The organism is Yoonia maritima (assembly GCF_003003285.1).
GTDB classification, from domain to species: domain Bacteria; phylum Pseudomonadota; class Alphaproteobacteria; order Rhodobacterales; family Rhodobacteraceae; genus Yoonia; species Yoonia maritima.
This window is the reverse complement of record NZ_PVTP01000004.1, coordinates 1-115343: the sequence shown is the minus strand read 5'-3', so window position 1 is coordinate 115343 and position 115343 is coordinate 1. Positions and strand designations below refer to the sequence as shown.

107 protein-coding genes, 2 tRNA genes, 1 other RNA gene and 3 pseudogenes (1 of these 113 running past the window's edge) are annotated in these 115343 nt (G+C 53.7%); 68 read left to right on the top strand and 45 right to left on the bottom strand.

Annotated features, from left to right (window positions below; all coding sequences use genetic code 11):
* From pdxR to CLV80_RS07135, 14 genes and pseudogenes are all read left to right on the top strand, one after another.
* On the top strand, positions 1–1441 hold the 3' portion of the coding sequence (pdxR, locus tag CLV80_RS07195; protein ID WP_106356398.1) for a MocR-like pyridoxine biosynthesis transcription factor PdxR. It extends 20 nt beyond the left edge of the window; 1441 of the gene's 1461 nt are visible here — the last part of the coding sequence; its start codon lies off the left edge, out of view; the stop codon is at positions 1439–1441.
* A gap of 141 nt (positions 1442–1582) precedes the next feature.
* Positions 1583–3355: a sulfoacetaldehyde acetyltransferase gene (gene xsc / locus CLV80_RS07190; RefSeq protein ID WP_106356396.1), complete on the top strand. Its 1773-nt coding sequence runs from the start codon at positions 1583–1585 to the stop codon at positions 3353–3355.
* Between the two features lie 3 nt (positions 3356–3358).
* Positions 3359–4102, top strand: coding sequence for a sulfite exporter TauE/SafE family protein (locus CLV80_RS07185; protein ID WP_106356394.1), 744 nt, complete (start codon positions 3359–3361; stop codon positions 4100–4102).
* 13 nt (positions 4103–4115) lie between these two features.
* Positions 4116–5051 carry a phosphate acyltransferase gene (locus tag CLV80_RS07180; protein ID WP_106356392.1) on the top strand — a complete coding sequence of 312 codons (936 nt, stop codon included), beginning with the start codon at positions 4116–4118 and terminating at the stop codon, positions 5049–5051.
* Complete coding sequence (locus CLV80_RS07175; RefSeq protein ID WP_106356390.1) at positions 5048–6109, top strand: acetate/propionate family kinase; 1062 nt, start codon at positions 5048–5050, stop codon at positions 6107–6109. Before CLV80_RS07180 ends, CLV80_RS07175 begins: the two co-directional genes overlap by 4 nt.
* On the top strand, positions 6110–6370 hold the full coding sequence (locus CLV80_RS07170; protein ID WP_106356388.1) for a hypothetical protein: 261 nt from the start codon (positions 6110–6112) through the stop codon (positions 6368–6370).
* 58 nt (positions 6371–6428) lie between these two features.
* A pseudogene (locus CLV80_RS07165) lies at positions 6429–7268 on the top strand (formate dehydrogenase); the annotation flags it as partial.
* On the top strand, positions 7265–7630 hold the full coding sequence (locus tag CLV80_RS07160) for an Imm10 family immunity protein (protein ID WP_165793343.1): 366 nt from the start codon (positions 7265–7267) through the stop codon (positions 7628–7630). The pseudogene CLV80_RS07165 and the gene CLV80_RS07160, both read left to right, overlap by 4 nt.
* Positions 7631–7634: 4 nt before the next feature.
* Entirely contained in the window at positions 7635–7784 is a 150-nt protein-coding gene (locus CLV80_RS18435; RefSeq protein WP_165793342.1) for a hypothetical protein, read from the top strand.
* Positions 7781–8530 (top strand): 4Fe-4S dicluster domain-containing protein, encoded by a 750-nt coding sequence (locus tag CLV80_RS07155; protein ID WP_106356383.1) that lies wholly within the window; start codon positions 7781–7783, stop codon positions 8528–8530. The genes CLV80_RS18435 and CLV80_RS07155 overlap by 4 nt, the downstream gene beginning before the upstream one ends.
* Positions 8530–9402 carry a dimethyl sulfoxide reductase anchor subunit family protein gene (locus tag CLV80_RS07150; protein WP_106356381.1) on the top strand — a complete coding sequence of 291 codons (873 nt, stop codon included), beginning with the start codon at positions 8530–8532 and terminating at the stop codon, positions 9400–9402. Before CLV80_RS07155 ends, CLV80_RS07150 begins: the two co-directional genes overlap by 1 nt.
* Before the next feature lie 130 nt (positions 9403–9532).
* Positions 9533–10138 carry a 2-dehydro-3-deoxy-6-phosphogalactonate aldolase gene (locus tag CLV80_RS07145; protein WP_106356379.1) on the top strand — a complete coding sequence of 202 codons (606 nt, stop codon included), beginning with the start codon at positions 9533–9535 and terminating at the stop codon, positions 10136–10138.
* Complete coding sequence (locus CLV80_RS07140; RefSeq protein WP_106356376.1) at positions 10135–10959, top strand: SMP-30/gluconolactonase/LRE family protein; 825 nt, start codon at positions 10135–10137, stop codon at positions 10957–10959. Before CLV80_RS07145 ends, CLV80_RS07140 begins: the two co-directional genes overlap by 4 nt.
* A gap of 63 nt (positions 10960–11022) precedes the next feature.
* Complete coding sequence (locus CLV80_RS07135; protein ID WP_106356374.1) at positions 11023–11988, top strand: aldose epimerase family protein; 966 nt, start codon at positions 11023–11025, stop codon at positions 11986–11988.
* Here the strand turns inward: CLV80_RS07135 and uraH are convergent.
* Positions 11985–12329, bottom strand: a complete 345-nt coding sequence (gene uraH, locus CLV80_RS07130; RefSeq protein WP_106356372.1) for a hydroxyisourate hydrolase — start codon at positions 12327–12329, stop codon at positions 11985–11987. The genes CLV80_RS07135 and uraH overlap by 4 nt on opposite strands.
* Before the next feature lie 157 nt (positions 12330–12486).
* Here uraH and CLV80_RS07125 point away from each other — a divergent pair.
* From CLV80_RS07125 to CLV80_RS07110, 3 genes are all read left to right on the top strand, one after another.
* Positions 12487–12563, top strand: a tRNA-Met gene (locus CLV80_RS07125).
* 1853 nt (positions 12564–14416) lie between these two features.
* Positions 14417–15829, top strand: coding sequence for an FAD-binding oxidoreductase (locus CLV80_RS07115; protein WP_106356367.1), 1413 nt, complete (start codon positions 14417–14419; stop codon positions 15827–15829).
* Entirely contained in the window at positions 15826–17013 is a 1188-nt protein-coding gene (locus CLV80_RS07110) for an MFS transporter (RefSeq protein WP_106356364.1), read from the top strand. The genes CLV80_RS07115 and CLV80_RS07110 overlap by 4 nt, the downstream gene beginning before the upstream one ends.
* Here CLV80_RS07110 and hemC read toward each other — a convergent pair.
* On the bottom strand, positions 17010–17951 hold the full coding sequence (hemC, locus tag CLV80_RS07105) for a hydroxymethylbilane synthase (RefSeq protein ID WP_106356362.1): 942 nt from the start codon (positions 17949–17951) through the stop codon (positions 17010–17012). The two genes, CLV80_RS07110 and hemC, sit on opposite strands and share 4 nt — an antisense overlap.
* Before the next feature lie 81 nt (positions 17952–18032).
* Here hemC and hemE point away from each other — a divergent pair, with 81 nt between their 5' ends.
* Positions 18033–19067, top strand: a complete 1035-nt coding sequence (hemE, locus tag CLV80_RS07100; protein ID WP_106356360.1) for a uroporphyrinogen decarboxylase — start codon at positions 18033–18035, stop codon at positions 19065–19067.
* Positions 19068–19131: 64 nt separating this feature from the next.
* The gene (locus CLV80_RS07095) at positions 19132–19440 is read left to right on the top strand and encodes a hypothetical protein (protein ID WP_106356358.1); all 309 of its coding nucleotides are present in this window, start codon (positions 19132–19134) and stop codon (positions 19438–19440) included.
* Here the strand turns inward: CLV80_RS07095 and CLV80_RS07090 are convergent.
* The gene (locus CLV80_RS07090) at positions 19427–20068 is read right to left on the bottom strand and encodes a LysE family translocator (protein WP_207766533.1); all 642 of its coding nucleotides are present in this window, start codon (positions 20066–20068) and stop codon (positions 19427–19429) included. The genes CLV80_RS07095 and CLV80_RS07090 overlap by 14 nt on opposite strands.
* A complete protein-coding gene (hemF, locus tag CLV80_RS07085) occupies positions 20059–20937 on the bottom strand; it encodes an oxygen-dependent coproporphyrinogen oxidase (protein ID WP_106356356.1) in 879 nt (292 codons plus the stop codon). The genes CLV80_RS07090 and hemF overlap by 10 nt, the downstream gene beginning before the upstream one ends.
* A gap of 102 nt (positions 20938–21039) precedes the next feature.
* Here hemF and CLV80_RS07080 point away from each other — a divergent pair, with 102 nt between their 5' ends.
* Entirely contained in the window at positions 21040–21426 is a 387-nt protein-coding gene (locus CLV80_RS07080) for a hypothetical protein (protein WP_106356354.1), read from the top strand.
* Here the strand turns inward: CLV80_RS07080 and CLV80_RS07075 are convergent, their stop codons facing one another.
* The 3 genes from CLV80_RS07075 to clpS are packed head-to-tail and all read right to left on the bottom strand — an operon-like array spanning position 21427 to position 23591.
* Entirely contained in the window at positions 21427–22230 is an 804-nt protein-coding gene (locus tag CLV80_RS07075) for an SDR family NAD(P)-dependent oxidoreductase (RefSeq protein ID WP_106356351.1), read from the bottom strand.
* A gap of 20 nt (positions 22231–22250) precedes the next feature.
* Complete coding sequence (locus tag CLV80_RS07070; RefSeq protein ID WP_106356349.1) at positions 22251–23222, bottom strand: class I SAM-dependent methyltransferase; 972 nt, start codon at positions 23220–23222, stop codon at positions 22251–22253.
* A gap of 24 nt (positions 23223–23246) precedes the next feature.
* A complete protein-coding gene (gene clpS, locus CLV80_RS07065; RefSeq protein WP_106356934.1) occupies positions 23247–23591 on the bottom strand; it encodes an ATP-dependent Clp protease adapter ClpS in 345 nt (114 codons plus the stop codon).
* Between the two features lie 262 nt (positions 23592–23853).
* Between clpS and CLV80_RS07060 the strand changes: the two genes are divergently transcribed.
* Together CLV80_RS07060 and CLV80_RS07055 are read left to right on the top strand one after the other, a co-directional pair.
* A complete protein-coding gene (locus CLV80_RS07060; protein ID WP_106356347.1) occupies positions 23854–25401 on the top strand; it encodes a D-alanyl-D-alanine carboxypeptidase family protein in 1548 nt (515 codons plus the stop codon).
* 143 nt (positions 25402–25544) lie between these two features.
* Complete coding sequence (locus CLV80_RS07055) at positions 25545–25970, top strand: hypothetical protein (protein ID WP_106356344.1); 426 nt, start codon at positions 25545–25547, stop codon at positions 25968–25970.
* Positions 25971–26043: 73 nt separating this feature from the next.
* Here CLV80_RS07055 and CLV80_RS07050 read toward each other — a convergent pair whose 3' ends face one another.
* The 5 genes from CLV80_RS07050 to CLV80_RS07030 form a co-directional block, all read right to left on the bottom strand.
* A complete protein-coding gene (locus tag CLV80_RS07050) occupies positions 26044–27639 on the bottom strand; it encodes an ABC transporter ATP-binding protein (protein WP_207766531.1) in 1596 nt (531 codons plus the stop codon).
* The gene (locus CLV80_RS07045) at positions 27639–28805 is read right to left on the bottom strand and encodes an ABC transporter permease (RefSeq protein ID WP_106356339.1); all 1167 of its coding nucleotides are present in this window, start codon (positions 28803–28805) and stop codon (positions 27639–27641) included. The genes CLV80_RS07050 and CLV80_RS07045 overlap by 1 nt, the downstream gene beginning before the upstream one ends.
* Positions 28802–29881 (bottom strand): microcin C ABC transporter permease YejB, encoded by a 1080-nt coding sequence (locus CLV80_RS07040; protein WP_106356336.1) that lies wholly within the window; start codon positions 29879–29881, stop codon positions 28802–28804. Before CLV80_RS07040 ends, CLV80_RS07045 begins: the two co-directional genes overlap by 4 nt.
* A gap of 9 nt (positions 29882–29890) precedes the next feature.
* Positions 29891–31807, bottom strand: coding sequence for an extracellular solute-binding protein (locus CLV80_RS07035; RefSeq protein ID WP_106356334.1), 1917 nt, complete (start codon positions 31805–31807; stop codon positions 29891–29893).
* A gap of 167 nt (positions 31808–31974) precedes the next feature.
* On the bottom strand, positions 31975–32490 hold the full coding sequence (locus CLV80_RS07030) for a c-type cytochrome (RefSeq protein ID WP_106356932.1): 516 nt from the start codon (positions 32488–32490) through the stop codon (positions 31975–31977).
* Between the two features lie 122 nt (positions 32491–32612).
* Here CLV80_RS07030 and CLV80_RS07025 point away from each other — a divergent pair, with 122 nt between their 5' ends.
* Complete coding sequence (locus CLV80_RS07025; RefSeq protein ID WP_106356332.1) at positions 32613–33452, top strand: prephenate dehydratase; 840 nt, start codon at positions 32613–32615, stop codon at positions 33450–33452.
* A gap of 1 nt (position 33453) precedes the next feature.
* Here CLV80_RS07025 and CLV80_RS07020 read toward each other — a convergent pair whose 3' ends face one another.
* Together CLV80_RS07020 and nudC are read right to left on the bottom strand one after the other, a co-directional pair.
* Positions 33454–33924 (bottom strand): SRPBCC family protein, encoded by a 471-nt coding sequence (locus CLV80_RS07020; RefSeq protein WP_106356330.1) that lies wholly within the window; start codon positions 33922–33924, stop codon positions 33454–33456.
* Positions 33925–33963: 39 nt separating this feature from the next.
* On the bottom strand, positions 33964–34911 hold the full coding sequence (gene nudC, locus CLV80_RS07015; RefSeq protein ID WP_106356328.1) for an NAD(+) diphosphatase: 948 nt from the start codon (positions 34909–34911) through the stop codon (positions 33964–33966).
* Between the two features lie 89 nt (positions 34912–35000).
* Here nudC and CLV80_RS07010 point away from each other — a divergent pair, with 89 nt between their 5' ends.
* From CLV80_RS07010 to CLV80_RS06995, 4 genes are all read left to right on the top strand, one after another.
* Positions 35001–36875 carry a bifunctional 2',3'-cyclic-nucleotide 2'-phosphodiesterase/3'-nucleotidase gene (locus CLV80_RS07010; protein ID WP_106356326.1) on the top strand — a complete coding sequence of 625 codons (1875 nt, stop codon included), beginning with the start codon at positions 35001–35003 and terminating at the stop codon, positions 36873–36875.
* A gap of 37 nt (positions 36876–36912) precedes the next feature.
* Positions 36913–37011: signal recognition particle sRNA small type (gene ffs / locus CLV80_RS07005), an RNA gene on the top strand.
* Between the two features lie 222 nt (positions 37012–37233).
* Positions 37234–38265, top strand: a complete 1032-nt coding sequence (rsgA, locus tag CLV80_RS07000; protein ID WP_243394466.1) for a ribosome small subunit-dependent GTPase A — start codon at positions 37234–37236, stop codon at positions 38263–38265.
* Positions 38266–38283: 18 nt separating this feature from the next.
* Positions 38284–38685 (top strand): RidA family protein, encoded by a 402-nt coding sequence (locus tag CLV80_RS06995; protein WP_106356324.1) that lies wholly within the window; start codon positions 38284–38286, stop codon positions 38683–38685.
* Between the two features lie 2 nt (positions 38686–38687).
* Here the strand turns inward: CLV80_RS06995 and CLV80_RS06990 are convergent, their stop codons facing one another.
* Positions 38688–39059 (bottom strand): protein-tyrosine phosphatase family protein, encoded by a 372-nt coding sequence (locus CLV80_RS06990; protein ID WP_311135524.1) that lies wholly within the window; start codon positions 39057–39059, stop codon positions 38688–38690.
* 94 nt (positions 39060–39153) lie between these two features.
* Positions 39154–40653, bottom strand: coding sequence for an ankyrin repeat domain-containing protein (locus tag CLV80_RS06985; RefSeq protein ID WP_106356320.1), 1500 nt, complete (start codon positions 40651–40653; stop codon positions 39154–39156).
* A 278-nt stretch (positions 40654–40931) separates the two neighbouring features.
* Between CLV80_RS06985 and CLV80_RS06980 the strand changes: the two genes are divergently transcribed.
* The 3 genes from CLV80_RS06980 to recR all read left to right on the top strand — a co-directional run bounded on the left by CLV80_RS06980 (position 40932) and on the right by recR (position 43762).
* Positions 40932–42686, top strand: a complete 1755-nt coding sequence (locus tag CLV80_RS06980; RefSeq protein ID WP_106356318.1) for a DNA polymerase III subunit gamma/tau — start codon at positions 40932–40934, stop codon at positions 42684–42686.
* Positions 42687–42749: 63 nt separating this feature from the next.
* On the top strand, positions 42750–43094 hold the full coding sequence (locus tag CLV80_RS06975) for a YbaB/EbfC family nucleoid-associated protein (protein ID WP_106356315.1): 345 nt from the start codon (positions 42750–42752) through the stop codon (positions 43092–43094).
* A gap of 74 nt (positions 43095–43168) precedes the next feature.
* Positions 43169–43762 (top strand): recombination mediator RecR, encoded by a 594-nt coding sequence (recR, locus tag CLV80_RS06970; protein WP_106356313.1) that lies wholly within the window; start codon positions 43169–43171, stop codon positions 43760–43762.
* A 147-nt stretch (positions 43763–43909) separates the two neighbouring features.
* Here the strand turns inward: recR and CLV80_RS06965 are convergent, their stop codons facing one another.
* Entirely contained in the window at positions 43910–44665 is a 756-nt protein-coding gene (locus CLV80_RS06965; protein ID WP_106356311.1) for a DUF1013 domain-containing protein, read from the bottom strand.
* Between the two features lie 137 nt (positions 44666–44802).
* Here CLV80_RS06965 and CLV80_RS06960 point away from each other — a divergent pair, with 137 nt between their 5' ends.
* Positions 44803–45432: a ribonuclease T2 family protein gene (locus tag CLV80_RS06960; protein WP_106356308.1), complete on the top strand. Its 630-nt coding sequence runs from the start codon at positions 44803–44805 to the stop codon at positions 45430–45432.
* Between the two features lie 61 nt (positions 45433–45493).
* Here CLV80_RS06960 and CLV80_RS06955 read toward each other — a convergent pair whose 3' ends face one another.
* A complete protein-coding gene (locus tag CLV80_RS06955; protein WP_106356305.1) occupies positions 45494–45811 on the bottom strand; it encodes a hypothetical protein in 318 nt (105 codons plus the stop codon).
* A gap of 135 nt (positions 45812–45946) precedes the next feature.
* Positions 45947–46723, bottom strand: a complete 777-nt coding sequence (locus CLV80_RS06950) for a hormone-sensitive lipase (protein ID WP_106356302.1) — start codon at positions 46721–46723, stop codon at positions 45947–45949.
* A gap of 62 nt (positions 46724–46785) precedes the next feature.
* Between CLV80_RS06950 and CLV80_RS06945 the strand changes: the two genes are divergently transcribed.
* Both CLV80_RS06945 and CLV80_RS06940 read left to right on the top strand, forming a co-directional pair.
* Positions 46786–48264, top strand: coding sequence for an NAD-dependent succinate-semialdehyde dehydrogenase (locus tag CLV80_RS06945; RefSeq protein WP_106356300.1), 1479 nt, complete (start codon positions 46786–46788; stop codon positions 48262–48264).
* 449 nt (positions 48265–48713) lie between these two features.
* Positions 48714–50225, top strand: a complete 1512-nt coding sequence (locus CLV80_RS06940) for a phosphate ABC transporter substrate-binding/OmpA family protein (protein WP_165793339.1) — start codon at positions 48714–48716, stop codon at positions 50223–50225.
* Here CLV80_RS06940 and CLV80_RS06935 read toward each other — a convergent pair.
* On the bottom strand, positions 50222–50848 hold the full coding sequence (locus tag CLV80_RS06935) for a DUF2306 domain-containing protein (protein ID WP_106356295.1): 627 nt from the start codon (positions 50846–50848) through the stop codon (positions 50222–50224). The genes CLV80_RS06940 and CLV80_RS06935 overlap by 4 nt on opposite strands.
* An 84-nt stretch (positions 50849–50932) precedes the next feature.
* Here CLV80_RS06935 and CLV80_RS06930 point away from each other — a divergent pair, with 84 nt between their 5' ends.
* Genes CLV80_RS06930 through CLV80_RS06920 form a run of 3 tightly spaced genes read left to right on the top strand, consistent with a single transcriptional unit; the run spans position 50933 to position 54247 of the window.
* The gene (locus tag CLV80_RS06930) at positions 50933–51514 is read left to right on the top strand and encodes a TetR/AcrR family transcriptional regulator (protein WP_106356293.1); all 582 of its coding nucleotides are present in this window, start codon (positions 50933–50935) and stop codon (positions 51512–51514) included.
* A 55-nt stretch (positions 51515–51569) separates the two neighbouring features.
* A complete protein-coding gene (locus CLV80_RS06925) occupies positions 51570–52106 on the top strand; it encodes an RNA polymerase sigma factor (RefSeq protein WP_106356927.1) in 537 nt (178 codons plus the stop codon).
* Complete coding sequence (locus CLV80_RS06920) at positions 52103–54247, top strand: vWA domain-containing protein (RefSeq protein ID WP_106356291.1); 2145 nt, start codon at positions 52103–52105, stop codon at positions 54245–54247. Before CLV80_RS06925 ends, CLV80_RS06920 begins: the two co-directional genes overlap by 4 nt.
* A gap of 64 nt (positions 54248–54311) precedes the next feature.
* Here the strand turns inward: CLV80_RS06920 and CLV80_RS06915 are convergent.
* A pseudogene (locus CLV80_RS06915) lies at positions 54312–54514 on the bottom strand (IS3 family transposase); the annotation flags it as partial.
* Positions 54515–54700: 186 nt separating this feature from the next.
* On the opposite strand from CLV80_RS06915, the gene CLV80_RS06910 reads away from it, so the two are divergent.
* The 7 genes from CLV80_RS06910 (at position 54701) to CLV80_RS06880 (ending at position 63238) form a co-directional block, all read left to right on the top strand.
* On the top strand, positions 54701–55429 hold the full coding sequence (locus tag CLV80_RS06910; protein ID WP_106356288.1) for a FadR/GntR family transcriptional regulator: 729 nt from the start codon (positions 54701–54703) through the stop codon (positions 55427–55429).
* An 87-nt stretch (positions 55430–55516) separates the two neighbouring features.
* Positions 55517–56644 carry a sugar ABC transporter substrate-binding protein gene (locus CLV80_RS06905; RefSeq protein ID WP_106356285.1) on the top strand — a complete coding sequence of 376 codons (1128 nt, stop codon included), beginning with the start codon at positions 55517–55519 and terminating at the stop codon, positions 56642–56644.
* A gap of 65 nt (positions 56645–56709) precedes the next feature.
* Positions 56710–58227, top strand: coding sequence for a sugar ABC transporter ATP-binding protein (locus tag CLV80_RS06900; RefSeq protein ID WP_106356283.1), 1518 nt, complete (start codon positions 56710–56712; stop codon positions 58225–58227).
* The gene (locus tag CLV80_RS06895; RefSeq protein ID WP_106356281.1) at positions 58227–59267 is read left to right on the top strand and encodes an ABC transporter permease; all 1041 of its coding nucleotides are present in this window, start codon (positions 58227–58229) and stop codon (positions 59265–59267) included. The genes CLV80_RS06900 and CLV80_RS06895 overlap by 1 nt, the downstream gene beginning before the upstream one ends.
* Complete coding sequence (locus CLV80_RS06890) at positions 59264–60220, top strand: ABC transporter permease (protein ID WP_106356279.1); 957 nt, start codon at positions 59264–59266, stop codon at positions 60218–60220. The genes CLV80_RS06895 and CLV80_RS06890 overlap by 4 nt, the downstream gene beginning before the upstream one ends.
* Positions 60221–60265: 45 nt before the next feature.
* On the top strand, positions 60266–62059 hold the full coding sequence (locus tag CLV80_RS06885; RefSeq protein WP_106356277.1) for an IlvD/Edd family dehydratase: 1794 nt from the start codon (positions 60266–60268) through the stop codon (positions 62057–62059).
* Positions 62060–62098: 39 nt separating this feature from the next.
* Positions 62099–63238, top strand: coding sequence for a fumarylacetoacetate hydrolase family protein (locus CLV80_RS06880; RefSeq protein ID WP_106356273.1), 1140 nt, complete (start codon positions 62099–62101; stop codon positions 63236–63238).
* A 540-nt stretch (positions 63239–63778) separates the two neighbouring features.
* On the opposite strand, the gene CLV80_RS06870 is transcribed toward CLV80_RS06880, so the two are convergent.
* Positions 63779–64348 carry an SUMF1/EgtB/PvdO family nonheme iron enzyme gene (locus CLV80_RS06870; RefSeq protein WP_511261309.1) on the bottom strand — a complete coding sequence of 190 codons (570 nt, stop codon included), beginning with the start codon at positions 64346–64348 and terminating at the stop codon, positions 63779–63781.
* On the opposite strand from CLV80_RS06870, the gene CLV80_RS06865 reads away from it, so the two are divergent.
* Together CLV80_RS06865 and CLV80_RS06860 are read left to right on the top strand one after the other, a co-directional pair.
* Positions 64297–65022: an NnrS family protein gene (locus CLV80_RS06865; RefSeq protein WP_165793338.1), complete on the top strand. Its 726-nt coding sequence runs from the start codon at positions 64297–64299 to the stop codon at positions 65020–65022. The genes CLV80_RS06870 and CLV80_RS06865 overlap by 52 nt on opposite strands.
* Positions 65023–65457: 435 nt before the next feature.
* Positions 65458–66051 carry a 3'-5' exonuclease gene (locus tag CLV80_RS06860; RefSeq protein WP_375342191.1) on the top strand — a complete coding sequence of 198 codons (594 nt, stop codon included), beginning with the start codon at positions 65458–65460 and terminating at the stop codon, positions 66049–66051.
* Between the two features lie 313 nt (positions 66052–66364).
* Here CLV80_RS06860 and CLV80_RS06855 read toward each other — a convergent pair whose 3' ends face one another.
* Positions 66365–66940 carry a DUF1285 domain-containing protein gene (locus CLV80_RS06855; protein WP_106356266.1) on the bottom strand — a complete coding sequence of 192 codons (576 nt, stop codon included), beginning with the start codon at positions 66938–66940 and terminating at the stop codon, positions 66365–66367.
* 70 nt (positions 66941–67010) lie between these two features.
* On the opposite strand from CLV80_RS06855, the gene CLV80_RS06850 reads away from it, so the two are divergent.
* From CLV80_RS06850 to CLV80_RS06835, 4 genes are read left to right on the top strand one after another with little or no spacing between them, the layout of a single operon-like run.
* Positions 67011–68015, top strand: coding sequence for an AAA family ATPase (locus CLV80_RS06850; protein WP_106356264.1), 1005 nt, complete (start codon positions 67011–67013; stop codon positions 68013–68015).
* Positions 68012–68881, top strand: a complete 870-nt coding sequence (locus CLV80_RS06845; protein WP_106356262.1) for a DUF58 domain-containing protein — start codon at positions 68012–68014, stop codon at positions 68879–68881. Before CLV80_RS06850 ends, CLV80_RS06845 begins: the two co-directional genes overlap by 4 nt.
* Positions 68881–71634, top strand: a complete 2754-nt coding sequence (locus CLV80_RS06840; protein WP_106356921.1) for a DUF4159 domain-containing protein — start codon at positions 68881–68883, stop codon at positions 71632–71634. Before CLV80_RS06845 ends, CLV80_RS06840 begins: the two co-directional genes overlap by 1 nt.
* Complete coding sequence (locus tag CLV80_RS06835) at positions 71631–73697, top strand: hypothetical protein (protein ID WP_106356260.1); 2067 nt, start codon at positions 71631–71633, stop codon at positions 73695–73697. The genes CLV80_RS06840 and CLV80_RS06835 overlap by 4 nt, the downstream gene beginning before the upstream one ends.
* On the opposite strand, the gene CLV80_RS06830 is transcribed toward CLV80_RS06835, so the two are convergent.
* Together CLV80_RS06830 and CLV80_RS06825 are read right to left on the bottom strand one after the other, a co-directional pair.
* A complete protein-coding gene (locus tag CLV80_RS06830) occupies positions 73694–74032 on the bottom strand; it encodes a hypothetical protein (RefSeq protein ID WP_106356258.1) in 339 nt (112 codons plus the stop codon). The genes CLV80_RS06835 and CLV80_RS06830 overlap by 4 nt on opposite strands.
* Complete coding sequence (locus CLV80_RS06825; RefSeq protein ID WP_106356256.1) at positions 74029–74727, bottom strand: DUF599 domain-containing protein; 699 nt, start codon at positions 74725–74727, stop codon at positions 74029–74031. Before CLV80_RS06825 ends, CLV80_RS06830 begins: the two co-directional genes overlap by 4 nt.
* Before the next feature lie 82 nt (positions 74728–74809).
* Between CLV80_RS06825 and CLV80_RS06820 the strand changes: the two genes are divergently transcribed.
* The 5 genes from CLV80_RS06820 to CLV80_RS06800 all read left to right on the top strand — a co-directional run bounded on the left by CLV80_RS06820 (position 74810) and on the right by CLV80_RS06800 (position 80134).
* The gene (locus CLV80_RS06820) at positions 74810–76243 is read left to right on the top strand and encodes an FAD-linked oxidase C-terminal domain-containing protein (protein WP_106356254.1); all 1434 of its coding nucleotides are present in this window, start codon (positions 74810–74812) and stop codon (positions 76241–76243) included.
* 20 nt (positions 76244–76263) lie between these two features.
* A complete protein-coding gene (locus tag CLV80_RS06815) occupies positions 76264–77343 on the top strand; it encodes an FAD-binding protein (RefSeq protein WP_106356252.1) in 1080 nt (359 codons plus the stop codon).
* Positions 77343–78659, top strand: a complete 1317-nt coding sequence (gene glcF / locus CLV80_RS06810; protein WP_106356249.1) for a glycolate oxidase subunit GlcF — start codon at positions 77343–77345, stop codon at positions 78657–78659. The genes CLV80_RS06815 and glcF overlap by 1 nt, the downstream gene beginning before the upstream one ends.
* Positions 78660–78713: 54 nt before the next feature.
* Entirely contained in the window at positions 78714–79523 is an 810-nt protein-coding gene (locus tag CLV80_RS06805) for a trypsin-like serine peptidase (protein WP_106356247.1), read from the top strand.
* 143 nt (positions 79524–79666) lie between these two features.
* Positions 79667–80134 (top strand): Hsp20 family protein, encoded by a 468-nt coding sequence (locus CLV80_RS06800; protein ID WP_106356244.1) that lies wholly within the window; start codon positions 79667–79669, stop codon positions 80132–80134.
* 239 nt (positions 80135–80373) lie between these two features.
* Here the strand turns inward: CLV80_RS06800 and CLV80_RS18295 are convergent, their stop codons facing one another.
* Positions 80374–80640, bottom strand: a complete 267-nt coding sequence (locus tag CLV80_RS18295; RefSeq protein ID WP_133169762.1) for a hypothetical protein — start codon at positions 80638–80640, stop codon at positions 80374–80376.
* 87 nt (positions 80641–80727) lie between these two features.
* Positions 80728–83541, bottom strand: coding sequence for a DNA polymerase I (polA, locus tag CLV80_RS06795; protein WP_106356241.1), 2814 nt, complete (start codon positions 83539–83541; stop codon positions 80728–80730).
* 39 nt (positions 83542–83580) lie between these two features.
* On the opposite strand from polA, the gene CLV80_RS06790 reads away from it, so the two are divergent.
* Positions 83581–83799, top strand: coding sequence for a hypothetical protein (locus tag CLV80_RS06790; protein WP_106356240.1), 219 nt, complete (start codon positions 83581–83583; stop codon positions 83797–83799).
* The gene (locus tag CLV80_RS06785) at positions 83800–84042 is read left to right on the top strand and encodes a hypothetical protein (RefSeq protein WP_106356238.1); all 243 of its coding nucleotides are present in this window, start codon (positions 83800–83802) and stop codon (positions 84040–84042) included.
* On the opposite strand, the gene CLV80_RS06780 is transcribed toward CLV80_RS06785, so the two are convergent.
* Complete coding sequence (locus CLV80_RS06780; RefSeq protein ID WP_106356235.1) at positions 84039–84218, bottom strand: zinc-finger domain-containing protein; 180 nt, start codon at positions 84216–84218, stop codon at positions 84039–84041. The two genes, CLV80_RS06785 and CLV80_RS06780, sit on opposite strands and share 4 nt — an antisense overlap.
* An 87-nt stretch (positions 84219–84305) precedes the next feature.
* On the opposite strand from CLV80_RS06780, the gene CLV80_RS06775 reads away from it, so the two are divergent.
* Positions 84306–85235 carry an ABC transporter ATP-binding protein gene (locus tag CLV80_RS06775; RefSeq protein ID WP_106356233.1) on the top strand — a complete coding sequence of 310 codons (930 nt, stop codon included), beginning with the start codon at positions 84306–84308 and terminating at the stop codon, positions 85233–85235.
* A 43-nt stretch (positions 85236–85278) separates the two neighbouring features.
* Here the strand turns inward: CLV80_RS06775 and CLV80_RS06770 are convergent, their stop codons facing one another.
* Together CLV80_RS06770 and CLV80_RS06765 are read right to left on the bottom strand one after the other, a co-directional pair.
* Positions 85279–85641 carry an HIT domain-containing protein gene (locus tag CLV80_RS06770; protein ID WP_106356230.1) on the bottom strand — a complete coding sequence of 121 codons (363 nt, stop codon included), beginning with the start codon at positions 85639–85641 and terminating at the stop codon, positions 85279–85281.
* A gap of 8 nt (positions 85642–85649) precedes the next feature.
* Entirely contained in the window at positions 85650–87227 is a 1578-nt protein-coding gene (locus CLV80_RS06765; RefSeq protein WP_106356228.1) for a DUF5928 domain-containing protein, read from the bottom strand.
* Between the two features lie 154 nt (positions 87228–87381).
* On the opposite strand from CLV80_RS06765, the gene CLV80_RS06760 reads away from it, so the two are divergent.
* Complete coding sequence (locus CLV80_RS06760; RefSeq protein WP_207766529.1) at positions 87382–88179, top strand: sulfotransferase family protein; 798 nt, start codon at positions 87382–87384, stop codon at positions 88177–88179.
* A gap of 143 nt (positions 88180–88322) precedes the next feature.
* On the opposite strand, the gene CLV80_RS06755 is transcribed toward CLV80_RS06760, so the two are convergent.
* The 7 genes and pseudogenes from CLV80_RS06755 to CLV80_RS06730 form a co-directional block, all read right to left on the bottom strand.
* Complete coding sequence (locus tag CLV80_RS06755) at positions 88323–88760, bottom strand: hypothetical protein (RefSeq protein WP_106356224.1); 438 nt, start codon at positions 88758–88760, stop codon at positions 88323–88325.
* 236 nt (positions 88761–88996) lie between these two features.
* Positions 88997–90853 (bottom strand): GNVR domain-containing protein, encoded by a 1857-nt coding sequence (locus CLV80_RS06750; RefSeq protein ID WP_243394463.1) that lies wholly within the window; start codon positions 90851–90853, stop codon positions 88997–88999.
* 18 nt (positions 90854–90871) lie between these two features.
* Positions 90872–91156, bottom strand: a pseudogene (locus CLV80_RS18805) (Wzz/FepE/Etk N-terminal domain-containing protein); the annotation flags it as partial.
* Positions 91157–91966: a metallophosphoesterase gene (locus tag CLV80_RS06745; RefSeq protein ID WP_106356220.1), complete on the bottom strand. Its 810-nt coding sequence runs from the start codon at positions 91964–91966 to the stop codon at positions 91157–91159.
* A gap of 1 nt (position 91967) precedes the next feature.
* Positions 91968–93443, bottom strand: a complete 1476-nt coding sequence (locus tag CLV80_RS06740) for an O-antigen ligase family protein (RefSeq protein ID WP_106356218.1) — start codon at positions 93441–93443, stop codon at positions 91968–91970.
* Complete coding sequence (locus CLV80_RS06735; protein WP_106356216.1) at positions 93440–94105, bottom strand: hypothetical protein; 666 nt, start codon at positions 94103–94105, stop codon at positions 93440–93442. Before CLV80_RS06735 ends, CLV80_RS06740 begins: the two co-directional genes overlap by 4 nt.
* Before the next feature lie 321 nt (positions 94106–94426).
* Positions 94427–94864, bottom strand: a complete 438-nt coding sequence (locus CLV80_RS06730) for a Clp protease/crotonase-like domain-containing protein (protein ID WP_106356214.1) — start codon at positions 94862–94864, stop codon at positions 94427–94429.
* A 732-nt stretch (positions 94865–95596) separates the two neighbouring features.
* Between CLV80_RS06730 and CLV80_RS06725 the strand changes: the two genes are divergently transcribed.
* Positions 95597–96553: a sugar transferase gene (locus CLV80_RS06725; protein WP_311135521.1), complete on the top strand. Its 957-nt coding sequence runs from the start codon at positions 95597–95599 to the stop codon at positions 96551–96553.
* Positions 96554–96767: 214 nt separating this feature from the next.
* On the opposite strand, the gene CLV80_RS06715 is transcribed toward CLV80_RS06725, so the two are convergent.
* Positions 96768–96853, bottom strand: a tRNA-Leu gene (locus tag CLV80_RS06715).
* A gap of 12 nt (positions 96854–96865) precedes the next feature.
* Complete coding sequence (locus tag CLV80_RS06710) at positions 96866–97360, bottom strand: Lrp/AsnC family transcriptional regulator (protein WP_106356211.1); 495 nt, start codon at positions 97358–97360, stop codon at positions 96866–96868.
* A 107-nt stretch (positions 97361–97467) separates the two neighbouring features.
* On the opposite strand from CLV80_RS06710, the gene putA reads away from it, so the two are divergent.
* Positions 97468–100926, top strand: a complete 3459-nt coding sequence (gene putA, locus CLV80_RS06705) for a bifunctional proline dehydrogenase/L-glutamate gamma-semialdehyde dehydrogenase PutA (RefSeq protein WP_106356209.1) — start codon at positions 97468–97470, stop codon at positions 100924–100926.
* A gap of 34 nt (positions 100927–100960) precedes the next feature.
* Positions 100961–101692 carry a rhomboid family intramembrane serine protease gene (locus CLV80_RS06700; RefSeq protein ID WP_106356916.1) on the top strand — a complete coding sequence of 244 codons (732 nt, stop codon included), beginning with the start codon at positions 100961–100963 and terminating at the stop codon, positions 101690–101692.
* On the opposite strand, the gene CLV80_RS06695 is transcribed toward CLV80_RS06700, so the two are convergent.
* Positions 101682–102476 carry an inositol monophosphatase family protein gene (locus CLV80_RS06695; RefSeq protein WP_106356913.1) on the bottom strand — a complete coding sequence of 265 codons (795 nt, stop codon included), beginning with the start codon at positions 102474–102476 and terminating at the stop codon, positions 101682–101684. The genes CLV80_RS06700 and CLV80_RS06695 overlap by 11 nt on opposite strands.
* 123 nt (positions 102477–102599) lie before the next feature.
* A complete protein-coding gene (locus tag CLV80_RS06690; RefSeq protein WP_106356207.1) occupies positions 102600–103505 on the bottom strand; it encodes a LysR family transcriptional regulator in 906 nt (301 codons plus the stop codon).
* A 91-nt stretch (positions 103506–103596) separates the two neighbouring features.
* Between CLV80_RS06690 and metF the strand changes: the two genes are divergently transcribed.
* Together metF and CLV80_RS06680 are read left to right on the top strand one after the other, a co-directional pair.
* A complete protein-coding gene (metF, locus tag CLV80_RS06685; protein ID WP_106356911.1) occupies positions 103597–104463 on the top strand; it encodes a methylenetetrahydrofolate reductase [NAD(P)H] in 867 nt (288 codons plus the stop codon).
* A 153-nt stretch (positions 104464–104616) separates the two neighbouring features.
* Positions 104617–104979 carry a PaaI family thioesterase gene (locus CLV80_RS06680; RefSeq protein WP_311135520.1) on the top strand — a complete coding sequence of 121 codons (363 nt, stop codon included), beginning with the start codon at positions 104617–104619 and terminating at the stop codon, positions 104977–104979.
* On the opposite strand, the gene CLV80_RS06675 is transcribed toward CLV80_RS06680, so the two are convergent.
* A complete protein-coding gene (locus CLV80_RS06675) occupies positions 104941–106008 on the bottom strand; it encodes a T6SS phospholipase effector Tle1-like catalytic domain-containing protein (protein ID WP_106356203.1) in 1068 nt (355 codons plus the stop codon). The genes CLV80_RS06680 and CLV80_RS06675 overlap by 39 nt on opposite strands.
* Positions 105995–108295 (bottom strand): xanthine dehydrogenase family protein molybdopterin-binding subunit, encoded by a 2301-nt coding sequence (locus CLV80_RS06670; RefSeq protein ID WP_106356201.1) that lies wholly within the window; start codon positions 108293–108295, stop codon positions 105995–105997. The genes CLV80_RS06675 and CLV80_RS06670 overlap by 14 nt, the downstream gene beginning before the upstream one ends.
* 174 nt (positions 108296–108469) lie before the next feature.
* Between CLV80_RS06670 and CLV80_RS18430 the strand changes: the two genes are divergently transcribed.
* The 4 genes from CLV80_RS18430 (at position 108470) to CLV80_RS06650 (ending at position 112877) form a co-directional block, all read left to right on the top strand.
* On the top strand, positions 108470–108847 hold the full coding sequence (locus tag CLV80_RS18430) for a COG4315 family predicted lipoprotein (RefSeq protein ID WP_165793337.1): 378 nt from the start codon (positions 108470–108472) through the stop codon (positions 108845–108847).
* A gap of 77 nt (positions 108848–108924) precedes the next feature.
* Positions 108925–109422, top strand: coding sequence for an RNA polymerase sigma factor (locus CLV80_RS06660; protein ID WP_106356199.1), 498 nt, complete (start codon positions 108925–108927; stop codon positions 109420–109422).
* The gene (locus CLV80_RS06655; RefSeq protein ID WP_106356196.1) at positions 109419–109637 is read left to right on the top strand and encodes an anti-sigma factor family protein; all 219 of its coding nucleotides are present in this window, start codon (positions 109419–109421) and stop codon (positions 109635–109637) included. The genes CLV80_RS06660 and CLV80_RS06655 overlap by 4 nt, the downstream gene beginning before the upstream one ends.
* A gap of 105 nt (positions 109638–109742) precedes the next feature.
* Positions 109743–112877 carry a valine--tRNA ligase gene (locus tag CLV80_RS06650; protein WP_106356194.1) on the top strand — a complete coding sequence of 1045 codons (3135 nt, stop codon included), beginning with the start codon at positions 109743–109745 and terminating at the stop codon, positions 112875–112877.
* Positions 112878–113050: 173 nt separating this feature from the next.
* Here the strand turns inward: CLV80_RS06650 and CLV80_RS06645 are convergent, their stop codons facing one another.
* A complete protein-coding gene (locus tag CLV80_RS06645) occupies positions 113051–113632 on the bottom strand; it encodes a hypothetical protein (protein ID WP_106356192.1) in 582 nt (193 codons plus the stop codon).
* A gap of 169 nt (positions 113633–113801) precedes the next feature.
* Positions 113802–113963: a Tat pathway signal protein gene (locus CLV80_RS06640; RefSeq protein WP_106356189.1), complete on the bottom strand. Its 162-nt coding sequence runs from the start codon at positions 113961–113963 to the stop codon at positions 113802–113804.
* Between the two features lie 77 nt (positions 113964–114040).
* Between CLV80_RS06640 and CLV80_RS06635 the strand changes: the two genes are divergently transcribed.
* Positions 114041–115156 (top strand): pyridoxal phosphate-dependent aminotransferase, encoded by a 1116-nt coding sequence (locus CLV80_RS06635; RefSeq protein ID WP_106356187.1) that lies wholly within the window; start codon positions 114041–114043, stop codon positions 115154–115156.
* Positions 115157–115343 lie beyond the last annotated feature (187 nt).

Sequence of the window (115343 nt, the reverse complement as noted above, 5' to 3'; positions counted from 1 at the left end):
TTTCTTTCTTGACCCATCTGCCGTAGGCACGTTGCAGGCGCGCGTGCAACAGATGGTCGCGCAAGGCATCCTTGCCGGACGGTTTCGGGCAGGCGAACGGCTTCCTTCGTCGCGGAAAATGGCTGCCCATCTAGGGGTTAGCCGGATTACAGTCACGCTTGCCTATACTGAATTGGTCGCCGATGACTATCTAACATCGCGCGGACGATCTGGTTTTTTCGTATCCGAAAACGCGCCTGAACCGCCAGCTTTTCCCGCAAAACGCGCCCAAGTCGGCACTGTCGATTGGAGCCGTGCGATCGGGCAACGGTTTGCGCCGGGGCTGAATATGGACAAGCCCGCAGATTGGGCCAGTTATAAATATCCTTTCATCTACGGCCAAGCCGACAAAACCTTATTTGATACTGCCAACTGGCGACTATGCGCGCTGCGGGCGCTTGGGATGCGTGATTTCAGTGCGATGACCGCTGATTATTACGATGGCGACGATCCACAGTTGATTGAGTTCATCGCGCGCCAAACGTTACCTCGACGTGGGATTCTAGCGGACGAAGACGAAATTCTTGTCACGATGGGCGCACAAAACGCGCTCTGGCTTTCGGCGCAGGTACTGCTGAATAGCCGACGGATGGCCGCAATCGAAGACCCCTGCTATCCAGCACTTCGCAATATTCTGGACCAATCGCGCTGCCAATACACGCCCGTGCCGGTGGATGGGGATGGGCTTCCGCCAGATGCGCTTCCTGATGATACAGATGTCGTGTTTGCGACCCCTAGTCACCAATGCCCAACAACATCGACAATGTCCGTGGACCGTCGCAAAGCCCTGCTGCGTAAGGCCGAAGAAGACGATTTTCTGATCGTTGAAGATGACTATGAATTCGAGATGTCATTTCTAAAGCCGCCCTCTCCGTCGCTCAAATCGCTCGATCAGAACGGGCGGGTGATCTACGTCGGATCATTCTCAAAGTCGTTATTTCCGGGACTACGGCTGGGATACCTTGTCGGACCTGCCCCATTCATCCGCGAGGCGCGCGCGCTGCGGGCGACTATATTGCGCCACCCACCGGGGCACATTCAGCGCACAGTTAGCTATTACCTGTCGCTTGGGCATTATGACGCGCTGATCCGACGCATGAGCAAGGCCTACCATGCGCGGCGTCAGGTCATGGATGCAGCTCTAAAGGAATATGGCCTAAACGTTGCTGGGCACGGAACCTACGGCGGATCAGCGGTATGGTTACGTGCACCAGATGGCACAGACACAGCGCAACTATCTGCCCAGCTGCGCGAGGATCGCGTATTAATGGAACCCGGCGCGCCGTTCTTTGCGTCGGAAACACCACCGACCGAATATTTTCGCCTTGCCTATTCTTCGATCCCGTCATCGAAAATTGCGCCGGGCGTGCGATTAATTGCACGAGCGCTCGCAGAGCGTTAAGTCAGACAACCGGCCTTAATTGGCCATAAGAACTCAACACAACTGGCCCTATTGGAAGCCCCACCCAGTTTCTAATGTGACCCCAATGTATATCGGGCACCGCGCGCGCTGTGACTGATCAAACCCAAAGGACCTTTCCTCATGAAAATGACCACCGAAGAAGCATTCGTCAAAACCCTGCAAATGCACGGGATTAAGCATGCTTTCGGGATCATCGGATCCGCGATGATGCCGATCTCGGATATCTTTCCGAAGGCAGGAATCAGTTTCTGGGACTGTGCGCACGAAGGGTCCGCAGGCATGATGGCAGACGGTTACACCCGTGCCACTGGTGAAATGTCGATGATGATCGCGCAAAACGGGCCGGGGATCACTAACTTTGTGACGGCCGTGAAGACAGCATATTGGAACCACACACCACTGCTGTTGGTCACGCCACAAGCCGCGAACAAGACAATCGGTCAGGGTGGTTTCCAAGAGGTCGAGCAGATGAAACTGTTCGAAGACATGGTCGCCTATCAAGAAGAGGTGCGCGACCCATCCCGCGTCGCCGAAGTGCTGAACCGCGTTATCATGAAAGCCAAACGTGCCAGTGCGCCCGCGCAAATCAATGTTCCGCGTGATTTCTGGACACAAGTCATCGACATCGAACTACCGATGATCGTTGATTTCGAACGCCCTGCAGGCGGCGAGACCGCGATTACCAAGGCTGCCGAGCTACTATCAAACGCTAAGTTCCCAGTGATCCTAAACGGCGCCGGTGTGGTTCTGGCCGAAGGTGGCATTGCAGCGTCCAAGGCATTGGCCGAACGTCTAGATGCCCCTGTTTGCGTTGGCTACCAGCACAACGACGCATTTCCCGGCACCCACCCGTTGTTCGCAGGCCCATTGGGATATAACGGATCAAAAGCAGGGATGGAGCTGATCAGCAAGGCAGATGTTGTGCTGGCACTGGGCACACGCTTGAACCCATTCTCGACCCTGCCGGGCTATGGCATCGACTATTGGCCTGAAAACGCCAAAGTTATTCAGGTGGATATTAACCCCGACCGGATTGGTCTGACCAAAAAGGTCAGTGTCGGTATTGTCGCTGATGCAGCCAAAGCAGCAACTGGTATTCTGGAGCAACTATCAGATGACGCAGGCGATCCAGGCCGCGATGAACGCAAAGCGCTGATTGGAAACCTGAAATCCGCGTGGGCACAAGAACTGACCAGCCTTGACCACGAAGAAGACGATCCGGGCACCACTTGGAACGAACGCGCCCGTGCGGCCCGCCCCGATTGGATGAGCCCGCGCATGGCGTGGCGCGCGATCCAATCCGCGATGCCAGAGAACGCGATCATCAGCTCTGACATCGGCAACAACTGTGCCATCGGCAATGCCTATCCATCCTTCCCAACAGGTCGCAAATATCTGGCCCCCGGCCTATTCGGCCCATGTGGTTATGGCCTGCCGTCCATCGTAGGCGCAAAGATTGGCCAGCCGGATGTTCCTGTGATTGGGTTCGCCGGTGACGGTGCGTTTGGTATTTCGGTGAATGAACTGACCGCGATCGGCCGTGACGAATGGCCCGCCATCACGCAGATCGTTTTCCGCAACTACCAGTGGGGCGCCGAAAAGCGGAATTCGACCCTTTGGTTCGACGATAACTTTGTTGGTACCGAACTGGACATGAAGGTCAGCTATGCTGGTATCGCGCAGGCCTGTGGTTTGAAGGGCGTTCAGGCGAAAACAATGGACGAACTGACCGCTGTTCTAAACCAAGCGATCAAGGATCAGATGGAAAACAACGAAACCACCCTGATCGAAGTTATCTTGAACCAAGAACTCGGTGAACCATTCCGTCGTGACGCAATGAAGAAACCTGTGCGCGTCGCGGGCGTATCTTCTGATGACATGGCTGCCGAGTAAGCTTTGCCATTTGACTTAAGCCTTGGCACAACCGCGGCCCTTGCAATTGCATTGCTTGGGGCAGCGTTTGTGCGAGGCTATTCTGGGTTTGGGTTTTCGGCAATTTTCATCGCTTTTGCGGCACTGCTGACCAACCCGCTGCCGTTGATCCCCGTCGTCTTTGCTTGCGAAATGATGATGACCGGGTTCCAAGCGCGTGGCATTCGTGGCCAGATCGACTGGCGCCGGGTCATACCTCTGCTTGTTGGGGCGGCTGTTGCGCTTCCCTTTGCGGTTAGCATCGTTCTTTCGGTCGGGGACGAAACGGTGCGGATGGTGATCTCGGCGATTATCCTTACGCTATCGCTGGTTTTGCTTTCTGGATGGACGCTTCAACGCATCATCGGCCCCATTGGGCATGCTGGCGTTGGCGTAATCTCTGGCGTTTGCAATAGCGCGGGTGTTGGCGGACTACCTGTCGCGGCATTCCTATCGGCGCAGCCCATGCAAGCCCCGCAGTTTCGAGCGACGATGATCGTGTTCCTGACGGGGCTCGATATGATGACACTACCGCTGATGTGGCATGGTGGCCTTGTCAGTGGGGATACTGTGCGGGCTGCGGCTTTGGCCTTTCCTATTCTGGGATTAGGCGTCTGGTTGGGCGGTCGCCAGTTTTTGGCCGCTTCCCCGCTTACCTTTCGTCGGTTTGCCGTTTTTCTCTTGCTGATCTTGTCAGCGCTTGGCCTACTTAGGCCGATGATGACATGAAAGGCATAGCCGAATGACCCTCCCCTTCCCGTTTCTTGCCACCGAAACAGCGCCCTGCCCAGCAGGGCTGCTCGCCAAAGCACAAAGCCTTCCAGCGCCAAAAGTTGCCTTGGTCAACGCGGGTTCAGTGAACCCACTGCAAGGTATCCGCGAAGCCGCTGATCTGGGCCTTGCCGACCCTGTACTGATTGGGGACGCTGACAAGATCAACGATACTGCGAAACAAATCGGTTGGGACATCAGCCCCTATCGGATTGAGCACGCACCCCATGCTGCTGCCGCCTCGCGAGCGGCAGAGCTTGCCCGCGCTGGCGAGGTCGATAGCATCATGAAGGGCCAAATTCATACGTCTACGTTTCTGAAAGGGTTGCTGCCTTCGGCGGCAGGCCTGCGTGAAAAAGGGACGCGTTGCGGTCATATTTTTCACATCACGCGCCCCGGATCGGAACGGCCACTATTCTTGACCGATGCCGCGCTAAACGTGGATCCCGACGTAGACACACGTAAAGCCTGCCTTAGCCACGCTGTACGGTTGGCCGAAATATTAGGCGATACACAGGTCAAAGCGGGCATTCTTGCCCCCACCGAGGATCCAATCCCGTCGATCCCAAACACGATGGAAGCCGCAGAAATCGCAGAATGGGCCAAAGATGCATTGCCGAACGCAACGGTCCAAGGGCCAATGGCGCTCGACCTGATATTCAGCGCGGCTGCAGCCAAGGCAAAGAACTATGCCTCTGACGTGGCGGGCGACGCTGACATTATGCTGACGCCAAATATCACGTCCGGGAACGCGCTGTTCAAACTTATGGTGCTTGGCATGGGGTGCTGCGCCGGCGGGCTAGTTATGGGGCTAAAGGTTCCGGTCCTTCTTACCTCGCGCAGTCAACAGGCACCCGCACGCATCTGTTCGGCCGCCTTAGGTGCAATCGTGGCGGCGGCATCATGATCCTAGTCGTCAACGCCGGATCATCATCGTTAAAGGTCAGCCTGTTTCAGGCCGACCTTACGCAAATCGCCGATGGAATCGTGAGCGAGATTGGCACGAATAGCACATTGAATCTGGGCGAGAACAAATCCAACGTCGACGCCCCAGATCACGCCAGTGCACTTGCGCAAATGATGACGGCGCTTGACGACGCGGGTCATAAAACAACAGATATTACCGCCGTGGGGCACCGTGTTGTACATGGTGGCACATATTTTACAGAACCCGCACGCGTGACACCGCAGGTCATCGATGCGATCCGTGCCTGCATTCCGCTCGCCCCACTGCACAACCCGGTGAACCTGCTCGGGATCGAGGCTTTGGCCAAGACCCACCCAGACCTGCCACAGTTTGTGAGCTTTGATACTGCATTTCACGCGACGAACCCCGATGTCGCCACGCGCTATGCCATTCCTGATGCGCAATACGCCGCGGGCATTCAACGCTATGGATTTCACGGATCGTCCTATGCCAACATGGTTTCAGAGTTTGGGGATGACCTTCCTCCCCGTCTATTGGCGCTGCATCTTGGCAATGGGGCCAGCCTTTGCGCGATCAAAGATGGGAAATCCGTCGCAAGCTCGATGGGTTATTCGCCCATGTCAGGGCTGGTGATGGGCACCCGCTGCGGTGAAATCGACGGGGCCGCCGTTTTGCGGATCGCGGATGAACTGGGGCTGGCAGGCGCAGATAGGCTGTTAAACAAACAAAGTGGGCTGAAAGGTCTGGCTGGCGACAACAATATGAAAAACCTGCTAGAACGCGACGATGATGACGCGCGCTTTGCGGTTGATCACTTTTGCTATTGGGCCGCACGGCAAGCCGGGTCAGCGATTGTCGCGATGGGCGGTGTCGACGCCGTAGCCTTTACGGGTGGTATAGGTGAAAACGCGGCCCCCATTCGTGATAAAATCATGGCGCATCTCACATGCTTTGGCGCGCCACCTATCCATGTGATCGCCGCAGACGAGGAAAAACAGATCGCTCGTGATGCGCTTGCCCTAATGAATAGGCCCTGAATGATTGATACCCTGCTCAGCGTAACGAACCTTACCAGCCAAGCGTTCATAATCCTTGGGGTTATCGTTCTTCTTGCCGGGGTCGTGCGCGGGTTTTCGGGGTTTGCATGTGGCCTATTATTTGCGGCCCCAACGACCATGGGTTTCCTGATCCGGCAGCGTTTAGTCACTGAAAGGCTTGTCCCTTACTATCGGCCGTTTTGCCTTATCTTATTGGTCGGCCTCGCTCTTATCGGCTTAATCCGAACCCAAATCGCGTGAAAGGAAGACACATGTCACTAGACCAGCCCAGCGTCGACACGTCCCCCTTTGTATCAGACGAGGTGCGCAAAACGACCTGCTACAGAACTACATCGACAACGGTGGTTTTTGGGTTTCACATGTTCCCGAAGAGGCCGCCTATTACAAACCCTTCAACATGGCCTATCAGGAATGGGCGGTGAAAATAGGCTGCTACGATGTGGTCCAGCCTTATATCTTTCAGCTTTACGTCGAACCAATGCGCAAATTCCAAGCCGCCGCTGAAGGCAACGGATTACGCCAGCCCCCAGACCACCTGCGCAAACAAATCCAACGAACAATGGACCCGCTGCCTATCTGGTATGCCCCGATCGAAGATGATCACATCGACCAAAATGAATACCCCATCCATGCATTAACACAACGCCCGATGGCGATGTATCATTCATGGGGTTCGCAGAATGCTTGGCTCAGGCAAATCCATGGGGTGAACCCGCTGTACCTGCCGACTAAAATTTGGAACGAAAAGAATTTCAAGGACGGTGACTGGGCCAAGGTGACGTCTGCACACGGCACAATCACCGTACCCGTTGCCCATCAGGCCAGCCTGAACGAGAATACGATCTGGACATGGAACGCCATCGGCAAACGCAAGGGCACTTGGGGCTTAGACAAAGACGCACCTGAAGCAACCAAAGGGTTCCTGCTTAATCACCTGATCCACGAACTATTGCCGCCCAAAGGCGACGGGTTGCGCTGGGCGAACTCTGACCCGATCACCGGCCAAGCCGCGTGGTTTGATCTGCGTGTGAAAATTGCCAAAACCACCCCACCAACAGAAGTGCAGCCAGAATTGCCCGAGATAAAATCGCCCGTAGGCAAAGGACCGACCTCTTTAGAATGGAAGGTCGGGGCATGATTGCGAACGTGGTGTCAACTTACGCAGAATGTGGGGCGAGCTATGTCAGTTTCGCCAATGATAATGGCCAAACTCACTATGTCATCCTTTCGCGTTCCGACGAGGCTGACGCGCAGGACCATGCGCTGGGGCTGAATGGGCTGTACATAGAAGTGAATGAGCAGTCCAATGGCAGTTACGATTGCCTCATGTCTGTCAGTCTTGACCCAAAGGGCGCCACATTAGCCGTGGCCAATATCGCCGGTACCGACGAACAGAACCTATTACGGATCGATATACCGCCGCAAGTATCAGGGCGAGCAGTGGCTCTGGACGGGTTACGGCAAATTTGCCGCGCTGCAGGCGTACCAGTTAGGGAATGAAGCGATGAACAAGACAAAAACACTTCTCCTTATCGCTGCATTCGTGACGCTCACACTCGGTAGTTTTATCTGGTTCATCGTCACATGGGATCCAGCCAAAGAACAACCGATTGGCCAGCTCACGCCAGCACAAATCGAAAGGGCCATCGCATGACCCAACTTCCTCCGCCCTCCGCCAAAAAGCTCGGGTTGGTCATTGATCTGGATACCTGTGTGGGCTGCCATGCCTGCGTTGTGTCCTGCAAAGGCTGGAACACCGAAAACTACGGTGCGCCCCTATCTGACCAAGACCCGTATGGCGCGGAACCATCCGGAACATTCCTCAACCGGGTACATTCCTATGAAGTCCAACCCGAAGCGGGCCCAGCGCAACTGGTCCACTTTCCCAAATCCTGTTTACACTGCGAAGATGCGCCCTGCGTGACCGTTTGCCCTACCGGGGCGAGTTATAAGCGGTCCGAAGATGGCATCGTGTTGGTAAACGAAAAGGACTGTATCGGCTGCGGGCTTTGCGCTTGGGCCTGTCCCTATGGCGCGCGCGAATTGGATGCGGACGCGGGCGTGATGAAGAAATGCACCCTTTGCGTTGATCGTATCTATAACGAAAACCTACCCGAGGAAGACTGCCAACCTGCTTGCGTTCGGACCTGCCCATCAGGCGCGCGCCATTTTGGTGACTTGGCGGATGAAACAAGTGAAGTTTCGCAATTGGTCGCCGAACGCGGCGGGTTTGATTTGATGCCAGAATTAGGCACCAAGCCGGTCAACAAATACCTACCACCACGGCCCAAAGACGTGGCGGTGCCTGCCCAGCATCTAGAACCTGTCGCACACAACGGAAAAGGTTTTGTTGCGTGGCTTGATCGGGCGCTGTCTGCCCTGCCGGGGAGAACCAATTAATGCACCCAGCGCCATCGGTTATCATTTTCACCACGTTTTCAGGTCTGGGCTTTGGGCTGCTTTTTTGGCTCGGCATCGGGGCAATCGTACCAACGGGACTATCGGCATTTATCTGGTTCACAAGCGCTTATGCTTGCGCGGTCGGTGGGTTGCTTGCATCCACCTTTCACCTTGGTCGCCCTGAACGCGCCATCAAAGCATTCAGCCAATGGAAAACAAGCTGGCTAAGCCGCGAAGGCATCGCCGCAGTCCTCGCCTTGGTGATCATGGCGATCTACGGTGCAGGTTTGGTATTTACGGGAACGCGCGTCGCGTTTCTCGGGTGGCTTGGCGCGTTCGGCGCAATCGCGACCGTATTCACAACGTCAATGATCTATACGCAGCTAAAGACAGTACCCCGCTGGCACCATTGGACAACACCGGTACTCTTCTTGGGGCTATCCTTCGGTGGCGGCGCATTGCTGGCCGGTCAGGTCACCAATGCAATCGTGTTACTGGCTTTGGCTGGCGTGCTTCAGGCATATGCGTGGATAGCCGGCGATCAGCGGTTCCTTAACTCGGGCAGTGATATGCAAACGGCCACAGGGCTAGGTCACATCGGCAAGGTCCGCGCGTTTGAACCACCACATACTGGCAGTAACTACCTCATGCGTGAATTCATCTACGTTGTAGGGCGCAAGCACGCAAAACGGCTGCAAATCATCGCGACAGCCTTGGGCTTCATTGCCCCAATCATTCTGTTCATCCTACCGTTTAACCACATCTTTGCGGCGCTTGCTGTGCTTTGCCACATTGCCGGGGTCCTTTGCCTGCGCTGGCTGTTCTTTGCCCAAACAGAGCACGTCGTCGGCCTATATTACGGCAAACGTTGAATTACGCGACAAGTCGCACTTTAACTTTAGGGCACGGTAATCTACCAAACTCTTGCCTGATAAAACCTAGGGGCGGATCACGCCATTGGGTTACCGCACTACGCCGATCTGTCATACTTAAGGATATTCCATGCAACGTCCCATCATCGCCATTTTGCGCGGCATATCACCTAATGAGGCAGCACCTGCGGCGGCCGCGCTTATCGACGCGGGGATCACCCAGATCGAAGTCCCGCTCAACTCTCCTGATCCGTTCGATAGTATTAAGGCAATGGCCGATGCCTACGGCGAAACGGCATTGATCGGTGCCGGTACAGTTCTATCGCCCGACGATGTTGGCCGTGTCGCCCAGGCGGGCGGCAAACTCATCGTTTCGCCAAACTGCGATCAGCGCGTCATCTTCGCCAGCAAAACAGCAGGCATGCATAGTTGGCCGGGCGTCATGACACCAACCGAATGCTTCACAGCACTCAAAGCAGGCGCAGATGGGTTAAAGGTATTCCCGGCAAACCTGATCGGTCCTGACGGGATCAAAGCGTTCCGCGCTGTCCTTCCTCAAGGTACGCTCGTCTACGCCGTTGGTGGCGCAGGCCCTGAAAATTTCAAACAATGGCTGGACGCCAGCGCCGATGGATTCGGCATTGGCTCCGCACTTTATAAACCCGGCATGTCGATTGCGGATATTAGCGCCCGCGCCATCGACATTGTCGCCGCATTTGACGAGGCATCATCATGATTTTCGACGACATCCAATGCCAGCTTGGCGAAGGCCCACTTTGGCACCCAACACGCAATCAGCTTTTCTGGTTCGATATCCTCGGGCACCGGCTCCACACGAAAGGGAAGCATTGGCAGTTCGACACTTACGTCAGTGCCGCAAGTTGGGTAGACGATGACACGCTGATCGTTGCCTCTGCCAAGGCGCTCAATCGCTTCGATATCACCAGCGGAGAGCATAGCGAAATCTGCGCGCTCGACGCTGACAACAACATCACACGTTCCAACGACGGCCGCGCCGACCCGCAGGGTGGGTTCTGGATCGGCACCATGGGCATCAACGCCGAAGAAAACGCTGGCGCCATCTACCGCTACTACAAAGGTGAACTGCGCCAGCTGTTCACGCCAATCACGATCTCAAATGCCATCTGCTTTGCACCCGATGGCAAAACGGCTTACTTCACCGATACCCCAACTCAGAAAATCATGCGTGTCAGCCTCGATGCTGACGGCTGGCCAAACGGCGAGCCTGAACTCCACCTTGACCTGCGCGGAACGGATGACAGGCCCGATGGCGCCGTCATCGACCAAGACGGCAACATGTGGAACGCACAGTGGGGTCGCGGTCGTGTCGCCGGTTACAAACCAGACGGCACCTTTATCAAAGCCTTTGAATTCCCTGCCCCACAAACCACCTGCCCCTCGTTTGGCGGAAAAGACCTGTCAACGCTGTTTTGTACGTCAGCCGCAACAGGCCTGCCCGACAACGACACAAACGGCAAAACCTTCCAAACCGAGACCGACATCAAAGGCCAAGCTGAACATCGGGTTATTCTCTAGACCGCATCATCTTGCTCTAAATACTCAAAACTCCGCGCAAGCGGATCGAAACAGGATTGTTCCATGACAGCCTTCGGCACGACGAAAAACGGCGACGCGATTGAAAAAGTCACGCTTAGCGCAGGTGATCTAACCGTGAACATCCTGACGCTAGGCGCAATCGTGCAAGATGTACGTCTGGCAGGTGTCCCCCATCCGTTGACACTCGGCTCTGACAATTTGGCAGACTACCAAAACGGCATGGGATATCACGGCGCACTGGTTGGGCCGATCGCGAACCGGATCAGCAACGCACGCGTCCGGCTTGAAGGCATGATGTACGAACTAGAGCGCAACGAGAACGGAACCTGTCACCTTCATTCCGGCAGCGACGGAACACATGCCCAAATCTGGGAAATTACTGAACGCAGCGAAAGCAGCGTGACGCTTACGCTTGATCTACGCGACGGCGTCAATGGCCTGCCCGGCAGGCGCAAAATCACTGCCACGTTTACTGTGGCCGCGCCTGCCAGCCTCACGCTTGACGTCACAGGGTGTACGGACACCAAAACAGTGATGAGTTTTGCCAACCACAGTTATTGGAACATGGATGGGGCCGAAACATGGGAAGGGCACACACTGCAGATTGCAGCCGACAGTTACCTGCCTATCAATGACATGACTGCACCGACCGGCGACCAACTAAACGTGACTGCGACCGAGATGGATTTCCGCACAGCCCACAGCTTTGATAAGGGTTCCCCTGCGCTGGACCACAACTTTTGCCTTTCCGACAGCCCAACGAATTTGCGTGATGTGCTTACACTGACTGGGACCAGTGGTGTGTCTATGACCATCGCAACAACAGAGCCCGGCATTCAAGTCTATGATGGGCGCGGCGCGCAACGGCCCGGAAAAAGCACCTATGAGGGACTGGCGATTGAGCCTCAGCGCTGGCCCGACGCGCCAAACAATAGTACGTTCCCCTCAATCGCCATCACGCCTGATGCACCCTACCGCCAAACAACGCGGTGGACGTTCAGCGCTTAGCTACCGCGATAGGTCGAAAAGCTGAACGGAGAAACCAGCAGCGGTACATGATAGTGTGACGCTGGATCGTTTATGCCAAACCGGATCGGGATATCATCGAGGAAGCTGATTTCTTCGATTCGGGAAAAATACGCGCCAGCTTGAAAAACCAGTTCGTACTTGCCGGTTTTAAACGTGTCAGCGGGCAAGATGGCGCTATCTGTGCGGCCATCACCGTTGGTCACCATCGTAACTACATGTTCGCGCTGACCATCGTCCAAACAATAAAGATCAACGGTCATCCCAGCCGCCGGCAGGCCGCTTGCTGTGTCAAGAACGTGTGTGGTCAGAAAACCGGTCATATTTTACCCTCGTTAGCCTTTGAGGATGTTGCAAAAAACGACCTTCATTGTCACGCGATTTTCGCCGCACTGAAGGTTCAGGACAAAAATCCGACAAATGCACCAAGAATCGGTTTGACACCCCGCGCCCCATTGCTTAATCGGTCCTTCGTGGTTAGGCGCGGTAGCTCAGTTGGTTAGAGCGAACGACTCATAATCGTTAGGTCGGGAGTTCAAGTCTCCCTCACGCCACCACCACCAATCTCACTTCCTCTCAAGAAGACTCAGCCCGTGCTGCAGCGAATTGATGCTGTGCATGATAAACCTATCCGAAAGGATAGGGCTATTAGTACGAATACTAACACACTGTACTTAAGCGCATATTTCGCTGACGGGAAAAATCGGGCAAGTATGTATCTGTAAAGTTGAGCGTGGCATGTTTTTAACGCCACAAAAAAGAGAAGCGAGAGCCGAATGTTAGATGTTGTACTGATTGCCCTGTTAAGTGTTGTAGTTATTATCGGCTCTCCGCTCTCAAACGCACGTGGAAAGGCCGCTGTAGATTGGCTCCAGAACACTGTGAAACTTTATGCGCGGCGGATTCAGCTTCCAAACCGGAGCTAATTTAGCATTCACTTCTGTGGTCTCAGCAACGCTTGAAAATCAGCAGCTGCAGCACGATCATTACCTGAAAAATTAGATATGCTGCAGAGACTTCGTTTGCCGTTTAGCAACACTTTTTTGCAGCAAGAGGCAAACGCAACTGCGCCGCGTAAAAGCCTATCGCGCAACAAACAAAACCACCCGTCATTCACGACTTAAAAACTTTTTATTGCAACAATTTTGCAATCGATATTCGCAATCCTACCCGAACGGATAGTCTGAGTAGTACGGATACCGACAGACTGCACTTAAGGGCATATTTCATTAACGTGAAAATACGGTAGATATATCTCCATAAGGTTGAATGCGGCATGTTTGTAGCGCTGCAAGAAAGAGAAGCGAGAGCCGAATGTTAGATGTTGTATTGATTGCTTTGTTAAGTGTTGTAGTTGTTATCGGCTCTCCTCTCTCAAATGCGCGTGGTCAGGCGGCCGTACAATTGATTGTTAAGAATGCGCGGAATGGCGCAAATGCAGCCTTTCCTCGCTGCAAAAACAGACAACCCTAATAAGAAACGTACAATCATCCACCTAATCAAAAAAACACACTTTACCATTTTAAATTACAACAATAATAATCATTAATTGATTTTATATAAACAATAGATCGACAATCACACAATAAAACTGACAGCTTTAGCATTGGACAATTACAAGCCCGGAGCACGCTAGATATGAGCTTTAATAGTTAATCTATAATAAGAAAAAGCGCCGCACACTGGTCAAGTATAGAACAAAACATGATTATCTAAGCATCCGTTAATCCAGCACATTCCGGATCACTCCACTAAAAGACGTTAAAATCTTGGGCAATCACCCCCACTATGGCTTAGCATTGCGACCATCGCATGCAGAGTGATGAAAATTGCGTCGCACACACCGAAATATCAGCTAATAAACTGATTTTTAATTTTAATTTTGACAAGGGTTTATTTACTTAAAGAAATACCCTACCTTGCACCAACAATAATTTATTCATTTCCGCAGGTTTTTGCATGAACTACGTTTCATATATTGCGTGCACCATTTCAGGGCTCATTCTTTGCGCAATTAGCTTTATTGGCATTTATAATATACCCGCATCCCCGATCGCTTCATTAACGATCCTCCTCGAACCGTCAGGGTTTGGCCCGCTCTTTGATGCAAACTACTTTAAAGGCCTTATGGTCATCGGGTTTTGGCTAATACTATTTGTTTGGGCCAGAGCGGCCGCAGGAGCGGCATTAGCGATGGTTCTCTTCAAAATGATTGTGATCAATGGGTGGGTCCCACTTACGATTACTGTCGCTCTGTGCCTGCTTTTGACGTTTGTCGTAACAATTAGTGTCACCCCCGGCACAACAGGTCAGGATCAATAAACCACAACTTTTCCATGACACATCTCCACCTTTCGTTGACCGGCGTTTAGCGCTAGCTATTCGTAGTGACGAGGGAAGGAACTTATGCATGGATATTTGCAATGAAATCGCCGCCATTATCGGGAGCAACCGCGTACTAACAGGGACGGATGCTGCCCCCTATGCGACGGATTGGACCGGTCAATACAAAGGCGCACCATTGGCCGTTCTACGCCCCGGCTCTGCACAAGAAATCTCCGCGATTATGAAGCTCGCTTATGCTACGGGAACGCCTGTGGTTCCTGTGTCCGGGCATACGGGGCTGACTGGGGCGACCTTGGCGACTGATGCTCTGGTCTTGTCAGTTGATCGCCTCAACAAAATCGATGACATCGACGTCGCGGGCCGCACTGCGACTGTTGGCGCTGGCGTCATTCTATCCAGCTTGCATGACGCGGCTGACGCGCATGATCTTATCTTTCCGCTGACATTTGGTGCACGGGGATCGGCAATGATCGGTGGTGTGCTTTCCACAAACGCTGGTGGGTCAAACGTTCTGCGCTATGGCAACACCCGCGATTTGTGTTTGGGACTAGAAATCGTCATGGCCGACGGTCGCATCATGAATTTGATGAGCGCACTGCACAAAGATAACTCTGGCCTTAACCTACGCCACCTGATGATCGGGGCCGAAGGGACATTGGGCATCATCACCGCAGCGGTCATGAAGCTAAAGCCAAAGCCCCGCGCCTATGCGACAGCCATGATCGCAGTACCATCGCTAGATGACGCCCTGTCATTGCTACACACCATGCAAGACAGCACTGGCGGCGCAGTCGAGGCGTTCGAATATATGCCCCGCAACTATATCGACCGTCACGTCGCGATCATGGAAGGAGCAAAGCCCCCATTCGAGAACAGCTATGACGTTAATATCTTGATAGAAATCGGTGCAACAGCACAGCGCGACGCCACGCCCGGCCCAGACGGCCAAATACCCGTGGTTGCGAATCTCGAAGAAGCGCTAGGCACCATGTTAGAGGATGGTCGCGTACTTGATGCCGTCATTGCCCAAAACGAATCTCAACGGAAAGAGATGTGGCGTCGTCGTGAAGAAGCTGGCGAAATCCTTGTTAAGGGTGATCCCTTTGTGAACACTGACATTGCCGTACCATTGGACAAGGTCGCGACATTTGAACGCGAAATCACCCCACGCCTAAAGGCAATCGATCCAAACTGTGTCGAGGTCATCGTGTCCCATTTGGGTGACGGCAACATTCACCACACCACATTCGTTAGCCGCAACGACCCTGATGCAATGAAAGCCATGGTCGAAGCTGTCGAAGATGTCGTGCAAGAATTGGGCGGGTCATTCAGTGCAGAACACGGCGTCGGTATTTCCAAGCTCGACACGATGCGCCGCCGCAAAGACCCCGTCGCGCTTGATGCAATGCGCGCGATCAAGGCTGCATTAGATCCCAAAGGCATCTTAAACCCCGGTAAGGTAATCCCACCGACATGATGCAGCTATGGCATAATCGCACGCTACGATTTTTCAGCGCGTGCGCCGTGCTTTTTGGCGTCTTCGTTGCGTCGTTCGCACCCTATGTTTCGTTACTAGGGATCACATTTTTCGGCCTTAGCGACCAAATGTTTGCGCTACAGATGACCGCTACCTTGCTGGTTTCGGTGGCAACCTCTGTTGGGGTCGGCATTTTGACGGACCGGCACCCATTAAGGCGCGTCTTTGCTCTTATCGCTATGGGCGCAATCTGTTTTGCACTTTTCCTAGTTTGGACATTTGGCAACCTCACCGCATTCTTAATCGCACATGTGCTGATCATGCCGTTGGGTGGGACCATCTTTGGCCAAGTCTTCGCTGTCATGCGCCTATACACGTCGCATTTACCCGCATCGACACGTGATAGCCTGACATCAACGATACGCGCATTATTTGCCGTGCCATTTATCATCGTCCTCCCCATATGGGGATGGGCGTTTGACAGTGGCGTTCAACTGACCACGCTCTACCCGGTTGTTTTTCTGATCATGCTCGCCATGACCGCGCTGGTCTATTTTGAATGGCCCGCAGACGCTAACGCCCCATGGACAGAAGAAAAATCCACGCTCAGCTTTACCCAATCCCTACGCGAGGTTTTGGCGTCCAATATCGTTTGGCGGCTGTTTTGGATGGGCGCGATCCATACAGGTTCAACGCTGATGGGCGTGTTACTTGCGCTTGTGTTTAGCGAGGCCAGCGGGCGCGGACCGGGTGATGTTGGTTTGTTCTTTGGGACATTTGTCGCGCTAGAAGTGGTCGTGATGTTCACGGTAAGCCCGTTACTTCGTTATATGCGTCGCCTACATATCATCGCTATGGGCGCAGCATTCTATGCGGTTTTCCTTGGGCTACTGCCAGTGCTTGCGCCATTCGCGCTTGTCTGGGTTTTAATCCTACCAGTCGCGATTGGTGGGGGCTTGCTGTACGGGCTGACCATCACATACCTTCAGGACCTACTAGGCTCACGCGCAGGCGCTGGTGCATCTCTGGTCGCACTACAACGGCTTGTCTCCGAAGGACTGGCTGCCCTGATCTTTGCGCTCGGCACGTGGCTCGGCGGTTACCACCTCGCTGCATTAATGGGGGCGTTTGTGATTGTCGCTGGCGCGGTTAGTCTTTTGTGGCTCGACCGTCAGAACGCTTAGTGCGTAAAGAAATCAGGCCCTGCACGAGACAACAATCGCAGCGCCATCGCGTTCCCCATATCAGGGCCAGTTGCGACATGCCCGGTCGCTTCGTCCGTTAGAACGCGCGATCCATCTTCGCTTAGGATCTCGCCGCGCAGGCGTAACTGATCACCATCAAGTTCGGCCAACGCCCCAATCGGCGTTTCGCACGATCCATCCAGACGCCCCAGAAAAGCACGTTCTGCTGCGATGCGATGGCCGGTCGGCTCATCGTGAATGGCAGCAAGCATGGCTTGGGCACGCGCATCCTCTAGCCGCCGTTCGATCCCAATCGCACCCTGCGCGATGGCAGGTAGCATATCGTCAGGTGAAATTGGGGTGTAAGCCACGTCATCCATGCCCAAGCGGCGCAAACCCGCAGTCGCAAGGAACGTTGCATCGGCCACACCATCAGCCAGCTTCTTAAGGCGGGTCTGAACATTGCCACGAAACTCTACCACTTTCAGCTTTGGAAAGCGCGCTGCAAGCTGCGCCCGGCGACGGGTTGAGGATGTACCAACAACGGCCCCGTCAGGCAGGTCAGACAGGCTTTGGTACTTGAGCGAAACAAACGCATCACGGACATCTTCGCGCGGCAAAAACGTATCCATCACAAGCCCACCCGGCTGTGCGACGGGCATGTCTTTGGTTGAATGCACAGCGATATCGATACCGCCATCCAACAATGCTTCTTCGATTTCGCGGGTGAATAGCCCCTTACCGTCGATCTCGCGCAAGGGCTTATCTTGGATCTGGTCACCAGTGACCTTGATCACGCAGATTTCAAACGCATCCTTGGGCAGATCGAACGCTGCCATCAGGCGGTCGCGCGTCTCATGCGCTTGCGCCAATGCAAGCGGCGAACCACGGGTTCCGATCTTAAAGGTCTGGGCGGGTGTGGGCATTTCAAATGTCATGGTGGTTTGTTAGCGACCGCGATCTAGCTTGACAATAAGCCATGCAATTGGGACCACCGTTGCAATATAAAGGACCACCCTATGACGCAGCAAAAAACCATCCTTCGCGCCCTTGCGGGTGAAACTTTGGATACCCCACCCATTTGGATGATGCGTCAGGCTGGACGATACCTGCCAGAATACAAAGCAACCCGTGCGCAGGCGGGCGACTTTTTGTCGCTGTGCTACAATCCTGAACTCGCGGCCGAAGTCACGCTTCAGCCAATTCGCCGTTACGGATTTGATGCCGCGATCCTGTTCGCAGACATTCTGCTGCTGCCCCAAGCATTGGGTGCGGACCTTTGGTTCGTTACTGGCGAAGGCCCACGGCTGTCGACCATCACCAGCGCGGATGAACTGGCCCAGCTTAAACCCCTTGAGGCCATCCACGATACGCTGAACCCTGTTTATGAAACCGTCAAAATCCTGTCGCAAGAATTGCCAAAGGAAACGACGCTCATTGGTTTTGCCGGGGCACCATGGACAGTCGCAACTTATATGATCGCCGGCCAAGGCACCCCAGATCAAGGACCAGCCCACGCGCTTAAGGCAGAAAACCGTGCGGTTTTCGAAGGTATCACGGACCGGATCACCGAAGGCACTATCGCTTATCTGTCCAAGCAAATCGAAGCAGGCGCCGAAGTCGTGAAACTATTCGATAGCTGGGCAGGATCGCTACAAGGCGAAGACTTTACCGAATTTTCAATCAAACCGATGCAGCGGATCACTGCGGCGCTGAACGAAAAGCACCCCGGCATTCCGGTCATCGCCTTCCCACGCGGTGCAGGCGAAAGATATACGGGCGTTCACGCTGCAACAGGCGCTGATTGTGTCGCGGTGGATGACGGCGTTGATGCGGCGTGGGCCGCTGAACATGTACAAGTTGACGGCTGCGTTCAAGGCAACTTGAAATCATCACACATGGTCACAGGCGGCCAAGATTTGGTCAACGAAACGCGCCGTATTTGCGATGCCTTTAGCAAAGGTCCACATATCTTTAACCTTGGGCATGGGATCACACCTGATGCAAACCCAGACAACGTCCAACTGATGATAGACACTGTGCGCGGTGGCTAGGCTGCAATTGCCTCTGACGCTGCGCCTCGTTTTTCATGGCATACGCAGCGCTTGGGTCGGCCTGATGATCATGGTCATTGGTTGGATTGGGCTTGTGCCTGCAACCGCTGTTGAACGGTCAGCACTTTCTGCGCCGCTTGGCGTGGAGCGTCCAGAGGGGCTAACATCGATGCGCATTGCGCGCGCCATGGTTCACTTTGCCCCAGACCGCGCCGCGCGGATGCTTAGCGATTCAACAAATGGAGAGATTTCTCCAGAATTGGCTGGGATGATGCTGCGGCAGATAGCGAAAGGTAACCCAGCAGAGGTTGCGCCGCCGCTCGAAACGCAAGGGCGCAGCATCGACGGGCCCAAATTTGTTACGGTTGACTAAGGGTCGTCGACCAGCCAAACCACAGCGCGACACCAACAAGCGCAAGCGCAAGTGCGCGTCGAATAAATTGGCTACGCTTTTCGTCTTCTAACAAAACCTGCGCCGTCCCCGCCATAGCGACAATTATTGCATGGATCGTGGTTGCAACGAGAACGAACACAGCGGATAGCGCAAGCGTCTGGGACATCACCGTCGTTCCTGGGCTCACAAAGCTAGGAAGAATCGCGACGTAAAACACCGCCGCCTTTGGGTTCAGCAGGTTAGTAATCATCCCACGTCGAAAATAGGTACGCGCAGCGATTCCGCCTGCCACCTCTTTCACCGGTTCGTCTGCATCGCGCCAGGCATCCCACGCCAACCATAGCATGTAAGCCACGCCACCAAACCGCAGTGCCTGAAATAAAGTAGGAGAAGCATTGATGATCGCCGCCAAACCAAGTGCCGCAGCGACCCCGACCAGCGCGAGGCCAAGCGCGACACCCGCAACAGCAGCAAACCCTAACCTACGCCCCTGACTAGCTGCGACAACAGCCAGATAAACCATATTGGGACCGGGGGTTAATTCAATCAGCATCGCAGTACCCGCAAAGGCAAGCAGCGCCGCAGGGTCGATGCCGCTCAGACCCATTTGGCCATCGGGGGTAGGCTCATCAGTACAGCGTTTGCATCGTGCCCGGTCGCTAGGCCAAATTTAGTACCACGATCGTAGACAAGGTTATATTCCGCATAAAGCCCGCGATGTATCAGTTGCGTATCTTTGTCAGCGTCGGTCCAAACGGTTTCACGACGCTTATCAACCAAAGGCACATAGGCGGGCAAGAACGCGCGCCCGATGTCTTGGGTAAGTGCAAAATCTGCTTCCCAGTCACCTGTGCAACGATCATCCATGAATATGCCCCCCACTCCACGCGCGCGGTTGCGATGCGGGATGTAGAAATATTCGTCGGCCCATTCCTTTAGGCGTGGATAAAGATCATCGCCATGCGGATCGAGGTATTCCTGCTGCACAGCATGGAAATGGGCGGTATCCTCGTCGTATTCGATGCATGGATTCAGATCGGAGCCGCCGCCAAACCACCATGCGTGGGGTGTCCAGAACATGCGGGTGTTCATGTGCACTGCCGGAGCATGCGGGTTTTGCATATGCGCAACTAAGGAAATTCCCGAGGCCCAAAAACGCGGATCTTCATCCATACCGGGAACACCGCGTGCAGCCATAGATTTCTGCGCGGCCTCACCAAGCTGGCCATATACAGTCGAAACGTTCACACCGACCTTTTCAAACACGCGACCACCGCGCATCACGGACATTAGCCCGCCGCCAGCATCCGCACCGTTATCAGATGCGCGCTTAGTCGCGGTTACTTCGAACCGGCCTGCGGGCGCATCGCTGTGTTGGCGGTCTTCTAGCGCCTCAAAGGCGGCGACAATCTCATCACGTAACGTGCGAAACCAAGCCGATGCCTTGCTCTTTTCTGCTTCAAACCCGTTTGACATGCCCGCTCCTTCGCGCTGTGATATTGAATAACAGTCTATCTTAGCTTCTTTGCAGGATATCAATCAGCTAACGATGATCTAGATCAACACTCGGAGAATACCATGCGCCCTGCTCTCATCATACTACCGCTTCTTGCGCTCACTGCCTGCGCAACGCCACGCGAACAATGCATAAGCGATGCAAACCGTGATGTTTACGTACTTCGCAACCTCATCAGCGAAGCACGTGGCAATTTAGCACGGGGTTATGCACTGGCCGAAAGCACAGATGTGCGCACGCTGACAAAAACCTGCAGAGGGCGCAATAAAGACGACGAAACGTTCACTTATCCGTGCAATGAGACAGAGACATTCACGACAACACGTCCGATTTCAATTGATCTGAACGCTGAACAGACGAAGCTGAACCAGCTAGAGCGCCGATTGACCCAAGCCGAGACAAATTCTGACCGGATGGTCGCGCAGTGTATCGCGATCCATCCTGAATAATTAGTGACAAGAAACGGCGGCTGGGTCCAACAAGGTCCGGCCACCGTCAACCGTGATGATCTGTCCAGTCACAAAGCTGGACGCATCAGACGACAGATATTGCACGGCATCTGATACTTCGCCGGGACTTGCGATGCGGTGCAATGGTGTACTGTCCACGATTGCCTCACGGTCTTCATCGCACCCCTTGAGAGACCCTTTCAAGCTCGCGCTCATGACGCTTCCGAATGCGACAGCATTCACGCGGATACCATTCGGTGCCAAAGCAACAGCCATTGACCGTGTCATCTGTTCTAGCGCCGCCGAACTGACCGAATAGGCCAGCAATTCAGGGTGGGTACGCCGTGCCGCAATTGAACTGATGTTCACGATTGAACCAACATGCCCGCTTGCCTCATCGCCAGCTTGTTTAATCATCTTTCGCGCAACAGCTTGACTGACGCGCAACGCTGTCAATGTATTCTGCTGCAACAGTTCTTCGACACTATTATCATCGGGATCAAGCGGGTCTGTCTTTAGAACCTGCCGCGATGCGTTCACCAAAATGTCGACACGCTCGAACGCGTCAATCGTCGCAGAAAGCAGGTTCGCGATCGTCAGCTTTTTGCGTAGATCGCCCGCAAATGTGCGCACGTTCTCTTCTTTATCAGCGGCGTCGCCCATTTCGTGACACAGGGCTTTTTCGTCCATATCAGCGAATACAACGTTCGCGCCTTCTTGCACGAAATGGCGACCGATCGCGAGACCGACACCATTGGCAGCGCCCGTGACAATGGCGGTTTTGCCAGAGATAGAAAAGGACATCGCGTTACTCCTTGGCCTTGCTAGCGCAGTGGCCGATTGGCATGAAAAATCTTGAACGCACCATTCCCGCCAATCATGTCCACATTACGGAAACATTCGGACAAGGTTGTTTCATAAGGAAGATGGCGGTTCGCAACCATCCACAGCTTGCCATGCGGGGCAAGCATACGGGCAGCAGATTGGATAAAGGCACGGCCAAGCGACGGATCAGAGGCCCGGCCCGTGTGAAACGGTGGGTTCATAACGACACCGTCATAGGCGGCATCAGGTTGGAATTGCGTGGCATCGGCCCAGTGCAAGGTCGCACGCGGATCCGTCACATTCATCTTGGCGCAAGCAACTGACAGCGCTTCTGCTTCGATCATATCAAGTGATTGCACGCCTGCACGCTCAAGAACTGGCCCTGCTAGGTATCCCCAGCCGGCCCCAAGATCGGCCACCCGCGCGGGCAATTTCGTTGGCAGCGCAGCGGCAAGCAACGCAGATCCAACATCGATCGCCCCATCTGAGAACACGCCAGCCGTGGTGAAATACTCGTGCTCGCCCTTTTCTGGTGGCGGGGCAGCCCAATCAGCGAAAGCATCCGTCGCAGCAAACCAAAAGATACGTCCGTGCCCTTTGGTGATCGAAGGCAACGCGCCTAGGCGCTTGCGGCATTCTTTGAAAACACTATCAACGCCATCCGTCTTTTGCCCGTCAACGACAACCACATCGGCCATCTCACATGCCTTTGCCACCATCGCACGAGCCAGCGCCTTTGCGCGTGGGACAACCACAATGGCGACCGCAACTTTACCCAACTCTTGCGACACGGGATAACCCGCATTTTCCCAAGCAGTATAATCTGGGTAAAAGCCATGCACGATCTGAACTGCATCGCGCTCAAGCCCGGAAACATCATAAGTGGCTGACGGACGCATGATTGCGATCTTACCGTCAGGCACTACCAAAAGGCCGTCATCAAGGGCGGTACTTAAACGAGACTGTGACATGTTATTTCGAATAACGACCAGGCGTTATTCTTTCTCCATCGTGCATTGCAAAGGGTGCTGGTGACGCTGGGCGAAATCCATCACCTGCGCAACCTTGGTTTCCGCGATCTCATGACTAAAGACACCAACGACTGCAATACCCTTCTTGTGGACGGTCAACATGATTTCAAACGCTTGGGCATGGGACAGGCCAAAAAACCGTTCCAACACCATGACCACAAATTCCATAGGCGTGAAATCGTCGTTCAGGATCATGACCTTGTACATCGGGGGGCGTTTGGTCTTTGGCTTTGTCTCAAGCGCAACCCCAAGGTCGCCGCCATCATCGTCGCCCCTTTTATCTGCCATCATGTAAAAATCAGCCAACATCGCATCGCCCTGTTTGGTGAACATCATATATAGGATCGGAGTCGGATGTGAAAACCCCCTCCTTCGAAAGGCAAATCGGCCATTTAGGGGTGAACCCTTACAACGACACAACATGTGCTAAATACTGCATTATGATCACCAGAAAAGTCTTTGAATTTAGGGTATTTTCTGAAAAGTCATCTTATGTTAGCGTCATTTCATAAAAATAAGGTCACCGAAAAAATTCGGGACCAGAGGCAGTAAATATAAGAGGCAAAACGACGTGGCAAGTCGTCCGGGACAATTGGCCCTAAAGGGGCTGTATCTATTCGCATTCTTAATCGTAACTTTGATTGCGCCCATCAGCGCATCTGCTGCACCCTATGCAGCGATGGTGATGGACGCTCGCACAGGTGAGGTTCTGCATTCACGCAATGCTGACACCCGGCTCCATCCAGCGTCGTTGACCAAAATGATGACGCTCTACATCGCATTCCAAGCGATCGAACGCGGCGAAATCACGTTGGACACCGAAGTACGGATCAGCCGAAACGCTGCGTCAGAGCCGCCTTCCAAGCTGGGTGTGCGTGCAGGGCAAACGATCCGCCTGCGCTATTTGCTACGCGCCGCAGCTGTGAAATCTGCCAACGACGCGGCCACCGCCATAGGCGAAGCCATCGCCGGATCCGAAGAAGCGTTTGCCACACGCATGAACCGGACCGCGCGCGCAATGGGTATGCGCAACACAACGTTTGTGAACGCGCACGGGCTGACCCAGTCAGGCCACATGTCGACCGCACGCGATATGTCGGTGCTAGGTCGCCACGTGATCTATGACTTCCCGCAGTATTATAACCTGTTCTCGCGCCGCACCGCAGACGCCGGGATTGCAACCGTTCGCCATACCAATCGTCGCTGGCTGGACAGCTACGATGGCGGGGACGGCATCAAAACAGGTTACACCCGTGCGGCAGGTTTTAACCTTGTTGCATCCGCGCAGCGTGGCCAAGAACGGATCATCGTGACCGTGTTTGGCGGGTCGTCAACGACGGCACGTAACGCTCGGGTCACAGAGCTCATGGATATGGGCTTTAACCGTGCGCCATCACGCGCGACGATCCGTCGACCAAACCCGCCAGCAGCAATGCTGACAAGCGCCCCTGCGACACAAGGCCGTTCTGCCACCCGTCAATCTGGGCTTGTGAGCCGCAGCTTGCGACCGGTTGCGCGACCGGTGCCAACTGCACCAGTCGCCGAAATTCTTGTCGCAGCAGCCGAAACCGCCGTAGTTGATGACGTGCTAAACGACGCCATTAACGCCGCACTGGCCGAAGCAATGGCCGAGCCTAAACCACAAACAGAAACGGTTGTCGTCGCCGAAGCCGCGCCTCAAGCAATTGCAACAACAGCACCAGCAGTTGCCACTCAGATCGCCACCGACACACCAGTGGTAACGCCGCACCTTCGCCCAGCGAGCCTGCAAACGACAGCGGTTGCAGCGGTCGAAGCACCCGCAGCCAAACCTGCTGCACCTGTAGCCGTTGTCGCAGATGCCGGGCCAGAAGTGGTGACGCGTATTTCAACCTCCGGCGGCCGCCACTGGGGCGTGAACGTTGGGCGTTATAACAGCCGCTATGACGCCGAACGCGTCTTGCTACGCGTAGCCTTGAACGAGATGAGCACATTAGACGGCGCACTCCGCCGGGTCGTGCAACGCTCAGGTGGGTTTGATGCCAACTTTATGGGACTAAGCCGCGAAGGTGCCGATCTAGCCTGCCGCCGCCTACAAGCACGTGGCACGACATGTTTTATGATTGGATCTGAGGGTTAATTATAAGTTCTCTTTCCACACGCACTTGCGTGTGGAAAGATGAAAGCCAGCATAAAACTCGAAGTGGGTCACATCTCACCGTGACCAATCGGCCATACTGGTAGATAACCTAGTTGCTCGCATCTTTTGGTGCAGGAGTTAAAATGAAATTTTCTCTGGGCACACCAGAACATGGTTGGGTCGAACTCACGATTACTGACGACATACATCGCTTCGAAGTGATCGTATCTAATGTTCCAAATGACTTCATCAACGACACCATGATCGCCCTTTCACAGCTTCTCACTTATGAGAACAAGCGACAGGTCTGGTTGAGCCTCGAGCCAGCTTACTACCTGATGTCGATAGCACGTCAAACTGACGTCTTCACAATCACTATCGATAAGGGCGTATCAGCTTCAAACGTAGTGTATTACCAAGCCTCCGGAGACTTCAAAGAAGTTATTCTTCCAATTTATCGTTCACTCAAAAGCTTCTACAATTCACGCAACGAGGATTTGCATTGGCCAGCGGTCAATCAAATGGAGTTTCAAAACATGCTCGAAGCTGTCGCTCTGTACAAAGGCTAAATCACCAAAATGGTCCGTGGGTGAACGGTTGTTAACTCCACATTCAAGGAATTAGCTCCAAGGTTTCGCCCTTTCAAACCACCTTACCCTCAAACGCTGCCGCCATCAGCGCGCGCGTGTATTCGGTTTGCGGTGCATCGAAAATCGCATCGGCGTCACCGGCCTCGACCACGTCACCTTGTTTCATCACCATCACCTTATGTGACAGAGCACGCACGACCTTTAGGTCGTGACTGATGAACAAATAGGCCAGCCCGTATTTTTGCTGGAGGTCACGAAGCAGCTGCACGATCTGCACCTGCACGGTCATATCCAATGCGCTGGTGGGTTCGTCCAAAATCAGCAATTTAGGACGCAGGATCATTGCGCGTGCAATCGCGATCCGCTGGCGTTGACCGCCTGAAAACTCATGTGGATAGCGGTCCATCGTGGCCGGATCCAAACCAACCTCGCCCATGATCTCGGACACCATGTCGCGACGGTTGCGGCCCGGATCAACGCCGTGAACCCCCAGCCCTTCGGCAATGATCTCGGCCACTGTCATGCGCGGACTAAGCGAGCCATAGGGATCTTGAAACACAATTTGCATTTCGCTGCGCAATGGGCGCATTTGTTTGGGGCTCAGCCCATGAATATCCTTGCCTTGAAACGCGATCTGTCCTTCAGACCGGATCAATCGCATCACAGCAAGCGCGAGCGTCGTTTTACCCGACCCGCTTTCGCCGACAACGCCCAGCGTTTCCCCTGCCCTGATGTTCAGCGTCGCCTCGTTCACCGCTTTCACGTGGCCGACAGTACGTTTCAACAGCCCGGCGTGGATCGGAAACCAAATTCGTGTTTTGTCCGTGCTTAAAATAATCGGAGCATCCGGCGCGACGGGCTCTGGCAGACCAGTCGATTCCGCCGCCAAAAGCGTTTGTGTATAAGGATGCTGTGGGTTCGCGAAAATCTCGGCTGTGGGGCCAGCCTCAACAATTTCGCCATCTTTCATCACACAAACACGATCTGCGATTTTGCGCACGATCGTGAGGTCGTGTGTGATGAAAAGCATCGACATGCCTTCGTCACGCTTGAGTTCAGCAAGCAGCTCCAGAATTTGCGCCTGAATGGTGACATCCAACGCTGTCGTCGGCTCATCCGCGATCAGCAGTTCAGGTCCATTCGCGAGCGCCATCGCGATCATGACACGCTGGCGTTGCCCACCGGACAGCTGATGTGGATAGGCATTTAGGCGGCTTTCAGCATCGCGGATACCAACTCGTTTAAGTAATTCTAAAATGCGTTCACGCACCGCCGGACCGCGAATGCCTTGGTGCAGTTCGATGCTTTCCGCGAGCTGTTTTTCAAGCGTGTGCAGCGGGTTGAGCGATGTCATCGGCTCTTGGAAGATAAAGCTGATGTCATTCCCACGCACGCGGCGCAGGGCGCTTTCATCTGCGCCAACCATTTCCTCAGCGTTGTATTTGATCGACCCGGCCATGACCGCGCTGTCGTCTAGCAACTGCACCGTAGACAAAGCAGTGACAGACTTTCCCGAACCGGATTCACCGACCAAGGCAACGGTTTCACCTTTGTGGACCTGAAACGACACGCCGCGCACCGCATGTGTCACACCGCCATCTTGGCGAAACGCCACGCGCAGGTCGCGCACATCTAATACCGCAGTCATTATTCTGCCCCGTTTTCGTTGCCAAAGGGCAGATCAGCCGCATCAACCTTGCCGTCAGCGACAAAGGTTTTGCGCGGGTCAAACGCGTCGCGCACGCCTTCAAAGATAAACACCAGCAGCGACAACATAATCGCAAAGGTAAAGAAAGCCGTGAACCCCAACCAAGGGGCCTGCAAGTTCTGCTTGGCCTGCAATGTCATCTCGCCCAAGGACGGCGCCGATGAAGGCAAACCAAAGCCCAAGAAATCTAGTGATGCCAGGGTCGCGATTGCACCGGTCACCAAGAAAGGCAGCATCGTCACCGTTGCGACCATTGCGTTTGGCAGCATGTGGCGGAACATGATCGTGCGATCCCTTACGCCAAGCGCCTTGGCGGCACGCACGTATTCAAGGTTACGCGCACGCAAAAATTCCGCCCGGACAACGCCGACCAAAGCAGGCCAGCCGAACAGCACCGTCAAAAACACAAGCAGCCAGAAACTTCGCCCCAAGATCGCGAACACGATAATGATCACATACAGCGATGGGGTTCCTGTCCATATTTCGATGAAACGCTGGAAAATCAGGTCAGTCCAACCGCCAAAATAACCCTGAACAGCACCAGCGACGATCCCGATCAGCGACGATGCAACTGTCACCATCAACGCAAAAGCGATGGAAAGGCGGAAACCATAGATGACACGTGCCACAACATCGCGCTTCGTATCATCTGTCCCTAGCCAATTGTCTGCGCTTGGTGGGGCTGGGGCAACGCCCTTCACATCCACGATTGTCTTATAGGAATAGGGGATCAGCGGCCAAATGACCCAGCCCTTATCGAAATCGCCCTCGAGCGTCTGCCCATCATCAACGGCTTGGATCAGACTTTCAGGGTCGTCGAAACAGCTGTCCAACCCACCCGTCACGATCAGGCATTCAACTTCGGCATCTTTGTAGACCGCCTCGGTCGGGAAATCGCCGCCAAAGTCACGCTCTGAATAGAAGCTAAAGATTGGCATCCGAATTTCGCCGCGATAGCTGACGGCGATCGGCTTATCATTGGCGATGAACTCGGCCATGAGCGACAATCCAAAGAGTATGCTAAAGATAATCAGCGACCAGACCGCACGACGGTTCCGCTTGAAATTCCGCCAGCGGCGTTGGTTTAGGGGCGATAGCATCTTCATCCGCGAGCCTCAAAATTGATACGCGGATCGATGAAAACGTAAGTCAGATCGGTGATAATCCCAACCACAAGACCAATCAACGAGAACGCAAAAAGTGTTCCGAAGACAACGGGATAGTCGCGCGCAACGGCGGCTTCAAAGCCCAAACGCCCTAGCCCATCCAGCGAAAACAGCGTTTCGATAATCAGCGAGCCACCAAAGAACACGCCGATGAACAACGCTGGAAATCCGGAAATCACGATCAGCATCGCGTTCCGGAAGACATGGCCATACAGCACTTTGCGCTCTGACAGGCCTTTTGCCTTGGCGGTGATCACATATTGCTTTTTGATCTCGTCCAAAAAGCTGTTCTTGGTCAGCAACGTCAATGTGGCGAATGCGGAAATCGTTGAGGCAAAGACTGGCAGAGCGATGTGCCACAGGTAATCAGCCGCTTTGCCGATCAGGCTGAGTTGGTCGAAATCCGAAGATGTCAGGCCACGCAGCGGGAACAAACGCCAGTATGAACCGCCTGCAAAAAGCACGATTAACAAGATCGCGAATAAGAAACCGGGGATCGCATAGCCAACGATAATCGCACCAGATGTCCACGTATCAAAGGATGACCCATCGCGTACCGCCTTTTTGATTCCCAGTGGGATCGACACGAAATAGGCGATCAAGGTCGACCAAAGCCCAAGCGTTATGGACACTGGCATTTTCTCCATCACCAGATCGAACACGCTGATCGAGCGAAAGTAGCTCTCGCCGAAATCAAAACGCATGTAGTTCCACATCATGTTCAAAAAGCGTTCGAGCGGCGGTTTATCAAAACCGAATTCGCGCTCTAGCTCAGCGATGAACTCAGGCGGCAGGCCGCGGCCACCGATGTATTCGCTTTCAGCTTCGCCACCAAAACTGGCGTCCCCGCCCCCACCTGAAATTCCCTCGAAAACGTCACCGTTCCCTTCGAGGTTCGCGAGGATTTGCTCAATCGGGCCACCGGGCACAAACTGAATCAATGCAAAGTTAATAATCATAATTCCCAAAAGCGTGGGAATAACGAGCAGTAAACGTCGGAGAATATAGGCGCCCATGTCAGTTCTTTACTGGAACGCGCCAGCCGCGGTCAACGCGTCTGCTTTGTCTTGATTGATCCACCAGTAATCTAAATAGCCCAAACCAAATTCGGGTAGGTTGCTTGGGTATTCATACATGTCGTAATAGGCGACCCAATTCTTGCTTTGTGTCCACACGGGAACCATGAAGTAGTCATGGCGCATAATGCGATCAACCGCGCGTACCCCTGCTGACATTTCGTCGTAATCTTTTGCATCAGCGACAAGTTTCGCGATCGCATCGACTGCCTCTGAGCAATGTCCAGCAGGGTTAAAGATGTCATCTTTGTCTTCACACCCATACCGCTGATCCAGCCCGCGGCCTTCTTGCAGGCCATTAAGGTAATAGCTGAAGATCATGTCGAAATCATTTTCTTGCGTACGCGCCTGATACTGCGACGGATCAACACGGTTATAGGTGATGTTAACACCGAGACGTTCCAAATTTTCGATATAAGGGGTGATAACACGATCAAAACTTTGACGTGTCTCTAAGAACTCAACGTCGAGTGTATTACCGTTTGCGTCCCGCAAAAGCCCGTCATCGCCGTTTGTGTACCCGCCCGCTTCCATCAACACGAGCGCCTGCCGAAGGTTGTTACGATCAAGTGCGCGTTCACCGCTTTGATGGGGCAAGAAAGCCTCTTCGGTGAAAATCTCGGTCGGAAGAAATTCGCGGACACTTTCGAGTATTTCAAGCTCACGGCCTTCGGGTAGCCCAGTCGCTTTTAAGCGATCATTTTCCCAAAAACTCTCGCGCTGTTGAAATAATCCGTACTGTAAGTTTTCATTCGTCCACGTGAAATTGAACATCAAACCCAACGCACGACGCACGTTGCGATCTTGGAACTTCGCACGACGCAAATTGAAGACAAAGCCGGTTGCTGCAGCCAGCGTCCCATCGTCCAACGTATCACGAACGACTGAACCATTTTCCAACGCAGGAAAATCGTATGCTGTTGCCCAGTTCAAAGAGCTCGTTTCCCGCCGGAATGTAAATTCACCTGCCTTAAACGCCTCAAACGCGGCAGAAGAATCCGCAAAATATTCAATCCGAATCGAATCGTAATTGCCGCGCCCCACATTGATTGGAACGTTCTCACCCCAGTAATCGGGGTTGCGTGAATAAATAATTTGACGTCCCGGGTCGACCGAACCGATCATATATTCGCCTGTACCTGGCGATGTTTCCATTAATGGTTCGTCCAATCGTGCACCCGTTTCTTCAAACCACGCCTTAGACATAATTGGCTGTCCGCCCATCTGGGAAATCCGGCCACGAACGGGTGCGTCATCGGAAAACGAAAACTTAACTGTATAGTCGCCAATTGCTTCGTAGCTTTCAACAAGCTGGATCATTCCGGCGCGATACGAAGGGGTCGACTGTTCACGTATAAGTTCATGCGTGTAAATTACATCATCCGCAGTCATGGGTGTTCCGTCGGAAAAAACGACATCATCACGTAGATTAAAGATGACCCAAGATTGATCTTCAGGATATTCAATCGTGGTGCACAACAGACAATACGAAGAACCAACTTCATCGTCAGTGCCGGTCATCAAGGTTTCCCACATCATTGACGACATCAACCCGGGCGTTCCACTTAACGTGGCGAATGGGTTCATATTGTCGAATGTGCCGCTCCATGAAATGCTTACTTCACCCCCGACGGGGGCATCGGGGGTGACGTAATCCAAATGCGTAAAGTTTGGGCCATATTTCAGGTCACCGTATTCGTTGTACCCGTGGCTTTCGATCACTGTTTCTTGGGTTTCTGCGAAGCCAGCACTTCCGAACATAAGCCCAGCAAAGCAAATGGAAGACCCTGCAATAAGATAAATTAACCGACCCGTTTCATTTTCACGTTTTAAGGCAATAGCACGGGCTTGGGGTCGCTTCTGCATTCTTATCTCCGGTTACGGCAAAGCAATTTATTAACCACAAGGCTACGTGACAGTCTGGTAAACATTCAAGTTGAGAATACGCGATCACGCCGTGTTCACCAAGAATTCGGCAACAAAAAAGGCCGCCCGTTAACGGAGCGGCCCTTTAAATACGCATGTTTTCGTAATTAATCGTCAAGGCTATCCAAATACGCGATCAGGTTTGCCCGATCTTCGATTTTACGCAGACCGTTGTACCCCATGGCAGTACCCGGCGCATAACCTTTCGGGTTCTCAAGGAAGCCGTTTAGGTGATCTGCGTCCCAAACGTCAGCCACAGCAACAAGAGAGCCAGAGTAGTTAAAGCCTTCTGCGGCGCCAACAGGGCGACCAACAACGCCGTAAAGCGACGGACCAGTCGAGTTCACACCAGGTTCAAGAGAGTGGCAAGAACGACAGTTGCGCCATACACCCTCGCCGTCTGCAGCGCTGGCGGATGCCATAATCAGTGAAAAGTCGACTTCTTCGACAACTTCTTCAGACGCATCTGCGCTTGCGACTTCGATCACATATGCTTGCGCATGATCGCCGTGGCCACCGCCAGTCGCGTAAATTAGGTCGCCAGCCCAAGAGCCGAGCAAGAAAACCAGAAAGGTGCCGCACAGGCCGCCGATTACTTTGGTCAAAGTCATTGTGTCGAACATGTCGCGTTCCATTCAGTTCACAGTTTTCAGGCTATGTATCCGCTTCCCATACCCGGTTGCAAGGTATACTGCCGCGACCAATCGCCCATTTTTTTTACGGGTGCCGTTCGGAGGGCACGTTTATGACGCAAAAAATCGCATTCCAAGGAGAACTTGGCGCATACGGACACGAGGCTTGTGCCGCTGCACGCCCCGATTTTGATCCCCTTCCCTGCCGGACGTTTGAAGACGCCATCGAAGCCGTACGCAAAGGCGACGCAACGCTGGGCATGATTGCTGTTGAAAATTCGACCTATGGCCGTGTCGCAGATGTTCACTCACTTCTGCCTGAAAGCGGTTTACATATCGTTGACGAAACCTTTGTTCGTGTGCACGTGAACTTGCTAGGCAAAAAAACTGCTAAGTTAGACGATATAACTGATGCCTATGGTCACCCGGTTATTTTACCACAATGCGCCGGTTTTTTGCGCGAAAATCGAATCCATGGCCATACTAGTACTGATAACGCGCGCGCCGCGCGCGAAGTATCTGAAGGCAATGATGTAACTGTGGCGGCACTTGCCTCAGAATTGGCTGCTGAAATCTATGACTTAAAGGTGCTGGCCCGCCACATCGAGGATCATGACCGAAATACAACACGATTTTTGATTATGTCCCGTGAACCGGATTATCGTAAACGCGGCAAGCATGGTATGATGACAAGCTTCGTTTTTCGCGTCCGCAACATTCCCGCCGCACTTTATAAGGCGATGGGCGGTTTCGCGACCAACGGCGTGAACATGACCAAGCTGGAAAGCTACATGGTAGACGGCCACTTTACCGCGACCCAATTCTACGCCGAGATCGAAGGCCATCCCGATGATCGCAGTGTGCAGCTTGCGCTAGAAGAACTGAACTACTTTACCGACAAGCTACACGTGATGGGCGTTTACCCAGCGGCTGCACGACGGCACGAAAAATAGGTTACTGCCCCTTGCGGTAACCTTCTTCAATATCTTCGGAAAACTCTAGAACGCGGGCACGAAACCGCTTGTTCAGCTTGGCCTTCGCGAGTTTCATTGATTGAATGACAAGGCGCGCGGTGAATGATTTCGACCGCAAATCGACGCCAACCAAAAGACGTGTGCGCGTCGGCGACAGCGAGACCAATTCAATGTCAGTGACAATGTGCATACCGTCTGTCACGCCAGTAACCTGATACCCAACGGGGGCGGAAAATTCGGTCAACTTAGCATCAAGCGTTCGGTTTCGGCCGCGGAACTTGAACGCAATTTCCCATTCAGTGCCTGCGGTTGGCGCACCTTGGTCCTGTCCCACGCGTGACACTTGCGCCCCATAACGCAACGCACGCCGCTCAAATCCAGCAAAATCAGTGACATGCGCGAAAACATAATCAGCAGGTGCTTCAATGTCCTCTCGAGTGCTGAATTTCATAATTGGGATCCTTTTAGGGACGTTCTTAACGCTTATTAGTTAATCAAGTCGATCTGCCAACCAGTTTTCCAGCAAAAAATGCGCGATCGCGCCCTTTCGTGCCGGAAGTATCTCTGAGTGCTGCCCGGAAAAGGAACGCGCGATATCTTCGCGTGACACCCATTTTGCATCCTCAATTTCGACTGGGTCAATTGTAATGTCTGTGCTCGTCGCGGTTCCGGCACAACCAAACATTAAAGACGATGGGAATGGCCAAGGCTGGCTAGCAAGATATGAGACTTCGCCAACTTCAATCCCAGCCTCCTCCAGCACTTCGCGACGCACCGCCGCCTCCATTGTTTCGCCCGGCTCCACGAACCCTGCCAGTAAAGAATACATCCCCTCTGGCCACCCCGGAGAGCGCCCCAGCAAAACAGAATTCCCATGTGTAATAAGCATAATGACAACGGGGTCTGTGCGCGGGAAATGGTGGCCGCCGCATGCCGGGCAGTCCCTTTGCCACCCCCCCATAGAGAACTGGCTTTCCTGACCACACCGCGCGCAAAACCGGTGGGACAGGTGCCATCCGAAAATCGCGCGCGCTGTCGCTGCTAATTCAGCGTCACAAGGGCTAAGCTGCGTCATCACTGTGCGCAATTCACGAAAACTGGCGTCTTCGGGCGCTGCGGGATGACGTTGCTCGGACGCATCAAGGAAACTATCTAAAGTTTCGTCAGCTAAACCTTGCGGGGTCCACCCCGACAAATCTGCCGCGAACACGGCGTCCGGGTCCTGCCCCAAAAACACCATATCGGCACCAGCGTCGGTTAACATCGGATGATCCAAAGGCACACGCGTCAGCGCATCACCCATCAGCATCGGTTTCCCACGCCACAAAAGAATCGCACGTGCACGTCTATCTTGAACAAGTTCCGCCGCCTGAGCACGTAAATGGGCTGCGCGGTTTAATCCAGACCCACCAAATGTCACTGTCTCTGCAATTTTCATAATACTGAAATGCCATGACGCCTTAAGAAGTTCAATTCATTCCGCAATTCGGCGCTGGCGCCCACCCGCGCACGGCCTATAGTCATGAAATGAATACAAAACTTGCCGCTTTACCCCAACGCAGTCAAAGGAACGCCATGCCGACGGGACACCTGCGCATCATGGAGACAACGGACCTGCATATGCAGATCCTTGACTACGACTATTTCGCAGATCACCCCGACAAAACCACGGGGCTTATCCGGCTGGCGAACAAAATTGCAGCACTACGCGCTGAGCCTCATGTAACATCGTTACTGATGGATAACGGGGATTTCTTGCAGGGGAACCCGCTCGCTGACTATCTCTCAACACACTCGGATGATAACAACACACACCCGATGATCGCAGCTATGAATGTGCTTGGTTATGATGCGGTGGCTTTGGGGAATCACGAGTTTGACTATGGGATTTCGTTTCTGCGCAGCGCACTGTCAAATGCACAGTTTCCGATCACCTGTGCGAACTTGCGTCTTCACGACAGGCCGCAGGTCGCGCAGCCATACGCGATATTGGCCCGCGAAATCACATGCAGCGACGGCATATCACGCCCCATTAACATTGGAGTCGTTGGCTTCCTTCCACCGCAAGTCACACACTGGAACCCTGATACGCTGGGCCGTGCCGCGGATACGACTGATATTGTCGATTGCGCTGTGCAAATCGTGCCTCAGTTAAAGTCAGAAGGGGCTGATATTGTTGTTGCGCTTTGCCACTCTGGCATTGGACCAAGCGATCATGTTTATGGCATGGAAAACGCGGCTGTGCCGCTTGCTGGCGTTGATGGCATTGATGTCATCCTTACCGGGCATACCCATGAATTTTTCCCAGACCCCGACCGAAAATCCAGCAACCTTGTTGATCCGATCGCAGGGACATTGCATGGCAAGCCAACGGTCATGCCCGGCTTTTATGGCAGTCGACTTGGCGTCGTTGACCTAACCGTCAGCTGGCACGATGGCACTTGGGTAATCAATCAGCACTCTAGCCGGCTCGCCAAAGGTGATCCCGGCCTCGCACCAGAAAGCGCATTACCTGAGCGGCTAAAAGAAGAGGTTTGCGCCGCACATTTGGCAACGCTCGCGCATATCCGCGAACCTATTGCTGAAACAAAAAATCCGCTGCACAGCTACTTTACCACAATTGGGACAGACCTAAGCCAACGGCTCCTTGGACAGGCCCAACGCGCGCATGTCATCAAAGCGCTGACCAACACCCCATACGAAGCGCTACCCGTCATTTCGGCAACGGCGCCCTATCTATTTGGTGGCTGGGCAGGACCGGGGCATTATATCGACATCTCATCAGGACCAATTGCGAGACGTGACGCAGCAGCAATATTCCCCTTCGCAGACAAGCTATGCGCGGTCCGTCGCACCGGAGAAGAACTGCGAAACTGGATCGAACGCGCTGCGTCGCACTACTTGCAGGTTACAATCGGCAAGCATGATCAACCACTTATCAACGCATGTAGTCCCGGATATAATTGTGATGTCCTGCACGGCCTATCCTATGAAATCGACCTAAGTCAGCCCGCGCGCTTTGATGTGACTGGCGTCGTTATTGACACAACACACAGCCGGGTGCGCAATCTTATGCACAATGGAAAACCGGTTAAAGATAACGATGTGTTCATCGTCGCAGCAAACCGCTATCGGATTAATGGCGGGGGCGGATATGCAAGATGCCCTGACGTTGATCTGATCTACGCCAGCAAACATTCCGTACGCGAAGTTCTGATCCAATCGGTCCAGCAGCAAAATGGGCTAGACACGTTTTCACCTCGATGTTGGAAGTTCAGCCACCTCAAAGATACAAGCGGCATCTTCGCGTCTGCACCCGCAGCGCAAAAATACGCCACAGGCCCAATTTCACACATTGGCCCAGGCGATAACGGCTTCGATCTTTATCGTTTTACGTTCTGACGCTTGCACTGATGCGTCACTGGTCATATATGGGCATTGAGAGGTTGGCGCGGGCAAGTGCCTCGCCAACCTGGTCAGGTCCGGAAGGAAGCAGCCACAACGAGCCCCACTTGGGTCGATGTCCAGCCTCTCACCTAAAGCGAAATCGCCCAGCGATTTTGCGAACACGGACTCCGCGAAACGGCGACGCCGTTTTGTGGAGTCCGCAAAGGCAAGCCGTGAACAAGGAGAACATTCATGATTGTACTATCTCCTCTCCCGGTTTGGGTGCGCTGAAACGAATTCCGTTCCCTCGTCCGGTTTCCACTGGTAGAACAACGCTACCAGCCAACGTATTTCCTTTGACGAGGACACTTCATTGACAGATTTTACTCGCGACGCCCTTGGCTGGTCGCCATTCTTTATGTCTCAGCTCGATATTGATGAGCTTGAAACACTTACCCCTGCCCGCATTGCTACTGTCCATCGTGACCGTGTCGTGGGCTTTTCTGAAATCGGAACGCTTGAACTGACGCTTGATCCCGGGATCACGACGGCTGCCGTAGCAGTTGGCGACTGGGTTCTCGCGGCGCCTCAGCAATACCGCTTGATCAGGGTATTGGATCGCAAGACAGAATTGTCGCGCGGCACCGAATTCCATACGGGCGAAAAGCAACTGATCGCAGCGAATATCGACACGCTGTTTATCACGACATCCTGCAACAATGACTTTAACCCTGCGCGGCTCGAACGGTACCTTGCGCTGGCGCATGATGCGATGATCACCCCCGTGATTTTGCTGACCAAAGCAGATCAATGTGACGATCCAGATGACTACGTCGATCAAGCGCGCGCACTTGGTCGTGGACTTGAAGTGATAGCCTTTGATGCAAAGTCAGACGACGTCATCGCAACGTTGGCACCTTGGTGTGGGCAAGGGCAAACCGTGGCGCTGACCGGATCATCTGGCGTTGGCAAAACCACCATCGCCAATGCGCTGACTGGCGGTAACGCCCTAACGCGCGACATCCGAGAAGACGACGCACGCGGTCGCCACACGACAACTGGGCGTTCGCTGCATGCGATGCCGTCAGGTGGTTGGTTGATCGATACACCCGGTATGCGCGGATTGGGATTGGCCGAAGTGTCATTTGGCATCGATGCAACATTCCCGGAAATCTCGGAACTCGCTGAAAACTGCAAATTCCGGGATTGCGCCCACGATAGCGAACCGGGCTGCAAAGTGCAGGCAGCTATCGCAGCAGGAGAAATCGATCCAGATCGACTAAAGCGGTTCAAAAAGCTGAAGCGCGAAAACATCCAGGCAACAGAAACGATTGCCCAAGCCCGCGACCGGTCAAAAAAACTGGGTAAACACATCAAAAGCGTCATGAAGAAAAAGGGCCGCTAACCAATCGAGGAAACGAAAATGGCGATTACACCCGTTATCCCTCCTGCTTTCCAAACGGCTTATGAGCAAATCAAAATGTCGCCCGGTGTCCTATCGGGCGACCACCTTTTTCTGACGGGCATGACGGGCGGCGATCCAGATGGTCAAATGCCCTCGGACCCCGCCAAGCAAATGCGGAATGCATTTGATAAGATCGGCTTAATCCTTAGCGAAGCGAACCTGCCCTTTGCTGCGATTGCAGAAATGACGACGTACCACATAGGGCTGCGCGACCATTTCGAGCTGTTCGATCAGATCAGGCTTGAATACTTACAGCCACCCTACCCTGCATGGACGGCCATTGAGGCCGCAGGTCTACGTCGTGAAGGTGCAATTATCGAAATCAGAGTAGTGGCCAATGTCGGTACGCAGACAGAATAATATTAACCACGCCGCGCCCATTCCAATTGGGCAAGCGTTTCAACCGCGCAAAGCCGCGCCCGCCGCAATCGCATCAGTGCAGCGTCTGGGTCTTCTCCTGCCGCAATCATAAGCCGCAGAACAATCATCCCGGACCTGCCGCAGCCACCTTTGCAGTGGACCAGAACCCTTCTACCGGCGCTTAGGTGTTCAAAAACACTGTCGCGCACTTTGGACCAATCGAGCTGACGAGGAACGCCAAAATCCGGAACGGGCAAATGCAGCCAAGCGATGCCTGCATCCAAGAGATCTTCACCGAATTGCCCTGCGCCAAACTGCTCTAGCTCGCTCATGGTCGTCATGCTTAGGACAATCGCAGGCCCCCACGCCTGCACCACAGCTAAGTCGCAGGGATACGAGCCGCTTGTCCCCGGGACTGGGGCGAGCGCAAGTTCGCCCCCGCCCACAGCCAAACTATATACCGCAAAGTCAGACAATTCCGTGGTCCACAACTTGGCCCGGATGTGCCACAGCCCAGTCAGTTAGGAATGATGACACCCTTGGGTTCCCCGCAAACTTGATCGCCTTTTTGGGTAACGCGACCCCATGTTCCAACGCAAGTTCCAAACACGCAAGGTGGTCGCGTTCGGACCGATCCGGGCAGTTTTCCGACCCGTGAATAATGGTGCTTAACAATGTGCCACCGAAGCCATTCACATAGCTAAGATCAGGCCCCAGTCCTAAAAAATAGGCCGTCATATCAGGCAATCCCTGCCATCCGGCAAGCTGCACAGGCGGCACCCCCTGTCCATCCAGTGCATCCCACGGCATGCCCACAGCGACCAACGCACGTATATGTTCCATGCGGTTCGGCAAAACCAAAACCTCGTGCAGGACATTTTTGAACGCCTGCGGAACCTTGGCGACATCTATCCAACGCCCCTCAACCACCTTGCCTTCAGCGCAATCCGCAAGAATTTGTTCGATGCCGGTCAGGGTCGTATCAATGCTCTGCGCCTCCAACGCATCGCTTAAGGACTGGTTTCCAAAGATCCGCGCAGCCGCATAGGTGCTTGCGCCATGAAAGGCTCGGTTAGGGTCAGCGCCAGCGTTCAACAATAATTCGACCATCTTCGGCGGTGATTGACGGCGTGCTGCGTGATGTAACGCAGGCATAGCTTCGTCCGGGGTTGCGCCAGCCGCGAGCAGCATTTCAACTGCAGCGACATCATGGAAATCCATCGCTCGTAAAAGCGCATTGGTCCCGACTGGATTCGCACCATGTTCAAGCAGCAGCTTTAGCCCTTCATGGTGGCCTAACTCAGTGGCGTGATACAGGCTTTCACCATCATCTGGGTTCGCACCGTGCTCCAGCAGCCAGCGCGCCATTGGGATATTCCCCGCGTGGCCAACCGCACCATACAATGCCGACAACAGATGCTTGCTGCCGGGATGTGCTGGATAGCCATCATTCACGTCTGCTCCAGCACTTAGCAACAGTTCTGCAATCGCGAGCATATCTTGTTCTTTTTCCGGCCAAGCCGTCAGCATTTTCGAGAATGCCAAATGCAAAATTGGACGACGCGGACCAAGTTGGCAGGTCGCGATTTGTGGATCATCTTTCAGCGTTTGGATCACAGCATCCAGATCATACAATGCGACCTGCAAACCAAATGCGCCCGCGGCCAAATCTGGCGTATCAGACAGCAGTTGTTGCACGACATTCGTCTGCCCATGAAACAGTGCCGTTTTTAGACGTTGCTGTTTCGCCGCACGATCCATGCCTTGGGTTTCGACTGCAGTCTTTAGCTGCGGCCAACTGGTAAAATCATTCTCGCGGGCGATGATGTGCAGAAAATCGGCGCGTTTCAATTCACCCGCACGTGGCTTTACCGCATTCACACGGGTATTCGCGGCACGGTCACCGGATTGATACAGTTTTTGAAGAGTTTTCGCCTGCTGACGCAGCGCGTCTAATGGGTCTGTCATTGGCTTCCTCACCAGATAGGCCCGCCGGTTCGCTATTCCGGGCAAATGAGAAAGACCACATATGTGGGTCGTTCAGATCGTATCCGGGTGCTCTGCGCTTTCCGCGAACCAAGGATGCCGCCCGATATCGGCACACCAAGCTTAGCTCTGCAGCGTGCGCGATGCAACGCGGTTCGGATGATCCGCGCGCGAAGGGTAAGATCATGGTCAAACAGGTGGACGTTGGCGGCCAGCGCCCTTAGGCTGTGCACGATAGAATCCACTCGTCAAAGGCCGCCATGACCGACACCCCAGCCTACCAAGTGCTCGCGCGCAAATACCGGCCCGAAACCTTTGTTGATCTGGTCGGCCAAGATGCAATGGTCCGCACCCTGAAAAACGCGTTCGAGGCTGACCGGATCGCCCAGGCGTTTATTATGACGGGTATTCGTGGCACCGGGAAAACGACGACCGCGCGGATCATCGCCAAGGGCATGAACTGCATCGGGCCTGATGGAAACGGCGGGCCAACAACGGAACCTTGCGGCGAATGCGAACACTGCACCGCCATCATGGAAGGTCGCCATGTTGATGTGATGGAAATGGATGCTGCTTCCCGTACAGGTGTGGGCGATATCCGCGAAATCATCGACAGCGTTCACTATCGCGCGGCCTCTGCCCGCTATAAGATTTACATCATCGACGAAGTGCACATGCTATCCAAGAACGCGTTTAACGCGCTTTTGAAGACGCTTGAAGAACCGCCCGCACACGTCAAATTTATCTTTGCGACGACAGAAATTAGGCAGGTTCCCGTGACCGTCCTGTCACGTTGTCAGCGATTTGATCTGCGGCGGATCGAGCCCGAGATCATGATTGCGCTCCTGCGCAAAATCGCCACTGGCGAAAACGCCGAGATCAGCGATGACGCGCTCGCATTGATTACCCGCGCCGCCGAAGGGTCTGCCCGCGATGCAACGTCCCTGTTGGATCAGGCCATTTCTCACGGCGCTGGTGAAACTACTGCCGATCAAGTCCGTGCAATGCTTGGCCTTGCTGATCGGGGTCGTGTCCTTGATCTGTTTGATATGATCCTACGTGGTCAGGCCGCCGAAGCCCTGACTGAACTTTCCGGGCAGTACGCCAATGGGGCTGACCCGATGGCAGTTCTGCGTGATTTGGCCGAAGTCTGTCACTGGGTCAGCGTGATTAAGATCACCCCCGAAGCTGCCGAAGACCCCACAATCAGCCCAGATGAACGTACGCGCGGTCAGGCGATGGCTGCCGATTTGCCCATGCGGGTAATGTCACGGATGTGGCAAATGCTTTTGAAAGCATTGGAAGAGGTCGCAATGGCACCCAATGCCATGATGGCCGCCGAAATGGCCGTGATCCGACTGACCCATGTCGCTGACTTACCGACGCCAGATGAATTGGTTCGCAAGCTACAAAACGCAACGCCGCCACCAAACGGTGGCCCATCGGGCGGCCGCCCTGCCCCGGCAGCAGGTAGCGCAACAAACGCAATGTCGAGCACGCCAGCCCCGACGCACAGCGGTCCCAGCGGGCCTTCTGCATCTGGCGCACAAACTGCGGTCGCATTGTCGACCGACGCCTTACAACACTACGCGCGGTTCGAAGATGTCGTCGAATTGATCCGCGCGCACCGCGATGTGAAGTTGCTGGTCGAAGTTGAAACCGGTCTACGGCTCGTCAATTACCAACCCGGTCGGATTGAGGTGAACCCAACGGCTGATGCAGCCTCTGACCTTGTCGGGCGGCTTGGGTCGCGACTGCAAGCATGGACGGGCAATCGCTGGGTCATCACCGTGATGAACGAAGGTGGCGCGCCCACAATCGCTGAGGTGCGCGATGCGGCCGAAAACGCGATCAGGCAAGAAGCCCAAGAACACCCGCTTGTGCAAGCCGTGATCGCTGCGTTTCCCAAGGCAAGGATTACCGAAATCCGCACAGAAGCCGACAAAGCACAAGACGCGCTCGAAGATGCGCTGCCCGAAGTCGATGACGAATGGGATCCTTTCGACGAAGACTAAGCCTCCGTTGCCAATTCCGCGCGCAGACCCTATCTGAAGGCCAACAAGACAGGAGATACAGACATGCTTAAAGGACTAGGTGGTCTTGGCGACATGGCCAAGATGATGAAACAAGCCCAAGAAATGCAGGGCAAAGTTGCCCAGATGCAAGCCGACCTCGAAAACGTCATGGTCGAAGGCGTCAGCGGTGCAGGCTTGGTAAAAGCTACTGCAACAGCCAAAGGTGAATTGAAGGGGCTGGATATCGATCCATCCATCTTTAACGGTGACGAAAAAGAAGTGGTCGAAGACCTGATTTTGGCCGCCATCAAAGACGCGCAAGGCAAAGCAGCAGAGCGCAGCCAGCAAGAAATGGCAAAAATGGCCGAAGACATGGGTCTACCTGCGGGAATGAACCTACCTTTCTAAGGCGAATGAATTTTCTAGAAAATTCATGACACAGAACAAATTTAACTAAATTTGTTCGCGGCACCGGGAACCGTATGACTAACGGCACAGAAGACCTTAATAATTTGATCGCGCTGATGGCCAAGCTTCCCGGTCTTGGCCCGCGCTCAGCGCGTCGCGCCGTGCTGCATTTGATCAAAAAACGTAGCCTTGTGCTGATCCCATTGGCCGAGGCGATGCACCGCGTCGGATCGACTGTGCGCGAATGCCTGAATTGCGGAAATGTTTGCACGGCCGACATCTGCGACATTTGCCAATCCGAAAAACGCGCCATCGGGCAAATTGCCGTTGTCGAAGACGTGGCCGATCTTTGGGCGATGGAACGGGCAAATGTGTTCAAAGGACGATATCACGTGCTCGGCGGTACTTTATCGGCTCTGGATGCCGTCGGTCCAGATGAACTACGTATCCCGCAGCTATTGGACCGGGTAAAAGCCGAAAACGTGACCGAGGTCATCCTTGCACTTGGTGCAACGATCGACGGACAGACAACCGCACACTATATTGCAGACCAACTCCCCGATGTTAGCGTCACGTCCTTAGCGCAGGGCGTCCCGGTCGGAGGCGAACTGGATTACCTAGATGACGGAACGATCACAGCGGCACTGAACGCACGGAAAGCGCTTTAAAAACTTCTTTGTTGCGTTCACTTCATGCGCCTTCGGACACAGAATATAATCCGCATGACGATCAGCAATAACACGTCAATCATGACAATAAAAAAGCACGCTACCAATTAAGGTAGCGCGCTTTCCATTCATCAGTTTTCGAATAGATCAGTCTTCTTTTTCGTCGGTGTCCGGCAGGTTAAAGAAGCTATCCGCATCCGTGATATCACGATTATCTTCATCTTCGGCATCGTCGTCACCACGTGGATCGGAAAGGCTGAACGCCTCTAGCCCAGACATCGCCGCAGGCATTTTTGGCTCAGGCTCCATTCCCAGCGACTGCTCGGTGCTCACCAACTTACGACGTTCATCGTCGGTCATCGCGCCGCCTTCTGCAGCTTTCTTTGCATTCGCTTTTTGAACGGCGGCGTCCAACTCTGATTGCTTACAAAGGCCCAGCGCAACAGGGTCGATCGGATCAATATTGTTAATATTCCAGTGGGTCCGCTCGCGGATCGCTTGGATCGTTGGCTTGGTCGTGCCAACCAGTTTGCTGACTTGTGCGTCAGACAGCTCGGGGTGGAACTTAACCAACCAATAGATCGACGCAGGGCGATCTTGGCGTTTGGACAGCGGCGTATACCGTGGGCCGCGACGTTTTTCTTCGCCTGCAGAGGCCGGGTTAAACAGCAGCTTTAGCTTGTGAAGAGGGTTTGCTTCGGCTTTATCGATTTCTTCTTGGGTCAACTGTTTGTTTGCGATTGGGTCGAAACCTTTGACACCAACAGCAACGTCACCATCCGCGATACCTTGCACTTCAAGCTCATGTAGATCGCAAAAATCCGCGATCTGCTTAAAGGTCATTGTCGTATTATCGCACAACCAAACAGCGGTCGCTTTGGCCATAATCGGTGTATCGGACATCTTTTCATCTCCATCGTAATTTCAGACAAGCCTTTCCCGCGCCCTTAAACTGGGCAGACTGTGATAACAGCCGGGTTCGCATTGTCGGGGAACTTGAACCCTATATAGTAGGCTAAACCATTTTAGGAAAGATCAAAATGCGCAGGCTTATTGCCCTACTATTGCTTATCACGTCTCCGGTCCATGCACAGGATATGGCAGGTGACTTTGACTACTACGTACTGTCTCTATCGTGGTCGGCGAACTGGTGTGAACTGGAAGGCGATGCACGCAATTCACCGCAATGCGATGAAAGCGAAGATTTTGACTGGGTTCTTCACGGCCTTTGGCCCCAATACGACCGAGGGTATCCGTCGTTTTGCCACACACCCTACCGCGCACCCAGCCGCAGCCAAACAGGTGATATGGCCGATATCATGGGGACGTCAGGCCTTGCTTGGCATCAATGGCGCAAGCATGGGGTTTGCACAGGACTGTCGGCCCAAGACTACTATGCATTATCACGCGATGCTTACGCGCACGTCGTCAGGCCACCAGTATTTCGTACAATAGACCGTGACATCACGGTGCCTGCACGCGTGATCGAAGAAGCATTTCTGAAGGATAACCCAACCCTAGAGGCTGATCAGATCACCATCACCTGCAAATCCAACTACATTCAAGAAGCCCGCATCTGCATGACACGCGATTTAGAGTTTCGCTCCTGCGGACCTGATGTAATCCGCGACTGTAATATGACAGATGCGCAATTCAGCCCAATGCGCTGATCTAACCGCAAAAAAGGCGCCGAAATTGCGGCGCCTTTTTGAAATATGGTATCCAAAACATTTAGGTGTCTGATGGTACCGGCTCTTGCTCTACCATCATAACGCTACCGTCTTTCAGAACGATTTCGCCGCGTTCTTCTTGGCAATAGGGTCGTCCATCTCGACGCAAGCGCGGTGACATATACCCTTCGATGCCATCGTCGATATACCAGTGCTGACACCCATCGGGGTCAATCCAGATATTCGCAAGACCATCCCGTAGCGTTCCACCGTCAAGACCACCGTCGGTGATGCCCCCTTTGGAGCTCGTCTCACAGCCTGAAAGTGATACTGATGCGGCAGCTAGCAACACAACTTTCGCAAAGTTTGCTGTATTCATATTTGTCCTCAAACCAGATTAGTTCAGCAGCAGATTGAACTTGTTCAACATATACTCGAGGATTTTGTATCACTATAGCAGTCCGTTGACTACTCTACTCTATTTAGTAGCTAAATACGGAGTTAACCCGCCTATTTAGTGGCTACATAGCACATTAGTTAATCTACTATCAGGATTGGAAAGGTCCTCGATAACGTCGAAATGGTTTTTACCCTCCTCAACCCCAAGGCCACACGCCCATACTGCCGCCAAATCATGTGATTGCTCAATAAAAACAGGACGTTCGTTTGAACCAACATGAATTGACACACGCGTTTGGGGCGCCGCCATCAAAACAGGGCTTTCAACCTTGGCAGTATCAATATCGAGCCTAAGATCGGCATTCATCGACGTCTGGATCAAAGGCGCCAGATCGGTCACAGGCGATACAGGCATCACGAGGTCAAGCTGATCCAACCAAGTGACCGAATGTCGCGGTGCGGTCATGCGCGCAACCAGTTGGCCCCCGGCTGAATGTCCAACCAAGCGAATCGGCCCCAACACACGTTGGGAAATCACGCCAATTGCAGTCGCAATTTGATCACCGATTTCTGGGATCGTCGCCTGCGGGCATAAATCATAGGAAGGCATCGCAACAGCCCATCCATGCGCAAGCGGACCCGCCGCCAGATGTGACCAATATGATTTATCGAACTGGAGCCAATATCCCCCGTGCACAAATATGACTACACCGCGCGCCATACGGGCAGGATGAAATAAATCGAACCGGTGACGACGGCCTTCTCCATAGGGCAAATCCAATTCACATAGCGTCACATCACGAAACGCGCCCGCAAGAGCCGCCCACTTATCAGGATAGGTTTCACCGTTCGGGATATAGGCCGCATTTGCAAAAGCATCATCTAATTCCATGGTCCCCCCTTTACGCCGCCCTAAGTGCAGGGTCAGATAGCGCCAAACATAGGGAGCCTAACATGCTTGATGAAACGACCAACCTCAAATCCATGCTCAAGCGGCCGGATCTGGTCTGTGAAGCCGCATTTGTTTCCGGCGAATGGGTGTCTGCTGAAAATCGGGCGAACTTCGAAGTAACAAACCCAGCGCGAGGCGATGTTATCGCCGTGGTTCCAGATTTATCTCGCGCCGAAGTCGGCAAAGCGATCTCTGCGGCTGAAAAAACTCAAAAACCGTGGGCTGCGCTGGCCGCCAAAAAACGTTCAAAAGTTATGCGCAAATGGTTCGACCTGTTGATGGAGAACCAAGAAGACCTTGCCATCATCATGACAGCAGAACAGGGTAAGCCATTGGCAGAGGCCCGCGGCGAAGTCGCCTATGGTGCGTCATTCATCGAATGGTTCGGCGAAGAAGCAAAGCGCGTCTATGGCGAAACTATTCCGGGGCACATGGCCGACAAGCGCATCACTGTCATCAAACAGCCAATTGGTGTCGCTGCGGGCATCACGCCTTGGAACTTCCCGAATGCGATGATCGCACGCAAAGTGGCCCCTGCCCTTGCCGCTGGCTGTGCGTTCGTCGTCCGCCCCGCATCACAAACGCCGCTGTCTGCGCTTGCGATGGCAAAGCTGGCAGAAGAGGCAGGCGTTCCCAAGGGGCTGTTTTCCGTTGTGACATCGAACGCCGCCGAGGAAATCGGCAAGGAATTCTGTGAAAATCACATCGTACGCAAACTGACTTTTACCGGGTCGACCCAAGTCGGCCGCATCCTGCTGCGTCAGGCGGCTGACCAAGTCATGAAATGCAGCATGGAACTGGGCGGCAATGCACCGTTCATCGTGTTTGACGATGCTGATCTTGATGCCGCCGTTGAAGGCGCAATCGCCTGCAAATTCCGCAACAACGGTCAAACCTGCGTTTGCGCCAACCGTATCTACGTACAAAAAGGCGTCTATGATGCGTTTGCGGCCAAATTCACAGCGGCGGTCGAAGCCCTACGCGTCGGTGACGGCCTGACAGATGGCACAACGCTTGGCCCACTGATCGAAGCGAAGGCGATTGATAAAGTACAAACTCACCTTGATGACGCACTTGCCAAGGGCGCAACTGTACTGACTGGCGGCAAACCCCACGATCTGGGTGGATTGTTCTTTGAGCCAACAATCATCAGCAACGCGACCAAAGACATGGCTGTCAGCACAGATGAAACCTTTGGCCCATTCGCGCCCCTGTTTATGTTCGAAGACGAAGACGACGTGATCTTTCAAGCAAATGACACGATCTTTGGACTGGCCTCTTATTTCTATGCTAAAGACCTGTCACGCGTGACCAAGGTCGCCGAAGCCTTGGAATATGGGATCGTGGGCGTGAACACTGGGATCATATCGACCGAGGTCGCCCCCTTTGGTGGGGTTAAGCAGTCTGGCCTTGGCCGCGAAGGGTCATCCCACGGCATCGAAGATTACCTTGAGATGAAGTATATTTGCGTCGGCGTCTAAGCGCGGACGTTTTCTTATTGCGATAGGGCGGCACATAAACACGACATTCTGTCTGTATTAGTGGTATGTGCTGCCTTCACTTTATCTGAAAAGTACAACCTTAAGGTTCGTTCGTAAAATATGCACACCCCCCAATAGCCCATACCGCAAACGCCATTGTCGCCATTAGGACGACAAAAATTCTAAAAATCTCACATATGGCAGGTATACCTATTTAGTATTTTATCAGATCCAATGCGGCTGTTAATTTTTAACCAATTGGAATAATTTGATTTTTAAGTAATTCGTTACAAAACCGTCACCAATCTGTAACAAATTTGATGCGTTGAAAGAGCATCTGTGCTGCCGCCAACAGGACTGGCTAGCACCGCCTCTTATAACGAAAGACCACTCACATGTCTCCCACAAACACACTCCTAGCGCGACTTGCAGCGGTTTCATGCTTATGCATGGCCTCACCCGCACTCGCAGACGACGTTTCGCTCACGACCAGTGATGGTGAAATGGCGCTATCGGGAGAATTGATCGATTTTACCGATGGTTTCTACGTCATGCGTACAGAAATTGGGGAAGTTCAGGTGCCTGCGTCGCTCGTGAGCTGCGCAGGGGCGGCATGCCCAGCCGGTGGACAGGCAAATATCGATTTCACGATCAAGGGGTCAGACACTATCGGCGCGGAACTTATGCCGCTGCTCGTACGCGGCTATGCCGAAAGCCAACGCGCCGTCGTCGACAGCCGCACCACCGGAGAACGGCAGGTTTTGCTCACAGTAATAGCCGATGAAGGACTGGGCGAACCTATTTTCACCACCATGATCGAAGATCGCGGATCCAGCACGGGTTTTCGCGGTATGCTTGATCTATCAACGCAAATCGGAATGTCGTCTCGCCGCATCAAAGGCACCGAAGTTCAGGCGCTTTCTGACGCAGGCTTAGGCGACGCGCTTAGCTTTGAACAAGAACACGGGATCGCAGTTGATGGGCTTTTGATCGTTGTACACCCAGACAATCCTGTAGATGCATTAACAGAAAGCCAGATTTCAGAATTACTTTCGGGCAAAATCAGCAATTGGTCCGAATTGGGCGGCGCCGATCTGCCCGTGACTGTATATTCGCGCGATGGCAACTCCGGCACCTTCGCCACTGTTTCTGGTAAATTTCTGGAACCATATGACGTGTCGCTCAGCGCCCACGCGCGTATTGTTTCAGGCAATTCAGCAATGTCCGAATCCGTGTTCGGCGATGCAGGCGGCATCGGCTACGTCGGCTTTGCATTTCGTGGCGACAACAAACCTTTGGGTTTGATTTCCAGCTGCGGCATCGCCGCAGAGGCATCAACCTTTGCCGCAAAAACCGGGGAATACCCGTTGCAACGCACATTGTATCTTTACACAACAAATGCGGAACTACCTTCACGCGCCCAAGGTCTGCTTGCATACGCGAAATCACCAGCCGCCGACGGAATCATCGAAAAGTCGGGGTTCATTGGTTTCAACATCGACAGCCGAAACCTATCGCGTTCGGCCCAAACAATCCGCGCCGAGATTGATCGAAACGAAAGCCGTCAAGAACTCGCGGCACTACGCGAACTCTACATCGATATGCTTGAATGGCACCGCCTGTCGCCAACGTTCCGCTTTCAAACGGGGTCATCCAATCTAGACAACGCATCACGTCGGGATTTGCTACGATTGACCAGCTACCTGTCCAACACATCAAACATCAACGAGATTGCACTGGTTGGCTTCACCGACGCCGATGGTGCATTTGACGCGAACCGCACACTTGGCTTCGCCCGTGCAGAGACAGTTCTTGATAGCATCGCTTCGCAAGTCGCAGGAACTGGGTTCGACCCTTCGATTGTGCAGATTAAAAGCTACGGAGAGCTAAACCCTGTCGCCTGCAACTCTGACTTTGCAGGGCAGCGCCTGAACCGCCGCGTCGAAGTCTGGGTGCGTTAAGTTTCGTCACCGGGCGGTGCGATCCCTGTCGCCCGGTGACGTCTCAGCCATATCTCGGCGACCAATAAATTTGGCACCCAGCAACCCCATGCAATAGCCGCATAGTATTCATCGAACGGCAAACCTGCGATGAAAACAATAGGCAGATAAATGCGCAACGTAACACCAGCTAACGTCAGCGCAGCCGACCGGATCATCCAACGACGGTGATCATCAATCTGCCCTTTCATCGCAAGCAGTACAGAGCGCACTGTTACGACGACCCAGACCACAGCAAGCGTTCCAAAACCCCACGCAGCGATATTTCCCGCCTCGGTCGAAATGGCCAAGACCAACCCACCGACGCCTGAAAGAACCACAGAAATCACATATCCGCGCCCCATCCATCGGTGCATTGCAGGACGGCGCATGCGCAAGCCGCGCCAAAACTGAAACGGTGTCAGCCCAAGAGCAACCGACGCCAACCCAACATGGGTATAAAACGCAATTGGGCGCGCCAGCGCATGGTAAGCGAGTGCTTCGTTAGCCACCTCAGGTGGCAATACAAAAAACCGCACCGACGCCATGGCGATGAGCAAACTAAACACCCAAAATAGGGTGCGCGGGATAATTGTCAGGGACATTTTCACCTCGAATCCGCCTCAAACTTTACAGTGTAAAGATAGAAGCAAACTTGACACTGTCAAGCCGGGGGAGCAAAAAGCAATATGGCAGAGAAAAACCAACACCATCACGGCAACTTACGCCCTGCTCTCATTGATGCCGGGATCGAAGTGTTAAAAGCCGAAGGGCTTAGTGCATTGTCACTGCGCAAAGTCGCAGCAATCGCAGGCGTCTCACATGCTGCCCCAGCACATCATTTTGACGGCAAAAACGGGCTACTTCTGGCCATAGCAGCAGAAGGCTTTCGTACATTTATTCGATACATGGAAGAAAGCCGCGCTGTTGCGGGCCCTGCGCCGCAAGCTAAACTATTGGGTATTTGCCACGGGTATTTGTCATTCGCCAAAGATCATGACGCGCTGTTTCAGCTAATCTTTTCACCTGATATAAAAAACAACACAGACACCGAATTAACGGACGCTGCACAGCGGGCGTTTGGTGTGCTTGCCGATACTTGCGCGTTGTTTGAGCCGTCGCCATCGCACCCTCAGGGAAACGAAATGATGGTTTGGTCGCTGGTCCACGGGTTTGCCACCCTACGCCGATTTCATCAAACGGTCCCGCCCACGTCAAATCAACCAATCCAGTTCAGCGACATCTTGCCAAGGCTTACACCAAGAAAATAAATTGAAATGTCGCCAAGGATTGACCATTCTGCCGCGTCCAACCACCGTGATGCGTATGAACACCAGTGACGAAGACCTCGCGGCAGCAGCCGCAAATGGCGACGGGGCGGCTTTTGCCAACCTGCTTGATCGCCATTACGATAGGCTATTCGCGTTTTGTTTTCGACTAACTGGGGTACGCACCGAAGCGGAAGACCTGACACAAGATATTTGCGCCGCCCTGCCCGCCAAATTGGGCAGCTACCAACGCCGCGCCAAAGTGACCACTTGGTTATACCGCGTCGCGGTAAACGCTGCACACGACCGCCGGCGCAAGCGTGCAACATATACCAAAGCCACGACAGGCTGGGGCGATTGGGAAATCGCGCGCAAGGCCGAACAATCGGAATCCACCGAAGCACTGGATTGGCTAACCGCCGCGATGAACCAACTCAGCGATGATTTACGCGATACGCTCGCGCTTGTTCTTGATGATATGACACATTCCCAAGCCGCTGAGATCCTTGGGGTATCCGAAGGCACAATTAGCTGGCGCATATCCGAAGCGAAAAAAGCCCTACGCGCGATCAAAGAAAAGGAGGCCGCAGAATGACCGACGATCTCGACGACCTCAAATCCATGATGAACATGGCCACGCCGCGCGCAGATGAAACACGCCGCGCCGAAAACCTCGCGCTGGCCCGCAAAAACTTTGACGACCTCCAAGGATCACGCGAACAGCCTCGTCCTACTCCTGTAACCGGGCGCAACGCCCTTTGGACAGGAGTAACAACCATGCTGAACGCACTAACATCCAAGGCCGCGCTTGGAACAACCACCGCGCTTGTCGCTTGCGGTTTTTTGTTCCTAACGCCCCAAGGGCAAAGCTTGCTAACGCCGCCAACTGCGACGGACCCCGTGCTAACGAAATTGACTGGGGCGTCGGAAGCGAACGATACGCGTGCATCTGAGAACGCAGAACTGCAGATCGCCGAAGATGTCGCTATTCTCGACGCTATTAGCCCTCCTGTACCAACCGTCGAAAGCGATCATTCACCGGCGCCCGAGGCATTTGCTGTCGAGGGAACCGCCGCAGAAGAACCTGCGGCGATGGCGGCAGAACCTGCACTGCCAATGCCCGCTGCGCCGGTAACAGCGCTACGTTCAGTAAATCGTTCAGAAGCATCTCAAACGGCCCCTAGCCCGGCTGATACTAGCCGTGAAAATGCTAACCTATACGCGACGGCACCAATAGAAACCGTCGAGGAGGCCGAGATCGCACAGCCGCAAGCCCAAGCGCTGTCAACGCTCTCAGTCGGCGACCGGATTGCCCCAGACCAAAGCCCCGCCGCAACCCAGCCGAACACAGAGACATATGCCAACGCGACTCTAAACCCGCTGAAAATCACGTCCGAAGAACCCGTTTCAACGTTTTCGATCGACGTCGACACTGCGGCATATTCATTGCTGCGGTCGTCCTTGTCACGGGGTCAGTTGCCGCCTGCAAACGCCGTGCGTATTGAGGAATTGATTAACTACTTCCCATACGACTACCCTACCCCCGACGCGGGCGATGCACCTTTCCGCACCACCGTGTCCAGCTTTGAAACACCGTGGAATGCCAACACCCAATTGGTACACATCGCCTTGCAAGGTCAGATGCCTGCTATCGAAGACCGGCCACCGCTGAACCTCGTGTTTTTGATCGACACGTCGGGATCCATGGGCAGCCCTGACAAGCTACCGCTGCTAAAACAATCGTTCCGGTTAATGCTGGATCAACTGCGCCCCGAAGACGAGGTCGCGATTGTCGAATACGCGGGCAGCGCGGGTCAGGTGCTAGCCCCGACTGCGGCCTCTGATCGCACAACGATCCTGCAAGCGATCCAATCGCTGGGCGCGGGTGGATCAACCAACGGACAAGGTGGCCTGGAACAGGCATATACCGTTGCCGACGCGATGGCTGCTGATGATGAGGTCAGCCGCGTGATCCTTGCCACCGATGGGGATTTCAACGTCGGGATCAATAACCCTGATACGCTGAAAGACTTCATCGCCGACAAGCGTGATACTGGCACCTACCTATCCGTTTTGGGCTTTGGACGCGGTAACCTAGACGATGCCACGATGCAGGCGCTTGCGCAGAACGGCAACGGGACCGCCGCGTATATCGACACCTTATCAGAGGCACAAAAGGTGCTCGTTGATCAACTCTCTGGCGCACTGTTCCCCATCGCGGGCGACGTGAAGGTTCAGGTCGAATTCAACCCAGCCCAAGTCGCCGAATACCGACTGATCGGCTATGAAACCCGCGCATTGAACCGCGAAGATTTCAACAACGACATAGTCGACGCAGGAGAGTTAGGCGCGGGGCATTCGGTGACGGCGATCTATGAAATCACCCCTGTCGGCAGCCTCGCCCAACTTAGCGATCCGCTCCGCTATGCGCCGAATACTGTGGCTGCCACATCAGACGAGATCGGCTTTGTCAAACTACGCTACAAGGCACCGGGCGAATATATCAGCCAGCTGATCGAAACGCCGATTATCGGGCAAAGCATTCCCGGTACCGAAGCCATTTTTGCAGCGGCAATCGCAGGGTTTGGTCAGCTTCTTCGTGATGACAGCCACCTAGGCGACTGGAGCTATGATGAGGCAATCGCGCTCGCCAATGCGAACCGTGGGGACGACAATTTCGGTTATCGGACCGAGGCGGTGCAATTGATGCGGCTGGTGCAAAGTCTTTCAAAGTAAGGATCAATATCCGGGCAAGCCCATTTTTGTCTTGTCACGCTTCCGTTTCGGGCTCTCAACTCATTTAGGCAGCCTTTCGTTCGAAGGCCAAAGGGCTTTGCCACCTAACGACGAATGCTGCCGTCGTGGATTATAGAACCCATTGATATACTAGAATATAGCCCCTTCGGCTTGACGTCTGGTTTCCCAGCGGTTCCGCCAGATTGGCTCATCCTTGATGGATTTGAAGAACGTTTCCACGATGGAATTGTCGTAACAATTACCCTTGGCGCGGCCAAATTATGGCTTATGCCCTCTGACCTATTGTCTACCCTTCAATGCCATATTATTGGATAAATACGCCATTAAAATAGATAATTTACCAAAATTTGCACTATTGACTCACATTTGTAGGACAATTAAGGTTTGCCGCAGACATTCCCAAAATGTCTAAATGTTTACTGGGGGGAGCCAATGAACACACTGGACATAGATGACACCGACTTGGAGCCACGGTCGGTCGTGGACGAAGTCGTGGAGCAAATGCGTATGCTCATCAGCGAGCGTGGTCTGACCATTGGGGACCAATTGCCCACCGAAAAAGAATTATGTGAGACATTTGGCGCCTCCCGTAATACCGTTCGCGAAGCGATGCGTATCCTCAAGGCGTATGGTATTGTCAAAGTACGTCAAAAGGTGGGGGCCACGATCGTCGACAACCGGATGTCTTCTGCTTTGGGGATGTTCTCGTTCAATGTGATGGAAATTTCGCGTGAGACGTTCTCGGATATTCAGGGGTTCCGGTGTTTGCTCGAAGTGTCATCCGTCGAAGAAATTTTTGATCGCATCACGGATGAGGATTTGGCCGACCTTCGCCTCATCAATGCGACGATGTTAGAAACCGAAGGGGTCGAGGCTGCAGCTGAGCAGGATTTCCTGTTCCACACCCGTTTGGTCCGCATTCTGCGCAACAAAGCAATTTTGGATGTCTATGGGTTGATGAAGCCCGTGATCCTCAGGATCATTCAGAACGGTAAAACACGTCATACATTTGAAAATGAAACCTACTATGAACACGAAGCGGTCATTGACGCCATCGTAGCGCGAGATCGCATTGCTTATCAGTACCGGATGAAGACCCACCTGGAAACGGGCTACGCTCATTTCCGCGAAACCGGTCCATTCGCAGACGATCCGACATAACAGAAGACGCCCTGATTTATTGAATGCGTCCAAAAAGCGGTCGAAGTCTTCGACCGCATTCAAAACTGCTGACTAAGGGAGACTATTATGACAATGAAATTAAGACTGATGGCCGCGACGGCTGGTACGATGTTGGCCGGTACAGCTGCGATCGCGGGACCAGAAATTGTTGACGGGCCCGGGGTTAACCCGGCCTGCTTTACACCATGGGATGACACCACAACACATCTGCAATGGGAGGCGCGCGAAGGGCCTTTCCGCGTGGCCGTTGTGAATGGCTTTGTTGGTAATACGTGGCGCATTCAAATGATCAAGACTGCAAAAGCCTTTGCAGAAGATCCGACCATTGCCGACCAGATTTCCGAGTTCAAGGTTGTTTCGACCGGCACAGATGCCCCGGCCCAACTTGGTGCGATTGAGGATTTCATAAACCAAGGCTTTGATGCCATTATCACAATTGCCGTCAGCCCTGATGGCTTTGATCGGGTTATCCGATTAGCCGACCGCAATGATGTGGTGCTCGTGCCGTTTGATAACGTGCTCGACACCGACCAGGTCATGCAGGTGAACGAAGATCAATTGGCGATGGGCCGTGCCTATGCCACCCACGTCTTGGCCGAAATGGGCAAAACGTCGGGCAAAGTGCTCGAGGTGCGCGGTTTGGCCGGCAATTCAGTTGATCGGGACCGGTCCATTGGCATCAATACCGTACTGGACGAATCCGGCGGTGAATGGGAACGCATTAGCGTTGTCGGGAACTGGGATGATGGCACAGCGCAAAAGGTCGTTGCAGACGCGATCGCCGTTCACGGTGAATTCGACGCCATTCTTGCGCAAGGCGGCACCACAGGCGTTGTTCGCGCAATGCTGGATGCTGGCCACCCAATGGTGCCTGTGTCAGGCGAAGCTGAGAACGGGTTCCGCAAGTTGATGGCTGAGCATGCCGACGACGGCCTTCGGGGTATTTCCATTGGCCAATCACCGGGGCTTGTCGCGATTGCTATGAAGGCCGCGATCTCGGCGCTTGAAGGTAATCCAATGCCTCAATTGATTTCGGTGCCGTTGCCGATGGCAACATATGACGAACTGGAAGACGGCAAGAACTTCTGGACAGAATTGCCGGACAACTTTTTCACAGTGAACGAGTTCCCAGCATGTGACGTTAACATCTCAGGCCCGGCCATCATGGCTCAGGATGAAGCAGACCAAAACTAAGCACTCCTGCACTTGTGGGGCATCGCCTGTCGGTGCCCCACAACCTTTACATAGATTGAGATCTCATGCCCGCCGTCACTGACATCGTTAAGTTACAAAACGTTTCTCGCTACTTTGGCGGAATCACCGCCTTGAAAGACGTCGATTTTTCATGCCGAGCAGGGTCAGTACATGGTATATTGGGCGAAAACGGTGCCGGGAAATCCACACTGATCAAAATCCTTTCAGGTGTGCTCCCTCCCAGTGAGGGACAAGTATTGGTCGATGATAAACCGGTTCAATACCAATCTCCGTCCCAAGCTGCCAAGGATGGCATTGTCTGTATTTTCCAAGAACTTTCGCTAATACCCGATCTGTCGGTGGCCGAGAATATCTTTATCGATCACCCCCCGCGCCGCTTTGGGTTAATCGATGCATCCGCCCAGCGGCGCATGGCCGAAAAGGTTCTGGCCCGCATCAAATGCGAAGACGTCGATCCCGACGCCCGCGTACGTGACCTTAGCCTTTCGCGTCGCCAAATGGTTGAAATTGCTAAGGCGATCAGCAAAGACCTCCGGGTCTTGATCTTGGATGAAGCCACTTCTGCGCTTACGAGCAAAGACGTAGAAACGGTCTATGGTTTGCTTGAGGAGCTGACAGCAAACAATGTCGCAAGCCTGTTCATCAGCCACCGCATGCAAGAGGTCGAAGCCTTGTGTGATCGCCTTTCCGTGTTCCGAAATGGCAGCCACATTCAAAGCTTTGACAAGGGCGATTTGACCGAAGGCGAAATCGTTCGTCTGATGATTGGCCGGGACATTGAGGCGCAATACCCCCCCAAACCGCCCAAAGCTGAGGTGCATCAACCCGCACTGAGCATCACTGACCTAAGGTGGGAACAGAGCCTGAAGGGCGTTGATCTATCCGTTGGCCAAGGAGAGATTGTCGGGCTTGGCGGACTGGATGGACAGGGACAAAAGGAATTGCTGCTTGCTCTGTTCGGGGTTCTTAAGGGCGTCAAGGGCGAGGTCCGCTTGGGCGACATGCCATTCATTCCGACCTCACCGGCAGCGTGCAAATCTGCCGCCCTAGCACTGGTCCCCGAGGACCGTAAAACCGAAGGCCTGATGTTAAGCCTTTCGATTGCGGACAACCTTTTGCTACCGAATTACAAAGCCGTATCACGCGGCGCACTGATTGACACCAACCGTGCCGCGCAAGAAGTCGACGCTGCGATCGCGAAGCTGCAAATCAAGACGGCAAGCCCTGACATCTCTGTTGAAACTTTGTCCGGCGGCAACCAGCAAAAGGTTGTGATCGCTAAATGGTTGGCGCTGAATCCGGATGTGATTTTGCTCAACGATCCGACGCGCGGCATCGATGTGGGCACCAAGCAAGAGATCTATAGCCTCATTCGTAACCTTGCCAGTTCGGGCAAGGGAGTGCTGCTCTATTCAACTGATTATGCAGAATTAATCGGGTGCTGCGACCGTGTCTCGGTTATGTATGACGGCCGTGTCGTAAATGAGCTCAGCGACGATCAACTAACCGAGCAAGCGCTTGTGGCGGCAGCTCTCAATATTCAATCGAAAGGCGTCGCGTAATGACCCGTATGACATCTTGGGTGGGGCGCAACCGCGGTTTCACCGGTGCGTTTTTATTGTTCGCGGCCTTGTTCGTTGGCTATCAAATGATGCACCCCCGCGGATTTTCGACGGCGGTGTTCATCCAAAATGCCAATGAAAGCGTGGTTATCGGGTTTCTCGCCATGGCACAAACCGTGCCCGTTCTAATGCGTGGGCTGGATTTATCCGTGGGGGCCGTGATGACATTGACAAATACCATCGCGTCCCACGTTGTCACGGGTTCCCCGATACAACAAATCGTCGGTATGACCATCACCCTAGCAGCAGGTACAGGCTTTGGGCTGATGAATGGTTTGATAGTCGTCTACGGACGCATCCAACCGATCATTGCGACACTGGCCACAGGGGCCGTCGCAGGCGGCCTAGCCTTGCTGATACGTCCGTCTCCTGGGGGCGAAATTAGTAGCGACCTGAACTGGGCGCTGACCAACGCGGTGTTTGATTTTACCGAAACCCTTGGATTTGCTCAGGACGGAACGGCCGCTTGGTTGCAGCCCATTGCCAATATTCCGATGCCTTTGATCATCATGGCCGTCTTCGGCATCTGCGTCTGGGTGCCGTTCAAACGCACGGTGACGGGGCGCACGATCTATGCGGTGGGCTCGGCCGAGGGGGCGGCTTATATGTCCGGCTTGCCCGTGGCACGGGCCAAGATCGCGGCCTTCACGCTGGCAGGCTATTTTGCTGCGTGTGCGGGGCTTTATCTCGCTATCCAGACCTCATCGGGGAACGCCGATATCAACCAGGCGGGTGCGTATACATTGAATTCGATTGCCGCGGTCGTGCTGGGCGGAACGTCCCTACTAGGAGGAGTTGGCGGTGCGATTGCGTCTTTGATCGGGGCCGGCATATTGCGCGTGATTTCATTCTATTTCCGCATCTTATCCATTGATCCGCTGATGCAGTCGCTCATCGAGGGCCTTGTGCTTTTGGCGGCTGTCAGCATCGGAGCGCTGCGTACCTTGCGGGTCAAAAACACATTGGAGCTGTTTCGATGAATACCCTGCTCTCTTTCACTCCCGAAAACCGGCCCATTGCAATTGCAGCAGCCTTTACGTTGATGATCATCCTGATCGGGACAGCGTATACCCTTACGACGCAAGGGACCGCGCCGATGCTGACACCATCTTATTTACTGCAGCAGCTGCAAATTGGATCGTTCCTTGGGCTGTGTGCTGCGGGCATGATGATGGTGATTTTATTAGGGCACATTGATTTGTCGTTGCCATGGACATTGACAGCAGCGGCCATGATGGCAACCAGCGTTGGCGGACCTTGGGCAATTCCTGCCGGACTAAGCGTCGGACTGATCGTTGGTCTCATAAACGGGTTTGGCGTCTCTTACCTAAGGATCCCGTCAATGATTTTCACATTGGGGGTCGATTCAGTGCTACGTGGATTGATGATCGCCCATACCGGGGGCTTTGCCCCCCAAACCGAGGCGTCGCCTTTGATGCGGTACTTGGCCGCCGATCGGATTATGGGCCTGCCCGTCGCCGTGTTTGTCTGGGCCGCAGTTTCAATATTGATCACCGTTGTTCTGACACGGACGGGGTTTGGCAAATCAATCTATGCAACCGGCGCTAAAGAAAGTGCTGCTTACCTGTCTGGAATACGCACCCGTTGGGTCATTACTGGGGCCTTTATTGCATCCTCGATGTGCGCCGCATCTGCGGGCATATTGCTCGCCGGGTATTCGGCCAAGGCCTATCAAGGTATGGGTGCGCCGTTTTTGTTGCCAGCGATTGCAGCCGTGGTTTTGGGCGGCACCCATATTCTTGGTGGCCGAGGTAGGTATCTGGGAACACTGGTTGGGGTGATCTTGATCGTTTTCCTCAACTCGGTTCTGTCGATAATGCAGATGCCCGAGGCGTTTCGTCAGATCATCTATGGCATTGTGATCGTCGGAATGCTTTTGGTCTATGGCCGTGAAAATAAAACACGACTTTAGGCGCGCCTTCCACCCAATCCTTTTCTTTATACTGTGGACAATCTGATGACAGACCAATCGCCAAAAGAGACAAACGATGTAAGACTGCGGTCAAGAGATTGGTTCGACAATCGTGACAATCCTGGCATGACTGCGCTTCATCTCGAACGCTATCAGAACAGCGATTACACCAGTGAAGAGCTTCGATCCGGTCGTCCGATCATCGGCGTCGCCCAAACCGGATCAGATCTGACGCCTTGCAACAAAATTCATGTGTTTCTTATGGACCGGATCAAGGAGGGCATTCGCGACGGCGGCGGTATCCCGATGGAGTTTCCCGTTCACCCCATTCACGAAAACGGCAAGCGCCCGACAGCGGCACTTGATCGCAATCTGGCCTATCTGGGTCTAGTAGAGGTTTTGCATGGGTACCCGTTGGATGGGGTCGTTCTAACGACCGGCTGCGACAAGACTACTCCCGCTATGCTGATGGGGGCTGCCACTGTGGATTTACCCGCCATCGTACTTTCTGGCGGACCGATGCTAGATGGCTGGTGGAAGGGAGAATTGGCGGGCTCAGGTACGATCATCTGGGAAAGTCGCCGTCTTTTGGCCGAAGGCACTATTGATTACGAAGAATTCATCCACCGCGCCTGCGCGTCGGCCCCATCTTTAGGCCATTGCAACACCATGGGCACCGCGAGCACAATGAATGCGCTGGCCGAAGCCTTGGGCATGAGCCTGCCCGGATGCGCTGCCATTCCCGCTCCGTTCCGCGAACGTATGCACATGGCTTATGAGACAGGTAAACGGATCGTAGCCATGGTTCATGAGGATTTGACGCCATCAAAGGTGATGACGCGCAAAGCTTTTGAAAACGCGATCAAAGTTGCAACCGCAATTGGCGGATCGACGAACGCGCCGCCGCATTTGCAGGCCATCGCCCGACACGTTGGCGTCGATTTGGACATCCTCGACTGGCAGACACATGGCTTCGACCTGCCACTGTTGGTCAATATGCAGCCCGCAGGAAAATACCTTGGCGAACGGTTCTTCCGTGCTGGCGGTGTGCCAGCTGTCATGGGCGAAATGCGGCAGGCCGACATGCTCCATCTTGATGTGATGACCGTGTCTGGCCAGACGTTGGGGGCAACCTTGGCAGATACGCGGAGCCTTGATCACGATGTCATTATGACCACTGCCGCGCCGCTACGAGAAAACGCCGGGTTTATGGTTATTTCAGGTAACTTGTTCGACTCTGCCTTGATGAAAACCAGCGTGATTTCAGACGAATTCCGTAGTCGGTTCCTCAATAAGCCCGACTCCAAGAATGTGTTCGAGGCGCGAGCAGTGGTTTTTGAAGGTCCTGAACATTATCACGCAACCATTAATGATCCGACTTTGAACATCGATGAAAACACGATCCTGTTCATGCGAGGTGCGGGCTGCGTTGGATATCCGGGATCCGCAGAAGTAGTGAACATGCAGCCGCCTGACGCGCTGCTAAAGGCAGGTGTCAAACATTTGCCAACGGTAGGTGACGGTCGCCAATCAGGCACATCAGAAAGCCCGTCGGTGCTCAATGCGTCGCCGGAGGCGGCGGTGGGCGGTGGGCTTGCGGTATTGCAGACGGGCGACAGGGTTCGGATGGATCTTGAAAACCGAACACTGAATGCGCTTGTCGATCCTGATGAATGGCAAAAACGGTTAGACGATTGGACCCCACCTGACCTGATAAACCAGACCCCTTGGCAGGAAATCTACCGCGCGAATGTCGGTCAATTGTCAGACGGCGGATGTCTTGAATTTGCGACTTCGTATCAAAAGATCAGGCAGCACAAGCCCCGCGACAGCCATTGATACGAAGATAATATTTGCTACAAAAAGGATCGATAAGATATGAATTTGGATGAAAACGGAGTCTGGCTTGGGCGCGTTTGGGACGCAAAGGCCCACGGCCCAATTGTGGTCACGATACGCGACGGGTACTTTGTCGATATCACCACAAAAGCCGCACCCTTGGTACGTGACATCTGCGAAATGCCCCATCCAGCTGCGTATGTGTCGTCAATCGAAGGCATTGCGGTAGGTACCGTAGCCAGTATCGAGAGAGCCGCAGTGGGCGACTATTCGCAAACGCACATTCTGGCACCGTGTGACCTACAGGCAATCAAAGCTTGCGGCGTCACATTTGCCAATTCCATGGTGGAGCGCGTGATCGAAGAACAAGCTGCCGGCGACCCGCAAAAGGCAAACGCCATCCGCGACAACATTGGCGCGTTAATTGGCGATAACCTCAAGAACGTAAAAGCGGGCTCGAAAGATGCAGAGCAGATCAAGGCAGCCCTGATCAAAGAAGGACTATGGTCGCAATACCTTGAGGTCGGCATCGGCCCGGACGCCGAAGTCTTTTCAAAGGCGCAGACCTTGTCAGCAGTTGGGCATGGGGCAGAAGTGGGTTTGCACCCGATATCCGATTGGAACAACCCGGAGCCAGAGGTCGTCTTGACCGTCTCATCCAAGGGCAAAATCGTCGGAGCCACCTTAGGCAATGATGTCAACCTGCGCGATGTCGAAGGCCGATCCGCCTTGTTGCTGTCTAAAGCTAAGGACAACAATGCTTCGTGCTCAATCGGTCCGATGATCCGCCTCTTTGACGCGGATTTTGGCATGGATGATGTGGGGGCTGCGGAACTCGATATGACAGTCACAGGAACGCAGGACGGGTTTGTCATGCATGGCACATCTTCGATGACGGAAATCAGTCGCGCCCCTTCAGACCTTGTGCAACAGGTCATCGGACGCCACCACCAATACCCCGACGGGTTCATGCTGTTTTTGGGCACCCTTTTTGCACCAACTCAGGACCGTGATGTGCCAGGCGAAGGGTTCACCCATAAGCTAGGCGATGAGGTCAAAATTTCATCACCGAAACTTGGCGAACTCTGCAACACCGTTCAACTATCGACACATTGCCCCGAATGGCGCTTTGGGATTAGCCACTTGATGCGCAACCTTGCACAACGTGACTTACTCTAGACCTGACTGAAAAAGGGTGTTCAAAAACCCGTTGACCGTCAATGTAGGTGGCACGCACGCCGATACTCGCGCTGCCATCATCCAAAGTTAGCCGGTATGTTGCGTCAATTGAGCCAAGAATTGCGACGCCATCGTGCAGCCACTGATAGCTGACAGTGCCCAGCCCATCTTCGTTCGCCAGTGTTTTGTATTGGATGCGGTGAGCGTCTCGTCTTCGGTTGCGGTCCCTGAGATCATGACAGACCCGGTGGGGGCATCATTGATGTTGACGACCGTGTTCAAGATGTCTTGCGTGTCAGTCTGTCGACTTTATGCCGCGACAGGAATGTGAACACCTTTCTGTTTCCACGGCTTGAAATTGAAAGTCGAGAACTGGTGGTGCGTATATCACCGTGAGAGTAGTCATTCGTAGGCAACGAAACGGATGACCGCGATGAGGGACTTACCGGCCATTTAACGGTGCCCTTTTGAGTGCTTAGCGGAACAGACTTTAAGGACTTTGTAATTATTGTTGCTGTACATTCATATTATCTAAACGAACTACAGTTTATCGGACACGAGCCGCATCCACAAATGGGCTGGAGGCGCGCCGACTGCGCATCCTCCCCGAGCTGGGTCGCGCACCAAGAATGGCACCGCAGCAATGTGTTCGCCGCCGACAAAGTACGCGGGACAGCGGTCGTTGGAAACGAGTCCCACCGCAGCCCCCGCGTAGCAATCAGAGGTCCATTCCCAAACACTGCCATTTAAGTCGACTATCCCCTGAGATGTTGTTGCAAGTGCACCTTGCAAACGCAAAGCGCGTTTAGTTTGTGGTTCTAGCAAATAGGTTGAAGCCCATGTCAGGTCCGGGTTTACAAATATCGGGTCGGGCGTATGCGGCAGAACCTCGGCTGCCATAAACTCCCATTCGCGCAACGATGGCAGGCGAAAGTTTTGACGTGTTTCGCGATTGATCCAAGCCAGATACTGGCTGACATCAGGGTAGGCGAGGCCAGTAGCCGGCGTTTCTCTTTCGTCATGCCCGTTCGGCGCGCGCAATCGCTGTGTGCAGGCCCTTGGCAGGGCTTTCCGGCCTTTGGCTACCTGGGCGGCTTGCCATCGGAGCATCCGCATACTTACCACTATCACTTGTTACGGTGACCGATCTGTCGTTCCTCAGCGTCCTTTGGGCTATGATCTTGCGCGAAATCGTTGCAGGCAAAAAATGGGCGAACCTACCAGTCGTGATCCTCATTGGGGCTTTCATTGCTGCAAATGCCCTTTTCCACCTCGAGGGCGCGCAGAAAGGAAACGCAAGCCAAGGGTACGGGCTCCGGCTGGCGCTCGCTGTCTCGCTCGTCCTCATCATGTTGATCGGCGGCAAGGTCACGCCCTCCTTTACCCGCAACTGGGTGGTCAAACGCGGGCACAACACCTTACCAACACCGCCAATTCAACGGTTTGATAAGGTTGTACTATTGGTTTCAGTAGCGGCACTTCTCGCTTGGGCTGCCATCCCGGACCATATCATTGTTGGCGTGGCACTTATCGCGATTGGTTGCTTGCACATCGTGAGGCTGCTCCGTTGGAAGGGTTTCAAGACAGTTGCCGAGCCGCTGGTTTGGATTCTACATGCCGCCTATGCATTTGTACCTATCGGTGCACTTGCAACGGGCACAAGTATTCTTCGCCCAGCGTTTGTCAGCCCCGCAGCAGCCTTACACATATGGACCGCAGGCGCGATCGGCCTGATGACCATTGGTGTCATGACACGCGCATCACTGGGGCACTCTGGGCGATAGCTTCATGCAGGAACAGGAACGGCATTTCTTTACGCAATGCTAATAATGTCGGTCGTCGCGCGGTTTGCAGCTGATGCAATTCTATCAGTCAGGACTCCCTTGTTGGAAGCAACCGCATTGTTTTAGATCATTGGGTTCGCGGGCTTCGTTGCCATTTACGGTCCGATGCTTTTGAAACAAAAAGTACAGCCTGAGTTATAAGCGCGGCGCCATACTCGCGAAATTCCTCCTCGCTGTTTCGATAGTAATTATCACGCCTTTGGCGAACGGAACTCAAAACAAAAGCCTAAAAATCGGCTTAAATCTATCCCCAAAGGCCAAATATCATCAGTATTAGACGGCGATCACTCCTTAAGGCCATGAAAGTCAAAAGTGCTTTGTACAAGCCCAAAAAGCATGACAGTCTTTAGCATGATGAACGACGCCCTCACCAACATGCCAAGCCATTTTCAGTTCACACCGCCGGAAAATGGTCCGTTCAGATTCATTGCCGTTGATGTGGAGACAGCTGCGTACGACGTAGCGAGCATCTGTCAGATCGGTTTGGCCTTCGTTCGCTTCGATCACTCTATCGAGACTTACAGTACCTATATTGATCCTTGCATGCGTTTCGCAGAGAGCAATACACGACTACACGGGATCGACGCCGAAACTGTAAAAGATGCGCCAACATTTGTGGAAGCCTTGCCAGAACTGCGCCGCGTTCTTGAAACGCACCCGCTTGTCCAGCACAGCCGCTTTGATGAAAAATCATTTGACGCCGCGTGTCGGCTTGCCCAGCTGCCCATCTTGAAATCGATTTGGATAGATAGTGTTTCTGTCGCACGTAAAGCATGGCCAGAATTTCGTGGAAATGGAGGACATGGCTTAGCCAACCTTAGACAAGAACTTGGGCTTCAATTCCGACACCATGATGCCGGAGAAGACGCGCGTGCGGCCGCTGAGGTCATATTTAAAGCCGAGATCTCCTTAGGTGCAGAAATCAAGTTGCTAAATCCAAATCGACAGCTGGTTTTCGATTTTTGGTAACCAGACCATTCGCAGCGTTCACCGCAAATGGTCATCCGATCTTATAGCCCCAATGTAGTATTAAAAGTCGACTCCGCCCCAACAGAGCAAACTTTGGCGCAGGCCGCCTTCAAGGTTCCGTTATGCCGGATTTAGCCGACCAACCAAATGCGGGTGATTTATACGTCGCACCTTACGGGCCTGTCGTCCACTGCTCCTGACCTTCGAATATGATCAGTCCGCCGCGCATGGACCGCCGTTTTCAATCTCAAAAGATGACGTGCACGCGCGGAACGACACCCGCCACTGAAACTATCTGGCATTTGACGCCGCGCTAATCCAAATCGCTTGCTGGAACGATGGGAAAGAACACACCACCTGATCGCACGCCAAACCATTCATCACCGTCATGCGGGGCTTTCTCACCAATATCGACAAGCCGGTAAAATGACTTGCGATCGATCAACGCCTCAAGGTTCGCGCGGATGTGTACGTATGGGCTGGGTTCGCCTGTGTCAGTATCACGCACAACCCGGATTGGATGATCGGGGCCTGCTTTCACACTGTCCCCAACATTCGTTTCGAAGACCAGTGCGCCTTCAACCACGTCGAAATCGACTGCAACAAAGGGTGCGTCATCGACCGTAATTCCGACCTTTTCAACCGGAGTAACCAGTACATAGTCGTCGCCGTCTTTGCGTAGAATCGTCGAAAACAGGCGCACCAGCTCCGGCCGACCAATGGGCGTACCCATATAAAACCACGTCCCATCCCGCGCGATCCGCATGTCGATATGCCCGCAATGCGGCGGATTCCACAGATGAACCGGGGGTAAACCGCCTTTTTGGGCGGCTCGCGCGCTTTTCGCGATGCTTTCGGCCGATGGGGTCACAATCTTTTGTGTGCTCATTGATTTTGCCATTGGGGTTCGTTCGAATATCTGTTGGTATAGACAGATATAGTTCAACCGGAGGAAAGTCATGGCCGATCTCGCCGATCTTGTCGCCCAAATTGAAAGTCTGGGCGCAAAGCTGCAAGACGCACGCAGCAGTATCGCCGCGCGCTTCATTGGCCAGCCCCGTGTTGTTGATCTGACTTTGACCTCGCTTATCTGCGGGGGCCACGCCGTTTTGATCGGCCTGCCCGGCCTTGGCAAAACGCGTCTTGTCGATACGCTATCGACGGTGATGGGCCTTAACGGGAACCGCATTCAATTTACACCCGATCTGATGCCCGCCGATATTCTCGGGTCTGAGGTTCTGGAAACAGCAGAAGGTGGCGCACGCAACTTTCGCTTTATCGAGGGGCCGATTTTCTGCCAACTGTTGATGGCTGACGAAATCAACCGTGCGTCCCCCCGTACGCAATCCGCGCTACTGCAGGCGATGCAAGAAAAAGAAGTCACCATCGCGGGTGAACACCGCCCGCTGGGTGAACCGTTCCATGTGCTCGCGACGCAAAACCCGATTGAACAAGAAGGCACCTACCCTCTACCCGAAGCGCAGCTTGACCGTTTCCTTGTCCAAATCGACGTGCCCTATCCAGATCGCCAAACAGAGCGCGACATTCTGATCGCAACCACTGGCGTAGCCGAGGCAGAAGCGACACCAGTGTTCACCGCCCAAGAGCTGCTTGAGGCCCAAGCCCTGCTGCGCCGTATGCCTGTAGGCGACAATATCGTCGAAATGATCCTTGATCTTGTCCGCGCCTGTCGTCCTGATGAGGATGCACCGGATATTATCCGCCAGAATGTCAGCTGGGGCCCAGGCCCGCGTGCCGCGCAAGCGCTGATGCTGACCGTACGTGCCCAAGCACTGCTTGATGGGCGGCTTGCACCATCGGCCGAAGATGTCCGCGCAATGGCTGTTCCGGTTCTTGAACACCGCATGGCGTTATCCTTTGCCGCCCGCGCGCGTGGCGAAAGCATTGCCGATATTATCAATACCGTTGCGACCCAAGTGACCGAGGTCGCAACCGCCGCATGACTGCACCGCTGAACCTCCGCGCCGACGCCGAAAGCTTGGCCGCGCCGCTGCCCGCGCTTTTGGCCGAGGCAGAACATCTGGCTTCAACCGTATTGTTGGGTGACCACGGGCGGCGGCGCGCGGGTGTGGGAGATACATTTTGGCAATACCGACCTGCGCAACCAACCGACGCTGCACGTAGCATCGATTGGCGGCGGTCTGCTCGATCAGACTCTAATTTTGTTCAGGACAAGGAATGGCAGATCGCGCAGTCGATCTTGCTGTGGGTTGATCAAGCGGCATCAATGGGCTTCCAGTCCGGCGATCTTCCGAGCAAAGGCAACCGCGCCCGGATGCTGGGGTTGGCAACGGCGATTTTGCTTATTCGTGGCGGCGAACGGGTCGGTCTAACTGGGTTACGCCTGCCACCGCGTCGCGGTGAAGCCCAGATCATGCAAATGGCGCAGATCCTTTCTGAGGACAGTGACCATGATTATGGCGCACCAGAGACCCAAGGCATGCTACCGCATTCGCGCGCACTGTTTATCAGCGACTTTTTAGGGGACATCGCACCCGTAGAAGAAGCCCTGCTGCGCGCTGCCGACCGTGGCGTGCGCGGTGCGCTTTTGCAGGTCCTTGATCCGCAAGAAGAAGACTTCCCCTTTGACGGGCGCACGATCTTCACCTCGATGACAGGCGCGTTGGAACATGAAACGCTCAAAGCCGGTGATCTAAAACAGCGTTACCTCGACCGATTGGCCGAGCGTAAAGATAGGCTGACGCATTTGGCCCGGACCACAGGTTGGCAATTTCAAACCCATCACACGGGACAACCTGCAACGACTGCCCTGCTTTGGCTTTATGGCGCATTGGAACGGCGGACATGATGTGGACGCTTGGCCCGATAGGTTTCACCGCGCCTTGGCTTCTTGTTGCTTTGGCGGCGCTGCCCATCCTATGGGTACTGCTACGTGCCGTACCACCTGCGCCAATCCGGCGGCGTTTTCCCGGCGTGGCGTTACTGCTTGGACTTGCGGACGAGGATAGCCAGTCCGACCGCACACCTTGGTGGTTGCTTTTGCTCCGGCTATTGGCTGTGGCTGCCGTGATTGTCGGTTTTGCTGGACCAGTACTGAACCCGCAGGCCGCACGCGACGGCAAAGGCGATTTAGTCATTGCATTGGATGGTACATGGGCGGGGGCAGCGAATTGGCAGGCCCGCATGGATCGTGTGAACGCCCTACTGACCGAGGCAGCGCTTGCCGATCGCCGCGTCGCCGTTGTTGCCTTGACGGACCTTCCGAGTGACACGCTCCCATTTACTGCCCCAAACGAATGGCAAAACCGCTTGCCAAACCTGCAACCAAAGCCTTGGCAACCGCAGGACGCAGCAGATTATTTCAGCGCACAACAAGGCAGCTTTGAAACCTACTGGCTGTCTGATGGCGTTGATTTTGAAGGGCGCGACACATTGCTTGAAGCCCTTGAGGCTGCAGGTTCTGTAACCGTTTTCCAAACGCCGCAGCTGACAATTGGGGTGCGCCCCGCGCGGTTCGAAGATGGCCAAGTCATTGTATCAGCAACCCGCACGCCTGTCGGGGCCGCCTATGAAACACAAATCACTGCAGTCGGCCTAGATCCTGCTGGTGTTGAACGACAGCTTGCCACCGTTCCGTTGGCATTTGAAGCAGGTGACGCAGATGCCGAAACAGCCATGGTTCTCCCGCCCGAGCTTCGCAACCGGATCACACGGTTTGAGATCACTGGAAACCGATCTGCCGGAGCAGTCAGCCTGACGGATGATGCGCTGAAGCGTCGCGAGGTTGCTTTGATCGCAGGAAGCGACAGCCGCGAAGGTCTGGAATTGCTTTCGCCGCTCTACTACCTGCGCGAGGCCTTAGAACCGACTGCCGACCTTATTGATGGCACCCTGTCTGATATTTTGCTCGCCAATCCAGATGTGGTCGTCTTGGCAGACGTTGCGACGCTAAGTGAAACTGAAACAGACGCTGTCCACGATTGGGTCGAAAACGGTGGTATGCTGCTACGTTTTGCAGGGCCACGGCTGGCGGCAAGTGATCTTGGTCGCAACCAAGAAGACCCACTTTTACCCGTTCGCTTACGCAGTGGTGGCCGCACTGTCGGCGGCGCAATGAGCTGGGGCGAGCCCAAGACACTAGCTCCGTTCGAAAACGACAGCCCTTTCTTTGGCCTTCCGATCCCCGAAGACGTCAACGTCACCAGCCAAGTGATGGCGCAGCCCGATCCAACACTGGCAGATCGCGTCATCGCACAGCTTGCGGATGGTACGCCGCTGGTCACCCGCAAGATCACAGGCGAAGGACAAGTGGTGTTGGTTCACGTCACCGCCAACGCGGAATGGTCCTCGCTTCCGCTGTCAGGGCTTTTTGTGCAGATGCTTGAACGATTGGCGGTCTCAACCCGTCCCGCGACACCCGACGCCACAGAACTTGCTGGAACGACATGGTTGCCGAACAAAGTTCTGGACGCATACGGCAGGCTTGAAGACGGCAGCGCGCTGCCCGGTGTCGCCGGTGAGATGCTTGCCACTGCGGCACCTGGTCCGCTGCTTCAACCCGGTCTTTACGCTGGTAACGACCGGCAGCTCGCCGTCAATGTGATCGGGTCCGAGACCCTCTTATCCGTTGCAAACTGGCCTGCCCGCATCGCGGTCGAAGGTATGGCTACAATGCGTGAAACCGCGTTAAAGGGCTGGCTGCTTAGCGCTGCAATCTTGCTGTTATTAATTGATGTCATTGCATCGCTTGCCGTCGGCGGGCGTCTGCGCGGCCCAAGAGCTGACGTTGCTGCATTGCTTGCGCTCATGATGTTTAGTGCGCCCGATGCACAGGCACAAACTGACGACGCCTTCGCGCTTCGCGCCACGTCGCAAGTCGTGCTGGGCCATGTGATAACCGGCAATGCCCAAGCTGACGAAATCGCCGAAGCGGGCCTATTGGGGCTATCGCAAACCCTATTCCGCCGCACCTCGATCGAGCCGTCCGCGCCTATCGGCGTCGACTTAGAGACCGATGAGCTCGCGTTCTTTCCGTTTCTTTATTGGCCGATTACCGCAGATCAACCGCTGCCGTCACATGACGCCTACGCCAAATTAAACCGCTATCTACGTGCAGGTGGCATGATCATGTTTGATACGCGTGACGCTGACACCGCGCGATTTGGATCGGGCTCGCCCGAAGGTCGCAAGCTGCAAGCCATTGCGCGATCACTTGATATTCCCGCGCTTGAACCTGTGCCGTCAGACCATGTGCTGACGCGTACCTTCTATCTATTGCAGGATTTTTCCGGCCGCTATGCCAGCCGCGACGTATGGGTCGAAGCGGCCCCCATTGGCGCGACCCAAATCGAAGGCATGCCATTTCGCAATCTTAATGATGGGGTCACACCTGTTATCATTGGGGGCAATAATTGGGCTGCCGCTTGGGCGGTAAACGCGAATGGTTCCCCCATGCTGCCCGTCGGGCGCGGAATGGCGGGCGAACGCCAACGCGAGATCGCACTGCGCTTTGGCGTGAATGTCATCATGCACGTGCTTACTGGTAACTATAAATCAGACCAAGTCCATGTACCGGACCTGCTGGATAGGTTAGGACAATGACCGAGACTTTGATTTTTGATCCGCTGATCCCTTTGCCGATGCTTCTTGGCGTGGCGGCAATGGTTGTGATCGCCTTTGCATTTGCGCTTTGGCGCCGCCTGCCCGGCAGTTGGCTGCGCGGAGCGGCGGGCTTTGCCTTGCTTGCCGCGATCGCAGGCCCGTCGCTGCAACAAGAAGACCGCGCGCCACTGTCAGATATTGTCTTGCTTGTTGTCGACGAAAGCGCCAGCCAAAAGATCGCTGACCGGGTCGAACAGAACGAAGCCGCAATTGCGAATGTCGAAGCAGAGCTAGCCCGGCATCCAAACACTGAACTGCGGATCGTGCGTTTAGCCGATGGAGAGGGAGACAGCGGCACCGCCCTTATGACCGCAACATCCGAGGCGCTGTCAGAGGAACCGCAAGGCCGGATCGCTGGTGTAATTCTACTTAGTGACGGGCGGCTTCACGACATTGAACGCGCACCGCGCCTGCCCGCCCCGATGCATTTGATGCTAACCGGCCAACCGGACGATTGGGATCGACGGCTTGTTGTGTCGCACGCCCCCGCCTTTGCTATTCTGGGCGAACAAGTCACCTTGACCCTGCGAGTAGACGACCAAGGTGCTGCCCCGACAACTGATGCGGTTGTGCTATCAATTGCAGTGGACGGTGACACGCCGATCAGCCTGCCGATCCCCATTGGCCAAGACATCGAGATCCCAATTGAACTGCCCCATGGTGGCATGAACGTCCTGCAGTTTTCGATCCCAGAGGCCGAAGGCGAACTCACCGCGCGTAACAACACTGCCGTCGTACAAATCAACGGTGTACGTGATCGTTTGCGTGTTTTGCTTGTGTCAGGTGAACCGCATGCAGGTGAACGGACTTGGCGGAACCTGTTGAAATCTGACCAAACCGTCGACCTCGTTCACTTTACCATTCTGCGTCCCCCTGAAAAGCAAGACGGCGTACCGGTCAACGAACTATCACTGATTGCATTTCCGACGCGTGAACTGTTCTTGGACAAAATCCACGACTTTGACCTAATCATCTTTGACCGCTATCGCCGCCGCGGAATTTTGCCTGCCAGCTATTTCGACAACATCCGTCAGTATGTTGAACAAGGCGGTGCAGTGCTGGTGTCATCTGGGCCTGAATACGGCGCAGCAGAAAGCATCTATCGGTCTCCGCTCGGGCAAATCCTGCCCGGTGCACCGACCGCACGCGTCTTTGAAGAAGGGTTCGTGCCCCAGATCACCGATATCGGACAGCGCCATCCGGTGACCGAAGGGCTGGAAGAATTCTCACCCAATCTGGACGGCGAAGGTCCCGGTTGGGGCCGCTGGTTCCGGCTGGTTGACGTTCTTGTTCCAACAGAGGCCACGACGGTCATGTCCGGCTTAGACGACCGTCCGCTGCTGACACTGAACCGCATCGGAGAAGGGCGCGTTTCGCTGATTGCCTCGGATCATAGCTGGCTATGGGATCGCGGTTTCGAAGGTGGCGGTCCGCAACTGGAACTCCTGCGTCGCCTTGCCCACTGGATGATGAAAGAACCCGAGCTTGAGGAAGAGGCGCTTTGGGCTGAACCAAGCGGTCAGACAATGCGCATCATTCGCCGCACACTGAGCGAGGAAACTGGTGACGTGACAGTTACCCATCCCGATGGGACTGAAACTGTCCTCACTCTTAAAGAAGTATCACCCGGACGGTATGAAACACAGTGGAACGGTCCAGAGATCGGACTGTATCGCTTGGATGACGGAACTGAATCGTCCGTCATCGCGCTTGGCCCTGCTGCCCCCCGAGAGTTTGAACAGACCATCGCGACTGGCGAAACCTTGGAGCCTCTTGTTGAAGGTACAGGTGGTGGCATCATGCCGATATCGGACGGAGACATCAGCATACGTACGGTCCGCGCAGGTCGCCCTGCGAACGGACGCGGCTGGATCGGGATCACACCGCGCGGCGCATACCAAACGGCAGACATCAGAATCACGCCAATACTGCCCGCATGGGCATGGCTTCTACTGGCATCAGTGCTGATTATAGGTGCATGGCTGCGTGAGGGGCGGCGTTAGTCGCTAAGCGGAACTTCGAACAGCTCATCCGACCAACCATCAACGTTGCAGCGCGCGCGGATGAATATGGATGTCGCGCTTTCGGGAATGACGATCCCGGATTGTGATCGCGTAAAGGGCTGTTCGTTTTCGTGCGGATGAAACAATTCACGAAACCCTAATCGGTTGCCATCCGCGTCAAGGGCTTCCCAACCATCCGCATAATGGTCCCAGCCAGTGTCGGGATGCAGCACGGTCACATCAACCCTATCGCCAGTTACCGTGACGTTCTGCACTTTGGGTGCATCTGCCAAAGCGGTCGTCGCAGCGAAAATGGGGATCAGTGCATATTTCATATTTTCTCGTTTAGCAGAATACTGCGCGGAATCGATGCAAATTCTCGTGTCCAGACGATCCAGACGGCCACGACTGTCGCGATGATCAACGCAACCGAACCCAATAGCCACGCTAACGCGGCAAGCGAGAAATACATCGCGCGTAGCCCACGGTTAAAGTTTACAGCAGCACGAATATTTAATTCAGCTGCCTGCGCGGCACGTGGAAATGCGACCGGGTCTTTGGGGTCGTTCGGGACCGCGGCCATAACCACAGCACAATATCCAAACACGCGGTTCGCCCAGACGAATTTCAAAAACGCGTTGGCAAGGAACAGCACGACAAGGCCCAGCTTTAGCTGCCAGACAACAACAGGGACCGGCATATCCGTCACCTCAAGCGCCACACCGCTTAGCGGATCAGTATTCCCGATCAACGCAAGAACACCACCCATCGCCAATAGGCAGGTAGAAGCAAAAAACGATGTGCTTTGCCGCAGGCTGCTTAGGATTTGGCTATCGAATAGGCGGGGGGATCGTTCGACAAACACCTTCATCCAAGTCCGCCGATGTTCCGACATCAACACAGTCACGGATGGTCGCTTACTTCCTGAGTGGTCGATGAGCGAACCAATCCCATACCACGCAACAATAATTAGCGCCGCAGCGCACCAGTCCCAAAGGGTCAAAAGGCTAAGGTGTTCAATCAGTGTCATATTTCAATATGTAGCCAGTCGGCTTACCACTTGCTATACGTAAAAATTGGTAATATATTTTTACCAATGATGGAGGCCACCCATGGAAATGCCAGCACCAAACGCCAGCGTCCTGTCCCGAAAAGACCAGATTGTCAGCCGCTTACGGGCCGTTTTACACGATAATGCGGTAATTTCTGACGAGGCCGAGACCCGCGCGTATGAATGCGACGCCCTGACCGCATATCGCTGTCCGCCGCTCTGTGCTGTGCTGCCATCCAACACCGAAGAAGTCGCCGCAGTCTTGAAAATCTGCCACGAGATGGGCGTGCCTGTGGTCCCGCGCGGGTCCGGCACATCGCTGGCTGGCGGGGCGCTGCCCACCGCCGATTCAGTGATCCTTGGCGTGGCCAAGATGAGCGCTGTGATCGAAACCAACTATCCGGATCGCTATATCAAGGTCCAAACAGGTCGCACCAATCTGTCGGTTACTGGCGCGGTCGAAACCAATGGCTTTTTCTACGCGCCCGACCCGTCAAGCCAGCTCGCCTGTGCTATTGCGGGTAACATCGCGATGAATTCTGGCGGTGCGCATTGTTTGAAATACGGGGTGACGACCAACAACCTGCTGGGCGTCACCATGGTCATGATGGACGGTACGATTGTCGAAATCGGTGGCGCGCATCTGGATGCAGGCGGGTTGGACCTGCTGGGGGTGATCTGCGGCTCCGAAGGCCAGCTTGGCGTCGTGACCGAAGCAACCCTGCGCATCCTGCCCAAGCCCGAAGGCGCACGCCCAGTTCTGATGGGATACGACAGCAACGAAGTCGCGGGTCAGGTCGTTACCGACATTATCAAAGCCGGTGTTCTGCCCGTCGCAATCGAATTCATGGACCGTCCTTGTATCGAAGCAACCGAAGCGTTCGCCAAGGCAGGCTATCCCATGTGCGAAGCATTGCTGATCGTCGAGGTCGAAGGATCAGACGCAGAGATTGACGCGCAACTGGCCCTGATCATGGAGATCGCGGCAAAACATAACCCGGTCGAATTGCGCGAAGCAAAGTCCTCGGACGAGGCAGCCCGCATTTGGCTTGGCCGCAAGTCCGCGTTCGGCGCGATGGGCCAGATCAACGACTACATGTGTTTGGACGGCACCATCCCCGTGTCACAACTGCCCTATGTGCTGCGCCGCATTGGCGAGATGTCCGCTGAATACGGGCTGGGTGTCGGCAATGTGTTCCACGCGGGAGACGGCAACATGCATCCGCTGATCCTGTTCGATGCAAACAAGCCCGGCGATCTAGAACTCTGCGAGGCCTTTGGTGCCGATATCCTTAGACTATGTGTCGAGGTCGGCGGCTGTCTGACGGGCGAACATGGCGTGGGTATCGAAAAGCGTGACTTGATGACGGTGCAATATGATCCCGCCGATCTAGAGGCACAAATGGCGATCAAAGACGTGTTTGATCCGGCATGGTTGCTGAATGCCGCCAAAGTCTTTCCGCTTGCCAGCTCCGAAGCCCGGCGCGCTGCCTAAAAAATTCGAAAGACCTAGAAATGAAGCCTAACAGCGAACAAGACCTCGCCCAATTGATCACGGACGCCAATGGCCCGCTGCGTATCCAAGGTGGCGGCACTCGCAGCTATGGTCATGCCACAGGCGACGTTCTGGATATGAGTGCTATGTCCGGCATCACCCTATACGAACCCGGTGCGCTTACGATTGTCGCAAAAGCCGGAACGCCTCTATCTGAAATCAACGCAACACTTGCCGCCGAAAACCAGCGTCTTGCGTTTGAACCGATGGATCACCGTGCGCTGCTTGGCACGGCTGGGGAACCTACAATCGGTGGTGTTGTCGCTGCCAATGTATCAGGCCCGCGCCGTATCTCGGTTGGGGCCTGTCGTGATTTCTTGCTAGGCGTGCGCTTTATTGATGGATCAGGGAACATCATCAAAAACGGTGGCCGTGTGATGAAGAATGTCACTGGCTATGATTTGGTCAAGCTGTTGGCGGGGTCCTACGGCACATTAGGTGTGTTGACCGAAGTCTCATTCAAGGTCTTACCAAACGTAGCCAGCCAAACGACGCTGGTGCTGACTGGGTTGGACGATGCGCAGGCCGTGCATGCCATGTCCGCAGCACTTTCATCCCCGTATGAAGTAACAGGTGCGGCGCACGATCCATCCGCTGGCAAAACGCGCTTCAGGCTCGAAGGGTTCGTCGATTCCGTTGCATATCGGGCGAAAGAGCTGGTGCAGGTACTTGCCCCGTTTGGAACGCCGTCGGAGGAAGATACAGACTGGGCGGCAATTCGTGATGTAAGCGCCTTTGCAGACCAACCCGGAAACGTCTGGCAGATCAGCGTCAAGCCGTCTGATGCACCTGCGCTTGTAGCCCAGATGGGCGCAAAGGCGGTTCAGTACGACTGGGGCGGCGGATTGATTTGGGCACTAACCAATGGTGGCGACCTGCGCGCGAAACTGGGCGACTTAAAAGGCCACGCGACTTTGATCCGTGGCGTTGCCGATGTACCAACATTCCAGCCAGAACCCGCACCGCTCGCAGCGATCAGCACAGGACTGCGCAAGAAGTTTGACCCACGCAACATTTTGAACCGGGGGTTAATGGCCTAATGCAAACCCATTTCACACCAGAACAGCTAACCGATCCTGGTACTGCGCGCGCGAATGAAATCCTTCGGGCCTGTGTGCACTGCGGCTTTTGCACAGCCACCTGTCCAACCTATCAAGTGCTTGGCGATGAATTAGATAGCCCCCGTGGTCGGATTTATCTGATCAAGGACATGCTTGAGAATAATCGCAAGCCGGATAAGAAAACGGTCAAACACATCGACCGCTGTTTGTCTTGCCTTGCCTGTATGACGACCTGTCCGTCGGGCGTGCACTACATGCATCTTGTCGATCATGCCCGCGCATATATCGAAGAAAACTACGACCGCCCTTGGTCGGATCGTGCGCTACGCTGGGTGTTGGCACAGGTGCTTCCCTACCCTAACCGGTTCCGGCTGGCCTTACTGGGCGCGAAAATTATGCGTCCGTTTGTGCGGTTCCTACCTGATCCACGCCTACGTGCCATGATCGCGATGGCCCCAAAAATGATCCCGCCAGTAAGCCGCAATGATGATCCGCAGACATTTCCAGCGCAGGGGAAAAAGATGCGTGTCGCGCTGATGACAGGCTGTGCGCAAAAGGCGCTGAACACGGACATCAACGACGCAACCATTCGATTGCTAACGCGGTTGGGCGCAGAGGTGGTTGTTGCCGAAGGTGCAAGCTGTTGCGGTGCGCTGACCCACCACATGGGCAAAGAAAACGAAAGCCATGCAGCGGCGGCCAAAAACATTCGGGCATGGGTGCGCGAAATGGACAGAGGGCTGGATGCGATTGTCATCAATACATCGGGCTGCGGGACCACCGTCAAAGATTACGGGCATATGTTCCGCAACGATCCACTGGCCGAAGATGCCGCGCGCGTCAGTGCCATCGCGATGGATGTTTCCGAAGTGTTGATGAAGCTTGATCTGCCGATGGGTACCAGCAAAGAAACCAAGGTCGCCTATCACGCGGCTTGTTCATTGCAGCATGGCCAGCAGATCAAAACCTACCCCAAAGAGCTGTTGAAAAAGGCCGGATACACGGTCCTCGAACCTGCCGACAGCCATCTGTGCTGCGGATCGGCGGGAACATATAACCTTATGCAGCCTGAAATCTCCGGCCAGCTTAAGACGCGTAAAGTCGACACGCTTGAGGCGCTTTTGCCCGATATCATTGCAGCTGGGAACATAGGGTGCATGATGCAAATTGGTAGTGGAACAGATGTGCCCATTGTTCACACCGTCGAGCTACTTGATTGGGCGACCGGCGGCCCCAAACCGCCAGCACTGGACAGCGCTGGAAAATCTGACATCAAAGTCCCCATCCTGCGATGATGCCATATTCCTGCCGTAACTGTCGGCGAAGTTGGCGCAAAGAATAGGGACGACATGCGGCGACTTTTGACTTTTGCGGTTTGTTTGCTGGTATCTGCATTGCCAATGCAAGCCGAAGAAACCGAACTAGTAACACTGCAAACACGACAGGATAGCCAAGGCTGGGAGGCCGTTGGCAGATTGGACATTGCAGGCAAAGGATTTTGCACCGCCGCTCTCATCCGCGAAAGCCTGATCCTGACGGCTGCACATTGTTTGTACGACTCTGACGGTTCAATGATCGCCAGCGAACGGTTCCAGTTTCGGGCAGGTTTGCGTGACGGCCGGGCATCGGCCACGCGCGCAATCAATCGCGCGATCCCACACCCTGATTACCACAGCAACGGCGACGCCTTTGTTCCTTCAGAGGTGGCGATGGATATCGCGGTCCTTGAACTCGATCGTCCGATCCAAAGCACACGAATCCGCCCCTACCTGATCGCTGCGCGTCCACTGACGGGTGATGAGATCGGCGTCGTTTCATACGGTCGCGGACGTGAAGACGCACCTAGCCTGCAAGAAGTCTGCAGCGTACTTGGGCGGCAAACGGGCGTGATCGTCATGACTTGTGACGTCGATTTCGGTTCAAGCGGTTCGCCCGTGTTTACTATGCGCAACGGCGAAACCCGGATCGCTTCGGTCGTATCTGCAATGGCACAGATTGACGGCCAAAAGGTTTCACTGGGTACGTCGCTTGATGGGCCGCTATCAGAACTGATGGCGCATTTTTCTACAATCGGACCAGCACGTCCGGGCGGAACGCAGCGCCTGATCTCAATCGGTGAACGCAACAACACTGGCGCGAAATTCGTCAGCGTTAACTAACGGTCCTTAGCTGGGACTTGAAACCGCGAAACATCCACCCCAAATCAAATAGACCAAGGCGCCAATGATGGGTCTTGGAATATACCGCCTGTCCCGCTGGGAAGGCATCACAATTGTTATCGCTTGATAAAGGATGACCCGAAATGCGTAGTTTTGACCTAGCCCCCCTGTACCGAGCCACCGTTGGTTTTGACCAAATTGCCGATCTGATGGATCGCGCTCTTGCCAGTGACGTCGGCCAGAACAGTTACCCCCCTTACAACATTGAAAAGACTGCTGATGACGGCTGGCGTATTTCGATCGCTGTCGCTGGCTTCTCAGACGACGATCTTGCCATCGAAGTTAAGGATCGTTCGCTTCATGTGACCGCCCGCAAGGCCGAAGATGAAACCGAACGCAAATACCTGCATCGTGGCATCGCGACCCGCGCGTTTGAACGCCGGTTCCACCTTGCCGACCACGTACGCGTGACTGGTGCCAGCCATGAAAACGGTATGCTTCACATTGATCTGGTCCGCGAAGTCCCAGAGGCGCTAAAGCCGCGCCGTGTTGCGATCACCGCAGCTGGCAAAAAAGATGCCAACCTTGTTGATGCTAAATCCGTGAATTAAAATCAAACAATCCCGGTGTATCACGTGCACCGGGATTGACGTCTTTCATTCGCACGCATTGCCATTGGATCGCGGGAAAATTCGACGGCCTCGTCGATAATTCGAGCCCCCACTTAACCCACAGATAGAATTCACACGAATTCGTCGGCCCGCACAGCCGACCTGCATATAGCCATTAGCTCGGTGCAACGATGTGATCGTTAAGCCGGAAAGGTTAAAAAGGTGAGATACTACTCCCACTAACCCCATACATTTTTAAGCGGTATACCTTCACAAATTAATTCTGGGGCATAGCGCCCAGGGGGATAAATAACGAAGCAATCGTCTCTTTGTGCGACCTCCAAGGTTTTTTGGGGAACGGTATTATCTGGTGCATGCACGTATAATACATCGCAGCTTTTTCCAGGTGGTAATTGATACAATTCGAGATGAGGCTCAACTAATATATCCAACGTTTCCGTATCACTTTCATTTAAAATGTGTAATATTGGGACATCAAATTTCATATTTTTTTACCATAAGGCAGTCTCTTAACGCGATCATTATTTTATGGCGCATGTGAGAGTAGACATTAGACATAAAGAAAACTCCATTCAGTGTGCTTCGGCCCAGTTTGCGCCCTGCCCTGCATCCACCGACAATTTCACATCTAGCTTCACAGCCGGATCGCTCGCGTTTTCCATGATGTCGCGCGCGGTATCGATCAGTGCATCTGCGCTGCCTTCATCCACCTCAAAAATCAGTTCATCGTGCACCTGCAACAGCATCTTTGCTGGCAAGTCAGAAATAGCAGCGGGCATGCGGATCATCGCGCGGCGGATCACGTCTGCGGCTGTCCCTTGAATTGGTGCGTTGATCGCAGCACGTTTGGCAAACCCTGCGTGTGGACCTTTGGCGTTGATCTCGGGCGTGTTGATTTTGCGTCCGAACAGCGTTTGGACATATCCATGATCTTTCGCGAATGCGACCGTGTCATCCATGTATTTCCGGATACCGGGAAAGCGTTCGAAATAGCGGTCGATGAACCCTTGCGCCTCGGCCCGTGGAATGCGCAAGTTACGCGCAAGCCCAAAGCCTGAAATCCCGTAAATTACACCAAAGTTAATCGCTTTGGCCTGCCGCCGAATATCTGGTGTCATTTCATCCAATGGCACATCGAACATTTCAGAAGCGGTCATCGCGTGAATATCCACGCCATCACTGAACGCCTGCTTTAGCGCATCAATACCTGCGACGTGGGCCAGAATACGCAATTCGATCTGGCTATAATCGAGGCTCACAAGAACCTTACCCGGTTCGGCGACGAAGGCCTCTCGGATACGACGCCCTTCTTCTGAGCGGACAGGAATGTTCTGTAGGTTCGGGTCCGTCGATGCCAAACGCCCCGTGTTCGCGCCAGCGATAGAATACGACGTATGCACGCGCCCTGTGTCCGTGTTGATGTGTTCCTGCAAAGCGTCGGTGTAGGTGGATTTTAACTTTGACAGTTGCCGCCAATCCAAAATGCGGCGCGGAAGGTCATGGATCGTCGCAAGGTCTTCAAGCACATCTGCGCCCGTCGAATACGCGCCTGTCTTGCCTTTGGACGGTTTCTTACCATCGGGCATTTCTAGCCCCATTTCGTCGAACATGATCTCACCCAACTGTTTGGGTGATCCGACGTTGAACTTGCGCCCTGCCATTTCGTGGATTTCATGCTCTAGCCCCGCCATCTTTTGGGCAAAGGCGTTGGACATCCGCGACAGCGTATCGCGATCAACTTTGACGCCATGCATTTCCATCTGCGCCAGAACAGGCACCAACGGGCGCTCAAGCGTTTCATAGACGGTTGTCACGCGTTTTGCATGCAGCTGTGGCTTAAACTGCTGCCACAGGCGCAGCGTAATGTCGGCATCTTCCGCCGCGTATTTCACTGCGTCAGCAACTGGCACGCGGTCAAATGTGATAGCCGATTTACCCGTCCCCAGCAGAGGCTTTATCGGAATTGGCGTGTGTCCCAGATACCGATCAGAGAGCACATCCATGCCGTGATTATGAACACCTGCGTTCATCGCGTAGGACATCAGCATCGTGTCATCAATCGGGGCTACCGTAATATCCAGACGTTTGAAGATCTTAGAATCGTACTTCATATTCTGGCCGATCTTGATGATCGACGTATCCTCAAGCACGGGTTTCAGCATCGCGAGGCAGCGATCAAAATCCATCTGCCCTTCGGCAACATCATCCGACCCGAACAGATCGTCCGACGCAGCGGCCTTGTGCGCCAATGGAATATAGCAGGCCTGCCCGGCCTCAACACATAGTGAGACACCAACAAGATCGACGATCATTTCGTTCAGGCCAGTGGTTTCCGTGTCCACGGCCACATAACCACGCTCATAAATACGGTCGATCCAGACCTGTAAAGCGGCCTCGTCTGATACGCATTCATAGCTATCTGCATCAAACGGAACCGCCTCTGGCGCTGCAACTTCAGCAGCTTGGGGTGCTGTCTCAATCACCGGGGCTTCGGCCCCCAATTTGTCTGCTACACGCTTGACGATGGTGCGGAACTCCATGAGCGCGAGAAACCCCAGCAGCGTTTCCGGATCAGGGTCGCGTACTTCGAGACTGTCCAGATCGAACGGCAGTTCCATATCACAATCAAGCTGAACCAGTTTCTTTGACAATTCGATCTGCGAACGGTTATCGATCAGCGTTAGGCGGCGTTTGGGCTGCTTAATCTCGGTTGCGCGGTCCAATAGGCTTTCCAGATCGCCATATTCGTTGATCAGCAACGCAGCAGTCTTGATCCCAATTCCCGGCGCACCCGGCACGTTATCAACAGAATCACCAGCAAGCGCCTGCACGTCGACAACGCGTTCGGGACCAACACCAAATTTCTCGCGCACACCGTCATTGTCGATGCGCTTGTTCTTCATCGGGTCAAGCATCTCGACACCGCCGCCGACCAATTGCATCAGGTCTTTGTCTGACGAAACGATTGTCACACGCCCACCCGCATCGCGGGCCTGATGTGCGAGGGTTGCAATGATATCGTCGGCCTCAAATCCTTCGATCTCTTCGCAGGCGATATTAAAGGCGCGTGTCGCATCACGGGTCAGAGGCATCTGAGGGCGCAGATCCTCTGGCATTGCTTCGCGATTCGCCTTGTATTGATCATACATGTCGTTGCGAAACGTATGGCTACCTTTATCGAAAATGACGGCGACATGGGTCGCTGCGTCAGGGCCCGTGTTGCCTTCGATATAGCGTTGCAGCATATTCACAAAACCGCTGACAGCACCGACAGGCAATCCATCTGATTTACGCGTCAGCGGTGGTAGTGCGTGATACGCTCGGAAGATAAACGCCGATCCGTCGATCAGGTGTAAGTGACACCCTTTTCCAAATTGCTGCGCCATGTCATTCATTCCCTATTCGTATTTGTAAAAGGTTTTGCCATGTTCCGCCTGATCGTTCCAGTCGCCATCTGCTTTGCTTTCCCTGCTAACGCCCAATCGGGCACGAGTTGTGCGCTTACCGAAGACAACGACAACTGCAATCGTGTCGTCGCTTGTATCGGCACAGATGGGCTTTGGTTTAATGGTCGTGCATTTGGTCGGGGCACAGGCACCTTCACAGGTGCGATCAGCGACGGCGTTTCTTGCGACGGCACATAGATGTCACGCAATGCCTTTGGATTAGGTCAAGCCGATGTCACATGCGAAGATGGCATGCAGGGCAAAGTATTTTATACCTATCAAGACCCTTACACAGGAACAGCTGTCGGCCAAGGGGTCACCTCGGACGGTCGGTCAATCCGTATCTGGTCAGGGAATAACGTTCTCGCGTTCTTACGAGGAGACACCGGTCATCGCGTCGCTATGTTACCTTGCGACTCCGGCGCGATTCCAATGAGCTAAACCTTGCCCTCAAAATCCGCATGCACCAACTTTGCATCGCAATAAGGGCATTCGACGAAACCAACTTCGTGCGGAATCTGTAGCCAAACGCGCGGGTGGCCCAAGCCACCTTCGCCACCATCACAGGCAATACGCCAATCATTTACAATGCGGGTCTCTGGGGCGGGCGTGGTCATGATATCACCTGTTAGCTTGCCGCGGGGCGCTACCCGCCTTAGATCAGTGCTGATATACCGCAGCCGACGCGCAGGGGAAAGACCAGCATGACCGACAACGCAATAGAAATTTCCGGGCTTAAGAAAACCTACGCTGCCACAGGGCGCAGCCCAGCAAAAGAAGCGTTGAAAGGCATTGATCTGAACATCCCGCGTGGGTCCATCTTTGGACTTCTGGGGCCAAACGGCGCAGGAAAATCTACACTTATCAACATATTGGCGGGTCTTGTGGTCAAGACCGAAGGATCAGTGAAAATCTGGGGATTCGACCAAGACACTAATCCACGCCAGTCACGTGCATCTATCGGAATTATGCCGCAAGAACCGCACCTTGACCCATTTTTCACCCCAGCCGGGTCGCTTGATGTGCAGGCCGGGCTTTATGGCGTGCCCAAAGCCCAACGTAAAACAGCCGAGATTCTTGAACTGATCGGCCTCACCGATAAAGCCGACGCCTATGCGCGTTCCCTATCGGGCGGGATGCGGCGCAGGTTATTGCTGGGCAAAGCGCTGGTGCATTCGCCGCAAATCTTGGTGCTGGATGAACCCACCGCGGGCGTCGATATTGAGCTGCGCAATATGCTCTGGCAAAACGTGCGCAAACTCAACGACGAAGGGATGACGATCATCTTGACCACGCACTACCTCGAAGAAGCCGAGGCCATGTGCGACGATATCGCCATCATCAACCATGGTGAGGTAATCGTGCGCGACAGCACGGCGAACCTGCTCGGCCAGCTCGACAGCAAAACGCTGGTCATAACCCCAGATACACCAGCGAATTTACCTGACCTCCCTAACACGATCACGGGACAAAAGCTCGACAATGGATCGCTAACCTTCACCTACCAAAGCACGACAACCCCAGCAGACGACGTGCTGAACATTGTCCGCAATGCTGGCATCACAATCAAAGACGTAAAAACACAACAGGCCGATCTTGAGGATGTATTTCTATCACTCACATCAGCAAAGTAGTGCAGGCAAAGATCAAATTTAGCTAAATTTGATCGCGCTCTCGTCAGTCAGCCAACATGCGGCCAAGCTGCTTACCGCCTATGATGTGCATGTGGTAATGCGGGACATCTTGAACACCGTGAGCCCGCGTGTTCGATATCCCGCGAAAGCCCTGCTCTACCCCAACAAGGTCACATACAGCTGCAATAGCACCAAAAAAACCGGCTTGTTCTTCAGCTGAGCCATCACGCGCGAAATGATCAAGGCTCATATAGGGACCTTTGGGGATCACCAATACGTGCACCGGAGCCTGTGGCTGGATATCGTGAAACGCCAGTGCATGATCGTTCTCAAACACGGTTTTGTTCGGAATTTCTCCGCGCAAGATTTTAGCAAAAATGTTCTGGTCGTCGTAAGCGTATTCCATAAGTGTCCTCAATCAACAAAAAGATGGGGAGTTTCAGCCAAGTCGCGCGCCAAATCAGCGTTGATGCTTAGAAAGCTAGCAATCGCAGCAGCGTTTTCATCAATGCTCGCGTTTTCACGTATCCTGAGAGCCCCCGAAAAGGAAGCGTCCCGCATACTGTCGCGCTCATAGGCAATATCGTTACGAATCGTAGGAAGTAGGCGTGAAATCATCGCCTCACTTGCATCTGCCCCAACAAGCCCTACACGTTTAGCATGCCCCGTTAGGTAAGCATCGTCAAAGATACACTCGATCTCAAGCAACCGTACGGTCGCGCGATCAGCGAAGAAATCACGCATCAGCTCAAGATCAGCAGTATCAAGGCAGATGACCAATCGATCGCTTTGGTAATGATCAAACAGCATACGCAAGAACGCACGCCGATGTCGGCCGCGCTTTGCTAGGCTTGCTTCAATACCTCCTAGATCGGGCAACGGCGTGTCTTCTTCGTTAAAAAGATACTCGACGGTCGGAATATCCGTATGATCATGAATCCCAGCAACAAGACGCTTAGCGACATGCCATTTCTTACAAGCAATAATAAGCAGCTCGCGGCTACGCCCCAACGTCGTTTCACTTTCCCAAAAGCGCGGTGCAAAACGGCGTCCGATCCGCCCACGTCCCGTCAAAAAACCAAACAGATTTCGCCCTTCGTCCGAGATGACAAAGTCGGTTCTTTCACTCACGTACAATACCCCAAGATCATCGCGAAGATCCTGTGCTTCAGCACTAATTTTGCGTGCGAACAATCCGTCTTGACCAAGCAACAGGTCGTAGTGATCGTTATAAAACGTCACCGGCATTCCGTAATCAGTGAACATCAAAAACGTTAGCGTCCGATTTTCAATTTCACGCCCGGGTACCAAATGGCGAACTAAAGTTTGAAAAAATGTCTCGTCGGGAATCCATGTGGTGCGAAAAAAACGCATAACGTCTCTTCGCTCTTTCACGAACTCGAGTAACGCTTCGATTGTGCGACGACGTAAACACCACCACTGGCTACCAATCATAACTTGGATATCGGCAGGGATTTTGCGCGTCACTCCGAACTTCTGTTGAAGGCCAAGTGACGTATAGAATCGCCACTTCTGGGTCCGTTCATTAAAGAAATGCCGGTAAATCAAACGTTCTTCGCGAAACCCTGTCTTGATCCAGTTACTATCAAAGAAGTCATAGCTTTCAATAAAATCGCAGTCATGACTATCAAGAAACTGATGCGCATAAGTTGCAGATTTTATTGGCATGCAGTCACCGGAGACCATGTAAAAATGGCTCGCGCGTGGGAACGCATCTACGGCGGCTTCGATAGCGCAAAGCGTCGCTTGAACAAGGCTCCATTCGCCCCATCCGCATTTGACGCGCCGCCTGGCAAAGGTCACGTTTGGATTATCCGATAGCCCTTCTGTGATCGCCGCATAGTCTTGGGCGTCAGCGGACGCGTCAAAATGAATTGCTATAAAATCGCCTGCAGCAGTCAATTGTTCAGCCTGCTGAACAATCGCGCTCGGGTTCTTGTGGCATAGAAGGATAAAGGCGATTCTAGCCATGTGTTGTAGGTGACCTCTGCATCCAGAATGACAGTTTAAAGCTTATTAGCGTGAACAGTCATTGAATAAACAGTGTTTCTTTGCTCTTAAAGAGAAAATGACCGCGACGTTTCGCAAAAGGAGATCCCCATTGCCCAGCTTTCCCGGAACCTGGATGACCACCAGCGAAAGCGTTGTTTACCGTGTGGTCCCGAAATGCGCGTGTTCAACCATTGGTCAGATCATGTATTACTCGGATCATGGTGCGTTCTTTGATGGGGATATCCACGACGCCAAGTCAGGCATGCACAAATGGGCGCTCGACGACAGCCAAGGACCCATTTCAAATAACGTTGCACAGCACAAAAGCTATGCATTCACCTGTGTGCGCAATCCATACACACGTATCCTATCGTCGTTTTTTGACAAAATATGCGGCATCCAGCGAAATGGAAAATACTACCGCGGGAACCTTGTTCCTCTGCTAACCCAAAAATATGGAATCGAAGTAGGCAGCCCAGACACAGGATTTGAATTTGATCAGATCAAAAGCTTTCGCCGTTTTTTACTATTTGCGCGTGATAGCATCCGGTGGCGCCGTCCGATGGAGCCAGACATTCACTGGTCTGCTATGTCAGGTCATATTTCGACCTACATCGTGAACGGTGGCCGGTACGATAATATTTTTTGGACTGAAAAATTCAACGATGGGATGCAGCAGGTCTTAGACGGCATCGAAACACCCCATGCAATCGACCTGAAAACGATTCCGCGCTTCAATGAAAGCGAAGGCCACGGCCCGAAACGCATGCACCCGGTCGAAGACTATTTCGACGATCTATCGATGCATCTGATCTACGAGATGTACAAAAAGGACTTTCGCATATTTAAATATGACTTCGAAAATCCTTCGAATAAAATGCCCATCGGCGAAATTAACCTCGACGAAGTCCACGCAAAATTGGGTCAATAACCCCTGAAAGTCTGCACTTTCGCCGCGAGTTGCAAAACCCGACTGCGCTGTTGCCACTTCATAGAGGTCCGATAACCAAAGGAAAAATTGGCCCCTGTCCATGAACTCGGGCCAACATAAGTTTCATGTAGCGTGTTCAAAATTTAGCTTGCGCTACCCAGTTGGGACACGACTTCGCCCGATACTTCTTCGCCGCCGGAAAGCGATGTCGCAATAGTTTGAACGGCTGCAATCTGCTGCTGAACCTGAGCAGACGTCCCGACGAACCCGACTTCTGGATCAGCGGCAACAGCTACAGCGCTTGCGAGTTGCGCACGCACGGCCGGTGGAGCAGCACGCGACACAGCTATCAGTGTCGAGACAACTGCACCAATATTCTGGTTGATCACCGAAGGCGGCAATCCGGAAGCCCGGATCGTCTGCATTGCAGCAGCCGTCAATGCAGCGCAATCGCCGGGCACAGCTGAGCAACCTGCACTAAGATCAGAAAGAACGGCGTTTAGGTCGAATTCTTGCGCCTGAGCGCCGGAAGCAAACAGAGTTGAGAGTGAAAGTGTTAAAGCTGCAATAATTTTCTTCATGGCGAAACCTTTTTAGGAATGCGACATATTTTAGAATATTAAATCGCAAACACAAATGAACTAGATCAGTAATTAGTTAACGTAATACCATCAAACCAAGTAACATTAAATAAAATAATCAATAATATATATAAAATTACAAGATAACCCATTTAATTATGGAATATATAATAAAAAACAAACAGATAACAAAAAATAAACGCTGCGGCAAAACATTGTTAGTTCACCCTACCCGACTAGCTTCCGTAATAGCTATCATATCGATAGTTACGTGCCCCGCCTTCAAAACAGCTTAGTGCCGTAACAATTTTCACATTCCCACGGCCCGCTTTCACCAACTGCTCAAATGCGCTGCGCACTTCTGACTGACTTGCCTCGCCGAATCGAACGCAAAGAACTGCTGCATCGACATGTGGTGCCACATATCGTGTGTCGACAACCGGTGCTAAGGGCGCTGTATCAATAATAATCACGTCAAAGCTGCTTCTAGCGCCATTTATAAGCTCTATGAAAACATCAGACTGTAATGGTGCATCAGTCGGAATATTGGATTTTTTGCGACCTAAAATCACGCCTGCGTCAGTTAGTGGGTCCACGACATAGAACTGCTCAACTTCGTTGTGCTCACTCAACAATTGTCCGTTCGCACGCGCTTCTATTTGCGCGCGTGTTGTCTGCTGCATCAGATATTCAAGCAGCCCTGAATCCGGCTCAACACCTAAAAAACCGTGGATGCTTGGTTTACGCAAATCAGCATCGATAAGAAGCGTCAGCTTGCCTGCAGCCGCATAAACGCGCGCAAGCGACAGCGCCGTAGTAGACTTACCTTCCGCAGGAATTGCTGAGGTGACCATAATTACGCGTCCCCCATCCTTCTCACCAACCTCTTCATCGATACTCGCGCGTAATTTGCGAAATGACTCTGAGAAGGGGGACATTGGATCGGTAATGACCCGGTCTGCAAGCACCTCTGTTGCGCTGTTCGAATTCACCTTGGGGATCACGCTTCCCACCTGAATAGGAACGATATTTTTTAACTGACTAGCAGAAGTAATTCCGCCGAAATAAAACTCTTTTAGGAAAGCAAGACCAACGCCAACCCCCAAGCCCATCACGAAGGCCAGTGCGAGAATTATCTTCCTGTTAGGCAAAGCGGGATTGCTCGGCGCGAGAGCGTCCGAAACCACGCGACTGTTTGTTATCTGTAATACTGATTGCGTTTCGAGGTCACGAATACGGCTTAGGATTTGGTCGTATTGCCGTTGCGCGATACCTGCCTCTTGCTGCAGGCTATATATATCGGCGAGCGTAGAGGCCGATAATTCACTTTGCAGTACCGTGGCTTGAACTTCGTCAAGCAGTGCAACGCGAGTATCATGCGTTACTACCATCTGGGTCTCAATACTCTCGAAAACAAGATTTCCCTGTTCTTGAAGTTGCTGCTCTAACGTTGCGAGCCCCGCCGAGAGGTCAAATGCCTCATCACTACCGACTTGGGCCGCCTGTAACCGCCGCTGTAGTTGAACACGTTGTCGCTCAAGATTCGATAGTGCTTCATCCCCGACCTGCGCTGCAAGGCTTTCCCAATCTCCATTTTCACGCGCGATCTGCGCGCTAGCCACCGCGCCCTCAAATTCGTCCAACTGCTGCGTTATGTTTTGCAACTGACGACCGATAGATGCCAGCTCTCGATTTCCGGTTTCATCGGCCATGCGAATTACATTTGATTCAATGTAGTTGCGCAAGGCATCGTTGCTCTGCTCAAGCCTTCCGCGCGTGTTTTGCAATTGAGATTGCAAAACATCGCGTGATGCAATCGACATCTTAGTTCGGCTTGCGACCTGGTCTTGAATATACATCGCCGCGTGTGTGTTTGCGATACTTGCCGACAACGCGGGATCAGATGTCGTCGCCTCGACCGCAACAATAGATGTCAGCCCGCGGCGGCGCACAGATAATGCGTCATTGAACCGAAGCAGAGTCAAATTTATCAACTCAGTACCCGAGGGTGGCATAGGAAGATCAAAACCAAGCGCGACCTTAAACTGATCCGTCAACGAAACCGACGGGCCAAACTCTTTGGTCTGTTGCAAATCAAGCGCGTTGATAGTCTGAAGCCCGATGTTCGAAGATTTCAGAATTTCGACTTCGGTCTCAAGACGCATTGTTTCGACCGACACATTACCGCCAGCTGTGTCGCTCGGGTCCAGTAGATTGGTCTCTTGTGGATCAATTCTAACAAGTGCTCTTGCCACATAAAGTGGCGTGGCCGCCGTCAGATAGACGAATGCCACCGTTAGAAAAACCAAAAGCGTGACCCCAATGAACCGTGCCTGCCTGCGCAGAACAGCGACCACATCTCTCAGGTCGATGAATTCCTGATCGTCATTAAGCATTTAGTCTTCCTTTGAATTCGTCGTTGACCGATTGCCGCGGGCCACCTGTGCAACAAACAGTTTTCGTTCATCTGTCTCCGCAACAAAGCGCATCGCGGCAAGCCTGCCAGATTGATAAGCACCTAAATCTAAGTTGATTTTATTTTTTGATGTCGCGACCTCGTCAACAACGACATGGCCATGAACCAAGGTCGCATCACTATCGTATTTACGGTCCTGATAAAAAGGTCCCCACATCAAGAGTTCGGGTGACTGTTTCGACGCGGGTTTCGAAAGGTCGTATCCTGCATGCGCGAAGCGCAAATCTCCAACCTCCAATGCAATCGGCAAACCCATTAGAAAATCTTGATGCGCTTCTGGGATTCCCAAAACAAGTTTCCGCCGCAGTGATTTGCTTTCTGCCCTAAATCCACGGTCGGAATTAGGACGCAACCCATATGATGCTAATGTTTGATCACCACCATAATCGATCCAATCAAGGTGACGCTCTGGTGTCGTTAAGAATTCCACCATCATGTCCTCGTGGTTTCCCCTAAGCACAACGCGTTCAAACATCGCTGGTGCAGGCCCAAGAAGCCGTTCCAGAACCCCGGCAGAATTAGGCCCGCGATCAATTACATCCCCCAAGCAAACGATCAATTTAGCTCCCGAAATCGCTCTTCCATCTTCGGCGATCTGGGCCTCTAGGTCATCGTACAGCTCTAGACAGCCATGTATGTCACCGATCGCGTAGATCGCCGCAGGCATTTCCGACAACGTCAAAATGCGGCGGATCATGGCAGGCGCGGGGTTTTGCCGGCGAAAAAGCATTCTACAGCTCCCTTGCCAAACTACGGCGCGCCAATCCCAGCGCTACGATAGCAACAAAGACATAGGTATTCGCCGCTATTTCTAAGCTGAAATCACCTAATGAATGAACTGCACCAAGCACAATCACCCCAACGGCGGCTGACGCAGGTAAAAAACTTTCTTGGCGGTTTCGCACGGAATACGCAGCCATAAAAAATGCAACGATTACTGACACCATTGGCAGCGATCCAGCAATCAGCCCAAGTTCTGACCAAAGCGTTAGATACGTATTGTGTGGTTTATCCCAAATAAACGATGTCGAAAGATGAGGAGTGTGGAAAACTTCGAACGCTGGCGCGTAACTATCCAATCCGAACCCAACCAGCCAACGGGTTTCAATCATGCTCCATGTTTGCGCATAAAGTTCCAAACGCCCATCTGAATCGGCCAGTAAGAATACAAAGCGCTCTAACATCTTAGGCCCAAGCAAGCCCCCGCCCCCAATCAGTACAACAAGGGTCAACACAATCGATGCGGCGAATATCTTCGCCTTCGAAACGCCTGTCCGCAATAAGAGAGCGACAAGCGTGGTCCATGCCCCAATAAGTGTCGATACCAGTCCCAATCGCGACGCCGATGCAAGCAGAGCTGCGAAAATCACAAACATCAAAATCATTATATAGACTGCGTCTGTCGTGACGCCTTTGACCTGATGGGGCTGATTGGGCGTGCGCCGCGCCGGTGCGCGCATTTCAAACACCAACATCGCCATGCCAACGACAAATCCCATTCCCATAAACGTCGCGAATGAGTTCCTATTTACAAATGTTCCTGTCGCAAATCCTTGATAATCATCTTTGACCTGCAAAAGAAGAGTATCGTCAAAGACGCTCAACGAAAGAAGCGCCCAGACCGCATGTGCGACGATCCCCCAAAACACCCATTTCAGTAAGTTTTCGGTTCGAAACCGGTTCGTACATACTTCGGAGATTAAAATGAATAAGAGCGCATATGATAGCATTCTTGGTATACCAAGAAGGGTCGCCGACGTTGCGACGGATACTGTCGGCGGAGATATCTCAGGGGGAAGCGGCATGATCGTCGCAGCACCCAGCGGTATTAACTGACACGCAGCCCACACTACCGCAATCAACCCAGGTATGATCACCCATTTATAATTACGTAGCTGAACAGGACGGTTAGGGTCCAAACGCAATAACATGACAAAATAGCCAACTGTAAAAAGACCAATCACCGCAATCGCTATGAGCCAAGCCAAAGGACGGTTTGCCCCATATGGGACTGGAATAAGGAATAGAAATACCGCGATGCAAATGGCCATACGGTCATTTAGCTTTGAAGCGGCTCTAGGCGATTCCTTGAGCCGATGTTCCACTACTTCAATGACACCAAACTTGAACAATGATGCTGAACGCGAGCTACGTATTTCTTTTAGCGTATCCGCATTTGATGGCTTTACCTTTGTAAAATCTATCATAGTGCGGCCCCTCCCAACGATTGATCTTTGATCAGATCGTAAAACAACCGCAGGTCACGCCCATTTATCTCTGACACTGCACCAATCACCCAGTTTTGCACTTCCGGCGTGGCGACAAAGTATCTCGCGAGATACGGCCGATATACCCTGTCCTGAACCATGAGGCGCGCGTCAGACACTGCGGAGGCGCCAAGATCGTCGGGACCTAATTTGATTGCTAACCGTATACGACGCGTTGCCAACCAGCCTTCGGCGGGGGCTGTTTGTTGCGACACTTGCAGTGCAGCTATCGCTAGTTCGTTATCGCCATTAATGTATTGTGCGTCCGCTTTAACGAGATGTGCCAGCGACATGGTCGGCGTCGACCTAAGCACCTGCTGAGCACGTTCAAGACACCCATGTGCAATATTCGAAAGCGCTTCCGGCCCCATCAGCACGCCAGATACTGATGACATCAGATCGTCACAATGGGTCATTTGACGAACGTAGCTTGCATGCGACATCGCATCCTCAAACTTTGGAGACGACTGAAGAGCAGATAAAAATGCGGTGACTTCGTCGCGGTCTCTGACCATCACTTTCAGCTCTGATCGGGCCACATAACCCGAAAAAATCACCGACAATGCGGCAACCGCGATCAAAACATGACGGTAAAATTTCAAACTCCAACTCCGAAATGGCCGGAAATCAACTGAATTCCAAAAGGCATTACATCCCAACTAGTCAATAAATTATATCAGCACATAAAAGCAGCCGAATCGAATCTGTAATTAAAATCGTCACAGGGGCACACGAATCCACCCAGCCCCTTATAACCGCAAGAAAAACCAATTCAAAAGCAATTTCAAAACACTCACTCAATATAGCGACCAAATGAACCGAAAAATTTCATTTGTGACTTAATTCATCACACTGCGGCGCCTACTTAATAAGCTTATAAATTTAAACTTACTGTCGCACTTAAATCCATCGCACACCCCAGCTTAAGTGCAGTAGTTAGCGGCCCCCATGTCAACGATTTGCGCACCTGTCAAAGCTACGAATCTATTTCCATCCAATTCAGCGCCATATTTCAAATACCAAGCGCTCAATGTCGCAGGCAGCCGCGCCGCAATGACACGTGCCGCCTCTTTATTCTCTGCATCTGTGCCACCACGAGGCGCATGAAAGCCCAGCCGGGCATTCGGGGTTACACATGTCTCCGTTGATGCAAGGTACAAAGTACAAGCAGATGCGCACCATCCATCAATTTGAATTTTCTCGCCTGATAAGATCGCGAAGCTCAAATCAACAAGGTATTCATTCACGTTTCCGCCGCCGTCATTACGAATAGTCCTAGAATCTTGATTGGCCCAAGCAGAAGATCCAAACAAAAAAACGACAACGACACAAAAAATGCTGAATACTGAAAGGCGGGGCATAGCAAAACATTCCTTTTATCAAACCAAAGCCCGACAGCACAAACCAAGTGAGCCGACTGACAATGTCAGCCAACAAAGGATCAGAATTTGGTTTTGAACTGGTTTCGGACGCAGGCTTAAACTGCAGTATTTGCTTACAAATTTAACTAACGCGTCAGGCTAGTACCACTATCACATGTATGTCCGGCTATACTTTTGGCACATCAAACTCGGCATAGCGGTAACCGAACCACCCACTATGCTCTGCCAACGAAAAGGGACGCGAACAATAAATATTCTGAAAGTGAAATTATTAGAAAGTTCAGGCATTGAAGCTATAGCTGAAATAATGTGCATAGCTTCACCACTTTTGAAAACCAGCCATCAACCCAGCAACATGGATCCAGCGCAAATTTCGCTAGCGGCACATTTTTCTTAGTGATTACCATCTAGAATCAGAGCCTTGCGATTTGGCTGTTACCTGCAATACCGCGCAATAGCAGTTAAAAACTGATCGCCAAAAAATTCACCAAAAAATTTTCAACAATACATAATATGGATTAAATTCAGCGATCTAACCCATCAAATTAAATGTAATTACAAAAATTTAATTCAAATACTTTCAAATCCTATGAATTCATATATCAATCATGCCATTGGCGCCGAATTTCAGGCACCGCACCATACGACCCATTATCAATTAGATTTCACAAACTCATAAACATACAGAGCTCATCCTCGTGGGGGGGAAACATGAAAAGCTTTAGAACAGCCGATTTTAACGACGACATCCAAACCATCGACACTTCAAATTCAGGCACGCACAGTTCCTTTGGCGACAAAATAGCCAACCTAGCGATGGAACCAATACTGGCACTACGCGCATCACTAAACGCTTTTGGATTTCGTCGCTATAATCGCGCAACTACTTCGACAACAAACAGACACGGTATCGGAAATGATGTAGCGGGTCACCTAGTACTTTCTTCGGCGCTAAATGGCGAAGATTCGCTGGCCACGACACACACCAACATAAAGACCAGCTTCCTAGCCGACCTCGTTGGGAAAGATGCCGGCCAAACCGATAGACAATATCGACTTTATACTAAGCATCTTAAGCGCGTATTTGATGTCTTAATTTGCCTTATGTTGTTGCCCATTGTCACTCCGATCATTCTTGGCGCATGGACTCTTGTTAAACGCGAAGGCGGCCCTGGCTTTTTTAGTCAAGATAGGGTCGGACGAGACGGACGTATATTTAGGTGTTTAAAATTGCGCACTATGCGCGTGGACGCAGAAGAGCGTCTCAAACAGCTTTGCGCAAGCGATCCAAAAGTCGCACACGAATGGCACACCTACCAAAAGCTGGCAAACGATCCGCGCATTTCAAAGCTAGGTGGTTTTCTGCGCGAAACAAGCATCGACGAACTACCACAGGTCTTCAACGTCCTCCGTGGCGACATGAGCATCGTCGGACCTCGTCCATTTATGCCGTCACAAGATGAACTTTATAAAAACGCAGGCGGCTCTCATTACTATTCCCTACGACCCGGCGTCACGGGCCTATGGCAAGTTGAGGGGCGCGGAAATACAAAGTTTATAGATCGCGTGCGATACGACAACGAATATGCGAACAAACTGTCTTTTGTGTCAGACGTCTGCCTCATTCTAAAAACTGCAAAGGTAGTAGTCTGTAAAACGGGTTGCTGAGCCTAAAAGTTCGATTTCAAAAAGGTTGGTGCAAAGCAGTTACGTTTGCGCCAACCGTTACGCTGCCACATTTGATGTCAGCAAAGAACTTCAGCGTTCTAGCAGTTTACCCCAAAATGAAGATATATATCGCAACGACCGGAACCGTAAAACGACACGGCGCGATCAATAGAAACATGATTACGCTTATGTCGCTGTAATTTCTAGGTTTTGGTGGTGCCCGCGGCCGGACTCGAACCGGCACGGCCTTACAGCCGGGAGATTTTAAGTCTCATGTGTCTACCATTCCACCACGCGGGCACGGTGCTATTCCTACGCGGACGCGCCCGGAGGGGCAAGCGGTGAAAGTCCTTCTTCTTTAACTGCTTGCATCGCAACATAGGTCGACGTGTTCGCGACATGTGGCAAAGTCGATATTTTATCTGCTAAAACAGCGCGGTAACCAGTCATCCCTGCAGTCCGAACCTTCAGCAAATAATCAAATGAACCTGCGATGAGATGGCATTGTTCCACCTCGGGCACCCGCATTACGGCCGCGTTAAAGGCTGCCAATGCTGACTCTCGGGTGTCTGTTAATTTGACTTCGACAAAGGCAACATGGTCGCGCCCCAACCGAATTGGGTCGAACAGCGCACGGTAACCACGGATAACGCCGTTATCCTCTAGCCGTTTTAGCCGCGCTTGGGTTGGCGATTTTGACAGGCCGATGCGGCGTGCCAGCTCTGTGACGCTGACGCGTCCTTCGACGGCAAGCACGTCAAGAATCTTGCGGTCAAAACCATCTAAATCGGAACTCATATCGACCATTTACTCTGCCCTCTTTGGTGCAATCGACTAACAGGGCCACAATTACCAACCAAACGGACTGCACACAATGGGATAGAATAGGGAAAAACAACAAGGACCCCCCATCAATGCATAGTGATCAGACCGACCTGCGCTCAGAAATCGACGCTGCAATGTATTGCGATGAATTACAGGCGGTGAAAACGCTGGCGCAGGCTGCTGCCCTCTCACCAGAAGACCGGGCTCGAATTAGCGCAAAAGCCGCGGATTTGGTTCGGGAAATCCGCGATAGCGCGGAACCCGGCCTGATGGAGGTTTTCCTTGCTGAATACGGCCTATCCACGGACGAAGGCATTGCCTTGATGTGTCTTGCAGAGGCTCTGTTGCGCGTTCCCGACGCGGAAACCATTGATGCCTTGATCGAAGATAAAATTGCGCCGTCGGACTGGGGCAAGCACCTTGGGCATTCGGCATCGTCGCTGGTCAACGCATCGACCTGGGCGTTGATGCTCACAGGGCGCGTGTTGGACGATGAAAAGCCTGGTATCACCCGCCACCTGCGCAGCGCGGTAAAGCGATTGGGCGAACCCGTAATTCGTACCGCGGTCGCCCGTGCAATGCGTGAAATGGGTCGCCAGTTCGTCTTGGGCGAAGATATCGGCAAGGCGATGAAACGTGCTGCTGGCATGCAAGCAAAGGGATTTACCTATAGCTATGACATGCTGGGCGAAGCCGCCCGGACAGAGTCCGATGCACGTGCCTACCATCTGTCATATTCGCGTGCGATCAGCGCGATTGCTGAACATTGCACACATGAAACCGTTGCCAAAAACCCAGGCATCTCGGTCAAACTATCCGCGCTGCACCCACGGTACGAGGTCGCCCAAGAGGCACGCGTCATGACCGAATTGGTCCCGCGTGTGCGTGCATTGGCGATGCTCGCAAAATCTGCTGGCATGGGCTTCAACATTGACGCAGAGGAGGCTGACCGCCTTTCCTTGTCGCTTGATGTGATCGCCGCGGTTTTGTCAGAGCCTGCGCTATCTGGATGGGATGGTTTCGGTGTCGTCGTGCAGGCCTACGGCCAACGCGCCCCGCTGGTCATCGACTACCTGCACGCATTGGCAACAAAGCTGGATCGCAAAATCATGGTCCGCTTGGTGAAGGGCGCATATTGGGACGCTGAAATCAAACGCGCACAAGTCGAAGGCATCGACGGGTTCCCCGTATTCACGGCTAAACAGCACACTGACATCAGCTACATCAGCAACGCCCGCAAGCTGCTTGGCATGACTGACCGGATTTACCCGCAGTTCGCGACACATAACGCGCACACAGTTGCTGCCGTTCTCGACATCGCATCGACGATGGGGCTGACACCCGCAGCGTATGAATTCCAGCGCCTTCATGGCATGGGTGAAACCCTGCACACACTGGTGCTGAACGCGGAAAAGACGCACTGCCGTATCTACGCCCCAGTCGGCGCGCACGAAGATCTGCTCGCCTATCTCGTTCGGCGTCTGTTGGAGAACGGTGCGAACTCTAGTTTTGTGAACCAGATCGTCGACGAAGACGTGGCGCCCGAAGTCGTGGCCGCCTGCCCGTTTGAGGCAATCGGCCATGGTGTCGACCTGCCCAAAGGGCCAAATATATTCCTGCCAGAGCGCGTTAACTCGCGTGGGTGGGATTTAACCCATGCCCCCACCCTGTCAGCTATAGAAACCGGGCGTGCGCCGTTTTTAGAAACACAGCTTCAAGGGCATCCCATTATCGCAGCGGGTCAACCGACGGAACCGAAGACACCCGTCATAAACCCGGCACGTGCAAAAGATATCGTCGGTCAAGTTCAGGTAGCTGGCCCTGCCGATATCACTGCGGCGATCGGATACGCGAAACCGTGGGGCGCAGATGCGGCCACACGTGCTGCTGCGTTGAACGCTGCCGCCAACGCTTATGAAGCCAATGCAAATGAACTGTTCGCGATTCTGGCACGCGAAGCTGGCAAGGGCATGCCAGATGTCGTGGCTGAACTGCGCGAGGCCGTGGATTTCCTGCGCTATTACGCGACCCAAGCCAGCGACGACACAAAGGCGCGTGGCGTCTGGACATGCATCAGCCCTTGGAACTTTCCACTGGCTATCTTTACCGGACAAATTGCCGCCGCGCTGGCCGCTGGCAACGCTGTATTGGCCAAACCGGCAGAGCAAACAGCGCTGATCGCGACCCGTGCCGTTGAAATGCTGCATGCCGCCGGCGTGCCAATCGACGCATTACAATTGCTTCCGGGAGGCGGGAACGTTGGTGCGGCGCTTACCTCTGATGCGCGAATAAACGGGGTGGCATTTACAGGCTCTACCGCCACTGCGTTAAAGATCCGCGAAGCCATGGCCGCCAACTGCGCGCCGGGAACACCGCTGATTGCGGAAACCGGCGGCTTAAACGCAATGATCGTTGATAGCACCGCCCTGCCCGAACATGCTGTGCGTGACATCGTGAACGGCGCATTTCGGTCGGCTGGTCAGCGGTGTTCGGCCCTGCGCTGCCTGTATGTTCAAGAGGACATCGCAGAGCCTCTGTTGAAAATGCTGAAGGGTGCGATGGATGAGCTGGTCGTTGGTGATCCGTGGCTGCTATCAACCGATCTTGGCCCCGTTATTGACGCGCCCGCGCATAAGATAATCGCGGATCACATTACCCAAGCACAGTCAGACGGGCGCATTATCCACCAAATCAAAGCCCCGGAAAATGGCGGGCATTTCATCGCGCCCACGGCCATTCGGGTGAACAGTATCACGGACATGGACCGTGAAATATTTGGCCCTGTGTTGCACGTGGCGACGTTTAAGGCGGATGAAATCAACAATGTGATCGACACGATCAATGGTACTGGCTACGGGCTGACCTTTGGTCTGCACACCCGGATTGATGACCGCGTACAGACCATCGTTGAACGGATTGAAGCGGGGAATATTTACGTAAACCGCGACCAGATTGGTGCCGTCGTAGGCAGCCAACCTTTTGGCGGCGAAGGTCTGTCTGGGACTGGACCCAAGGCAGGCGGTCCGCACTATCTGCCGCGCTTTACTGCAACCCCCGTGCAAAGCGCCACGTCTGAATGGACGGCTGACAGTGACCTAGCCGCCCTAAGCACACGTTTAAACGCAACAAAGTCAGTTACGGCACAAACACCAACTGATCTGCCTGGGCCAACAGGCGAATCCAACCGTCATAGCGTCCGCCCACGTGGTCCGATTCTTTGCATGGGTCCGGGCCCAGAGGCATCAGAAACGCAGGTTCGCGCAATTGAGGCGCTTGGTGGTATTGGCATCAGCAGCGAAGGTACGTTAGCTCCCGACCACCTGACGACACTTACGCATTTGGCCGGCGTGTTGTGGTGGGGCGACGCTGAAACAGGCCGCGCGATCGAAACAGCCCTTAGCAAACGCCAAGGCCCAATCGTTGCGTTGATCACGGGCATGCCTGACGTAGCCCACGCAATGCATGAACGGCACGTTTGCATTGATACGACAGCGGCAGGTGGTAACGCCGCACTGCTGGCCCAAGTCGCGGATCAAGCAACCGCTTGACCACGGCGCGCACATAAATCACGGTCGCGGCATGATATTCCCATTCCGCGACCACAATCCATCTGAACGCGTGCCTTATGTCACGATTGCGCTGATCATATTGAACGTACTGATTTTCTTGGGCAGCTATGCGGCCCAATCAGAACGCGCGATTGCCGAGATATTCTTTCACTACGGATTGGTCCCAGCGCGAATTTCTGCAGGCGAAGGTTATGTAACCGCCCTCAGCTCAATGTTCTTGCACAGTGGGTTCATGCACCTCGCCGGGAACATGCTGTTTTTATGGATTTATGGCGATAATCTAGAAGACAAACTGGGCCATGTGCCGTTCTTGATCTTTTATCTGCTATGCGGGATCGCCGCTGGCTTAGCGCAGTTCGCGTCAGAGCCATCCTCGATGATCCCGATGGTCGGCGCATCAGGGGCGATTGCAGGCGTTATGGGGGGCTATCTGTTGCTATTCCCCAAGGCGCGGGTCGATGTGTTTGTATTCTTCATCGTATTCTTCCGCATTTTTCCAATACCCGCGTGGATCACACTCGGGTTTTGGTTTGCGGCGCAGCTATTCAACGGGTTCAACGCAATGGCGGGAACGGGCGGCGTGGCCCATTGGGCGCACGCTGGCGGATTTGTTGCGGGCTTTGCGTTGATGTTGCCAATGTGGTTGACGCTAGGCGGCACAGGGTTTTGGCAGCGTACACATGGGCACCCGGATCATCCGGAAACCCAATACGGTCGTAGCAATATTCCGACTGTTAGGCGTTAGCCTTGCGAACAACCTTTGAAAAGTTTTCAAAGATCGGTTCATTCGAACAGATAACAGCGCCATCGGCCAAGATATCACCGTCGGGACGGATAGGTTCAACCATGCCGCCAGCTTCGCGAACGATGATCAGGCCAGCTGCCATATCCCAAATCTTCAGGTTCCGTTCCCAGAAGCCGTCGTAACGACCTGCAGCAACATAAGCCAGATCAAGCGCAGCAGCGCCGAAACGGCGGACACCGGCACAAGCAGGCAAGATACGCGCAAGGTCTTGTAGTGTTTCTGGCAGATCAGAGCGACCAGCGAATGGCAGACCAGTCGCAAAGATGCTTTCGATCATGCGGTGACGTCCGGAAACGCGCAAACGGCCTTCGTTCAACCAAGCACCGCCACCTTTTTCCGCATAGAACATTTCGTCCTTTGCCGGGTCATATACAACACCCGCAACGATCTGGCCCTTATGTTCCAGTGCGATTGAAACAGCCCAATGTGGCAGACCGTGCAAAAAGTTGGTTGTACCATCCAGCGGATCAACAATCCAACGACGGGTTGGATCAGCGCCTTCGATCTCTTTGCCTTCTTCGCCCAAGAACCCATAGGATGGGCGCGCGTGCAGCAATTCTTCACGGATTGTTTCTTCGGCGGTACGGTCCGCACGGCTAACAAAGTCGCCGGGACCTTTCGCGCTTACTTGCAATTGCTCGACTTCGCCAAAGTCTTTCAGCAATGCACGCCCTGCTTTACGGGCGGTTTTCATCATCACGTTCAGGTTTGCGCTGCCAGCCATCACATCTTCTCCGGGTTCGGGATCAAGCGCGGCGTATAGGCCCAACGCGCGTGCGTAACAAGGGGTAAACCGGCTTTTCGGGAAACCCTGTCAGATGACGCTACGCGGATCACCAATACCCCGTCAATTTCGTTGTAGTTTCACAGCCTCTTGTTTGGCCAGTCGGATCAGATGCGCCATGAACGGGCGCGACGTATCCTCGGACCGGGTTGCGGCATAAAGACGACGGGTAATACCGTCTTTGGTTAACGGCCGCGTCACGTAGTCAGAGTTATAGCGTACTTGGCTCACAACCCAATCTGGCAGCACGGCAACGCCACGGTTTGAGGCGACCAACAATAAGATCACAGCAGTCAGCTCAACCTGCCGCACTGCGCCCGGTTCAACCTTGGCCGGTGTCAAAAGCTGAGAAAAGATATCAAGGCGCGCACGGTCAACGGGATAGGTAATCAGCGTTTCACCGCGGAAATCCTCGGCCTCGATCACATCTTTCTGCGCGAGCGGATGTGAAGACGACGCTACAAAGACGGGTTCATAGTCAAAAAGCGGCGTAAAATCGGTGTCAGGCAGTTCCTCTGGATCAGAGGACACAACCAAATCCACCTCTTCTTTGCTCAGCGCAGGCAAGGCATCAAACGCAAGGCCCGGACGAATATCGACATCGACCTCGGGCCATGCCTTGCGGAATTGTTCCAACACGGGGAACAACCATTCGAAACAGGCGTGGCATTCAATTGCGATATGCAAACGACCAGAGCTACCTTTAATCAGACCCGAGAATTCCGCCTCAAGTGCGGCAACCTGTGGCAAAATCGATTCAGCCGCAGCAAGCATACGCATTCCAGCGGCCGAGAGTTTCAGCGGTTTAGATCGGCGCACGAACAGTTCAACACCGGCCTGATCTTCGATCCCTTTGATCTGATGGCTTAGCGCACTTTGTGTGATGTTCAGCTGATCAGCTGCACGTGCCAGACCACCCGTGTCATGGATTGCCTTGATGGTCCGAAGATGCCGGAATTCGATATGCATATGAGCCACCCTCATGATCGTGGTGAAAGTTATGAATTTGCTTCAACTCATTAAAGCTGAGATAACAGCATGGCAAGAGAGAGGTCCGTCCATGTCAACGCCGTCTGTATCATTCGAATTCTTCCCGCCCAAATCGCTTGAGGGTTCGTTCCGCCTTTGGGACTGTGTCAATGTGCTGGCCCCATTGGACCCGACGTTTGTGTCTGTGACTTACGGTGCCGGTGGCACCACCCGCAAACTTACCCACGAAGCAGTGGGCGCCATTCACCGCACCAGCGGCTTGAACGTTGCCGCGCATTTGACATGTGTCGATGCGACAAAAGCCGAGACATTGGAAATCGCTGATGGCTATGCCCAAGAAGGCGTGCGTGAAATTGTGGCCCTTCGTGGCGATGCCCCAAAAGGGTCGGATGGCTTCAAACCACATGCCGAAGGCTTTGCCAGCTCTGTCGAACTGATCGGCGCATTGGCGGACACCGGAAAATTCAACATCCGCGTGGGCGCATATCCTGAAAAGCATCCAGAGGCCGCAGACCAAGCCGCAGACATCGCTTTCCTGAAGCGTAAAATCGACGCTGGCGCGACTTCTGCGATTACACAGTTCTTTTTTGAGGCCGACACATTTTTTCGGTTCCGCGATGCATGTGTGAAGGCGGGGATCGACGCTCCGATCCTTCCGGGCATCCTGCCAATCGAAAACTGGGCCGGGACACAGCGGTTTGCGAGAATGTGCGGCACGACAATTCCACAAGTCGTAACTGATGCATTTCAACATGCGACCCGCGACGGCACGACTGATCTGCTCGCGACTGCGTTGGCGACCGAACTATGTGACGATCTGCTGCAAGGCGGCGTTGACCACCTGCATTTCTATACATTGAACCGCCCTGAACTGACGCGCGATGTATGTCATGCGCTGGGTGTCACACCAAAAGGCCGGTTGCAAAACGTAGCCTAAGGGTACAGCTTCGGGCGAAACAACGCCCGAGGCCCTATGACCACCACGCCATATACCCTGCCTGATCGTGACAGAATGCTGTCAATGTCAGGATTAGAATATCTGCAAACAACGCTTCAAGAGCCCGCGTTGAGCGCTCCTATAAGCAAAATCATGAACTACTGGCTTGACACGGTTGAGCTTGGCAAAGTCTCTTTTCGTGGCAAACCGCAGTTTGAACACACCAACCCAATGGGCGGCATTCATGGCGGCTGGTATGGAACGCTGCTGGATAGCTGCATGGCCTGCGCGGTCATGACCACAGTACCCAAAGGGGCGATCTACACGACCCTTGAGTACAAAATTAACCTGACCCGCGCGATCCCAATCGGGACCGAAATTATCGCGACTGGTTTCCTTGATCATGGGGGCCGTACAACTGGCGTGTCCCATGGTGAAATTCGCGGCGCTGATGATGGTAAGCTGTATGCGACCGGCTCAACCACTTGCCTGATTATGCAAATCCACCGCGATTGACGGCTCTAGGATGTCGGCTGCGATCGTCTCATGCATGCGTTCTGACGGATCGTTGCCGACCACCCTCGCCTTGCGCGCAAGGAAAATTTTAGCCCAGCCGCGCCAACTGCCAATAGACGGTGCATTAACGTCTTGAGGGAACCTGTCGTACCAGCCGGTCGGCAAAGGGACTTCGCAGTCGGCCAACCGCTCTAGCATCCAAACAAGCGGGATATTGGCAAGTGGCCGTGCTTGTGGGTGCTCCCAGACCTGCCCACCGATATCCGCGTGATTTCCCCGGAACCAAACCTGCTCCATATGGCCTGTCCAGTCTGGCCGGCAATGCCACATCACGGGTTCATATGCGCGACGCCGCTCATCAATCGCCAGCGCGTGAAAGCCATTCAGTACATGCGGGCCGAGCGCGTGGTTGTGAAAATCGTGCTGCGCAGGCGCCCAGCGCCACAAGACCGGCAAGCGTAACCCCAATGCCTTGACGGTATCCCAGACAGCAACGGCTTCGATCTTGACGTCATCGTGGCAATAGATCTCACTAAATCGCTTTGCTGCCGGGTTCACACCACCATTTCGATAATGCCGATAGGCCTGCCGCACTGCACGTACCGTTGCGTGGTCAGCCTGAACAAGACCAATCGTGTCAATCACCCCGGCAAGCGATCGTACGGCATAGGCACCGCGCGAATAGCCAACCAAGATAATCTTATCGCCCGGCCGATAGCGCGATCCGACAACACCATACGCACGTTCAATCTGCCTGTTGATACCCTTTCCGGTCATCACATCCCAAGTACCAGACCAGTCGCGCCATTGAATGCCAGCTTCGTAATGGACAGTCAGGTTGCTGGTGCGGCTCACCTCGTTCAAGAGCTTGAACGTCAGTCCGGCGTTTGTTTCACGCCCGGGTTTAAGCGATGACATCGTGCCATCAAGAATAACCACATGGGTCGCTGGTCCACGACCGCGTACCCCGCCTTCTTCGGTGCGCGCGCGGCGCCCAAATAAACCAAAGAGCCAATCACGCAGCTTCACTGTTATTCTTAGCCGCCTCTATCGTTTGCCAAATTCGGTGTGGCGTGAATGGCATTTCGACATGCCGCACGCCCAAGCCCCATAATGCGTCAATAACCGCATTCGAGATCGCGGCAAGCGCGCCGACAGTGCCTGCCTCCCCACAGCCCTTCATCCCCATGGGGTTGTTCAGCGATGGGGTTGGTTCGGTCGAAAATGCGATCATGGGCATATTGTCCGCACGCGGCATCCCGTAATCCATAAAGGTCGCAGTCAGCAGTTGACCATCTTCGTCAAAGACCACCTGTTCGGTCAACGCCTGCCCAATCCCTTGGGCGACACCACCGTGAACCTGCCCCTCGGCCAACATTGGGTTCATGAGGTTACCAAAGTCGTCAACCACCGTATATCGATCCACCGTGACAACGCCCGTTGCCGGGTCGATCTCGACCTCTGCCACATGCGCACCATTCGGAAAGCTGCGGTTTTCCAGATCAATCGTCGCCGTATGCGCCAGTAGGTCGTCACGCCCTGCATCACGGGCCAGATCAACGACCTCTAGCATGGTGGGCGTTAGGTTTGATCCGGCAATCCGGAAACGTTCGTCGTCAAAGCTAACCGCGCTGGCATCAACGCCCTGATTATCGGCAAGGAAGACACTGAATGCGTTGATCATCACATCAACGGTTGCCAGTGTCGCGGTGTTTTGCACGGTGACCGACCGCGATCCACCGGTTCCGCCGCCCTTGGCGATCTGGTCGCTATCACCTTGCACCACAGTAATCTGATCCGCAGGGATACCCGTTTGGTCTGCGAGGAATTGCGCATAGACCGTTTCGTGGCCCTGCCCGTTCGACTGGGTACCGACATAGATCAACGCACCGCCATCAACGAATTCAACCTTCGTGGTTTCTTCGGTGTCACCCAAAATGCTCTCGATGTAATAGCACAGACCTTGGCCACGCAGTTTGCCGTTGGCCTCTGTCGCGGCTTTGCGGGCGGCAAAGCCATCGCGATCTGCCTCTTGTGCAGCGCGGTTCAGCACTTTGGCGAATTCACCAACGTCATAGGTCACACCCGTCACCGAAGTATAAGGGAACTGATCCGGGGCGATGAAATTCTTTTCACGCAGCGCCCATGGATCGACACCCAACTGACGGGATGCTTCGTCCATCATCCGTTCTAGAACAAATATCGCCTCTGGACGGCCAGCGCCACGGTATGCATCGACGGGTGTTGTATTCGTAAACACCCCCACGCAGCGCATATAGGCTGTCTGCACATCGTAAGTACCCATCATGACCTTCGCGAACAGCTCTGTCTGGATGGGTTGCGCAAAGGCCGAGTTATACGCGCCCATATTGGCGACTGTATCCAAATGATAGGCGACGATTTTGTGGTTTTCGTCAAACGCCAACCTTGCGGTCGTGGTCAGATCACGCCCCGCGTTGTCCGATAACATCGCCTCTGTCCGGTCAGACATCCAACGCACAGGGCGGCCCAAAACGCGTGCAGCATGGGCTACCACGAAATATTCAGGGTAACGCATACCCTTCATTCCGAAACCACCGCCAACGTCGGGGTTGGTTACGCGGATTTTGGATTTATCCAAGCCAAAGTGTTTCGCCAGATCATCCTTAAGGCCCCAAACGCCCTGCCCACCAAACGCAAGATGCAAACGACCGTCCGTGACTTCGGCAAAACAACCGCGTGGTTCCATTGAGTTCACGATAATCCGGTTGTCAAAGACTTCGGCCATCACAACATGTGCCGCGCTATCAATTGCGGCTTTCACGGCATCCTCATCGCCAAGGCCAAAATCGAAGGCGCGGTTTTCTGGGGCCTCTGGATGAATTGCGTCGCCACCAACAGCCAAATCAATATGCACAGGCAGATCGTCGATCTCGAGCCCGATCACTTCGGCTGCATCCTTGGCCGCGATCAACGTATCAGCGACAATCATCGCAATCGCCTCGCCGACATGACGAACACGGCCGCGCGCAAGAATAGGGCGCTCGGGCTTTGCCCCCCGCGATCCATCACGGTTTTTCACCACGGTCGTACCAAGCCCGATCTTAACGCCAGCGGCGATCAAATCATCAACGGTAACAATTAAATGCACACCCGGCATTTCGCGCGCGTCGTCCAAATCCAACGCAACAATTTCACCATGGGCAACTGGTGAACGCAAAAAGTATGCGTGCAATGCGTCTTTCGGAGCAATGTCATCAACGTAACGCCCATGCCCTGTGACAAGTCGCATATCCTCGACACGTTTGACAGATTGGCTTTTGCCGAACTTTTCCATGTGCTGTTCCTTCGTTGCCCTCTTCATGCCACCCTAATCCTAGCGTCTGTGTTGTCTAGTGACGGCATCGTGAGAAAAATTCGTTTTACCGGGATTAAAATGCCTCGGTCGGGCGTTATTGTCATAGCCGTTCAGCAAAATTGGCGGCGAATATTTTTAAAACGGAGCCATTTTATGAAAACCACTATTCTAACGCTTATGATGATCGAAGGACTTATCGCATCAGGGGCTTACGCCGCTGGGCCAGAAACGCCGCCTGCAACCGTTTCTGGTGGACTTCTAACAGACGCAAACGGCATGAGCCTTTACACATTCACACCAGACACCGCCACATCATCCGAATGCAACGGTAGTTGTAGCAATAGCTGGCCACCACTCACGGCAGACGCGGATTCAAGTGAAACCGGCGCGTTCACAATCATCACGCGTGATGATGGACAAATGCAGTGGCTCCACGCTGGGCGGCCGCTGTATCGGTGGGTAAACGACAAAGTGCCAGGGGATACCACAGGCGACGGCATAGGCGGGAATTGGCACCTTGCGCGCCCTTAGAGCCAATCCCATTTACGCGCCAGAGCCTGACCGCTAGCGTTAATCACAATTCCATGGCATGGGGGTGGCAGTTCAACATGGGTGATTTTCACCGTCGGATTGAAATATGCCTCCCCGACTTATGGCGATATGCATATGCATTGACGCGCGATCCTGATGCGGCAGACGACTTGCTGCAAGACGGTGTAGAGCGCGCGTGGCGTAAACGCGACCTCTGGCGCCCCACAGGGACATTCAAATCTTGGGCTATGAAAGTGGTGCTAAACACCTACCGCACGCAGCTAAGGTCGCCAGCACATCAAAACATCACCGCCCCGATAAACGACATTACGCTTAATATTGCAGCAACAGATACGCTGGCAGACCAACTTACGTTGATCGAAACGGCCCGCGCAATCGAAAGCCTTTCGCCGGAACAGCGCGAGGCGCTATTAACAGTTGTAGTTTCTGGGCTTAGCTACAAAGAAGCTGCAGAAACGCTCAATATTCCAATAGGCACGCTTATGTCGCGACTGGCGCGCGCAAGATCTGCACTGAAGGCAACCATGACGATGGAAAAGAATTCAACTCCATGACATTGCTAGACGAACGCCCGATCACAGACGCCATGCTGCATGCATTTGTAGATGGACAACTGGACGATGCGCTTATGACCAAGGTCGAAGCGTATTTAGACAAACATCCCGAACGCATAGCTGATCTTCAGACTTGGACACAGCAAAACACAGCCATTCAAAAGCTGTACACCTATCGGGATGTCCCACCCCGAATCGCAAAGCTGCCAGAGTAACGCGCGAAGGTAGATCGCATATGGCTTTCGCAAGCGACGATAAGCCCCTTTCCCTTGGCCAGCCCATTCGGTATTCGAATCCCAAACCAGATTGGGGACGTGACAATGGCCATGGACAAGACATTCGACGCAAAAACCGCCGAAGCACGCATCTATGAGATGTGGGAAAACGCGGGCGCATTCAAAGCAGGCGCAAATGCTAGCCGCGATGAAACATTCTGCATTCAGCTGCCGCCGCCCAACGTCACAGGTCACCTGCACGTCGGTCACGCGTTTAACCACACGCTGATGGACATCCTGACGCGCTGGAAACGGATGCAGGGTTACGACACCCTTTGGCAGCCAGGATTGGACCATGCAGGTATCGCAACACAGCTGATGGTCGAAAAAGAGCTTGCCGAAACGCAGCAGCCTAAGCGTACTGAAATGGGTCGCGAAAAGTTCCTTGAGAAAGTCTGGGAATGGAAAGCCGCCAAAGGCGGGATGATCGAACAACAGGCGCGTCGTTTGGGCGACAGCATGGATTGGTCACGCTCTGCATTCACTATGTCTGGTGCAGAAAGCGCCCCCGCGACTGAAAAAGACGGCAACTTCCACGATGCTGTGCTTAAGGTCTTTGTGCAGATGTACAACGACGGGCTGATCTATCGCGGCAAGCGGCTGGTCAACTGGGACCCGCATTTTGAAACCGCGATTTCGGACCTTGAGGTCGAAAACATCGAAGTCGATGGCCACATGTGGCATTTCAAATACCCGCTGGCAGGTGGTGAAACCTACGAATACGTCGAGAAAGACGAAGACGGCAATGTCACCCTGCGTGAAACCCGCGATTACATTTCTATCGCCACGACCCGCCCCGAAACCATGTTGGGTGATGGTGCAGTTGCGGTGCACAAAGACGATGAACGCTATGCGCCAATCGTCGGCAAGCTGTGTGAAATTCCTGTCGGCCCCAAAGAACAGCGCCGCCTGATTCCGATTATCACTGATCCGTACCCTGACATGAACTTCGGCTCGGGTGCCGTGAAAATCACTGGCGCACATGACTTTAACGACTACGAAGTCGCCAAGCGCGGCGGCATCCCTATGTATTCACTGATGGATACCAAAGGTGCGATGCGCGCCGATGGCGCGCCCTATCTTGAGGAAGCAGAAGTCGCACAGCGTATCGCCAACGGTGAAGAAACCTTTGATGAGGCGATGATCGCCGCGATGAACCTTGTCCCCGAGGAATACCGCGGGTTGGATCGGTTCGAGGCGCGCAAAAAGGTCGTCGAAGACATCACTGCCGAAGGCAACGCGGTCATGCATGACGTGACCCGCACTGAAAAAGACGAAGATGGCAACAAGGTCGAAGTGACCGAAACTGTACCTTACGTCGAAAACAAAAAGATCATGCAGCCCTTTGGCGACCGCTCAAAAGTCGTGATCGAACCTGCGCTGACCGACCAATGGTTTGTCGATACGTCCAAGATCGTTGGCCCTGCGCTGGAAGCGGTGAAAACTGGCCGTACCAAAATCATGCCTGAATCAGGTGAAAAAGTATTCTACCACTGGCTCGAAAACATCGAACCATGGTGCATCTCGCGCCAGCTTTGGTGGGGCCATCAGATCCCCGTGTGGTACGGGCTCGACCTTGGTGTTGAAGATGAACACAACCCGTCTGGTGATCTGGACGAAGTCGAAATTCTTGGTCTGCTTCTTGAGGGCATCGTTCACCGTGGCAATGTCATGCATTGTGCGCCCGACTTCGAAAGCGTCAAATCTGCCTTCGTCTTTGACAATGCGGATACCCCTAGCCCAATTAGCCATGCGAAAGTCGTCGAAGTCGCGGATAAAGCGGAAGCAATCGAACGTTTCTCTGCTGGCCTTGCCGCCTACAACGTCACACAGGACCCGACCAAGCTGGAATTCCCAGTCTGGCGCGACCCTGACGTGCTTGATACGTGGTTCTCGTCTGGCCTTTGGCCATTCGGCACGCTCGGCTGGCCCGAAGACACGCCTGAGCTGGCAAAATACTTCCCCGGCGACGTGTTGATCACCGGACAAGACATCCTGTTCTTCTGGGTTGCCCGGATGATGATGATGTCCCAAGCCGTGCTTAAGGATGACCCGTTCCACACGGTCTATCTGCACCAGTTGGTACGCGACGCAAAGGGCGAGAAAATGTCCAAAACGCGCGGCAACGTCATCGACCCATTGGACATGATCGACGAATATGGCGCCGACGCGCTGCGTTTCTCAAACGCGCAAATGGCGGCACTTGGTGGTGTTCTGAAAATCTCAGAGGATCGGATCAAAGGATACCGGAACTTTGGCACAAAACTGTGGAACGCGTTTGGGTTGGCCGTGCACCCGGATTACCAAGTTCCCTACCCCGGTGACGCCACCTTACCGAAACCAAATACCACGCTGAACAAATGGATCATCGGCGAAACCGCAAAGGTGCGTGAGGAAGTTGACGCAGCCCTAACGGCTTACCGGTTCAACGACGCTGCCAACGCACTTTATGCGTTCACTTGGGGCAAGGTCTGCGATTGGTATCTCGAATTCTCAAAACCACTCCTTAAGGGTGACGACGAAGCGGTTAAGCTAGAAACACAGCAAACCCTGCGCTGGGTATTGGACCAATGCCTGATCCTGCTGCATCCCATCATGCCTTTCATCACCGAAGAGCTTTGGGGCCTTGCAGACAACCGCGCCAAAATGTTGGTCCACGCTGATTGGCCGGCCTACACAGCGGCCGAATTGATCGACGCAGACGCGGATCGCGAAATGAACTGGGTGATCGACCTGATCGACAACACACGTTCCGCCCGCGCGCAAAGCCACGTTCCCGCTGGTGCAAAAGTGCCGCTGGTTGTCATGGGACTGGACGACAAAGGCCAATCCGCGTGGGATAACAACCATGTGCTGATCCAACGCCTTGCCCGGATCGAAAGCCTGACTGCGGTCGACGCCTTCCCCAAAGGCTGCGTCACGATCCCAATGGACGGCGGCACATTCGGCCTGCCGCTTGCCGACCTCATAGACGTCCCAGAGGAAATCGCGCGGCTTGAAAAGACACTACAAAAGCTGGCTAAGGAACTGGGCGGTCTACGCGGACGCCTGAACAACCCCAAATTCGTGGCCTCCGCCCCTGATGAGGTTGTCGCTGAGGCCAAAGAAAACCTCGCGCTACGTGAAGGCGAGGAAGCGCAGATCAAAGCCGCCATCGCGCGCTTGAAAGAGATTGGGTAATAGTATTGGGCTGCCTGTAGCGGGCAGCCCCTTAACTCTCTTAGCTAACAAAATAACTAAGTTGAAATGTCAGTTGCGCGATACTTTTCTGCACTCGCTACGCTCATGCGAAGGCCCAGAACTATTTTTTCGCCTGCGCGCACAGGGGCAAATGAAAATCTCGACCTTCGGTATCAGCTACATTCCTGCAGAGTGGTTGACATGATTTTTTCGTAATCCGATTGGAAAGAGGCGCTTTGCGGGTTCAATTGGAAAACTTGGGCACTGGCACGTGCAAACCCCATGCATTCATACTCATCGAACGCATCAAAAAATCTAGCGCGAATTCTATCTTCAGGCCTTGACGGACTATGCGCGTGATATGCCGCAACGACAAGGTCTCTCTCAGCCTGTGTCATGGTTAGGCATGTTGATAAATTGTACTTAGCTTTGGCCCCATCGAAATACGATGACACGTGTACATTCGGGTCCGAAATTCCAATCAGCGATGCGACATGTGCTTCGCGTGCCATGATCCAAAGAAAGTACTTATTAATTGCGTTGGTTGTGCCCTGATCTAAAGATGGATCGATGCCTATCGGGTTGGTGTCCTCCCAAAGGTCAGTCTCTAACGCGGTAAGAGCTGCCCATTCAACCGGACAATTGGCTGCCGCAATATCGGGACGGCTAATTGTTTCCAAGTCCTCTCCGTTCGAAGCAGTACTTGTTAGAATGAATGCCGATAGTAATGCCAAACAAGCGGATGTGTTTTTCATTTTTTAATATCCATGGTTACGACTTACCTATGGTGCTGCGTTCAAATTGAACGCCTTGTCGCATGCGTCAAACTGACGATAATGCGTCCTAGATGCGCCAGTTGTTGCTCTAGCAACTAGTGACGAGATGGGCTCAAAGTGGTCTCACCCCACTGAGCTAACATACGTCCTACGGCACCACCCGCTCAACCGCCCGCATCATGCCCAGCGCTTTGTCATAGACCAGCGTCAGCACACGGCGTCCGCCAGCCTTGGTGGCAGCCTGTGGAACGGCGCGTACTGCGACGGCTGCGCCAGTGCTTGCGAGGAACCCGCGGCGTGATAACTTCATTCGAAACCCTCCTGTTGCGAATGATTCTCACATAATCACGATTGCATTGGTTTCAAGGCCGGGCTTATCTAGCCGCCATGACAAAACCCGTGCTTACCCCCCTCGCCCAATCGCTGCCCGCTTCGGTTCCTTTCGTCGGCCCAGAGGCCGCAGAGCGCGCCAGCGGCAAACCGTTCATCGCCCGTCTCGGTGCAAATGAGAACACATTCGGCCCCTCGCCCCGCGCGATTTCCGCCATGCAAAAGGCGGCGTCAGAGGTCTGGATGTACGGCGACCCCGAAAGCTTTGAATTGCGCAACGCATTGGCCGCACACCACGGCATCGCGCCGGAAAACATCATGGTCGGCGAAGGGATCGATACGCTCTTGGGTGTCCTTGTTCGGCTTTATGTGGGGCAAGGAGACGCTGTAGTGACCTCAGACGGGGCCTACCCAACATTCAACTACCACGTCGCGGGCTTTGGCGGGGAACTGCACAAGGTGCCCTATGTTGATGACCATGAAGACCCGGCATCCCTGATCGTAAAGGCCCGCGAGGTTGAAGCCAAGCTGATCTACATCGCCAACCCCGACAATCCGATGGGGACTTGGCATTCGGCGGATGTCATCAACCAGATGATTGCCGATATCCCGGATGGGTCGCTATTGGTGCTGGACGAGGCCTATATCGAAATGGCCCCCGAAGGGACCGCGCCTGAAATGCAGGTCGACAACCCGAACTTGATCCGCATGCGGACATTTTCAAAGGCGTATGGGATGGCCGGAGCCCGTGTCGGTTACGCGATTGGCGCGGCTGAGGTGATCGATGCGTTCAACAAAGTCCGCAATCACTTTGGCATGTGCAGAATATCGCAAGCAGGTGCGCTTGCCGCGCTAAAGAACAGCGACTGGCTCGCGCATGTGCAGTCCGAGATCATCACCGCGCGTGAAACCATCAAACAGATCGCAGCTGACAATGGGCTGACGACCATACCTTCAGCCACCAACTTTGTCGCAATTGACTGCGGGCAAGACGGAGCTTTTGCACGGCGTGTTTTGGCAGCGCTGCTCGAAGACGGCATATTCGCCCGCATGCCTTTCGTCGCCCCCCAAGACCGCTGCATCCGCGTAAGCTGCGGCACGCCTGAGCAAATGGACGCGTTTAAAAAAGCATTACCGGTCGCGTTACAAAAACGCGGAGCGACGGCGTGGTAGCTCATCGATAAATTTGAGGGAGAAAAATGGTACAGGCGTTCCGAAGCGCACCGGCTGCAGTTTAGGACAAATCACCACTGAATAGACATCGTTGTCTGACGTCAGCGCTTATGGGTTCAAATAGTGCAATTTGCTAAGAGAGTGTTTGTTGCTCATCGTAGCCACCGAGGAGTGGAAGATGAGAAAG

Coding starts and splice junctions, on each gene's coding strand:
- CLV80_RS06780 (WP_106356235.1), bottom strand. CDS start 84,218: ATGACCACGCCCGCCCCAGAGACCCGCATTGTAAATGATTGGCGTATT.
- CLV80_RS06870 (WP_511261309.1), bottom strand. CDS start 64,348: ATGCTCCGATGGCAAGCCGCCCAGGTAGCCAAAGGCCGGAAAGCCCTG.
- CLV80_RS06765 (WP_106356228.1), bottom strand. CDS start 87,227: ATGGCTAGAATCGCCTTTATCCTTCTATGCCACAAGAACCCGAGCGCG.
- CLV80_RS07150 (WP_106356381.1), top strand. CDS start 8,530: ATGCACCCAGCGCCATCGGTTATCATTTTCACCACGTTTTCAGGTCTG.
- CLV80_RS07135 (WP_106356374.1), top strand. CDS start 11,023: ATGACAGCCTTCGGCACGACGAAAAACGGCGACGCGATTGAAAAAGTC.
- CLV80_RS07035 (WP_106356334.1), bottom strand. CDS start 31,807: ATGCAGAAGCGACCCCAAGCCCGTGCTATTGCCTTAAAACGTGAAAAT.
- CLV80_RS06730 (WP_106356214.1), bottom strand. CDS start 94,864: ATGCCCCGCCTTTCAGTATTCAGCATTTTTTGTGTCGTTGTCGTTTTT.
- hemE (WP_106356360.1), top strand. CDS start 18,033: ATGACGCAGCAAAAAACCATCCTTCGCGCCCTTGCGGGTGAAACTTTG.
- CLV80_RS06825 (WP_106356256.1), bottom strand. CDS start 74,727: ATGACACTGATTGAACACCTTAGCCTTTTGACCCTTTGGGACTGGTGC.
- CLV80_RS07025 (WP_106356332.1), top strand. CDS start 32,613: ATGACGCAAAAAATCGCATTCCAAGGAGAACTTGGCGCATACGGACAC.
- CLV80_RS06690 (WP_106356207.1), bottom strand. CDS start 103,505: ATGCATATCGAATTCCGGCATCTTCGGACCATCAAGGCAATCCATGAC.
- CLV80_RS06895 (WP_106356281.1), top strand. CDS start 58,227: ATGACCCGTATGACATCTTGGGTGGGGCGCAACCGCGGTTTCACCGGT.
- CLV80_RS06855 (WP_106356266.1), bottom strand. CDS start 66,940: ATGAGCACACAAAAGATTGTGACCCCATCGGCCGAAAGCATCGCGAAA.
- clpS (WP_106356934.1), bottom strand. CDS start 23,591: ATGTTGGCTGATTTTTACATGATGGCAGATAAAAGGGGCGACGATGAT.
- CLV80_RS06975 (WP_106356315.1), top strand. CDS start 42,750: ATGCTTAAAGGACTAGGTGGTCTTGGCGACATGGCCAAGATGATGAAA.
- CLV80_RS06940 (WP_165793339.1), top strand. CDS start 48,714: ATGGCCTCACCCGCACTCGCAGACGACGTTTCGCTCACGACCAGTGAT.
- CLV80_RS07155 (WP_106356383.1), top strand. CDS start 7,781: ATGACCCAACTTCCTCCGCCCTCCGCCAAAAAGCTCGGGTTGGTCATT.
- CLV80_RS18435 (WP_165793342.1), top strand. CDS start 7,635: ATGAACAAGACAAAAACACTTCTCCTTATCGCTGCATTCGTGACGCTC.
- CLV80_RS06955 (WP_106356305.1), bottom strand. CDS start 45,811: ATGAATACAGCAAACTTTGCGAAAGTTGTGTTGCTAGCTGCCGCATCA.
- CLV80_RS07010 (WP_106356326.1), top strand. CDS start 35,001: ATGAATACAAAACTTGCCGCTTTACCCCAACGCAGTCAAAGGAACGCC.
- CLV80_RS06760 (WP_207766529.1), top strand. CDS start 87,382: ATGACCACCAGCGAAAGCGTTGTTTACCGTGTGGTCCCGAAATGCGCG.
- CLV80_RS07140 (WP_106356376.1), top strand. CDS start 10,135: ATGATTTTCGACGACATCCAATGCCAGCTTGGCGAAGGCCCACTTTGG.
- CLV80_RS06905 (WP_106356285.1), top strand. CDS start 55,517: ATGACAATGAAATTAAGACTGATGGCCGCGACGGCTGGTACGATGTTG.
- CLV80_RS06885 (WP_106356277.1), top strand. CDS start 60,266: ATGACAGACCAATCGCCAAAAGAGACAAACGATGTAAGACTGCGGTCA.
- nudC (WP_106356328.1), bottom strand. CDS start 34,911: ATGAAAATTGCAGAGACAGTGACATTTGGTGGGTCTGGATTAAACCGC.
- CLV80_RS06785 (WP_106356238.1), top strand. CDS start 83,800: ATGTCACGCAATGCCTTTGGATTAGGTCAAGCCGATGTCACATGCGAA.
- CLV80_RS07075 (WP_106356351.1), bottom strand. CDS start 22,230: ATGTCCTTTTCTATCTCTGGCAAAACCGCCATTGTCACGGGCGCTGCC.
- CLV80_RS06950 (WP_106356302.1), bottom strand. CDS start 46,723: ATGGAATTAGATGATGCTTTTGCAAATGCGGCCTATATCCCGAACGGT.
- putA (WP_106356209.1), top strand. CDS start 97,468: ATGCATAGTGATCAGACCGACCTGCGCTCAGAAATCGACGCTGCAATG.
- hemC (WP_106356362.1), bottom strand. CDS start 17,951: ATGACATTTGAAATGCCCACACCCGCCCAGACCTTTAAGATCGGAACC.
- CLV80_RS06710 (WP_106356211.1), bottom strand. CDS start 97,360: ATGGTCGATATGAGTTCCGATTTAGATGGTTTTGACCGCAAGATTCTT.
- uraH (WP_106356372.1), bottom strand. CDS start 12,329: ATGACCGGTTTTCTGACCACACACGTTCTTGACACAGCAAGCGGCCTG.
- CLV80_RS18295 (WP_133169762.1), bottom strand. CDS start 80,640: ATGAAATTTGATGTCCCAATATTACACATTTTAAATGAAAGTGATACG.
- glcF (WP_106356249.1), top strand. CDS start 77,343: ATGCAAACCCATTTCACACCAGAACAGCTAACCGATCCTGGTACTGCG.
- CLV80_RS07095 (WP_106356358.1), top strand. CDS start 19,132: ATGATCATGGTCATTGGTTGGATTGGGCTTGTGCCTGCAACCGCTGTT.
- CLV80_RS06770 (WP_106356230.1), bottom strand. CDS start 85,641: ATGGAATACGCTTACGACGACCAGAACATTTTTGCTAAAATCTTGCGC.
- CLV80_RS07050 (WP_207766531.1), bottom strand. CDS start 27,639: ATGACTGCGGTATTAGATGTGCGCGACCTGCGCGTGGCGTTTCGCCAA.
- CLV80_RS06805 (WP_106356247.1), top strand. CDS start 78,714: ATGCGGCGACTTTTGACTTTTGCGGTTTGTTTGCTGGTATCTGCATTG.
- CLV80_RS06920 (WP_106356291.1), top strand. CDS start 52,103: ATGACCGACGATCTCGACGACCTCAAATCCATGATGAACATGGCCACG.
- CLV80_RS07045 (WP_106356339.1), bottom strand. CDS start 28,805: ATGAAGATGCTATCGCCCCTAAACCAACGCCGCTGGCGGAATTTCAAG.
- recR (WP_106356313.1), top strand. CDS start 43,169: ATGACTAACGGCACAGAAGACCTTAATAATTTGATCGCGCTGATGGCC.
- CLV80_RS06880 (WP_106356273.1), top strand. CDS start 62,099: ATGAATTTGGATGAAAACGGAGTCTGGCTTGGGCGCGTTTGGGACGCA.
- CLV80_RS06835 (WP_106356260.1), top strand. CDS start 71,631: ATGACCGAGACTTTGATTTTTGATCCGCTGATCCCTTTGCCGATGCTT.
- CLV80_RS06860 (WP_375342191.1), top strand. CDS start 65,458: ATGCCAAGCCATTTTCAGTTCACACCGCCGGAAAATGGTCCGTTCAGA.
- CLV80_RS07145 (WP_106356379.1), top strand. CDS start 9,533: ATGCAACGTCCCATCATCGCCATTTTGCGCGGCATATCACCTAATGAG.
- CLV80_RS06650 (WP_106356194.1), top strand. CDS start 109,743: ATGGCCATGGACAAGACATTCGACGCAAAAACCGCCGAAGCACGCATC.
- CLV80_RS06945 (WP_106356300.1), top strand. CDS start 46,786: ATGCTTGATGAAACGACCAACCTCAAATCCATGCTCAAGCGGCCGGAT.
- CLV80_RS07040 (WP_106356336.1), bottom strand. CDS start 29,881: ATGGGCGCCTATATTCTCCGACGTTTACTGCTCGTTATTCCCACGCTT.
- CLV80_RS06930 (WP_106356293.1), top strand. CDS start 50,933: ATGGCAGAGAAAAACCAACACCATCACGGCAACTTACGCCCTGCTCTC.
- CLV80_RS18430 (WP_165793337.1), top strand. CDS start 108,470: ATGAAAACCACTATTCTAACGCTTATGATGATCGAAGGACTTATCGCA.
- CLV80_RS06775 (WP_106356233.1), top strand. CDS start 84,306: ATGACCGACAACGCAATAGAAATTTCCGGGCTTAAGAAAACCTACGCT.
- CLV80_RS07175 (WP_106356390.1), top strand. CDS start 5,048: ATGATCCTAGTCGTCAACGCCGGATCATCATCGTTAAAGGTCAGCCTG.
- CLV80_RS06640 (WP_106356189.1), bottom strand. CDS start 113,963: ATGAAGTTATCACGCCGCGGGTTCCTCGCAAGCACTGGCGCAGCCGTC.
- CLV80_RS06680 (WP_311135520.1), top strand. CDS start 104,617: ATGAACTACTGGCTTGACACGGTTGAGCTTGGCAAAGTCTCTTTTCGT.
- CLV80_RS06670 (WP_106356201.1), bottom strand. CDS start 108,295: ATGGAAAAGTTCGGCAAAAGCCAATCTGTCAAACGTGTCGAGGATATG.
- metF (WP_106356911.1), top strand. CDS start 103,597: ATGTCAACGCCGTCTGTATCATTCGAATTCTTCCCGCCCAAATCGCTT.
- CLV80_RS06790 (WP_106356240.1), top strand. CDS start 83,581: ATGTTCCGCCTGATCGTTCCAGTCGCCATCTGCTTTGCTTTCCCTGCT.
- CLV80_RS07170 (WP_106356388.1), top strand. CDS start 6,110: ATGATTGATACCCTGCTCAGCGTAACGAACCTTACCAGCCAAGCGTTC.
- CLV80_RS06820 (WP_106356254.1), top strand. CDS start 74,810: ATGGAAATGCCAGCACCAAACGCCAGCGTCCTGTCCCGAAAAGACCAG.
- CLV80_RS06660 (WP_106356199.1), top strand. CDS start 108,925: ATGGGTGATTTTCACCGTCGGATTGAAATATGCCTCCCCGACTTATGG.
- xsc (WP_106356396.1), top strand. CDS start 1,583: ATGAAAATGACCACCGAAGAAGCATTCGTCAAAACCCTGCAAATGCAC.
- CLV80_RS07055 (WP_106356344.1), top strand. CDS start 25,545: ATGAAATTTTCTCTGGGCACACCAGAACATGGTTGGGTCGAACTCACG.
- CLV80_RS07110 (WP_106356364.1), top strand. CDS start 15,826: ATGATGCAGCTATGGCATAATCGCACGCTACGATTTTTCAGCGCGTGC.
- CLV80_RS06725 (WP_311135521.1), top strand. CDS start 95,597: ATGAAAAGCTTTAGAACAGCCGATTTTAACGACGACATCCAAACCATC.
- CLV80_RS06635 (WP_106356187.1), top strand. CDS start 114,041: ATGACAAAACCCGTGCTTACCCCCCTCGCCCAATCGCTGCCCGCTTCG.
- CLV80_RS06695 (WP_106356913.1), bottom strand. CDS start 102,476: ATGGCTGGCAGCGCAAACCTGAACGTGATGATGAAAACCGCCCGTAAA.
- CLV80_RS07080 (WP_106356354.1), top strand. CDS start 21,040: ATGCGCCCTGCTCTCATCATACTACCGCTTCTTGCGCTCACTGCCTGC.
- CLV80_RS07070 (WP_106356349.1), bottom strand. CDS start 23,222: ATGTCACAGTCTCGTTTAAGTACCGCCCTTGATGACGGCCTTTTGGTA.
- hemF (WP_106356356.1), bottom strand. CDS start 20,937: ATGTCAAACGGGTTTGAAGCAGAAAAGAGCAAGGCATCGGCTTGGTTT.
- CLV80_RS06815 (WP_106356252.1), top strand. CDS start 76,264: ATGAAGCCTAACAGCGAACAAGACCTCGCCCAATTGATCACGGACGCC.
- CLV80_RS07020 (WP_106356330.1), bottom strand. CDS start 33,924: ATGAAATTCAGCACTCGAGAGGACATTGAAGCACCTGCTGATTATGTT.
- CLV80_RS06850 (WP_106356264.1), top strand. CDS start 67,011: ATGGCCGATCTCGCCGATCTTGTCGCCCAAATTGAAAGTCTGGGCGCA.
- CLV80_RS06965 (WP_106356311.1), bottom strand. CDS start 44,665: ATGTCCGATACACCGATTATGGCCAAAGCGACCGCTGTTTGGTTGTGC.
- CLV80_RS07160 (WP_165793343.1), top strand. CDS start 7,265: ATGATTGCGAACGTGGTGTCAACTTACGCAGAATGTGGGGCGAGCTAT.
- CLV80_RS06985 (WP_106356320.1), bottom strand. CDS start 40,653: ATGACAGACCCATTAGACGCGCTGCGTCAGCAGGCGAAAACTCTTCAA.
- CLV80_RS06935 (WP_106356295.1), bottom strand. CDS start 50,848: ATGTCCCTGACAATTATCCCGCGCACCCTATTTTGGGTGTTTAGTTTG.
- CLV80_RS06740 (WP_106356218.1), bottom strand. CDS start 93,443: ATGATAGATTTTACAAAGGTAAAGCCATCAAATGCGGATACGCTAAAA.
- CLV80_RS06830 (WP_106356258.1), bottom strand. CDS start 74,032: ATGAAATATGCACTGATCCCCATTTTCGCTGCGACGACCGCTTTGGCA.
- CLV80_RS06755 (WP_106356224.1), bottom strand. CDS start 88,760: ATGAAGAAAATTATTGCAGCTTTAACACTTTCACTCTCAACTCTGTTT.
- CLV80_RS07180 (WP_106356392.1), top strand. CDS start 4,116: ATGACCCTCCCCTTCCCGTTTCTTGCCACCGAAACAGCGCCCTGCCCA.
- CLV80_RS06655 (WP_106356196.1), top strand. CDS start 109,419: ATGACATTGCTAGACGAACGCCCGATCACAGACGCCATGCTGCATGCA.
- CLV80_RS06890 (WP_106356279.1), top strand. CDS start 59,264: ATGAATACCCTGCTCTCTTTCACTCCCGAAAACCGGCCCATTGCAATT.
- CLV80_RS06840 (WP_106356921.1), top strand. CDS start 68,881: ATGTGGACGCTTGGCCCGATAGGTTTCACCGCGCCTTGGCTTCTTGTT.
- CLV80_RS06960 (WP_106356308.1), top strand. CDS start 44,803: ATGCGCAGGCTTATTGCCCTACTATTGCTTATCACGTCTCCGGTCCAT.
- polA (WP_106356241.1), bottom strand. CDS start 83,541: ATGGCGCAGCAATTTGGAAAAGGGTGTCACTTACACCTGATCGACGGA.
- CLV80_RS07030 (WP_106356932.1), bottom strand. CDS start 32,490: ATGTTCGACACAATGACTTTGACCAAAGTAATCGGCGGCCTGTGCGGC.
- CLV80_RS06900 (WP_106356283.1), top strand. CDS start 56,710: ATGCCCGCCGTCACTGACATCGTTAAGTTACAAAACGTTTCTCGCTAC.
- CLV80_RS06845 (WP_106356262.1), top strand. CDS start 68,012: ATGACTGCACCGCTGAACCTCCGCGCCGACGCCGAAAGCTTGGCCGCG.
- CLV80_RS07090 (WP_207766533.1), bottom strand. CDS start 20,068: ATGGGTCTGAGCGGCATCGACCCTGCGGCGCTGCTTGCCTTTGCGGGT.
- CLV80_RS06645 (WP_106356192.1), bottom strand. CDS start 113,632: ATGAAAAACACATCCGCTTGTTTGGCATTACTATCGGCATTCATTCTA.
- CLV80_RS06910 (WP_106356288.1), top strand. CDS start 54,701: ATGAACACACTGGACATAGATGACACCGACTTGGAGCCACGGTCGGTC.
- CLV80_RS06925 (WP_106356927.1), top strand. CDS start 51,570: ATGAACACCAGTGACGAAGACCTCGCGGCAGCAGCCGCAAATGGCGAC.
- CLV80_RS06980 (WP_106356318.1), top strand. CDS start 40,932: ATGACCGACACCCCAGCCTACCAAGTGCTCGCGCGCAAATACCGGCCC.
- CLV80_RS07115 (WP_106356367.1), top strand. CDS start 14,417: ATGGATATTTGCAATGAAATCGCCGCCATTATCGGGAGCAACCGCGTA.
- CLV80_RS06745 (WP_106356220.1), bottom strand. CDS start 91,966: ATGCTTTTTCGCCGGCAAAACCCCGCGCCTGCCATGATCCGCCGCATT.
- CLV80_RS06995 (WP_106356324.1), top strand. CDS start 38,284: ATGGCGATTACACCCGTTATCCCTCCTGCTTTCCAAACGGCTTATGAG.
- CLV80_RS06800 (WP_106356244.1), top strand. CDS start 79,667: ATGCGTAGTTTTGACCTAGCCCCCCTGTACCGAGCCACCGTTGGTTTT.